This is a genomic window from Neobacillus sp. K501, assembly GCF_053749995.1.
This window is the reverse complement of the sequence record NZ_JBSLYA010000001.1, coordinates 749,730-865,072: the sequence shown is the minus strand read 5'-3', so window position 1 is coordinate 865,072 and position 115,343 is coordinate 749,730. Positions and strand designations below refer to the sequence as shown.

The following is a 115,343-nucleotide window of genomic DNA, read 5'->3' as shown; positions in this document are numbered from 1 at the left end:
TGGGACTTTGTCCCTGTGAGAGTAGGACGTTGCCAGGCTGTTATTTTATTCCGCAGTAGCTCAGTGGTAGAGCTATCGGCTGTTAACCGATCGGTCGTAGGTTCGAGTCCTACCTGCGGAGCCATTCTTTTTTTGGAGAGCTGTCCGAGTGGCCGAAGGAGCACGATTGGAAATCGTGTAGGCGGGTAACCCTGTCTCAAGGGTTCAAATCCCTTGCTCTCCGCCATAATAACATTTTAATCTGGCCCCTTGGTCAAGCGGTTAAGACACCGCCCTTTCACGGCGGTAACACGGGTTCGAATCCCGTAGGGGTCACCATTTTGGAGGATTAGCTCAGCTGGGAGAGCATCTGCCTTACAAGCAGAGGGTCGGCGGTTCGATCCCGTCATCCTCCACCATAATAATATTGTCGCGGGGTGGAGCAGTCTGGTAGCTCGTCGGGCTCATAACCCGAAGGTCGCAGGTTCAAATCCTGTCCCCGCAATTTGGTCTGGTAGTTCAGTTGGTTAGAATGCCTGCCTGTCACGCAGGAGGTCGCGGGTTCGAGTCCCGTCCAGACCGCCACTAAAGTGGCTCAGTAGCTCAGTCGGTAGAGCAAAGGACTGAAAATCCTTGTGTCGGCGGTTCGATTCCGTCCTGAGCCACCTTTATTTTTTTTATTGATTATCTATGCCGGTTTAGCTCAATTGGTAGAGCAACTGACTTGTAATCAGTAGGTTGGGGGTTCAAGTCCTCTAGCCGGCACCATTTATTTCATTTCTCATATTATGTGGAGGGGTAGCGAAGTGGCTAAACGCGGCGGACTGTAAATCCGCTCCCTCCGGGTTCGGCGGTTCGAATCCGTCCCCCTCCACCATTTATAGGGGTATAGTTTAAAGGTAGAACGAAGGTCTCCAAAACCTTTGGTGTGGGTTCAATTCCTACTACCCCTGCCAATAATTTTATTGTGGCGATTGTGGCGAAGTGGTTAACGCACCTGATTGTGGTTCAGGCATTCGTGGGTTCGATTCCCATCAGTCGCCCCATAAAACCATTGTTGAAAAGAAATATTATTGGGCTATAGCCAAGCGGTAAGGCATCGCACTTTGACTGCGACATGCGTTGGTTCAAATCCAGCTAGCCCAGCCAATTTGCGGAAGTAGTTCAGTGGTAGAACACCACCTTGCCAAGGTGGGGGTCGCGGGTTCGAATCCCGTCTTCCGCTCCAATATAATATGGCGGCATAGCCAAGTGGTAAGGCCAAGGTCTGCAAAACCTTTATCCACCGGTTCGAATCCGGTTGCCGCCTTTAATAAGTTAATATTAAGTTGTGAAATTTATTATTAATTTCTCTACGCCGGGGTGGCGGAACTGGCAGACGCACAGGACTTAAAATCCTGCGGTAGGTGACTACCGTACCGGTTCGATTCCGGTCCTCGGCATCTTATAAGAATAATTGCGAATGAAAGAGTAGGTAAATATCCTACTCTTTTTTGATTTCCACTAGGAATGAATAATCGATTAATGCCTTAGGAAATATAGGAATATGAGATATTTCATTTTTATTTTCGTATTTTTCCAACTAATTATATATTCTCCAAGTGTTACTAATGCAGAGGAATTGATTAACGTTAAATTAGTCAATTATATTGGAGAAACTTCAAAACTTAAAATTCAAGTAAAGGGAGAGTATTTTACTCTAGATTCTACTTTTTCATTAATGGAGGGAAAAACCTATCACTTAAAGGTTAAGGGGGGAGAGTTTTTTTTAGAAGGCAAGGGTGTAAAACAGAGGATAAAAGGACCTCTGTTTCTTTTACCAGCTTCCTATGATCACAAGCACAATATACTAATAAATGATCGACCATACTTAGGAGTAGTTGAATTTCACTTAGAAAACGATAAGTTTATTCGCCCAGTTAACCAATTACCGTTAGAGGATTATCTAAAGGGGGTGGTCCCTTTTGAAGTTTTAGCCTCATGGCCTCTTGAAACATTAAAAGCACAAGCCCTTGCTGCAAGAACATATGCAGTTTCACATCTAGGTAAAGTAATCGACGACACCATAAATTATCAAGTATATGGAGGATATGCATGGCATGCGAACACCACAAAAGCAGTAGAAGAAACTGCAGGTGAAGTTATAACGTTTAATAGAAAGCTTATTGAGGCATTGTACTCCTCAAGTAATGGTGGAATAACAGAGAATAATTCTCATGTTTGGAGTGGAAAAACAAAGCCGTATTTCCCGATCAAAGAGGACCCTTTTGATCCAACTAATCCATGGGAGCTAGCGTTACATGAGACACAAATTGATCTTGAGGATATCCAATTTGATGAGCCAAATTGGTGGGCAGAGACAAAAGAAAAAGATAAAAACATCACCGCAGCTATTAAAATGTGGCTTAAGAATATCGGATATAAAGGTGACATAAGAATTTTGTCAGTGCCACGTTTTGAGCTGGCAGATGAGCAGCTAGAATCGGGACGTAGTGTAAAGGGATCAATAGAGGTCGTATTTTTACATAATTTAATTGATGGAACAATTATAGTCGAACAGGTGACTCTTCTTGACGAAAAGTTAAATCGGATTCGGTCGATGTTGGGAGGAGGCTATTTTAAAAGTTATTTCATTACTTCACTGGAGCATAGTGGTGATAAATACATTATGAAAGGAAGAGGATACGGACATGGGGTGGGAATGAGCCAATATGGAGCAAGCGTGATGGGGGAAAGGGGAAAAACGTATGAAGATATCATACAGTTTTACTATCCTGGGACGACTATCACTCGCATAATTGAAAGTGAATAACTATTAGAAAAACCTACATTTTAGTAGGTTTTTTGATGTTTTGAAATGTACTTTTTTAATAGGAGCATTATTGACAATTGAATAATATGATGTTATATTAATACATGTCGTAAGAAATTTTTATCATGCCGGTGTGGCGGAATTGGCAGACGCGCACGACTCAAAATCGTGTTCCTCTGGAGTGTCGGTTCGACCCCGACCACCGGTATCAAATTATAATGATTTATTAAGAAACGTTCCCTATATAAAATAGGGGGCGTTTTTTTGTCGTTCGCTTATTCCAAATTAGTGTCCCAAAGGTAACTGTTAATCTGTTGAAGAGAAGAAAACGATCGCTAATCAGGGACATAGGCATTTCTACACTTGAATATTTTAAAAAACTCAAATTATATAATATTTTTCTAAAAATATTATTGACATATACGGTAAAGTTTATTAAAATCCAAATGAGATTGATTATCATTTTCAAATTAATTAAGAAAGGATAAATAAAAAGAGGTGAGGGTGGAATGTCAAGGCTTTATACCGAGAACTTACGAATAGCATACAAAGACTGTGAGATTGTGAAGGATTTAAGTATGGTCATTCCCGATGGGAAAATCACGGCTATTATCGGACCTAATGGATGTGGAAAATCAACTGTTTTGAAAACGGTGTCTCGAATACTCACAGCAAAATCTGGTTCAGTATATCTGGATGGCAAAGAAATTATTAAAGAATCAACTAAAAAAATTGCGCAAAAGATGGCGATCCTACCTCAATCACCTGATGCTCCAGAAGGACTTACAGTAGCAGAATTGGTATCCTATGGAAGATTTCCATACCAGAAGGGAATGGGGAAGTTAAAAGACAAAGATCGGGAAGTCATTGAATGGGCTCTACACGTGACTGGGATTTCAGAGTTCCGCGACAGAGCGGTTGACGCCCTTTCAGGAGGACAGAGACAACGGGTTTGGATTGCTATGGCATTAGCACAAGAAACGGATATTATTCTTCTTGATGAGCCAACAACCTATCTTGACTTGTCCCATCAGTTGGAAGTATTGGAGTTGCTGCAATATTTAAATGAAACAGAAAAACGAACGATCGTCATGGTTATCCATGATTTGAACCATGCTGCTAGATTTGCTGATCACATTGTTGCCTTAAAGAATGGCAGCATTGTTAAAGAAGGGTCTCCTAGAGAGGTTATGACACCTTTAGTCTTACGTAAAGTTTTTAATATAGACGTTGAAATTGGTACAGATCCAAGAACGAAAAAACCGATTTGTTTAACATATGATTTAATAAAAACCGGATCCTTTAAGGAAGAAATAGCATTATAGAAGAGTACTTATATTTTTTTTAACAATGAATGAGAATAATTATCATTATCAACATTATTTTTGGAGATGAGAACATAATGAGAGAAAAAAAATATTTTTTACTGAGTATAATTGCAATTTTATTAATTGGATTATTGGCTGCTTGTAGCGGCGATAAAACAGAAAAAACAACTGGTACTAGTGAAACTGCATCAGAGCCGAAAACAAGAATCTATCAATCTGAAAATGGTGAAGTTGAAATTCCTGCAAATCCGAAAAAAATCGCAATGATGGCAGCTACATATGCAGGGAATCTGTTAGAGTTGGGAATTACTCCAGTTGCAGTTAATGAGTGGCCAAAGAAGAACAAGTTTTATGAAGGAAAACTAGACAATGTTGAAGTAGTAACGGAGGACTCTTTAGAGAAGCTTCTAGAATTAGAACCTGATTTAATTATTACTTATACTACGGACAAAAATGTAAAGAAATACGAGGAAATAGCTCCAACTATTGCTTTAAGCTACGAAAAATATGGCTATCTAGAGCAGCATATTGAAATCGGAAAAATAGTAGGTAAAGAAAAAGAAGCGCAAGCATGGGTAGATGAATGGAATAAAAAGGCGGAAGAGGCAAGCAAAAAGGTGAAAGCGGCAATCGGTGAAAATGCGACAGCGATGGTGTTTGAAACTTTCGGTAAAGATTTATATGTATACGGGAAGAACTGGGGCCGCGGAACAGAGGTCATTTATCAGGCGCTTGGAATGAAAGCTACTGAGAAGCTTGAACAGGATGTATTTGGCCCAGGCTATAAAGCGATATCAACGGAAGTCATTCCACAATATGCCGGAGATTACATTTTTGTAGGTGAAGGAGCATCAACTACGGACAACTCCTTCATGGAAACGGATTTGTGGAAAGGGATTCCAGCAGTTCAAAAAAATCAGGTTATCAAATTTGATTCAGAATCTTTCTATTTTAATGATCCGATTTCCGTCGAAAAAGAGTTAGAATTCATTGTTGATGCATTGACTAAAAACAAATAATGTTAAAGCTTTTAAAGGATTAAGCCAATGACGATTACAAAAACCAAATTAATAAAAGAAAATAAAGTATATTCCCGTCCAGTCGTTGGAACATCGATATTAACTATAGGGTTTATTGGCCTTATAGGAAGTATTGTTCTAGCGATCTCAGTAGGTGCTGCTAACCTTGATTTTTTCACCGTGTGGAAGTCGATATTAAGCTATGATTCTAGCAGGGAGGCTGATCAAATTATCGTTAGCATCAGGCTGCCGAGGGAGCTTGGCGCGGCAGCTGTTGGAGCCGCCTTTGCTGTTAGTGGTGCAATTATGCAGGGGATGACGAGAAATCCCCTTGCTGACCCTGGATTGCTAGGATTAAATGCCGGAGCAAGTCTTGCCCTTGCCTGTGTGTTTGCCTTTTTTACGGACGCGAATTATGTAACAGTTATGCTCTTTGCCTTTGCCGGAGCGGGACTGGGAGCTGCTTTAGTATTCGGGCTTGGTGCAATGAGTCGTGGAGGTTTGACGCCTTTACGGATCACTTTAGCGGGTGCAGCAGTTTCAGCATTATTGGCTTCTTTGGGTGAAGGAATTGCCTTGTTTAACAAGCTTTCCCAAGATCTTGCTTTTTGGACAGCAGGCGGTGTTTCCGGAACAAATTGGATGCAGCTCAAGCTTGTTTTTCCAGTGATTATGTTTGGAATCATTATCGCCATTATTTTTTCAAAAGGATTAACGATTCTCAGTTTTGGTGAGGAAGTTGCCAAAGGGCTGGGACAAAGGACATTATTAACAAAAGCAATCCTGATGATAGTTGTACTCATCTTAGCAGGAGCTGCTGTATCATTAGTTGGATCAATCGCCTTTGTCGGTTTACTTGTTCCCCATATCGTTCGATTCCTTGTAGGTACTGATTATCGATGGATTATTCCTTGTTCGGCCATTTTTGGAAGTGTGTTTATGGTCCTGGCGGATACAATGGCCCGTATGGTCAATCCTCCGTTTGAAACACCAATGGGTGCAATTGTTTCCATGCTCGGGGTACCTTTCTTCCTTTATCTTGCTAGGAAGGGAGGAAGCAAAGGAAGATGATAAATGCGGTTCAGCTTAAAAAAGTAAAGCTCACTATGATCATTGCGCTCTTATTGTTGATTATCGTTTTCGTTGTAAGTGTAGCAACGGGATATGCCTCTTTAACACCTACACAATTAGCCCGAACTATAATTGGTCAAGGAACACCCAAGGAAAATTTAATTTTATTTGATTTCAGGCTCCCACGAATATTGGTGACGATCCTTGCAGGGGCTGGTCTAGCTGTTTCTGGTGCGATTCTGCAGAGTATTACGAGAAATCCTTTAGCAGACCCAGGTATTTTAGGGATTAACGCGGGTGCTGGTCTAATGGTGGTATTTTATGTGATGTTTTTTACACCAGAATCGTCGAACTACATTTATATTCTCCCATTGTTCGCGTTAACAGGTGGGATGATCACCGCTGGAGTAATCTATCTTTTATCCTATAAAAAAGGTGAAGGAGTAGATCCAACAAATCTTGTGTTAATTGGTGTTGGAATGGCAGCCGCCTTATCAGGAGCAATATTAACCTTATCAACCCGTTTAGCACAGGAAGAATATGATTTTTTTGCTAATTGGATGGCAGGAAAGGTATGGGGAGATGATTGGGCGTTTGTTTTGGCACTGATTCCATGGATTGGATTGCTACTTCCTATTGTTTATAAGAAAGCAAATGTCTTAAATACTTTAAATTTAAATGAGAATATTTCTGTTGGACTAGGCGTTAATGTGGAGCGGGAAAGGATCATTCTTATTTTTATTGCAGTAGCACTTGCTTCAGCTGCTGTTTCAGTTAGTGGAGGAATTGCTTTTGTTGGTCTCATGGCTCCACATATTGCACGTGGTCTTGTCGGACCACGTCACCAATTTTTTCTTCCGATAGCTGCAATTATGGGAGCTGCTTTGCTCCTTGCTGCCGATACAATTGGAAGAGTAATCTTAGATCCAAGCGGAATTCCAGCCGGGATTATCGTCACCATCATTGGAGCACCCTACTTTATGTACTTGATGATAAAAAAATAAACAAAACAATTATCAAAAGCTAAAGAAAAGGTCGTCTTTAATAGACGATCTTTTTTAATAGAAAAAATAATTTCGACAAAATTTGCGAACTCCTCTTGACGATTATGAAATTTGTGTGTATTATGTAAAAGTAAGTTGTTGAATTAACCATATGCGGGTGTAGTTTAGTGGTAAAACCTCAGCCTTCCAAGCTGATGTTGTGAGTTCGATTCTCATCACCCGCTCCATACATAGTAACTAACGCAGTGTATCGTTTCAAAGAAGAACGATGCATTGCGTTTTTTTATTTGTCAAAAAAAGATGCCTTATTGGCATCCAATTATTCGGAAGGAAGCTTCTCCTCCATGAATTTGGGTAAACATGTTCATTAAAGATTCAGTTAACTTTTCAGCATTCCGACAATCAGTAGAAGGTCTAAGAAAAATAACTTGGAGGGCGTTTTTGGTTGTAAGTGTGACAGGTGCGCGATTAGAGTCTACGAATGGACTTCCAAATGGTCCCTGTTGGTCGGCACAGATAAGAAGATTATGTAAAGAATTTACCCGTCCATTGAGTCCGTGATATTCTTCATTTACCTTTCCTGTTCGAATGGTAACCGACCCTTGCAAATAATCTAAATCATAAATACCTATCGGTACCTGGTATTGGAGCGAGAAAAAATTATTCAGATCAATGGCACTTTGAACAGGGGTGAGATAATTTTGTTTTTGAACTCTGCGATATAATGCTTCTGCTGAATGACGATAGCGATTGGGGTCTTTTCCTAATTGTTTAAAAATTTTTCTCCATTCCTGGATTCCAGTTAACTCAGTCACGTTAGTACTTTCTAAATCAAAGAAAATCGATTCTTGAAATAGCTGTAGTCTGCCTCGGACCATTTGAGGGGAATCCGCAACGGTGATATTCTTGTATTCAATGATTCCTAGTTTAAAATCAGGAATTTCTTTGATTATTTCCGATGAAAGCTGAATTTCCAACGATTCCACCTCCAAATTTTTATAAAAATAGTTTATCATAATTAGATGCGCAATGAATAATATAGCTACTTCACAATAGATGATTTTTTGGAAGGGAGGGAATGACTAATGGATGTCAGCAAACTTAAAAACGAGCTCATTTCCTACAGTAAAGAAATAGGGATTGATAAGATTGGTTTTACTACTGCAGATACTTTTACGGAATTAAAAAATCGATTGATTCGCCAGCAGGAGCTGGGATATCAATCTGGTTTTGAGGAGCAAGATTTAGAAAAACGGGTAACACCATCCCTGCTTCTTGAAGAGCCTCGATCGATTATTTCGATTGCTCTTGCGTATCCTTCCAAAATGAAGGTTCGGATTGAGGGTAAAAAGGGCGAAAGACGGGGGTTCTTTTCACGTGCCTCTTGGGGTTTAGACTATCATCATATATTACGGGACCGATTGAAAAAACTAGAAGAATTCATATTATTGAAAGTACCAGATGCCCGTTTGAAATCGATGGTTGACACAGGCGAGCTTTCCGATCGAGCGGTGGCTGAAAGAGCGGGAATTGGCTGGAGTGGAAAGAATTGTGCGATCATTACGCCAGAGTTTGGATCCTATGTTTATTTAGGGGAAATGATTACGAGTATTCCATTTGAGCCAGACACTCCGATCGAGGACCAGTGTGGTTCGTGTACGGCTTGTCTAGATGCCTGTCCAACCGGGGCTCTTGTACAAGGCGGTCAAATAAATGCTCAGCGATGTATTGCATTTTTAACACAAACAAAAAGCATGATTCCTGAGGAATTTAGAGAAAAAATTGGTAACCGAGTCTACGGCTGTGATTCCTGCCAAACTTCATGTCCTGTCAATAAAAGAAAGGATTTTCATTTCCATGAAGAGATGGAATCGGATCCTGAAATTGCAAAGCCATTACTCAAGCCAATGTTAAAAATGAGTAATCGGGAATTTAAAAATAGGTTTGGTCAAGTGGCGGGTTCTTGGAGAGGAAAGAGGCCGATTCAACGAAACGCGATGATTGCCCTTGCTCATTTTAAAGATGATACAGCTGTTCCTGATTTAATTGACGTATTACAAAATGAAACAAGTCCAGTATTGAAGGGTACGGCTGCTTGGGCGCTCGGAAAAATTGGCGGTAAAGAAGCTATGTCTGCTCTTAAAAAAGCGGCACAGCAAGACCTGGATCCAATTGTACGAAGTGAAATTGAAAATAGCATAAAGTGAAATTTCAATCAGTGCGGGTCTATTGCCCGTAACTGGGGGATAAATTTTATAAACAGTTAGAGCCAGAAACCAAGAGTTTCTGCTCTTTTTTTGATTCTCCTTCATAAGAATGAAAGAGAAAGGGGAGATGAAGATGAGTGAGTTACTCCAAGAATTGTTTGAACGAAGAGCGGAGCAATTTGTTTCGAAAGAAAAAAACAACCCCAATAATTTTTCAAAAGCACAACAGAAAATAGATACATTAGCCAAACGGTCTGCAGAAATCGTTAAAGTAAAAGCAGCCGGCAAAGTTTTGGAGAGATCTAACGATGAAGTATTTCAAACTATTACTTATCAGGTTCATTATCAATATCTAATCAAACAGAAGGACACGCTTTACCTAGAAGAAGAAACAGAAGCAAGGATAGGTAAGTTTTATAAAAATGACTTAATTATGGATGACGAAATCATGCCTGTTTATGATTCTTTCCCGTCACTAGAGATTCCAACAGATATTGAGGAAATGGATGAAAGGATGAGCTACCAATATAATCGCTTAAAAGCCGTTCAATATGCAGAACGCTGGTGGAATAGCTATAATCCAGCGTATAAGAAATTTGAAAATGACTGTACAAACTTCATTTCCCAATGTCTTCATGTTGGTGGAGCTCCAATGAGGGGATACCCTAATCGGGGAACAGGGTGGTGGTTAAGAAATAATAATTGGAGTTACAGTTGGGCAGTTGCACACTCTTTGAGGTTGTATTTAGCTAATTCCAAAAGTGGTTTAAAAGCTCGGGAAGTAAGAAGCCCAGAGGAGCTTTTACTAGGTGATATCATATGCTATGATTTTGAGGGAGATGGAAGATTTAATCATAATACGATCGTTACGGGAAAGGACGCCAACGGGATGCCGCTGGTTAATGCCCATACCTACAACAGCCGTATGAGATATTGGGCTTACGAAGATTCATCTGCTTACACACCTAATATTAAATATAAGTTTTTTACTATCGTTGACGGATAAGTCCTCATCCTTTATCAGGGTAAGTGATAATGGTATAATGTCTCTTAGAGTTTTTTTATTAGAGGTGAAAACCGTGGGAATACATGTAGTACTATATCAACCTGAAATTCCATCCAATACTGGAAATATTGCTAGAACATGTGCAGCAACAGATACGACACTTCATTTAATCCGGCCTTTAGGTTTTTCAACAGATGATAAAATGTTAAAGCGTGCCGGCTTGGATTATTGGGAATATGTTAATATTGTTTATTACGATTCTCTTGATGAATTTTATAAAAAAAATGCCAAAGGGGAATTCTTTTATTTAACTAAATTTGCTCAAAAACCCCATAGCTCCTTTGATTATAGTGAGAAAACGAAGGATTATTATTTTATTTTTGGTCGTGAAACAACAGGACTTCCAAAGGATGTCATTGAAAATAATAAAGAAAAAAGCTTACGGATTCCGATGAATGAAAATGTTAGATCCTTAAATCTTTCCAATACTGCGGCTATTCTTATCTATGAAGCCTTAAGGCAGCAAAACTACTTGCATCTACATTAAACGAATAAGAGGCCTTTGTAAGGGCCTCTTTTCAATAATAGAAGGGAAGAAGTATAGTGAATGAAGTTATTTCAACGATTTTAAACCATCGTTCGATCCGAGATTTTGAAGACAAGCCTTTAACGGATGAGCAAATAAAAGCCATCGTTTCTAGTGCTCAGGCAGCTTCCACTTCGAGCTTTATTCAAGCTTTTTCGATTATCGGCATTAAGGATCCTGCGAAAAAGAAGAAGCTGGCAGAGCTTGTTGGGAACCAACCATATGTTGAAAACAATGGCCATTTATTTGTCTTTTGTGCGGATCTTCATCGTCATAAGCTGATTGGAGATTATGAACAAAAAGAGGTAACCTCCTCAATTGAAAGTACGGAGAAATTTATGGTTGCTCTTATTGATGCAGCATTAGCTGCACAAAATGCTGCAATCGCCGCAGAATCAATGGGGCTGGGTATCTGCTACATCGGAGGTATTCGAAATAATCTAGATGAAGTAAAGAAATTATTAAAAACTCCAGAAAGAGTTATCCCGTTATTTGGTATGACTGTAGGGTATCCCGCAAAAATAAATGACCTAAAGCCTAGACTTCCTATGGAACATGTTTATCATGAGGAAGAATACGAGCAAAATGAAGAAGTTTATCTTCAGCAGTTAAAGGAATATGATGAATTAATTTCAAGCTATTATGACGAGCGTACCGGTGGTAGGAGAAAGGATCGCTGGACAGAGCAAATGGCGAAGATGTTGGAAAAACAAACGAGGATGTATATGAAAGAATTTGTTCAAAAAAATAAAATGAATCTTAGATAAAAAATAACGGCTGCCCATTAAATAATTAGGCAGCCATTGTTTTATTTATTGGAACCTGGCTTATCGTTGTACCCTGATGTGAAGATTGCAGCTAGAAATGCGGCCATCACTAATAAAATTAGAGTTAATCCCATGTTATGTATAGCCTCCTTTTTCAAACAATATTTCTTTTCATAAATACATATACATTTATTATAGCCTAACTTATAAAAATGAAAAGAGCAATATTCCTATTATTATTAGAAAAAAGATGGTAGGGAATCATCCATGGTTACGCATGTTCAAGTCCTTAGGCGCATAGAGTATATTAATCGTCTCTGATCAAGCTACAGGGGAGGGTATTAATGGATATTCTAAAAAAGATCGAGAGGTACCGAGAAGAGGAAGAAAAGCTTCGGTGGGAAGGGTCGTTCGCGGACTATTTAGAGCTGTTAAAAGAGAAGCCATGGGTAGCACAATCGGCACATTCACGCGTATATAATATGATCAGAGATGCTGGAATTGAAGAAGAGAAAGGCAGCAGGAAATACAATTTCTTTAGCAATCAGTTATTTGGGTTAGAGGAAGCACTTGAGAGACTAGTCGAAGAATATTTTCATCCTGCAGCCAAGAGGCTCGATGTAAGAAAACGTATCTTGTTGTTAATGGGACCGGTTAGCGGTGGTAAATCTACACTTGTCACCATGCTAAAACGGGGATTAGAGGCCTATTCCCATACGGATAGAGGTTCTGTCTTTGCCATTAAGGGCTGTCCGATGCATGAGGACCCGCTACATTTAATTCCACATCATTTAAGAACTGATTTTTATGACGAATATGGAATTCGCATAGAAGGAAATCTATCGCCATTAAATATGATGCGTCTTGAACAGGAATATGGCGGAAGAATCGAAGACGTGTTAGTGGAAAGAATCTTTTTCTCAGAGGATAAACGAACAGGTATTGGAACCTTCAGTCCATCAGATCCGAAATCACAAGATATTGCCGATTTAACCGGTAGTATTGATTTTTCGACGATTGCAGAATACGGATCCGAGTCAGATCCGAGGGCTTATCGATTTGATGGAGAATTGAATAAAGCTAACCGCGGGATGATGGAGTTCCAAGAGATGTTAAAATGTGATGAGAAATTCTTATGGCATTTATTATCACTTACTCAGGAAGGAAACTTTAAAGCGGGTCGATTTGCTTTAATTAGCGCGGATGAGCTCATTGTGGCCCATACCAACGAAACAGAATATCGCTCCTTCATCTCCAACAAAAAGAACGAAGCATTACATTCAAGGATTATTGTCATGCCAATTCCTTATAATTTAAAGGTCTCCCAAGAGGAAAGAATCTATGAAAAGATGATTCGCGAGAGTGATGTTTCAAATGTTCATATTGCGCCGCACACGTTAAGAGTGGCTGCGATGTTCACGATTTTAACACGCTTAAAAGAACCGAAAAAAGGTGACATTGATTTAGTGAAGAAAATGCGCCTTTATGATGGTGAAAATGTGGAAGGCTATAATGCAGTTGATTTGAGTGAACTTAAGAAGGAATATCCAGATGAAGGGATGAGCGGGATTGATCCGCGTTATGTGATTAACCGAATTTCTTCCACTATCATCCGAAAAGAAGTACCATCCATTAATGCATTAGATGTATTAAGATCATTAAAAGATGGATTGGATCAGCATCCTTCTATTACAGCTGAGCTCCGTGAACGTTATATGAATTATATTTCCGTAGCCCGGAAAGAGTATGATAATATCGCGAAAAATGAAGTACAAAAAGCTTTTGTTTATTCTTATGAAGAATCAGCCAAAACGTTAATGGATAATTATCTCGATAATGTTGAAGCATATTGTAATAAAGCAAAGCTTCGTGATGTATTGACAGGGGAAGAAATCAACCCAGATGAAAAACTCATGCGTTCGATTGAAGAACAAATTGGTATTTCCGAAAATGCGAAAAAGGCATTCAGGGAAGAAATATTAATCAGGATCTCAGCCTTTGCTAGAAAAGGGAAAAGGTTTGATTACAACTCCCATGACAGGCTTCGTGAAGCGATTCAAAAGAAATTATTTGCCGATCTTAAAGATGTTGTGAAGATTACCACTTCATCGAAAACGCCGGATGAGCAGCAGTTGAAGAAGATCAATGATGTTGTTGCCCGCTTAATTGATGAGCATGGCTACAATTCCACTTCAGCTAACGAACTATTAAGGTATGTAGGCAGTTTATTAAACAGATAGAAATCAGGACTGGTTGAAGTCATTCACCAGTCCTTTTTTATCCTAAAGGGGAATAAAACTTGTCCAATTTACATCACAACAGCCTAATTGTCTAAATTATTTGTAAATTATTCGCAGTTTCTGCATAGGATAGAGTAATCAATATTTCATCTGCATTTTTACACTCGGGTTATTTTATGAAACTGACACAAAAATGTGACTATGAAAGTTGAAAATTTTATAAGGAGGGGTTTACATTGTCTGACAACAACCATCAGTTTGTGATTTCAAGAGAAGATTGGTCCCTCCACCGTAAAGGCCACGATGACCAACAACGCCATCAAGAAAAAGTCCAGGAGGCGATTCGCAACAATCTTCCAGACTTAATTACAGAAGAAAGTATTATTATGTCTAATGGTCGCGATGTGGTAAAAATACCGATTCGTTCCCTGGACGAATATAAAATTCGTTATAATTATGACAAAAACAAACACGTGGGCCAAGGTGACGGTGAGAGCCAGGTAGGGGATGTTATTGCACGTGACGGTTCAAGTCCACAGAAGGGACCAGGAAAAGGGCAAGGGGCTGGGGATCAAGCGGGTGAAGATTACTTTGAGGCCGAAGTTTCGTTAATGGAATTAGAGGAAGCACTCTTTAAGCAATTAGAGCTTCCAAATCTTAAAAGAAAAGAAGAACAAGAGCATCTTGTCGAGAATATCGAATTTAACGATATTCGTAAAACGGGTTTAATGGGGAATATTGATAAGAAGCGAACGATGATGTCTGCCTTCAAACGAAATGCAATGAGTGGAAAGCCTGCATTCCACCCAATTTACAAGGATGATTTAAAGTTTAAGACTTGGAATGAGGTGATCAAACCAGATTCCAAGGCGGTCGTCATTGCGATGATGGATACGAGTGGATCGATGGGGATCTGGGAAAAATATATGGCTAGGAGTTTCTTCTTCTGGATGACCCGCTTTTTACGGACGAAATATGAAACTGTAGAAATTGAATTTATTGCCCACCATACGGAAGCTAAGGTGGTTTCTGAGGAGGACTTCTTTTCAAAAGGTGAAAGCGGTGGTACCATTTGTTCTTCTGCTTACCGGAAAGCCTTAGAAATTATTGATGCTAAATACAATCCACGAAAGTTCAACATTTACCCATTCCACTTTTCTGACGGTGATAATTTAACATCTGACAATGCACGTTGTGTCAAGCTAGTTGAGGAATTGATGAAGGTATCAAATATGTTCGGCTACGGAGAGGTCAATCAGTACAATCGTCATTCTACCCTAATGTCAGCTTATAAAAATATTAAAGATGAGCGTTTCCGCTATTATATTCTCAAGCAAAAAGCTGATGTTTTTCATGCGATGAAAAGCTTTTTCCAAAAGGAAGAGAATAAGATGTATGCATAACCAAAATCGACAGGTTGGATGCCTGTCGATTTTTTTATACGTTAAGAAAGTATAAAATTTTAGCACTGAAGATATTTCGACGTAGTTAAAATTTTTTGGAATTAAGTATAAGTGCAACTCGGCAATCGACTGCGCCTAACGGCTTGGCGCTAGCCAAGTTTTCATTAGCTTTTTTTCTTAACGGATGTAATGGTTGGGAACTTAATATGAAAGGTTGTCCCAACATTCACTTCACTTTCCACTTTTATAGAACCATTCATGGCACGGACTATACTGTATACGACCATCATTCCGAGCCCGGTACCTTTCGAGCCTTTTGTTGAATAATAGGGTTCTCCTAGTCTAACTAGCTGTTCTGCGGACATCCCTTTACCGGTGTCTCTAATACTAATGGTGACATAATCCTGTTGGAAATGGGTTTCGATATAAAGATACCCACCATTAGGCATGGCTTCGACTGCATTTTTTAGAATATTAATAAAGCACTGGCGGAATCTTTGTCGATCTCCTTTAATAAAGCCTATCACAGAAAAATCAGTAATGATTTCAACCGAATTTTGATTTGCCATTGGCAGCAAAATATTTAGAATTTGTTTTAATTCATTTTTTACATTTAATTCTTCGATACTTGCTAATGATGGCTTTGCAAAAGTCAGATAATCTTGAATTACACGCTCAGCAGAATTTAGCTCTTCTTTAACGATAGAAAGGTATTCTTTTCGCTTATGCCTTGGAAGGTAATCGTCCGTCAATAATTGAACAAAACCGCTTGCTGCTGTAAGTGGATTTCTAATTTCATGAGAGATAGCAGCACCCATTTGTTCTACAGCCTTTAATTTTTCAACTTTGATTAAGTGCAGCCTCATTTCAACGCTTCTTTTAATGAATTCAATCGAATAAGCAATCAGGCCAATACCGAGAGAAGGAATGACTATGTAGGCAAACCAAGCATCGTACCAAGGACTACCGGTTTCAGTGTTTAATTCCATTCCTCCAACGGATAGAATACCAAGTATCATTCCTAGTAATATGGCAATTGGAATACGACGAACTGGTGCTTGTTTCCAAAACCAAGGAGTTAATTTGAAAAATATGATGGCAAGTGGTACATAAAGTAGCATGGTTCCAATCATCCCAGCATCAAAACTATAAAAGCCTCTGATAAGAATCATTGCTGCCACGATTATAGGACCAATTCCTAAATATAACCCGCCGATGACAATCGGAATAATCCGTAAATCATAGCGTGCGAAAGGAACTGGATTGTAGGAGAAGTGAAGAGTTGTCCATAACAATAGGACAAATAAAATGGTAAGGGTTGTTTTTGAAACTGATATTTTCTTGCTTCTGTCAAGCCAAATTAAGCAAAATAAAAGCAAAATGATAAAAATGGAAAGATTTAAAAATAGGTGTTTCGTAATTTCCATCAATTTCACCGTCCTAAAGGCTCATAGGAAAATTTTACATGTATTTTTTGCCTTATACAACCGAATTTACTATTTATTTGAAAAAAACAGAGAAATTAATAGAAGAATGAAGAAAATTGCAATAAAAAAGAGGGCTTATTAATGAGAATAAGCCCTTCCTTACGCAATAATCATCATTATATTTTTTACTGCCATCTGTAGATGAATTATAGACCTATTCTCTTGATAAAATCTACCGTATCATGATGTTCCTTTTTAATTAATTTATATAAATCTCGATCTGTTTTTACCAATGAATCCCCATTCTCATCTGCAATTGGTCTAGTAAGCGAAACACCTTTAATGATCTTCCACTTTCCCGATTTATACTGAAGCTGTAAATCAATGATCCCTAAGCGGCTGCCAAAGGCACCAGCCATTACGACTGGTTTTCCGTTTATTTCTCCCGTTTCGATATTGGTATTTGGCAAATCCTTATATGCTGGTCCTGGAAATACATTATGGGAGTGTCCGGCCAAGATGACATCAATTTCAGGTATCTTCGTAAGGGAATAAACCCCGTTTTCAGACTCTGGATGATAGGTTTGATTATCGATCCCTGTATGGGCAAGTACAATAATGATATCTGCCCCCTCGGCCTTCATCAATGGTACATATTCCTCTGCAGTTTCAACAATTGGTTTAGCGAATACCCTGCCCTCTAGGTTTGCTCGATCCCATTTCATAATTTGTGTTGGCATTAATCCGATTATCCCGATTTTTATGTTGTGTTTTTCTCCTTGCTGATCAACCACATCTCTTCTTAAAATGACATATGGCTTTATGAAAGGTTTATTCTTTTTCATAGAGTACACATTTGCATTCACGACAGGCATCTTTAACCCTTTCAATACTGTTGATAAAAAATGAAGTCCATAGTTAAATTCATGATTACCAATTGCAACGGCATCGTAGCCTAAATGATTAAAGGCTCGGTAGACAGGGTGTGTTTTTCCTTTTTGAATACCGCCAATCCTTGCTAAATATTCCCCTAGTGGATTTCCAACTAAATGATCGCCATTATCGAATAGTAGTGAATTTTTCACTTCTCTCCTAGCTTGTTTAATCAGCGTAGCTGTTTTTACAAGACCAATATTGTTATCAATTTGAGTCTGATAATAATCATAATTTACTAAATTAGCATGAAGGTCTGTCGTTTCAAGTAATCGTAATTCCACTATTTCACTTTTTGTTGATAGAATATTTTCGGCATTTGAATAAGAAGGGAACACAAACGAGGCAACAATTAGGAGCCCTAATAGTAAAATTTTTTTGTTGGTCACTGTCCAGCCTCCTAATGTCAAGTTTCATGTTAGTATTTACCAATATAATTCCATCATTCAGATTAAAAAATAGACAGAAATTTGTCATAAACATATGAATAATAAGTGAAATAAAACGTTTTCAAAACCATCGATTGGGTAGATTATTTATAATTAAGGTAACCAATACAGGGAGGTTAGAAACAATGAATATTACAACGATCATTGAATTAGAGAATCATGAAGTCGAAAATATAGCGGGTGCCAAGCTAGTCTTTGCACAAGAACAAATCGAAGAAAATATTATTGAAACATGTGTCGATGGATTTCAAGTTGAGGGTTCAGAGAGTCTAATACCAACTGAGGATGCTATGGAAAAAGTGTTCAATCAATTGAAGAAGGAGGGCGTCATTCCAGCAAAAGTAGAAGACTTTTCCTTCGAAATGCCATCCTGTGAACGAATGAAACGAAAGAATGATGATGAAATAGTAATGCCACAAAAGGTTATTCTCTCATTCATGTCTTAAGAGAAGTTCCCCCGAACTTCTCTTTTTTTATCTAGAACAATTGAAGGATTCTTGATTTGAATCAATTATTTTAGGGAGTTTTGGGACTATACTAGATACATAAAATAGAAACTAGGAGGAAATGAACATGGAAAAACAATCGTTATTAGCTTATCAGGAATATAGTGAAGAGCGATTCACGAAAAGAGTTATTTATAAAAAAGGGGAAACAACGGCATTTGTATTGAATTTTCTCCCTGGACAGCAGCTTCCAACACATAAGCATCCGGGTACAGAGGTATATTTATTTGTTGTAACTGGAAGTGGAGCCTTTACCGTTGATGGTAAAGAAATAGTAGTATCTGAGGGAGATTTAATTCACGTTGGCGGGGAGGAAGAGATGGCATTTAATAATAATGGGACAGAGCCAGTTAGTCTTTATGTGGTATTAAGTAAAGTACCAAGTGAAAAGTATGCACAAAATATTTAAATATAAAAAAGGAGGCCAGCCCGTTTAGGTTGGCTTCTTTCGATGCGCTTGCAGATTTTTCTTTTTTATCCCGCATTAACGGGCAGTAATACCCCCACCTCAAAACTTTAGTAAATGCGAAGAAGTATAGGTGGGGGATAACTGCCCGTAAAAGCCCGATAGGTTCAACTAACAATCAGTGGGGGATGAAGAAAAGCCCCCACTGATTGAAGTTTCACCTTATCCCAAAAAACCACCAGTTCCAATCACCTAATAGTTTCATTAACGCAGGAACAAGAATCATTCTTACGATCGTTGCATCTATAAAAATGGCAATTGCTATTCCAACACCTAGTTGCTTGATCGGCATAACTCCTGTAAAGGCAAAAGCACCGGTTACAACAATCATAATGGCTGCAGCGGAAGTAATAATTTTACTTGTATAGGTTAAGCCTGAAATGGTCGCTTCGCTATTATCGCCTGTTTTCAAATAAAATTCTTGAATTCTAGAGATTAAAAATACTTCATAATCCATTGATAAACCAAAGACAAGGGTAAAGACAAATACCGGTAAAATCAAAGCAATATCAGCGGGTTCCATTCCTAAATGTCCTTGCTGAAAAATCCAAACGACAATCCCGAAAGTACACCCTAAACTTAATATATTCATCAATATAGCCTTCAGCGGAATTAGAATGGAACGGAAAGCAGCCATAAGGATGAAGAATGTCGAAAGAACAATTAATAATAAGCCGTAGAGTGCCTTTTCGTAAATCTCATCAAATATTTCTTGCTCAAATTTTATCGACCCGCCATAGTGGGTTGTTAAGTCAAGCTTCTTCTCTGACCAATCACGAATCCATTCCCTTGCTATTGCTGAATCCTCAACAATTTTTAAATAGACCTCAATAAGAATTTTATTATCTCGTATAAAATACTCTTTAATTGGTGCGGTATGTTGTTCATCACCGACTAGCAGCAATTGTGAGAGTGATTCAGCATCCTGAATACCAGTTGCGGAAAAAGGTGAGACGACAGTATCTACAAGCTTATCCTTTCTTAGCCTTTCTATGAACGTATTAACTCTTGCTAATTTTTCCTTTTCTTGAATATCAGATTGTGCTTCTAAGACGATGGTAACCTTATTTTCACTTTGTTTGTCCTTAGGAATAAATTGCTCTTCAAAGACTTCCATGGCTACCCTTGAGGGATAGTCATCAGGCAACGAGTCAGTTCCTGGGATGGTAAGAACCATTTCTTTTATAGGGATCAGACCCGTTAGGAGGATGATTAAGGCAAATACAGCCATTAATCCTGGGCGCCGCATCACAAACTTAGCAAATTTATGCCATAAGCTTGTTTGCTGGTCTGACATTCGAAGCACACTTCCTTTATTTATTCTTTTACCGATAACGGCAAGGAAGGAAGGAAGAAAGGTTAAGGCACAAATAGCCGAAACGAAAACCACCGTCATACCACCGAGAGCAACATTTTGAAAAATATCAATCTTGATAAACCAAAGCCCGGATAAACCAATAAATACGCATAGCCCTGAAAAGATAATCGATTTGCCAGCAGTGGCAATGCTAATTTCAATCGATTCCTGTATCGAATGATGATGTAATTCCTCTTTAAACCGGTTAATAAATAACAGAGCAAAATCAATACTTAAAGCAAGACCAATCATCGGAACAATATTTAAAATAAAAATTGTTAAGTCGGCGCCATAGCTATAAAAATACACCGTTCCCATCGTTGTAAGAATCGACACAATCCCTATCACTAGTGGAATGGATGCTGCAACCAGTCCCCCGAAGGCAAGGATTAAGATGAATAAGGCAATCGGCAAACCAATCATTTCTGCCTTGGCTAGATCCCTTTGACTTGCTATATTAAGATCTTGCACAATGATCGGCTCTCCTGTCATTGTTACCGTTAACCCCTTTTTATGTTTCAGCAGCTTTTCTAACTGAACAATCTCATCTCCAAGGCTTTCTGCGTTTTTTTGAAAGTTTAATAAGCCATAAGCATAATCTTCTTTTAGCATTCCATCTCTGTCAAAAGGTGTGATAATCTCCTTTGCCACATTGGCGTCTCTCATAACACCCACGGTATCTAGGATAAACTGCTTCCAACTTTGTTCACTTATATTTTTTTCTCTTTCAAAAAGAAGAATAATGGATGATTGGGCATGACCGAATTCATTTTCCAGCAGTTTTCTTGTCTCATTGTATTGACCTTGATAGTTAAAACCATTCCCTTTTAAAACAGTGGGTAACTTAAACGCGAAAAAAATTGAGATTCCAATAATAACTACCCATGTTACAAGTACCCATATTCGATAGCGGTACATAATTCCCCCGAATTTCTCCATTCTAGTTCCTCACTTTCTCAGGAATCTTCATCTCCCTTTTAAGAAATCTAAAGGGGAGGTTGGTGATTTCGTGACAGTTCCAATAAATCCAGTAATAAAGGAATCATTCCCTTATTTAAAAGTGACCATTCACAATCAAAAAGGAGTCAAACATATGGTGAAATATAAAATAATGTTCATATTTGATTTTACATATGTAAAAATATTGAATGCTATATTGTTTTTTTTGCTACAATAGATAAAAAATACAGCAGTATAATAGGTGATCAAATTGGACCGAGAAAAATTAAGTAAAGTAATCGAAGCAGCAAAATTATACTATTTATTGGATTATAACCAAAATGAGATAGCTAAAATATTGGGAGTTTCCCGTCCAACGGTTTCCCGGCTATTACAACAGGCAAAAAGTGAAGGTATTGTCCAAATAAATATTTTGGACCCGACTGAAAATGTAGATAATCTGGCGGAACAGTTAGAAAAAAAGTTCAACTTAAAAAAGGCAATTGTTACCTCGATTCCTCAGTATGAAAATCACATTATTAAGAACTACCTTGGAGAAAAAGCATCCCTTTATCTCAATGAAATCATTAAAGATGGGGATATTATTGGAGTAACTTGGGGAACGACGCTATACCATATTGCGATTGAATTAAAACAAAAGTTTGTAAAAGATGTAAAAGTTGTTCAGCTTAAAGGCGGAATAAGTCATTCTGAAACAAATACGTATTCCTCAGAAATTCTTTATCTGTTTGGAAAGGCCTATAATACAACACCGCATAATCTTCCATTACCGGCTATTGTCGATCATGTTGTTGTCAAGCAGGCCATGGAGGCAGATCGTCATATCCGCAAAATTCTTGAGCTAGGAAAACAGTCCAATATCGCGTTGTTTACAATTGGTTCGATGAATAATGACTCTTTATTATTCCAGATGGGATACTTTTCAGAGAGTGATCAGGAATCCTTGGATCAGAAAGCTGTTGGGGATATTTGTTCCCGCTTCTTCGATGAAGAGGGGGAAATATGTAATGTGAGTCTAAATGAACGAACTCTTGGCATAAATCTGGATGAACTTAGGACCAAAGAATATTCCATCTTAGTAGCGGGTGGGCCAAATAAAATTGATGGGATACATGGAGCATTAAAAGGGAAATATACAAATGTTCTAATCACTGACCAATTTACCGCCCAATTCCTCTTAGATAAAAAATAGCTTTTTGTCCAATTGTTGAACAAAGTTGATAATAATTTTACATTTGTTCAAATAGATATTTACAAATGTTCAGTTCATTTGTTATAGTTACTTTGTTAATAAATCCGCCGTAGAGATCGGATATTAGGAGGATACTTTTTATGACACAAAATGTCGTTAGAATGATTGATCATACATTATTAAAAGCAGATGCAACAAAGAAAGAAGTTGTTAAATTAGTGGAGGAAGCTAAAGAATATTTATTTGCTTCCGTATGTGTGAACCCAACTTGGGTCAAAACAGCAGCTGAAATGTTAGCTGAAACTCCAGAAGTAAAAGTTTGTACTGTAATTGGATTTCCTCTAGGAGCTTCTACTTCTGAAACAAAAGCATTTGAAACCAAAAACGCCATTGAGAATGGTGCAAATGAAATTGATATGGTTATCAACATCGCTGCTCTTAAGGATAAGCAGGATGAATTAGTTGAAAATGACATTCGGGCTGTTGTTGAGGCTGCTAAGGGAAAGGCGATAGTAAAGGTTATTATTGAAACTTGCCTATTAACAGACGAAGAAAAGATAAGAGCATGTGAGCTTTCTGTGAAGGCTGGTGCCGATTTTGTTAAAACTTCAACAGGTTTCTCAACAGGCGGTGCAACAGTTGAAGACATCCGCTTAATGCGAAAAACTGTCGGTCCTGAAATTGGAGTTAAAGCTTCAGGTGGAGTTCGCAGTCGAGAAGATGCACTTGCAATGGTAGAAGCGGGGGCAACTCGTATTGGTGCTAGCTCTGGTGTAGCTATAAGCAAAGGTGAATCATCAACAAGTAATTATTAATTTCGAGATAAGAGGGAAAAAAATGAAAGAAGTATTTTTAGCATTAGTAGCTGGTTTAATCGTTGGAATTTTATTTAAATTTATGAAACTGCCAATACCAGCCCCTCCAGTATTTTCTGCTGTAGTTGGCGTATTTGGTGTTTATTTTGGCGGCGTTGTCGCTGATTGGATTGCAAAGTATTTCCAGTAAATAGAGTATCCCAATGCGGAGAGTGAAGACGATGGATGAAACAATGCGTATTAAAGAAGCTGTAAAAGCAAGAGAGTTTGCATATGTACCTTACTCAAAGTTTAAGGTAGGAGCTGCACTTTTTGCAGAGGATGGACAGGTTTTTCATGGGTGTAATATTGAGAATGCTGCCTATCCGGTGACAAACTGTGCAGAAAGAACAGCATTGTTTTCTGCCTACGCTGTTGGAGTGACGAAATTTACTTCGCTAGTAGTAGTTGCGGATACAGACCGGCCAGTACCACCATGTGGTTCATGCAGACAAGTCATTTCAGAACTATGTGATTCTGAAATGGAAGTTGTCCTAACCAACTTAAAAGGTGACAAACAAATCGTAAAAGTTAAGGATCTTCTTCCAGGAGCATTTTCTCCAGAGGATTTAAAATAAGTTAGAGGCGGGATATACACCGTCTCTTTTTTTATCCCATTTTTTCCCTAGAGGATAAATGCATTTAACATTGGAGAATGCTAAATATGAATATTTAATTAAATTCGGGAGGGAACTAAACTTGGATTTAGCTGATTATTACAATAATAAAATGAACTGTCTCCATGATGTAAGTATCCCTCTTGTCCAGGTTATAACTGAAGATATTTCAATATTCATTCTCTTGAAAGAGAAACTGGAAGAGCAGGGCTGGTTAGTAGTTGCCTATACAGACATCAATCATGCGATACAGCAGTATCACGATTTATATCCCGATTGCGTCATAATTGATTTGGATCTGCCCAATGTAGGGGTACAACAATTGATGGCAAATCTAAAATCGCATAGTAATCATCTATTTGTCCCTAAAATTCTCATTAGCAGTACGAATGATAAAAAAACAAGGCTTCAGGCCTATAAAATGGGTGCTGATATTTTTATTGAAAAACCTATTTATTTTGAAGAATTGACGATTCGGATTGAAATGCAATTAGAAAGAAAGAAGTTACATAACCGTTTTGTTCTTCATGATGATTTAACCAACTTATATAATCGGAAATTTTTAAAAGAAATCTATAAAAAATATACGAATGATCTTAGCCGGAACCACCAGGTTTTTAGCATAGCTATTCTTGATTTAGACAATTTTCGTCATATCAACGACGCTTTCGGTCATCTGATCGGAGATGAATTACTAATTAAGTTTGCAGAATTTTTAACAAAAAACACCAGGAGTTCTGACCTCGTCTTTAGGTATGGCGGTGAAGAATTTATTATCCTTTTTCCAAATACGGACCAGTCGGAAGCGGTAAAACAAACAACTAAATTGTTAACAGAGTTCTCAGAGTTATCGGTTGAAAAAAGCGAGGAGTACTATTCAGTAACTTTTTCTGCAGGTGTATATACGATTAATGACCCCGAAACAAGCATTGATATTGCATTAAAGTCCGCTGATCAAGCCTTATATTTTGCAAAGGATAAGGGAAGAGCAAGAGTAGAGACGATTGATCAGCCTGTAGCGGAAATCATTAAAAACCGATTAATGATATCGATTATTGATGATGAAGAGCTTATTCGGACGATGCTAGTTCGGATCCTTAAAGGAATGGAGTTTGAATATTACGAATTAGATATTATGGATTTTGAAGATGGCATGACATTCTTTGAATCAAACCGCTTAGAAATAAAGGGTGAACATTTTCTCATCCTGGATGGAGTGATGCCGATTATGGATGGGCTGGAGGTATTGCAAAAAATTAAAAATAGGAGGAAGAGAAATGTTCATGTTCTCATGCTGACGGGAAGAAAAAATGAGTCAGATATAGAACGTGCTTTAAAATTGGGTGCTGATGATTATGTAACAAAACCATTTAGTATCAAGGAACTCCAGGCAAGAATTCAAAGATTAATCAAAAGGATGAAATAAATGTTATATCATGAGCTTTCATTCCTGATGATCATTACGTTATCCATTTTTGGGACCCTCATTATTTTATTGATGTACTTAATTGCAAGAAAAACGAAAGAGATTAATAAAAGGAGAAGGATTGACAGCTATAAAAATAAAATAAATCCATCTCTTTTCCGTTTATTGACGGAAGGTGGTGATCCTTCTGATATAAATAATGCAAATGAGTTAGAAAAAATTGCGATTGAAGAACTGTTAAGTAAGTATGTTAAAACTTTGGAGGGAAAGGAAGAAAATGAAAAAATATCGGAACTAGCCTCCTATTGGTTATCAGACTATTATCGGAAGCGGTTGAAAAGTAAACGATGGAGTCAACGAATGAATGCACTCTATCACATAGAAGATTTTCATATAACTCTACTATTAGATGACGTTTTAGGTCTGATCCACAAAAAACGATTAACTCATGAAGAAATGATTCATATTTTGAGAATTCTTGCTTCATTTCAATATAATGGCTTCTATGATTTGATCCATCTTCAATATAATCATTTATCTGAATTTGAATATCGAGGCATCCTGCTGCGATTAGACCATGACCAATTCGATAAGTTTGTTATGAATTTTGACGACCTCCCAGTTCCTTTGCAAACGGCTTTATTCGATGTGATTGCTCTAAAAAAAGAAATTAGCTATCTTTCATTTGCTGAAAATGCCTTTTTTGAAAATGAGGGTGAAGTGAAGCTTAGAGCCCTTAAGGCTTTAGCAGAAATCGGGTATGTACCAAGTGTAGAACCCTATTTAGAACTGTTGAATTCTTCTGTTTGGCAGGAAAGGATGGTAGCTGCCAAGTTAATGGGAAATATTAAGGAGGATAAAAGTATTCCGGGGTTAATCGAATTGTTACATGATTCATCCTGGTGGGTTCGCTCACAAGCAGGACAATCAATCAGTCAATTTCCAAATGGGAAAGAAATTTTGAAATCGGTATTAGTGACATCAAATGATGCCTATGCAAAGGATATGGCTTGGGACTGGCTGCATAAAGGAGTATAAACATGGCAATGGGATTTGTGCAGTGGCTGGATATTGTATCAGTGTTTGCGGGATTTATTGCTGTCTATATGGTAATTGTGATCGTGTTTTATTCTGTGATCCTAGTTTTTTCAATTTTTCAGCTTCGGCGGGAATATCAATTGGACCGGGACCAGGCATTTGAGGATTACATGGATGAAATTTATACAAAGCCGGTTTCAATCATTGTTCCTGCCTACAATGAGGAAGCGGGGATCATTCAAAGTGTCCGCTCCCTATTAAGCATTAATTATCCGATATTTGAAATAATTGTTATCAATGATGGTTCGAAGGATTCTACCTTAAATAAGGTGATTGAGCATTATGAGATGAAGGAAATTAATCGTGTAGTGCGAAAACAGGTTAAAACGAAGCCAATCAGGGGCATTTACCAATCTTCCCGACTTCCGAATCTATTTATGGTGGATAAAGAAAACGGCGGAAAAGCGGATGCACTAAATGTTGGACTTAATTTTTCATCCTATCCATATTTTTGTTCATTGGATGGAGATTCCGTTTTGGAACAGGATGCATTTTTAAAGGTAATGAAGCCCATTATTGATTCTAATGAAGAGGTCATTGCCTCAGGAGGCAGTGTCCGAATTGCCAATGGCTGTGAAATTAGAAGTGGTCATATGCAAAAAGTTGGTCTTTCGCAACATCCATTAGTAATCATGCAAATTATTGAATACTTACGAGCTTTTTTAATGGGGAGAATTGGCTTGAGCAGGCATAATCTATTGTTAATCATTTCTGGAGCGTTCGGAGTATTTTCGAAACACTGGGCAATTACAGCTGGCGGATATAAAACAGATACGGTCGGAGAGGATATGGAATTAGTTGTCAGAATGCATCGGCTTCTAAAAGAAAAGGGATTAAAGAAAAAGATTGTCTATGTTCCAGACCCTGTTTGTTGGACAGAGGTACCGGAGGATATGACGATTTTACGCAGACAAAGACGCCGCTGGCATCGTGGTCTCTTTGAAAGCTTATGGAATCATCGTGGATTAACCTTTAACCCTAAATATGGTTCTATTGGTATGATTTCATTTCCATATTTTTGGATTGTGGAGTTTTTTGGGCCAATCATTGAACTCTTGGGCTATATATTTATGATTTTATGTTTATTTCTTGGAGGAGTTTATTTCGAATTCGCCATTTTGCTATTTCTTCTTTCCTGTTTATATGGTTCTATTTTTTCAATGACTTCGGTGTTATTGGAAGAGTGGAGCTTAACAAAATATCCAAAAGTGTCACATATCATTACACTTTTTTTATTTTCATTAACTGAAACGATTTGGTATCGGCCATTAACTGTTCTTTGGCGATGTGAAGGAATCTGGCAAATGATGATTGGTGATCAGAGCTGGGGAGAAATGAAAAGAAAAGGTGTTTCGAAATGAAAAAACAAGTGAGCTTCTTTATTTATGCATTTCTCATTTTTATCATTATTCTCAGTCCTTTTTGGTTATGGATAATTAAGCCGTCTAAAGAACTAAATGTGTTGATTTTAGACAAATCTGCACCAAAGCAAGAATCCAGTGTACATAAGGGATTGGTTTGGATTCTTAATAATGGAAAGTATCGGTGGGAAAATGAGAAAACCAATAACTATAAAAAATATGATGTCATTTATTTAACCGAACAATACTTTGAAACCAATAATATCGATCAATTTAAACAAACACTCCTTTCAACTAAAGGTAAAACTTTCATGGCAGAATTTGACACGTTTGCAAGTACTGGTACAGAAGAGGTTCGCGAAAAAATATCGAATTTATTAAACATAGACTGGACAGGATGGATCGGCAGATACTTTATTGATCTTACGAGTGCGGAAGTACCAGACTGGATTAAGAAACAATATAAATCTCAAAATCAAAAATGGAATTTTTCTGGAGAAGGCTTTGTGTTTATTAGTAAAAATAATTTTGTCGTGGTCATTGACGAAAAAGATATGTTAGATTCTGGAGCTCTGTTCAATTTGACAGAAAAAGGTAAGAGTTTTTTTGATCGAAACATTAATGGTACCTATCAATATTGGTTTGATATCAATTCTGCTCGGGATAAAAATGAGGTGCTCGCCTCCTATGAACTACCCATTTCCAAAAAGAAAAAGGCAGAACTGAAGGGATATGGAATTCCTACTAATTTCCCCGCTGTTTTATTCCACCAAAATGCAAAATATAATTCTTTCTATTTTGCTGGTGATTATGCAGATGAGGCAGAAGTCCCTTCCATTTACCAAACAAAAGGTTTGGAGCTGTGGAGAGAGCATTTTGGAACAAAAGATTCCTTTTTCTGGACCACCTATGTGCCGATGATGCAGTCTTTATTGAGTAAAGGTCTTAAACATACGATTAAACAAGAAAAAGTGGAGTTAGTGGAGAACAAAGGGATAGAGACCAATTCTCGAACAAGCAACCAATATATTCAAGTCCAAAAGAACAGGAAATGGGAGGACTATTTGATAAAAGGTGTTAATATGGGGATTGCAAAGCCTGGTTACTTTCCTGGCGAGACGGCGATCGCGAAAGAGGAATATTTCCGCTGGTTTAAAGCCATTGGCAATATGAATGCGAATGCAATTCGTGTCTATACGCTTCATTCTCCAGAGTTTTATGAAGCATTTTATGAATATAACCAAATTGCCAAAAAGCCATTATACCTTTTTCATGGTACATGGGTGAATGAAGAAAATCTCCTTGAAGCGCAAAATTCGTTTACGGAAAAAATCACTGCTGATGCAAAGCTTGAAATTAAAAATATGATTGATATCATTCATGGAAAGGCAAACATAGCTGAGAAGCCAGGACATGCCTCAGGTGAGTATAACTATGATATTTCTAAATATGTGCTAGGGATAATAGTTGGGATAGAGTGGGACCCGTATATGGTTATGAGTACAAATAAGATGAACCAGGAGATACAGGATTTTAAAGGGGAATATTTTAACACTGTAGATGCCAGTCCATTTGAAGTGTGGCTTGCCACATTAATGGACTTTGCGGCTAGCTATGAGGCAAATAACTATCAGTGGCAGCATTCTTTAAGCTTTACAAACTGGGTGACCACGGACCTGTTGAAACATCCAGCTGAGCCGATGGAGAAAGAGGATTTGGTTACAGTTAATCCAAATCACATACAAGCTAAGCAACAGTTTCAGGCAGGCGTTTTTGCTTCCTATCACATTTATCCGTATTACCCAGATTTTCTTAATTATGAGCAAAAGTATCTGGATTATTTTGATAAGAATGGTAAAAAAAGTAATTATGCAGGTTATTTGCATGAATTGGCCGCGGAACATAAACTGCCTGTTCTCGTTGCTGAATTTGGCGTTCCAGCCTCAAGGGGATTAACCCATAAGAATCCCTTTAACATGAATCAAGGATTTTTAACAGAGGAAGAGCAAGGGCAAATTAATAAGAAACTTTTTCAGTCTATCGTATCAGAAGGTTATGCCGGCGGATTAGTATTTACCTGGCAAGATGAGTGGTTTAAGCGTACCTGGAATACAATGGATTTAGACAACTCTAATCGGAGGCCATATTGGAATAACATGCAAACAAGTGAGCAGCACTTTGGCTTGTTATCCTTTGAGCCAGGTAATAAAGAATCCACTATCACTGTTGATGGTATAGCAATGGATTGGAAACTAAATGATGGTAAGGTACTTTATCAATCTAAAAATAAACAAGAATATATTGATGAGGTCCGCATTTATGCAGATAGTGGCTATTTGTACTACTTGCTTTCCTTTCATGAACCAGTTGATTTTCGTCATCAGTCCGCCTATTTGCTTCTTGATACGATTACAGATCAAGGTCAGCAAAATATCAATCTTACAGAAGAAGAAAGTCTAAAGACAAATTTTGGAGTGGACTTCATGATCAAGCTCGCAGGTCCAGACCATTCTAGAATAATGGTCGATAGCTACTATGATCCATTCTATTTTCAGTACGCACATATGCTTAACATGATGAAGCATGAAACGTATGCTAACCAAAAGAATAATGGTGTTTTTCACCCCATTAGACTTGCACTTAATAAAGAATTAACAATACCCTCAACGAATACCGTAATTCCTTTTGAGGCGTATGAAACAGGGGTACTAAAATTCGGTACGGCAAATCCATTGGATAAGGAATTTGACTCGTTATCGGATATTAGTATAAGCGATGACAAAAAGGTCTTAGAGGGAAGGATTCCTTGGCAGCTTCTTAACGTTAAAGACCCTAGCTCAAGAGAAGTTATCGGGGATTTATGGAAAAAGGGCTTAACAAATAGTGAAAAATTCGATGGGATACGAATCGCTACAACTTTGGTAGAAAATGGAAAAATAAAACAGACGCTACCGCAAATAACGGGCAATATACTAATGGAAGACGACGTATTTATATTTACTTGGAACGAATGGGATCAGCCGGTTTATTATGAACGTTTGAAAAAATCTTATGAAATAATGAAAATGACTTTTGGTAGAACTGAATAAAAGACCTTGATAGGTCTTTTTAATTTTAAAAAAAATATGTAAAAATGGTAAAATAATGAGTGACTATTCATAATTCGGTTTAGAGAAAAAATTGGAAGTGGATAAATATGAACAATGTCACGATTAAAGATATTGCTAAAGAATTAAATATTTCAACGGCAACGGTTTCCAGGGTGCTAAATAACAGCGGCTACGCAAGTCCTGAGGTAAAAAAACGGGTACTGGAAATGGCAAATAAAATGAATTATCGGCCCAATGCAATAGCCAGGAGTTTGAAAAAAAATCAAACCAATACAATTGGAGTGATTATTCCGGATATATCGAACCCTTTCTTTATGAAAATATCTAAAGGCATTGAAGATGTTATCCATCCGAGTGGTTATAATTTAATCTTTACAAGTACCGATGAAAATCCGAACAAAGAAAGAAAAATGCTTCAGGTACTATTTGAAAAAAGAGTAGATGCCATTGTTTTAGCGACAACAGGTGAAAATGAAGAGTACATTAATAAAATTAAAAATTCAGGTATACAAGTAATCTTAGTAGATAGAAAACTTAATAATGATGAATTAGAACTCGATTATGTGATTGAAGACAATATCCATGGTGCTTATCAATTAACATCTTATTTAATAAAACAAGGTCACACCAGAATTGGCGTGATTAATGGCTCCTTATCTGTATGTACTGGTTATGAGCGGTTTGTGGGCTATAAAAAGGCAATGGCTGAATATGGGTTACAAACTGATCTAGAATATATTTATCATGGTGATTTTACTCAGATTTCTGGTTTTAAGGGGGCAGAATATTTTTTAAATATGCCTCAAATGCCAACAGCAATCATCTCTTTTAATAACACAATGACTTTCGGGGTTCTCCTCCAGTTAGCCCAAAGAGGAATTTCAAACTTTGGGAATCTAATGATTGCATCCTACGGTGAAAATGATGCGGAACAATTAATTAGGGTTCCAAAGATTATTAGCATTAAGCAATTTCCATATAAAATGGGAGTTCGTGTGGGTGAGATTTTACTCCAACGTTTAGTCAATAATAGTGAAATTCGAATATGTGAACGACTAACGCCGAAGTTATTCCCTGAAGATTGAGCCTTCTATCCAAGCAGACTTTATTCGGAAGAGATCTATTGCTTCCGAATAGAGATTTTCAATCTGCTAACCGTGTATTTATCAAATTGAAATAAAAGATTAAAAAAATTTAAAAAAGTCATTGATATTTTTTGAATTTTTTTATAAAATACATGTAAACGATTACAGCTAAGGCTGAAATTTTTTTAACTTCTTATTTTACCGGTAAAGTAATAAAATAATTTTTTGATTCTTCTATAGTTCTTTCTTTTTATTCAACTTTGATAAAAATTTTTGTTTATTGTGTAAACGATTACACATGGAGGATAAAATTGGATGTGAGATTGACATGACTAACGTGACTATTAAAGATATTGCAAAGGAATTAAATGTATCGATCGCAACCGTTTCTAGAGTCCTCAATAACAGTGGCTATGCAAGTAAAGAAATGACAAAACGTGTGCTGGCTACTGCCAAAAGATTAAATTATCAACCCAATGGAATTGCCAGAAGTTTAAAAAAGCATCAGACAAATACTATTGGGGTTATCATCCCTGACATTTCAAATCCTTTTTTCATGAAAATCTCTAAAGGAATTGAGGACACAGTTTTAAAAGGTGGATACCACTTGATTTTTGCTAGCTCAGATGAAAATCCAAAAAAAGAAAAAGAGATGCTAAAGGTTTTATTTGAAAAACGTGTAGATTCAATTGTCCTTGCTACTGCAGGAGAAAATGATGAATTAATCAAAAGAATAAAATTTTCAGGTGTACCCATTATTTTAATAGATAGAAAGATTAAAAATATTGAACTTGAACTTGATTATGTAATCGAAGATAACGAGGAGGGTGCCTATCAGTTGACGTCTTATCTGATTCACAAGGGGCATAAGCGAATTGGCGTAGTCAATGGCTCTTTATCAGTAAGTTCAGGACATGAACGATATTTGGGATATAAAAAGGCTTTATTGATTCATGGTTTGCATGAAAGCCCCGATTTAATCTATTGTGGGAATTTCACGCAAGGAGATGGTTATTATGCCGCTGAGAAGTTTTTATCTTTGAGAGAACCGCCTACTGCAATCATTTCATTTAACAATACGATGGCATTTGGTGTGCTTCATCAATTAACACAACAAGGTCTTTCAAAATTTAAAAATCTTGTTATTGCGTCCTATGGAGAAAATGAGGCAGCCCAATTATTTACTATTCCAGAGATCGTCTGCATAAAGCAGGCTCCATATGAAATGGGGGTGCGAGTAGGAGAAATTATTATTAACAAATTGGTCAATAACGATCTAGAGCCCATTTATGAAAAATTTAAGCCAATCCTCAATATAACAAACTGAGTATTCAAAACACAGTATGAAAGGAGTTATTCCATGAATCTATTAGAAGAAATAAAAAAGGTAATTGAAGTAGAGGCTGCATCCATTAAAGCCTTATCCGAGCAAATAGGACAGAGCTTTGAAGAAGCACTATCAATAATTAGTCAATGTAAAGGAAAGGTAATTATTACAGGTGTTGGGAAATCTGGACATATTGGCAAGAAAATTGCTGCCTCGTTTGCCAGTACAGGAACACCTGCATTCTTTATTCATAGTACCGAAGGACTGCATGGAGATTTAGGGATGATTCAAAAGGAAGATGTTGTGATCTTAATTTCAAATAGCGGAGAAACTTCAGAAGTATTAGGACTGCTTCCTTCACTTATTAAAATCGGCAGTAAAATGATTGCTATTACCTCTAAGACAGATTCAACATTATCTCAGTTTTGTGATGTAGTCCTCTCTTATCAGTATACTTCAGAGGCAGACCATCTCGGTTTAGCACCAACAACTAGTTCTACTGTGACATTAGTGATTGGTGATGCGCTTGCTGTTGCGCTATCGATATCAAAAAACTTTAGAAAGGATGATTTTCATTTATACCACCCAGGTGGCAGCTTAGGGAGAAAATTATCAAATCAATAATTTAAAAGGGTGTAGATTGCTATGAAGATTTTAGTGATTGGTAGTTTCATGATGGATTTGGTTGTTCGAACAAATCGATTCCCACAAATAGGGGAAACCATTATTGGTTCGAGTTTTTCAAAATTTCCCGGTGGAAAAGGAGCTAATCAGGCAGTGGCTGCTGCAAGGCTAGGAGCGGAAGTTACCATGGTTGGAAAGGTTGGTTCTGATCCATTTGGGGACGAATTTCTTACAACTTTAAAAGCGGAAGGAATTAATACAGCCTATATTTTACGAGATACACAACATCCTACAGGAGTTGGTTCGATTACATTAGATCAACAAGGTAGTAATAGAATCATAGTTGTGCCTGGCGCGAATTTACACTACAACATTGGTGAATTAGATAACACTAAAAATCTAATTAAGGCTTCAAATATTTTAATAGTTCAGCTGGAAATGGACTTAAACATGATTGCGGAAGCTGTTTCCTATGCTTCATCCGTTCAAGTGCCAGTCATACTAAACCCAGCACCTGCACAAATGCTAAGTGATGAACTTCTCCAAAATGTTACCTATTTAACTCCAAATGAGACAGAAGTTGAAATATTAACGGGGATTAAGGTCTTAACGAAAGAGGATGCTGAGGCTGCAGGTAGAGTTCTACTTCAAAAAGGTGTTCAAAATGTTGTGATTACCCTAGCTGAAAAGGGAGCGATAATTGTCAATTCCACAGGCAGCCATTATGTTAGAAGTTTTAAGGTGAATCCAGTAGACACGGTAGCGGCGGGTGATGCCTTTAATGGTGCTTTAGCAGTAGAGCTCATTAGCGGAAAATCGTTGAAAGAAGCTGTTGAGTTTGCAAATGCGGTTGGTGCATTAACAGTAACAAGAGAAGGGGCCATTCCCTCGCTTCCAAATAGAGAAGAGATTGAAGCTTTTATTAGTCATCAAACTGGTGGGCAAGTGAAACAATAAAAATAATTTAAGTGTTTAAAAGCCTTTTAAACTATTGAAAGGGGGAATTCTACAAAAAAAAACAAAAAGAATGTAATCGTTTACAAATTCTCTGTTAAAATGCTATTAAAAGAGGGGGAAAATGAGATGAAACTCTGGAAGTCGTTTTTGATTTTTAGTATCGTTTTGATTCTTGTTGTTCAAGCAGGGTGCAGCAGTTCTTCCAAAAGTAGTGGAGACGGTAATTCAAAAGATGGAAAAGTAACTACACTTAAATTTTGGGATTTTCACACTGAAGCTGAAAAGAAATTTTTCCAAGACTTAGTAAAAGAGTACAATTCCTTACACAAAGACAAGGTGAAAATTGAGTACACTGCGTTTAATCAAAGTGATTATACGACCACCAAGTTACCGGTTGCGTTTGCGAACGAAGAAGGTCCAGACATTTTTATGGTAAGTCCTGGTGACTTCACAAAATATGCAGAGTCAGGAATCATGGCAGATTTAAATTCGTATTTTCCAGATGGTGCTAAGGAAGATTTCCTCCCAGCTGCAATTGATGCAGTCACCTATGATAATAAAGTACTAGCCCTTCCATATGAATTAGAATTACTAGGTTTATATTATAATAAAAAAATGCTGGCAGATGCGAATGTTGAAGTACCGAAAACATGGGATGAATTAAAAGCCGCTGCTGAAAAATTAACAACAGATAAAGTTGCTGGCCTAGTTCTCCCAACGGATAAAGGTCCATATCTAAACTTTATTTGGTATCCATTCCTATGGCAGCAAAGTGGAAATGTATTAAATACAGATGGTACGAAATCAACATTTAATTCACCAGAGGTAGCAAAAGCATTAGATTACTGGGGATCTTTTTTCCAAGATGGAGATGCTCCGTCTAAATTACAATATGGTCCATGGGATGCAGCGAATATTGGAACAGGTACTGCAGCGATGACAATAGTTGGTACATGGGCTGTTCCAGTCCTTGAAAAAGAATATAAAGATGTTGAAATTGGTCTAGCTCCAATTCCGACACCAGATGGCGGAAAGGCAGCAACTGCTGCAGGCGGTTGGAAAATGGCTGTAAACTCAAAGAGTGAAAACGTAGAAGAAGCGGCTAAATTTATTATGTGGTGTTTTGCAGAAGATAAATCACGTCCATTGAAATGGGCTACTGAAATAAAGTTTGCTTATCCTCCTAGACAATCTGTGATTGAAGAAGGGCAAAAGATTTATGGTGAAGGATTACGTAAAGTATTTACGGAAGAAATCTATGATTCTGCGATCCCAGAACCTCGTTATGGCCCAGAAGTGGTAGATGCAGTTGGAGAAGCTATGCAAAAGGTCATGTTCAGCAAGGTCAAAGGTGAAGATGCCGCTGCTGAAGCACATAAAAAAATTGATGAAGCACTAAAGAAGAAATAATACTTATATAAGTCCGGGTGGCTTCTAGTAAGTTTCCCGGACTTTGAATGGAAGTTAAGCTTGCGCTTTTCTAATTACCTCGATATTGACGAGGAGGAATTTATGTGAATTTTAAAAGAAAAGAATCGTTAACTGCGTATGGTTTTTTATTACCTAACTTATTAGGTTTAACTGTGTTTGTATTTGTGCCAATGGTCTATGCTTTTTATGTGAGTCTCCATGAGTGGAATGCTCTAAGTCCTAAGGTTTTTATTGGTTTTGAGAATTATCAAAAGCTAGCAGCGGATAAAGATTGGTGGAAATCTGTGTATCGTACCTTTCAATTCACGATCATTTATGTTCCATTACTGGTTGGTTTATCTTTGGTATTAGCAGTCATAATGAATAATATAAGGCGGAAATTTGAAGGCCTTGCTAGAACGATGTTTCTACTTCCTTTTGCGATCACATCGGTTATTTCTGCCGTAATATGGATGTTTTTATATGATCCGCGCAACGGCTTTATTAATCAATTTTTAGATCTATTTGGAATTGAAAATCAACAATTTTTGGGATCTACCGATCAAGCACTGATTTCAATTATTGTCGTTATACTTTGGATAAACCTCGGATATAATATGATGATTTTTTTGGCATCAATTAAGGAAATTCCAACTGATTACTATGAGGCAGCGCAAATTGATGGGGCAACAGGCTGGAAAGCTTTCAGGCACATTACCTTGCCATTGCTGCAACCGACGACCATTTTTATTCTGATTGTAACAACTATTGGCTCTTTTCAAGTCTTTGACCAAATCATGGTTATGACTAAAGGCGGCCCTGCAAATTCAACGATGGTAAGTGTTCTTTATATTTACAAACAAGCTTTTGAATTCTTGAATATGGGTTATGCTTCAGCATTAGCAGTTGTATTGTTTTTAATCATTTTTGTTCTTTCCCTTGCTCAGCTAAGGATGTATTCCGATAAAGATTAGGAGGTGCAATGATAGCGTGGCGAAAAAAAATCGGCTTTTAACTGCCTTTACAATCTTCTGTGGAATATTAATGGTTCTTCCGGTCTTTTTCTTAGTAATTAGCTCATTTAGAGCTCCAGAAGATGTCTTTAATCTTAATTTTAGCTTTGCCAATTTGACATTGGAGAATTTTAAAGCAGTATTGGAAACCAATATTTTAAGGGCGATCTGGAATTCTTTAGTTGTTTCAACATCGGTAACGATTGTAGCTTTACTTTTTCACTCCATGTCAGGATATGCTTTATCAAGATTAAACTTTCCAGGGAAAAATTTAGTCTTTGGCTGGATGATTAGTACGATGATGGTACCATTTACGGTTATTATGATTCCTCTTTATATGGTTACAAAGAATCTAGGAATGGCTAACTCCTACCTAGGGCTAATTATTCCAATGATTTTTAATGCATACGGTATCTTTTTATTTCGACAATTCTATAAAGATTTTCCTAAGGAACTGGAAGAAGCTGCCTATATGGAAGGATTATCGATTGCCGGCACATTCTTCAAGATCGTTCTTCCTTTGTCGAAACCAATGATGATTCCACTTACGATTGGATTTTTTACGGCTAATTGGAACAACTACTTATGGCCGCTGATTATTAATCAGAAAGAGGAGCTGTGGGTGGTACAAGTGGCATTGGCGAATATTGTTGGAGGTGGATATGAAACCTCATGGGGTATCGTTTTAGCTGCCGCTTTAATGAGTGCGATTCCGATCTTTATCGTATTCTTTTCCATGCAGAAATATTTGGTTGATGGAATTAAAATGTCTGGTGGTAAATTATAAAACTAGATTACTATATTGGCTAAAAAAGGAGATAGAAATATGACATTTCTTGGTTCATCATTAAGAGATTTATATCGGGAAAGAGACAGTAAAAGAAAAAGAGCGTCAAGCTATGATACTACCGGTGGTAATAGAGATTATATAAAGGTTTATCCTGGCGATATTCAAACCATTTGTGAACTTGAGGGTTCGGGATGTATTACCCACATTTGGATGACAATGGCACCTTTGGATGATTCGATTGAGGAGTATCTTCACCGAAAAATTGTCATTAGAATGTACTGGGATGGTGAAGAGAATCCAAGTGTACAAGCACCAATTGGCGATTTCTTTGGGATGGGACATGGAATTACGAAAAATTATTCTTCAGAGCCCTTACAGATGAGTCCTGAGGATGGAAGAGCGTTAAATTGCTTCTTTCCAATGCCATTTGGAAAGAAAGCCAAGATTGAAATTGAGAGTAATGCCAATGACCCAATAAAATTTTATTATTATGTAGACTATGAACAATACGATAAAGAAATTGATAGTAAGCTTAGGTTTCATGCTTTGTGGAAACGGGAATTAACAGATGGGGTTACGGAAGACATGTCTAATGCTTTATACTGTTTTGGAGGTAAGAATACAACCGGTGATGGAAACTATGTCATTTTAGATGCAGTTGGTAAAGGGCATTATGTGGGCTGTAATCTCAATATCCATAACTTGCGTTTTACCCATGAATGGAATTGGTATGGTGAGGGTGACGATATGATATTTATCGACGGAGAGCCTTGGCCGCCATCCTTACACGGAACGGGGATGGAGGATTATTTTAATACGGCCTGGTGTCCACAGCAAGAAGTTTGTGCTCCATATCATGGGATAATCCTTGGTGGTGGGCCAAACTGGTCAGGAAAGGTTTCAGCATATCGTTATCATATCCAGGACCCAATTATGTTTGATAAATCGATTAAAGTGACAATTGAGCATGGTCATAACAATAATCGAAGTGACGATTATTCTAGTACAGCATATTGGTACCAAACGGAGCCACATCAGGAAGTAAAGCCAATCTTGTCAGTAAAGGATCGTTTGCCGCTGCCTGACACCTTACCGCAAAAGCCAGAAGACCTTAAAACATGCTTTGATTATTAAATAGTCTAGAGATCCATTTAATATCCATTCGAATGAAATCCCACCAGCATTATGTTGGTGGGATTGCCTTTTCAACTATTTATAATAGACCTCTAGCTCACCCATGGAAGTGAATGTAGCATTTCCTCCCGGGGTTCCGATGATTCGGACACCATCACCCCAAGTTTTATCAAAAGTAAAGGTATAGGATTGATTCTTGCCTGCAGAATTATTATTAGGATATGCAGGGACACCCTGTAAGTTTTTAACATCAACCCATTTGAAATCTTGCCTTACCTGCACTTTAATATCATTAAACCAGCCGCCATCTGGATACATATTACCTGTTGTATATACCACTTCGTTCATGTTATATGCCTGAGACCAAGTATAGCCCCACCAGTCCTCTTGTTTTCTTTCTCCATTCCAGTTATCAACAGATTGAAGTTTGTTTCCATTATTCAAGTATTGTAGATTTCCGGCATGAGCACTGTATTTTGAAACTGGGGTAGCATTACTCGAGTTTTCTGGCAGCGCCAAATTTAGATCGCTACTTTCATTTGTTGGTTCTGTTTTCTGATATGGAGTCACTTTTAGTTTTCTAAATGATAAGCTATATCTTTGCAGGCCACCCATAAAGGTATTAGAATTCATCCACATTTCTGTCCCATCTTCACTAATATACTTGGATGGAACAACTGCACCATAACCTCCATGATGATTATCAAACCATGGGTAGACACCAAAGTCTTTTGATAAAAATTTCTTCCAAGGACCCCACGGAGAGGGAGCTTCATAAAACTCAAACGTAAATTCAGTCCAAGATGTATAAATATATCTGTCTAACGGTTTATTGTAGACAATACTTCCCTGTGATAGAACAGTAGAATTGTCTGGATTCGTCGGATGTAAATTATTATTGTAGACCCTCCGTTCATCCTGTAACACTGGCTTACGCTGCTTAATATTTTTACTCCACTTCGCTTTCCCATTTAAATCACCAGTATAAAACTCCCATGTAGAGCGATCTTGTATACTAGTTTTAGGAACTCTAGCAAGATATAAATTTGTTGGATCTTCTACTGTATCGATAAAAGAATCCCGCCAATTATAATCCAACCCATAGGCATAAACATACTTATCAGATGTATTGTTTTCACTATCTTTTCCATAATCTAAAAACATAATAGTAGTAAACACATAGTCATCAAACATTGGCTTTGTTTTATCCCACGTCCATGTTTTCCCTTTATCTGTTGACTTGAGGATTGTTGCAGACGGTGCATCATTGAATGCTCTCCATCCGCCACCCTTACTAAGATCTTGAACGGCAAGATATAAATCACCATTGACTGAAATCATGCCAGTTGGCTTACGGTTATATTCGTAGGGGTCATTCCAAACCTGACCGACTTGATCACCACTTGAAAGTCTTACACCTGAAATATCTTTAGTGGCAGGGTGACCTCCGTTTATTTGATTGACGACAATATCCGACCAAGGAGCAGATAAATTAAATCCTTTCCCGTCACCATTTGCGGTGTATAGCTTATCATCATCTGACCAAGCTGCTGGCCATAAATCACCGTCGCTAGCTGTATTATAGGAAGAGTGTTCTTCAATCGTTACTGTTGAAAAGAATGTACTCTCTTCAGGAGTTACTATCGTATTTTTTTGCTTATTTTTATTACTGTTTTCATAATTGCTTTGGGTATTTTTTTCATATTTTTGGCTGACTTTGCTGGCAGTTTTAGCGTTTGCATCTGGAGGTGTAGAATTGAAAAAGGTAGAACTTAATATAACGCCACTTGTTAATAAAACTGACAACCCCTTCATGTTTGCTTTCAAATCAATTTCACTCCTCAATTTTAATTTTAACTATCGTATAAACTATTTCCAACCAACCGCCTTTCTTCAATTTTACCGGTAAAGTAAACGGGTAAAAAATAAGGATTTCTAAAAACTTTAACGGTAAAGTAATCCCTTTAAATATAATTTAACATATCCTTTTATAACTATCAATAAGATTCTGAATATTCAATATTAATAACAATGGCAAAAAGTGCTATTTTATTGTCACTTTTAAAAATATATATTAAACTAGCTTTACCGATATAGTTCCAAAACGTTTGGAGTGAGTTCAATTAAAAAGCGAGTTAAACTAGAGGATATTGCCAAAATAGCTGGTGTATCAAAAATGACCGTTTCCCTAGCCTTAAGAGATGACGCATCCATCAGTATAAGTACAGCAAAAAAAATTAAAGAAATCGCTGCTGATCTAGGATATATACCTAATAGAATGGCACAAGGGTTAAATACGGGGCGTTCACACACGATTGGCCTCCTTATTGGAGGATATTTACATGATGACTACCAAAACCAATTTATTAAGGGAGCAATCCCATATGCAATGGAAAAAGGCTACACCATTTCGATAGGTCCCGCAGAATGTGATAGTAAAGTTGAACAATCTCTTATTAAAAAATACACGAATATGATGGTAGATGGATTTTTAGCTTTCCATTGTAATGAAATTCAAACCTATAAAGAACTGCAAAAAACGAATATTCCTTTCGTTTTTTATACGAAATACTTTGAAGAATTAGATGCCGATCATGTTGTTTGTAACGACGTGAAAGGTGGTTATCAGATGACAAAACACTTAATAGATTTGGGTCATAAAAAAATTGCTTTCGTTTATGACTCCCATTTGAAATCTTCTTCGGAAGTCATTAATAGAAAACAGGGTTATATTGAAGCATTAGAACAAAGTGGTTTAAAAGTGGATGAGGGGCTATTTGTTCCTTTTAATCTATCCAATTATAACAATACAGATCCAAATGCAATTTTTGCAGAAAACTCACAGTTCATAGATTGCCTAAACCAAGAAGAACGTCCAACCGCCTTATTTGTTTGTAATGATATCACAACATCATTTGTCTATATTGTGGTCAAGAAATTAAAGCTCGCTATCCCTGAAGATATATCGATTGGAGGATATGAAGGAGTTTATGTTGGTTCCATTATTGACCCACCACTTACGACTGTTGCTACCCCGATAGAAGAGATGGGGAGAAAAGCATGTGAAATCTTAATTAATAAGATTGAGGGAAAAGTCCCGCCTTCTGAAAAAACAAAAGTGCAAGTGGAACCTAAATTGCTCATTAAGGATTCAACCGCCTTCATTTCAGATGAAATCTATTGAAAATATCAACAGAAAGGGATCTCAATTAAGTTCGAAACTTAACTGAGATCCCTTAGTTTTTTACCCTAGAGTCTCTGAACGCCTTGTTACCGTAACAGAGGTCATAAGACCCACGCAAATAATCGTTAATAGGGAGTATAAAAATTTTTCTATACCAACTACTTTTATTCCGCACGTTATGATAAGTCCATCAATAATAAAAATAATGATCCCAACATTAACTGAAGTAAATTTTGTAAGCAATTGAGCGAGTAAATCCGTCCCTCCTGTACTCGTTTCATAGCGGAGCATTAAACCAATTCCAAAGCCAACTAAAATGCCGCCAATTACTGTGCTAGGAAGAATCCCTAGTTGAAATCCCTCATTCATGAATGAAAATAGGTCGATACAAAATGATGAGATAATAAGTCCATGAAGACTATAGAAGAAATAGCGTCTTTCAAAGAACCAAGCGAGAATGTAAAGTGGGAGACTTAAGACAATCATACTTAACCCGGTTGGCCAGCCATAAAAGTAATGTATAATCAATCCTAACCCGATAACTCCACCGTCTAAGAGGTGATAGGGGACTAAAAAACCATTTACTCCAAGGCTTAATAATAGACTTCCGATTAACATCGCTGCTATTTTTTCTTTCAAAGTGATCCCCCCAACACTTGTCCCTATACTTAAAAAGTATGAAATTAGACGATGATTAGAAGTAATGTCAATTAAAAAAAGGATGAAAAGATTCATCCTTTTAAAAGAAAAGATTTAAAATAAAATAAGAGAAAGCTGCTATTAATGCTGTAATTGGAAGGGTAATAACCCATGTAACGAGCATGCGCTGGGCTGTATCCCACTTAACTCCCTTAATCCGGTGTGCAGAGCCTACCCCTAAGATACCAGAAGAAATAACATGTGTAGTACTTACAGGTACATGTAAAGCAGAAGCACCAAAGATTACGGCAGCTCCTGTTAAATCGGCAGCAACCCCGTTGATAGGGCGGATTTTCATGATTTTTCCACCAACTGTTTTAATAATTTTCCAGCCGCCTACAGAAGTTCCAAGTCCCATTGCCGTCGCACAGGCAAATTGAACCCAAAAAGGAACATCTCCATTTCCTCCAAGATAGCCGTTTGCGATTAATGCCATCGTAATAATCCCCATTGCTTTTTGGGCATCATTTGTTCCGTGAGAGAACGACTGTAATGCGGCAGTAGCGATTTGCATATAACGGAAATTACGATTTGTTTTCGTTAGATTAAAATTCTTAAATACCACTTTAAAAATACTATAAATGATAAAACCGACTCCAAAAGCTAAAATCGGTGAGAGCAGCAGTGCTTGAATAATTTTGAGAAAACCATTGTAGTTAAGAACATCAAAGCCTCCAGAGGCAATGGCAGCTCCGGCAATGGAACCGATGATCGCATGAGATGAACTGCTCGGGATTCCATAATACCATGTCAGTAAATTCCAAAAAATAGCAGCAATTAATGCAGCAAGAATGACAACCGATCCATTAGTAAGATCAAATGGGTTTACAATATCTTTTGATATCGATTTTGCAACCCCAGTAAAGGTCATCGCACCAACAAAATTCATGAATGCTGCTAATATAATCGCATGACGTGGTTTTAATGCTTTAGTTGAAACAGAGGTGGCGATTGAGTTAGCTGTATCATGAAATCCATTAATAAAGTCAAATGCAAGCGCACCAATGACAATCAGTACTGTTAAAATAAATAATGTATCCATATGATTGCTCCTTATGCATTCTTCATGATAATGGTTTCAAGAGTATTGGCTACGGCTTGGCAGCTATCAGCGATATCCTCAAGATTTTCGTAAATCTCCTTAAATTGAATAATTCGGATCGGATCTTTTTCGATACTAAATAAATGCTTGATAGATTGACGAAGAATATTATCGCATTTTGATTCATAATCCTTTGTCTTGATAGCATGCTCTCTCATTTGTGGCAGCTTTTTATTCGATAAAAGTTCAATGGCCTTGTCAATTTCATGTACGCTTCCTTTGATCGCATCGACAAATTGCAGCATAAAATCGTCTGCTTGAGTAATGGAATACATTTCGAACAATGCTGCTGTTGCCTCAAGACCATCTAGTACATCATCCATACTGATTGCCAAATGAAGGATATCTTCACGTTCAATTGGAGTAATAAATGCATCATTTAATTGCTTGATGACTTCATGAACATAAGAATCTCCCTTTGTCTCAATTTCCTTCATTTTTTCCGAAAAAGTTTTCAAATCACTTACATTCTTTAATTTGTAATCAGCAAAAAAATTTGCACCTTCTTTTAAGTTTGCTGAAATATTACTAAGTAAAGCCGAGAATTTGTCATTTTTCTTGAATGCCATAGAATAAATACCTCCAAAAATTATGTAAAAAAATTTTACACTTCAGGAAATCATTTTATCGAATTTTGTAGAAAAAATCATAAAAAATTTACGTAATTTACAAAAACTTAACATTAGAATTTTCTGAAATCTTTTTGATGTTCGTAATTTCTTTTTACTGTTTCCGCAGCAGGTAAATTTTATGTAGCAAAACTAATCTAACCTTATCCATATGAATGGAAAATAATAATTTGGGTACTTTAATGGTACGAGGCAGTATTTTCAAAATTAAATAATACTGCTTTTAAATTGAAAATGAATTTTTATTTTTAAAAAGGAGTGTTCTTAAATGAACTTCATTTGGGCATTAATCGTAGGTGGCGTTATTGGCTGGCTTGCTGGTCTAATTGTAGGAAGAGATATTCCTGGTGGTATCATTGGTAATATTATTGCTGGATTTGTAGGTGCATGGCTTGGGACCTTACTATTAGGGGATTGGGGACCAGTCGTAGCCGATTTTGCTATCATACCGGCAATCATCGGATCAGTTGCCCTCGTATTCCTGTTATCATTAATTATGCGCTCCTTTAGAAGAGCTAAATAATAAGGAAAGCGGAAGCCTCTAGGCGCTGGAGTTGGACAATTCTCAAAGTCGAATTTTATACTGATCTTTAAAATAAAGCCTCCCATCATCGGGAGGCTTTACCTTTTAAAGATCATAAACATCAACATCTATAAAAATCGTTTCCTGATCGATAAAAGGTGCAAAACAAATAATGATTTCCTCCGTTATTGGATGAGAAAACTCCAATTTTCCAGCATGAAGGGCCTGTCTTTTAACAATTGATTTTCCACCATATAAAACATCTCCTACTAAAGGATGCCCAATGTGGCTTAAGTGAACACGAATCTGATGTGTTTTACCGGTTTCAAGCCAGCATTTTACGTAGGAAAGATTTTTCTTTTTATCTTCCAGTATTACCTGATAATGTGTGAGGGCATCCTGACCTGATGGAGAAACTCTCCTCCTTGTTGGATGGTGGCGGTCACGGCCAATAGGTTCGGCAATTGTTCCCTTTTTTTGAGAAAATAGACCATGTACAAGAGCGACATAGGTTCTTTTTATTTCATGATTCTCAAGTTTTCTATCTAAAATAGTACCTGCTAATTGATGTTTCGCAAATAAAATGGCTCCTGAAGTATCTTTATCCAATCGATGAACCTGGCGGATATTTCTTATTTCCCCTTTTGCTTGTAAATAAAAGAGCCCTGCATTAACAAGTGTATTTGTATCTATTAGTGGATCATTTGGATGTGTACTCATAAAGGGCGGCTTATTGAAGACAATCAAGTGATCATCTTCATAAATAACCTGAATATCTTCAAAATTTGCAGGAAGCTGGGCTTCTTCTTCTGCAAATAATTGAAGTAACAGTCTATCTCCAAATACAAGCGGGGCAAGCCAGTTTCCACGGTTTCCATTTAATAAGACTTTATTTTCCATCCGAAAAGTATGGGTGAGCTTTTTGGGTGCTTCCCAAATTTCTCGAAAGATATCTTCTATTGTTAGTCCTTCCCAATTTTTAGGGATAATGATCTCGAGCCATTCCCCTTTTCGCTTAGTTTTCAACATTTTTTCTACCTCATTTTTGATGGTCTGATAGCAGAATAGACCGTGGTTATAATTACCACCGAAATTTACCTTTAAGTATGCTATTCTGGTTATATATTACGACAGATTATTGTTATAGCAAAGGTGGGTTACAAGTGAAAATTGTTTTTGCCTCGACGCCAAGCCAAGGGGAAGAGATTTGTGGACTTGTGAGGTATATTTATTCAACTGTTTTTCCACTCTATTTTTCAGATGAGGAAATTCACAAATTTGAACAGTTAAGGGTTTTGCAAACTCCTGATGATTTTAATACACTAGGTGATGCTTTTCAAGTAATGACGAGCTTGCACACGATGATTTCAATCCTTGAGTCTCCGGTTTATTATGATCATTATAGCTCTCTATTTAATAAGAACGTGGATATTATACAAGAATTTGGTTTGTTTTTTCCCTTTGAATTTGAACAGTTTGAAGAAGCAAAAAATATGAAGAATGGCATTTTTAGTATTTATATAAAAGCTGCCAATGAATTACTTGTATAATTGTCAAAAAAATGTCTGCCTATTGCAGACATTTTTTTTATATTCTTAAAGATAATTCCATTTATCCTTGTACATAGGCAGCATGAGATTATAAAATAAAGAAGATGCACTTGCGAAATAATAGACATAATGAAGGTTAACAGGAGGATTTCAAGAATGGATTGGAAAACAAGCGCTAACAGATGGATTGAATTTACTGGTTTAGATGAAGAACTTAAACGCCAGCTTAAAGAAATTAAGAATGATGAAAAGCAATTGGAAGAAGTTTTTTATAAAAATCTAGAATTTGGTACGGGCGGTATGCGAGGAGAAATTGGTGTCGGTACAAATCGAATGAATATCTATACTGTTCGTAAGGCTTCTGCTGGATTAGCAGCATACATAGAGGAGCAAGGAAACGAGGCAAAACAACGAGGCGTAGTGATTGCTTTTGATTCACGTCATAAATCACCGGAATTTTGTATGGAGGCTGCTAGAACACTCGCAACACAAGGGATTAAGACTTATGTTTTTGATGAATTACGGCCAACTCCAGAATTATCTTTTGCATTGAGATATTTAAATGCGTTCTCAGGTATTGTGATTACAGCGAGTCATAATCCACCGGAATATAATGGCTATAAGGTTTACGGTTCAGATGGCGGTCAACTGCCACCTGATAGTGCCGATGAGGTAATTGCAAAGGTTAATGCAATAGAAAATGAATTATTAATCAACGTTGACAGTGAAGAAAATCTTCGTGCTAAAGGGCTAATTAACACCATTGGTGAAGAAATTGATCATGCCTATAATGAAAAACTAAAAACAATTTCTGAAAACCCAACTCTTGCCGAAGAAACTGATTTAAAAGTGGTATTTACACCACTTCATGGAACTGCCAATAAGCCTGTGCGCCGAGCATTGGATTCATTAGGATATAAAAATGTAACGATTGTTAAAGAGCAAGAACTACCAGACCCTGAATTTTCGACAGTGAAAAGTCCTAACCCAGAAGAACACGCCGCCTTTGAGCTAGCGATTCGCGAAGGAAAGAAAATTGGTGCAGATTTGTTAATAGCGACGGATCCAGATGCTGATCGTCTTGGTATAGCCGTACTTAATCCTGAAGGGGAATATGTCGTTCTTACTGGGAATCAAACAGGAGCTTTGTTGTTAGACTATATCCTGACTCAAAAAGTAAGCAAGGGAACTCTACCACAAAACGGGGTAGTATTGAAAACAATCGTGACCTCAGAAATTGGCCGAAAAATTGCTGCTGCCTACAATTTAGAAACGATTGATGTCCTAACAGGCTTTAAATTTATTGCGGAACAAATTAATAATTATGAAGAAACGGGTGAGCACACCTTCCTCTTCGGTTATGAAGAAAGCTATGGGTACTTAATTGGCGACTTCGCCCGTGATAAAGATGCTGTACAAGCAGCCCTGTTGGCAACAGAGGTTTGTGCGTATTATAAAAAACAAGGCAAATCTCTGTACGAAGGACTCATGCAAGTCTTTGGAAAGTATGGGTTCTATTTAGAAGGTTTACGCTCTTTAACGTTAAAAGGGAAAGAAGGAGCAGAACAGATTCAGCGTATATTAGCCTCTTTCCGTGCGGAGCCAATTTCAAATCTCGGTAGATTAAAAATTGCGACTTCAGAAGATTATCAAACAGGAACTCGTGTTACCACAAATGGTGAAGAGAAAATCGATTTACCAAAATCGAATGTCTTAAAATATACATTCACCGATGGATCTTGGATTTGTTTACGACCATCTGGTACTGAACCGAAGGTGAAATTCTATTTCGGGGTAAATAGTGAAAGCCTTGAGGAGAGTAAGCGTAAACTTCAAGAACTTGAAAAGAATTTCATGGAGCTTGTTGATGAAAAGGTCAAAATGGTCTCGAATAACTAAGTATTTTGATCATCTAAGTATGTCATCATGAAAGGAAGTAAGCTATGCTAAAGGGACAAGTTGCCGTTATTACCGGTGCTTCAAGGGGAATTGGTAAAGAGATTGCTGTGAAACTTGCTGAACAGGGGATGAAATTATCCATTGTCGGGAGTTCTGCGCAAATATCCGAAACAGCAGAAGAGCTAAAGAAAATTGGTTTTTCTAATGTTTTACCGATTCAAGCGGATGTAACGAAAGAAGAAGACATACTGCAGGTGATGAAGAAAACAATTGAAGAATTTGGTCAAGTAGACCTGTTAGTCAATAATGCAGGTGTTGGATTTTTCAAATTGACAGAAGAAGTGACGGTCGAAGAATGGAAAAAGGTGTTTGAGGTCAATGTTCAGGGTGTTTTCCTTGCAACAAAAGCTGTTATTCCACATATGAAAGAGCGAAAATCAGGAACCATCATTACCATTTCATCCGATGTGGCTCGCTATACGATTCCAAACGGTGCTGCTTATACGGCAACTAAATATGCTGTCCAAGGTTTTTCTGGTTCAGTAGCTCAAGAAGTACGCGAGTATGGAATTCGAGTTGGAACCATCAATCCGGGAATGGTGGATACCTATTTTGCAGATTCCACTCAAGGTCTGCCTGAGAAACATAACTGGCTTAAGGTTGAGGATATTGCAAATGCGGTTGTTTATATGGCATCAGCGCCGAAGTACATGCTTATTGACGAAATCGTACTCCATCCACTAGTGCAACAGTATCCAATCGCTTAATATAAAACGGCTTCCGTAAAAGGAAGCCGTTTTTTGGTGGAATTCTTTAACCCGGTTGTAATTTTTTACCTTAGCAAAAACTGTATCCATTTTGTTTTTCAGGAAAGACTATACATCGGTAACTCATTATTTTCAGGTTCGAACGTTTCGTTTGCATGGTCGATGTAACGGAGCAGTGAATAAAGTTTCTTTTCGATGACCGAGTAATCATGTTCAAAATGATAGGCGTGCAGGAATTGCTCTATCCGTTTTGATAAAAACTGGTCCTTCGTTCTAACCATTAATATTAGCAAATTATCCCATTGAGATCGATGTGTATAATACAGCGCTCGATCATAATCCATTTTATTCATTTGTTTGTCTCCTCCTTATTAGGAGTTGAGATTATTTTATGACTTTTTGATGATAACTTGCACAGAAAATGTTGGACACTCATATTTGACGGCGTTTTCAACTTTTACCTGTATAACATCTGAGAAATTAGAAAAGTAAAGGAGGTAGTATGGCGAGAATACTATGTTGTTTATGGCTCTTATTTTTTTTATTTCAAAATGCAGCATACAGCGAAATAATTAATACAAAAGAACCCTATTCCTTTGAAGTATTAGAACAAGACTTGGAGGAATTAGAAGCTAGTTACCCAAAAGATATCATCGTCAAAAAGATTGGCCAGACCCATTTTAACAGAAGTATATATGCTGTTAAGCTTGGAAAGGGAGAGCGAAATATCGTCTTAATCGGCTCTCACCATGGACGCGAGTGGCTAACAAGTATGCTGTTAATGAAAAAGCTTGAAACCTATACAAAGGCTTATCAAAACAAAGCGAAGCTTGACAATATCCCAACCGAGCTATTGGATAAAGTATCGATTTGGTTTATCCCAATGCTTAATCCGGATGGAGTGACAATTCAACAAAATAAGCTTTCAATGTTTCCTGTAAAGCATCGGGATAAACTAAAGAACATGAATCATGGATCAAATAACTTTGAACGGTGGAAAGCAAATGCTATGGGGGTCGATCTGAATCGCCAATATCCAGCAGGATGGAAAAAGCTTGGGAAGGAACCAACCACTCCTTATTACCAATTTTATAAGGGACAAAAGCCACTCGAAGCAAAAGAGGTAAAGGGTTTAACAAAATTCATTCATGAAATTGATCCTTTAGTGGCTGTTGCCTATCATTCTGCAGGAAGAGAGGTTTATTGGAATTACTTTAATGGCAAACATTTTTTCCGGGATCGGCAAATTGCCATGAAAATTGCCAAATTAACACAATACAAATTAGCAAAGCCACCTCGTCATGCTGTTGGTGCTGGGTTTACAGATTGGTTTATTACTGCTTATCAAAGGCCGGCTATGACGATTGAAATTAGCCCGTTGGTCGGTGAAACCTCTCCGCCGCTTTCCGTTTTTGAGGAAGAATGGCTACGGAATCAATATGTTGGAATTACCCTAGTAAAAGAAGCAAGAAAATTAATTCATAACAAAGAGAATTAACGGAGAAAATATTTTAAGGAAACGGAGGTTCATTGAAATGAAAAAATATCTGTTGTCAATGGTGATTACATTATTTTGTCTAGGTAGTTTTGCAAATTTTGGTTTTGCAGAGCGGCCTGATTATGAAAAGTATGGAAGGATTGCCATAACTGTTGTTAAGGAAAATTATCCTGGTGATGAGATAAAGGAGTATCAATATTTAGGACGAAAAAATATTTCACAATCAAAAGTAGATGATTCATTTAGCTTTCAAGTCCAAGAAAATAATCAGAAATTCACGGTTATTGTAAAAGTTACTCATGATACTAAAACGAATAAGCTCCTTACCATAACTGTTGATTCAAAAAAACAATAAGCTAACTTGCTTATTGTTTTTTTGCTCTTGTTTCATCTTTCAACTCTTTTTCTCATACATTGTTTTAAGAGGAGAAGGGGGAATGACCATGAATGGGGAAGATCGTAAAGCACTTGAATCTGCCATTAGTGAAATCACCGAGATTGCCAAAGGCTTTGGTTTAGATTTTTATCCAATGCGTTATGAAATTTGCCCTGCAGAAATCATTTATACCTTTGGTGCTTACGGGATGCCAACCAGGTTTTCGCATTGGAGTTTTGGTAAGCAATTTCATAAGATGAAGCTTCATTATGATTTAGGACTTAGTAAAATATATGAATTAGTCATCAATTCTAATCCTTGTTATGCTTTCTTATTAGATTCCAACACCTTAGTTCAAAACAAATTAATTGTCGCTCATGTATTGGCGCATTGTGATTTCTTTAAGAATAATGTCCGCTTTCAAAATACAAAGCGTGATATGGTAGAAAGCATGGCAGCAACAGCCGAGAGAATACGTAAGTATGAAATTCAATATGGAAAAAAGGAAGTAGAGACCTTTCTAGATGCCGTGTTGGCCATTGATGAGCATATTGATCCATCATTGATGAGACCGAAGCTTGCTTGGTCTATAGAGGATGAAGAAGAAGAGGAAGAGCAGCAAGTCATTACACCTTATGATGATCTCTGGAGACTTGATGAAAAGGATAAAAAGGTAAATAGCTCACCACGGAAAAAGCAATTCCCGCCACGGCCGGAGAAAGATTTACTATTATTTATTGAATCTTATAGCAGGGAGCTTACAGATTGGCAGCGTGACATTTTAACGATGATGCGGGAAGAAATGCTCTATTTCTGGCCACAGCTAGAGACCAAAATAATGAATGAAGGTTGGGCCTCTTATTGGCATCAGCGGATTATTCGAGAAATGGACTTAACGAGCGGGGAATCCATTGAGTTCGCTAAGCTTAATGCCGGAGTAGTCCAGCCATCGAAGACAGGGATTAACCCTTATTATCTTGGTATCAAGATTTTTGAAGATATCGAAGAACGATATAACAATCCAACAGAAGAAATGCAGCGTAGAGGAGTGAAACCTGGTTCTGGGCGTGAAAAAATGTTTGAGGTTCGTGAGGTCGAATCCGATATTTCTTTCCTTCGTAATTACTTAAATAAGGATTTGGTCATGAGAGAGGATATGTACCTGTTCCAAAAACAAGGCAGGGACTATAAGATTGTTGATAAGCAGTGGGAGCATATACGCGACCAGCTGGTAAATATGCGTGTAAATGGCGGCTTCCCATATATTACGGTAAATGATGGCGACTATTTAAAGAATGGAGAACTCTACTTAAAGCACTGGTATGAAGGGATCGAACTGGATATCAAATATTTAGAAAAAGTCCTTCCTTATATTCAACAGCTCTGGGGTAGAGCCGTCCATATTGACACAATCATTGAAGAAAGAAGAATGTTGTTTTCCTATGATGGCAAGGGTGTCCATCGCAAATACTTATAATGGAGAAAGCTATCTTGTAGATACAGGATAGCTTTTTTTTGTACATATTTACTAATATATGATAGCCTAATTTCAGCTAGTTAAAAAAGCCATTCTTTGCAAACTTTTACCTAGAATTTATAAGCTATTTTCATTCAATACTAACAAAAAGGGGATAAAAAAATGAAAAAAACACTCGATTCCAGAGTTCTTTCCATATTGGAAGATAAAATTCAATTAATCACTACTAGTAAAGGGGCCATTTACTTAGTCGGACCAATTAGGCTTCCCGTTAATTTGTATGGAGAAACCGTTGTTTTTCAGTGGTATTGCTGGCTAAATTGTGATGAAGTAACCGCTGACTTTGAACGAATTATTGAAAAATTATCTTCGGCTAATTTAGCTGAATTTCAACAATCCAGCGTGTTAGTCTATGGCGACTTTGAATATGCTGATGATGCGATTATTCGTATGCATTCGATTTGTCATACCGGTGATATTTTTGGCAGTAAAAGATGTGATTGCGGTTTCCAGTTAAAGAAATCTATGAAGATGATTGTTGATCATGGAACAGGAGCTTTATTTTATCTCGCTAACCATGAAGGAAGAGGGATTGGATTATTCAGTAAAGCAATGGCATATGTTCTACAAGAAAACGGATTTGATACAGTTGAAGCGAATGAAGGTCTTGGTTTTGTTGACGATGCTAGAAATTATGGGGATGCTATACAAGTTCTTAAGGCTCTTCGCACTAAACCAGTCACGCTGATGACAAATAATCCTAAAAAATTGGATGCATTAAAAATGGCGGGGTTAGAGGTATCAGGAAGAGAACCATTATGGGGTGACATTTCGGAATATAACGAAAAATATCTTCAGACAAAAATTAAGAAATCTGGACATTTAGAAGATGAGGGGACTTGTCCAAATGACTAACCATGAATTTTATATGGACCTGGCTTTGACAAATGCTCAGGCCATGAAGGGGCAAACCGATCCTAATCCACTTGTGGGGTCGGTTATTGTTAATGATAACCGAATTGTTGGAGTTGGTACCCATTTAAAAGCGGGAGAGCCCCATGCTGAGATTCATGCGATTAGGATGGCAGGCAAAAAGACAAAGGGTGCTACGATATATGTGACGCTTGAGCCATGCTCCCACCATGGCAGAACCGGACCTTGCGCGGTCGCGATTGTCAATGCAGGTATTAAAAAGGTGGTCATTGCTACTCTCGACCCAAATCCAGTTGTTTCGGGTAATGGTGTTAAGATCCTTGAAGATGCCGGGATAGAAGTAATTATTGGCATTCGCAAACAGGAATCACAAAGAATGAATGAAGTCTTTAATAAGTTCATTGTTGAGAAAAAGCCGTTTGTAACATTAAAATCTGGTATTACCTTAGATGGTAAAATTGCGACACATAGTCATCACAGTAAATGGATTACATCAGAAGATGCAAGAAAAGATGTCCATCAATTAAGAAATGAAAATATGGCTATTTTGGTAGGTGTTAATACGGTAATTCAAGATAATCCAGAATTGACGACCCGATTACCGAACGGTCGAAACCCAATACGAGTCATTCTAGATTCAACGTTGAAAATTCCATTAGATTCAAAAGTAGTCACGGATTCCCTAGCAGAAACATGGATCTTTACAAGTAGGAAATTTGATTCTGAAAAAGAAATACTTCTTAAATCAAAAGGGATAAAAGTGTTTCAAACAACTGCTGCTAATCAAGTGGATCCAACAGATGTTCTGCAAATTTTAGGGGAAAATCTTGTATCCTCATTAATAATCGAGGGCGGCGGAACGATTAATGCTTCTTTTTTAGAAAATAAATTAGTTGATAAGGTCATCCTTTATATTGCGCCGAAACTGATAGGCGGAAAAGATGCACCGACGTTTTTAGAAGGAACCGGAATGGACAAAATGTCGGATGCAGTGGAGCTAACCGACACATCCTTCGTTAAGATCGGCAAGGATATAAAATTTATTGGTTATCCGACATATACAAAAGAGGGAATATAAATGAAATTTGGTTTTGATATTGATGATACTTTAATAAATCTCAGAGAACACGCTTTTAATATTTATAATAAGAATTTAAAACAAAATATACCGATCCATGAATTCCATCAACTAAATCGAGTTGAAATTCATGAACCATTTGGATTAACGGATGAACAAGGGAAGGAAATGTGGAATACATCATTAGAAGAGATTTATTATACATCTTGTCCGCCATTTCCAGCTGCTGTTGAAGTGTTACAGCAATTAGAAGAACAAGGGCATGAAATATACTATATAACGGCTAGACCCAAAGCCCATGGCGAGCGGACAAAGGAATGGTTAAAGAAACAGGGATTTCCCGTTCATGATGATCGTTTTTTTTATGGAATGCAAGATAATGAAAAGGTTCAGATCATCAAAAAATTACAACTGGATTATTACTTTGATGATAAACCAGATGTACTAAATACATTAATGAATGAGCCTTCCAAGGTTTATGTTAAAGATCAATCCTATAATCGCCATTTAGATATTCCACGAATAGTTAATTGGACTGAGCTAAATGAAATTATAAATAGAGGCAGCTATTGATACATGAATAGCTGCCTTTATGAAGTAATGGACGAATAGGAAAAATTAGTTCAGATTTAATTAATTTTTTACGTTAGATAAGATATTAATTGCAAAAATGATTACCCCTAACACCATCAAGGTCCCACCGGCTGCGACAGCGGGTCCTGCTGCACCAACACCAGACACTAATAAGGCAAGCCCTACCATCATAACGGGAAGACTAATATTATGAAGCCAGAAGTGGACCTTTGCTAATTTTGTTTCTGCTGCATTTGGAAACGCAACATAAATAAGACCGGCCAAAGTCATTGCTGTCCATCCTAGTAAATTAATATGAACATGTACAGGTGTGAAGGTGAATTTTTCTGTCATTGACATGAACATTCCAATACATACCCCAATGACAAAATAAACAACGGAAATCTTAATAAACTTGATCCCCATTTTCCCCCTCCTCTTCTTCACAATTATGGATACAGTATCTAATTATGATGGAATTCATTAAAAAAGAACTATGTTATCTGAGAAGGAATGGGTATTTTTTACTTAATGATCAATGAAAAAAGCTGCCATGAATAGTTCATGACAGCTTGAATTAAAAAATTAATTTCAATCCAACTAAGAAAAGACCAATAAGAAATCCACAAACTGCTCCGTTTACTCGAATCCATTGCAGGTCTTTACCAATATTGGTTTCTAACATATCAATTAGTGTTTTATCATCCAATTTATCTAGGTTCTCTTCCACGAGTTTACCAATTTTTGAATGATTATTCTCGACAAACATTGAAATTTGTTTTTTTATCCATGTCTCTATTGCCTCGACCTTTTCGTCATCGGAACGTAAACTGTTTAGCCCTTTTGTCATTTGGGGGAGTAAATAGTTCTCATAAAAATTAGGTTCCTCAATATAAGTCAGGACTTTTTGTTTTAACTGTTCCAGTAGCCCAATGATCTTTTCTTCAGGCTTCCAATCAGAAATGATTTGATCTTTTACATTATTCAATTCTGCTGCTAAATTTGTATCGTTTTTCATATTCTGCAGCTTCGTATTAATGTGAAAGAGTAATGTTTGTCTGTTCTGGTTAAAGGGATCACGAAAGCTGCCAACACCTTTTTGAATTAAATTCTGGATAATATTCCCTAGTTTTTCTTCGTTCACTATATTTGTAAAGGACTTAAGCGCAAATTGCATAAAACCATCTGCCTTGATATTTTCTAATGCATCGACAGCCATTCTGCCGAGCCTTTCTTTTGTACTTTCCTTTTTTGACCATTCATCAATTTCCTCAAGTACAAAATCTAGAGCTTTTTCATCATATTTTCTTTTCAATAATTGATCAATCGCTAGTGGAAGATAGTGACTTAAATCTAATTCAGTTACTTTTGATTTCAGCTCTTTTTCAATCAGAGGTGATAATTTTTTACTATCAATCGTACTGATTAAATGATTTATTGACCTAACAATTACATTTCTAACGACTGGTCCCTTTACTTCCTTTTCAGCCAAATTGAAAAGCTTCTCTGTAAAAGGGATATTAGAAATTTTCTTGCGAATGCTTTCTTTTGTCAGCCAATCATTTTCGAGCATAGAAATAATAGCCTTTGAGATTCTTTTTCGATTTTTAGGTAATAGAGCTGTATGTGGTATTGGCAACCCTAATGGATGGCGGAACAAGGCGGTGACAGCAAACCAGTCTGCTAGTCCGCCTACAAGTCCAGCCTCGAAGCCTCCTTGAAGGATCATTCCCCAAAGGGTATTTTGAAATGGGAAGGTAGCTAAGAAGCCTACACCCATAATCGCTAAAGAAATCTTCGCTAAATGCTGCGATTTATTCTTACTTTTTGTCATCTTTGTATCCCTCATCCTTTAAATAAAATAAAAATGGTTAATGCTATTATCTCAATATATCTGAAAAAAAAGCAAAAAAAACCTCTTTTGAGAAAAACTAAAATAAAAGATGATAAATCGTTTGAAAAGCGAGAACTCCTCACAGCTATTGTGAGGAGCTCTTTGCCTTATTCTTATCAGGTTTAATATGAGTGACAAGTCCATCTAATTTTGTAATGTAAAACTGAATTTCTGGTGCTGCCTTTAGATAATGTTCTTGAATTAATTGATAGTAGTTAACCCTGCGATCTGGGTCGAAGCTTAACATAGGGAATTCCTTCCGTTCCTTAACATATAAGTCCACAGCTTTCTGCACCAGGTCCATCTCTAAGGGTATTTTTTTATCCTCTTCCTCGAATAAATCATACGTTTCTTTTGACATATAAAATCTTCTGGAAGGAATACCGCCTAATATAGAGGCAAGCTGAGTAAAGTCTATACTATTATCATCTTGTACAATAATAGTCCGGTAAACTCCTTTTGGCAGCTTGTCTGAAAACTGTCTAATTGCCTTTCGAACATGTTCAATCGATACTTCAATGATTGGGTAGTTTATGATCTCATCCATTCCTTTTTGAGAAAATATTTGATCTCCTGCTGTCATAGGAACTGTTTTTCTAAAATACTTCTTTACTAAGTCCTTTGTGAACTTGTATTTCATATTTTGCGCCCCCTTTATTTCTTTATACTTATATGTATGGGAACGGATTTCTGCTGTTAGGTCCTATGTTTACGCCTTCATTATATGTCTTATTTAGGGTTATCGCAACATAGTTCGAAGTTATTTCTTAATTTTCCGAATAATAAATCCGACAGAGTTCTTAATAATTTTTGATACAAAATAGAACAAATAAAAAAGCAACCATTTTTAAGATGGCTGCTCATAAAAATTATTAATTTATAATTGCTGGATCTGTATAGGTGACGAATATTTCCTCTGAAAGGTCATTCACGGATAAGTAGGTTTCGGTATTTTCAAAAAACCAAACATCATTACCTTCAACATAAAAGGTTATTCCATTTATATCCGTTGTATAGCCTGCGTTTGATGGTAATTCTGCAGAAAAGGCCAGGCTGTATCCTTTATGTTTTTCACCAAAGCCTGCGTACTGGGGATATAAGCGAATGGTAAATGGCTTGTTGATTTCAAATTCTTTATTAAACCATGCCACCGCTCTTTCATCGATAGAAATTAACATTTACTAACACCAACCTTTTCTTATAATTAATATGTTTTAATGTTAAATGTTTTTAATTGGGTTTGCCTGTGATAATCTTCACTAAGAATGATGGATAATGGTTATATTATAAAAAGTTCATAAATCTGCTAAAAATATCTTTCTGAAATTTGTAACAAAATTAAGATGTAAATGGTGATAAAATAAAGGGAACCAAAAAAAGGGAGCGGGCAAACATGGAGAAAAAATTTGAGGAATTAAATGATAGTATTAATGAAATTAAAACTTTAGTTCATTCATTTCATAAAACGTTAGAGAATATCGAACACAGGCTTTCCAGATTTGAAAAAATGGACAGTATTGAACACAGGGTAGAGGTGAATCAAATTGACCTCTCCGATATCAAAGAGTATCTTCAGCGAATAGAAGAGGTTCAAACGAAAGTGTTACATGACATAGAAAATGGTCCGGACAGTAAGGAAGATATTCAATACATTAACCGCCGATTGGATTCTCACTTAGTAAAAATAGCTAAAACGGAAGAGGATATATTAATCCTAAAAAATAAATAAAGGGACACTAAAAGATCAGATAATTATATATCTGATCTTTTAACTTTTCTATATACTTGTAAACGCTTACGATTTGAAAAGTGATTTGACACCCATGAAAAGCAATACAAAGGAAAATACTATAATGGCTAACGCACCTACGATATCAAAAAGTGATTCAAAGCTACTTAAAAATGATACGGCTTCCATGTTCATTAAAGCAAAACCAGCAAAGATGGAAGCTAAAAATAATAAAATAGTGTCTCTCATCATTATCCCCCCTTAATTACTATAGGATATGTTTTGTCTACAAGGGATGATTGGATAATTTCACTATAATATTTATTTAATAAAACAAAAAAAACAGACACTAGGTCTGTTTTCGTTTTTAGGATAAGACTTCTGATTTAGGTAAAACAATTTTTGGGGTGTTTTGTTCTTCATCGCCGGCATACTTAGTTACTTCAACGTACTTAATATGGTGATCTTCCATATCAAGTATTTTAAATGAGAAAGCGTCGTGAAGAATAAAATCTCCCTCTTTGGCCTCATAATTTTCAGTTAAGATCCAGCCGCCAATGGTATCCACATCCTCATCATCAATATGAAGGCCCAATAAGTCATTTACCTCACTTACTAATACCTTTGAATCAATGATATAATGATTATCCTTAACTTTACGGATCATGGGGATTTCATCCGAGTCAAACTCATCACGGATTTCACCAACAATTTCCTCGAGGATATCTTCAACTGTTACAAGACCAGAGGTACCACCATATTCATCCATCAAAATGGCCATATGCATTCGATCCTTTTGCATTTTAACGAGCAAGTCATGAATAGGGATCGTTTCAATCACTCTAATAATTGGACGGGTATAGTGCTCGAGTGTTCGAGTAGCATCATTTTCATTACCGATGAGATCGGTTACCATTTCTTTAATATTAACGAGACCGATGATATGATCTTTATCTCCATCGATAATGGGATATCTTGTGAATTTCTCCTCGCGGATCACCTGGAGGAAATTATCTAATGTATCATCTTTTGACAATGATACAATCTCAGTTCGTGGGACCATAATTTCTTTTGCAATTCGATTATCAAATTCAAATATTTTATTTACATACTTAAACTCAGATTGGTTTATTTCGCCACTTTTAAAGCTTTCAGAAAGGATAATTCGTAATTCTTCCTCTGTATGTGCCATTTCACTTTCAGAAACAGGCTTTAGACCAAACATGCTTGTCACGATCCGCGCAGATCCATTAAGTACCCAAATAAATGGATACATGAGTTTATAAAAGAAAATTAGCGGACGTGATACAACAAGAGTAATCAATTCTGCTTTCTGAATGGCCAATGTTTTAGGTGCTAGTTCTCCCACAACTACATGCAAAAATGTAATCGATGCAAATGCAATTCCAATGGATAAAACAGGGGTCACGCTTTCTGGAATATCCATACCGCGGAATAGGGGAGTTAGCATGTGTTCGATTGTTGATTCCCCAATCCACCCTAAACCAAGGGCAGTGATTGTAATTCCTAACTGACAGGCAGAAAGATATTCATCCAAGTTAGAAATTACCCTTTTCGCTGAAACAGCACTCGAACTTCCTTCCTCGATTAACTGATCAATTCTTGAACTTCGAATTTTAACAATCGCAAACTCTGAAGTTACAAAAAAGGCAGTTAAAGCAATTAAAATGGCTATTATAACCAAGTTAAATATGTCCAAATAAGTTCCCTTAGCTCGTTCTTACGAGTAAGGAGTCACCTCCTAGTTATTTCTAGAAATAAACCGTTATTATTTAACAGTTAATTCTAGGTTTCTTCTAATCTAGTCCGGAAAGATTATTAGAAAAATAATTACCAATTATTATATAGAAATTAAACTGTACAGTCAAACGTTCTAGTTTCCTCAGGTTATTGGTATCAACATTTTATGAAAATAGGCTTGGTTGTATGAATGAAAACTTAATTTTCCGAAAATTAAACATGAAAATCCCAACCCTTAAGAAAAGTTTGGGAAGAGGGATTTAATCCTTTATTTTTATGGATGCGATTGGTAACTTTATGGTAAAAGTAGTTAGGTCAGGAGTTGAGTCACAGGTTAATTCACCTTTATGCTTTTCAATAATTTCTTTACATACAAACAAGCCTAAGCCAGTTCCCAATTTTTTAGTGGTGAAAAATGGCTCGAAAATGGTTTTACTTAGTTCTGTAGGAATCATTGGACCATTATTAGAAATATATACACTAACATATGAATTGTTTTCTAAAGTACTCCTAATGTCAATGGTAGGATTGGGGTTACGATGATGATTAAGTTCATCGATTGCATTAAAAATAATATTAATAAAAACCTGTCTAATTTCGTCAGCATATCCAAACAGGGTGATATCCTCATGGAGATTATTATTTATTTTCACTTTACCGTCTAAAATACTTGGGTATAAGAAATTTAAAACCTCATCAATTAATTTATTTTGATTAAAATGCTCTTTTTCTTTACCAATGAGCTCTTTCTTCGATAATAGTAGAAATTGAGAGATGCGGAAGTTAAGCTGATCCAACTCACTAGAAATAATCTCCAAATATTTCATATTTGGATAATCAGCCTTTAAAAGCTGGATAAATCCCTGAATCGAAGTGAGCGGATTTCTAAATTCATGGATGAAACTTGATGTCATTTGGCCAAGAAGTGTTAAGCGGTCTTGATGTGTAGAATCGATTACCATCGTTTTTTCTTCAATAATTTTGTTTTTTGCAGCTGTATAATGAGTAACTGCATAATAGAGGAATTTATCAAAACAGAAATTAATTCGATTCATTGTCTCTTGTAAATCTGGCCAATCCAAGCCAGATTTATATAAATAACTATATAACACAGTCCTGCCGAGATTTACATTATAAACAAAATCTCCAATGTTAATATCGGCGATTACTCTTTCTTCCGATATTTCAAACGCAAGCTTTTGAATAAGATCCAGAAGCTCTGAATCTGTCTTATTAGGCAAATCAAGAACTACATCAAATAATGCAATCCCATTTTCACGAATTTTATCTTTATATGGATCGTTATTTGCTATAATAATAGAATTCTCCCAATCACGGACCAGATTTTCTTTGTTATTATGAAAAAAAGCAATTAACTCTGATTTTACTCCAGATAACATTACAGTTTTCCTCCTATGGATTTGACCACTGATAAAAAAATAATTCGCGATAATTGACGAAAAAACCTTTTACAAAAAGTAGGAACATTCTACTAATTTTGACTCCATTGTATCTTTATTATAACATGCTTTAACTTTTCCTTGTAAAAGTATAAAAACAATAGTATATTCGTTATTGAAATCAGTTGAATATTTCCACAAGGGGAGCTGCAATATGCGGCTGAGAGTGAATGTTTGAGTTCTGACCCTATGAACCTGTTAGTTAAAGCTAGCGTAGGGATGTGGTTTGCCAGATATATTAAGCAATGCAGACATCTCTACGTCTTGCATTGCTTTTTTTGTGGAAAAAAGGGGGAAACATTAATGAAACAGAAGAACAGCAACACATTATTTTTAGTAGAAATAGCCGTTTTTTCAGCACTCGCCTATTTATTAGATTTTGTTTCAGCACTGTTAAATTTTAAAATTTGGCCACAAGGCGGTTCAATTTCGTTTGCAATGGTGCCTATATTCCTAATGGCGTACCGGTGGGGAATAAAGGGTGGTTTGTTAACTGGATTTTTACTTGGGTTACTACAATTTATTCTTGGATTCTCACAAATTTACACGATTGTACAAGGGTTAGTTGATTATGGAGTCGCCTTTACTGTAGTTGGTTTAGCAGGTATTTTTACGAAACAGGTAAAAAAATCTCTTAATGAAGATAATAAACGTCAATGGATAACATTTGTTATATTTGGTACATTTTTAGGAAGCATTCTTCGTTATTTTGCCCATGTTTATTCAGGGATTGTTTTCTTCGGCGAATATGCCCCAGAAGGTCAGCCTGTTGCTATTTATTCATTGATCTATAATGGGACCTATATGCTGCCAAGCTTTATTATTAGTGCGATCATTCTTATTTTGATTATCAGTGCTGCACCGAAAAAAATGATATAAGTGTTTAAAGGAGAGGAGAAATACCTTTCCTTTTTATTTTCATTTTTTTGTCACAATTTCCAAGGATTGATAATGGTAAAATTGTTTTGTAGATAAAGATAATCATTCTCAATTATATATATATAAGGGTGATCAAGATGTTTTCATTTAAGGTTGGGGATCGAGGAAGAATTGTTAATATTTCAAAAGTGGGCCGCTTAGTTCAAAGAAGGTTATTAGATTTAGGGATTACGGAGGGCTCCGAAGTTTGTGTTAAATGTTATATGCCGTTCGGAGGTCCAGTCGTAATTGAATCAAGTGGACAATGTGTAGGCCTTCGCCGCAATGAAGCACGGCTGATAGAAGTGGAGAGAATGTAATGGAAATCGCTCTTATTGGTAACCCAAATACCGGAAAAACTTCATTGTTTAATAATCTCACAGGATCATATGAATATGTTGGCAACTGGAGCGGTGTAACCGTTGAGAAAAAAGTGGGGGTTTTTAAGAAAAATATCGGTAAATTAATTGATTTGCCTGGTGTCTATTCGCTTAACCCCCTATCAAAGGATGAAGGGATTGTTACGAACTTCTTTTTAGAGGAATCAGTCGATCGCTTGTTAAATATTCTAGATGCTTCTCAATTAGAACGAAATTTACATTTAACCCTTCAGCTTTTAGAATTTGAGAAACCTGCTTTAATAGGGCTTAATATGATGGACGTTGCAAATAAACGTGGAATCCAAATTGATATTGACAAGCTTTCGCAGATTTTGGGAGTACCCATTGTCCCGGTTATTGCAAGAAGTGGCAAAGGCTGTGACAGATTAATCGAAGTGATATCAACTAGTTCTAATCAATCAATGATACATAAACATATTGATTATGGGGAAGAAATTGAAGAAGCAATTGGTAATCTAACAAAACAGTTAGCAGGAAGATCGAATCACTCAGTTAGATGGCTTGCAATGCAATGGTTTGAAGGAAATGAGTACGTAAAAAATTACCTTTCAAATTTGCTTGATCCCAGTTTGTTAGCAGCAATGATTTCTGGACTAGAATCCAAGATCACCAGCAAGAATCCAAATGTTAAAACACTTTCCCATTACATTTATCTAAAGAGAAAAGAAGTGATTGAAAACATTCTTTCTCATTCGGTTCTAAAAAGTGATGCGGTCGTCCCTTTAACCGTTAAAATTGATGGGGTTGTAACGAATCGTTATTTAGGGATGCCGATTTTCTTGTTTTGTATGTACTTCATGTTTATGCTGACTTTTGACTGGCTAGGGACCCCCTTATCAGATATACTTGATGGTTTTTTAACTGGACCGATAACAACAGGCGTTGAAAGCTTCTTAACTATAATTAATGCTTCAGAATTTATTCGTGCTCTTGTGATAGAGGGGCTAATTGCGGGAGTCGGCGGTGTTCTTGTTTTTGTTCCGCAAATCTTTATACTATTCTTTTTTATTTCATTATTAGAGGATTCAGGATACATGGCTCGTGTTGCACTTGTAATGGATCGAATTATGGAATCTGTCGGTTTAAACGGGAAAGCATTTATTCCGATGATGATTGGATTTGGCTGTAATGTTCCAGGAATCATGGCTGCTAGAACGATCGAAACACCACGGGAGAGACTATTGACCATTCTATTAACGCCAATGATGTCATGCTCTGCCCGATTACCTGTTTATGCATTATTTGTCGGGGCATTTTTTGTTGGTCAAAAGGCACTGATTGTTCTTAGTTTGTATGTACTTGGTATTGTAGTGGCCTTAGTATTGGCAAAAATCTTCTCTAAATCGCTATTAAAATCGGAAACTTCCCTTTTCGTTATTGAACTTCCGCCTTATCGGGTGCCGCAATTTCAATCACTTTGGAGAAGTACATGGGATAAAGGGAAAGGGTTTGTGAAAAAAGCAGGGACGTTTATATTTGCTGGTTCCGTATTCATTTGGCTGTTATCCTATACAGGACCAAAAGGAATTAATGTGGAAATGGATGATAGTTTCCTTGCGGCAATTGGAAATTTATTTGCACCGTTGTTGGAACCAATCGGCTTTGGAACTTGGCAGGCATCTGCTTCGTTAATAACAGGGTTCTTAGCGAAAGAAGCGATTATTTCGACAATGAATATCATTTATTTTGTACCCGAAAATGCAAGCTTACAAGGATTGCTAGCTGACTTTTATACACCGCTTGCAGCCTATAGCTTTATGGTATTCATCCTGTTGTATATTCCATGTTTAGCAACCGCTGCAACCATCTATAAGGAAACGAATTCAAAGAAATGGACAGCATTTTCAATGATTTATGCTCTTGTCATTGCTTATGTTTTATCGTTACTCATTTATCAAGGTGGCAGGCTGTTTGGTATGATTTAAATAGAGGAGAGGTGCAAATATATGCTAACCAATATCATTCTAGGTACAGCAATATTTGGTTATGCGACATATGCATTAATAAAATTTATTAATAAATCTAAAAAAGGTAAATGTGCTGCTTGTGCACTTGAAAAAACTTGTTCAAGCAATTGTGATAGCCAAGCTAAATAATCCTTCAAAACTGCTATCGATAGAGGTAGCAGTTTTTACTTTAAAAACAAGATAATTTTGTGTAAAATTACACTTAGTAGGTTTATGAAGGAAGGGTTTTTCATGAATAGGGAAGAAATTATTAGACAAGTTTCCGAAAAGTTGCGCTTAATACGCACAGAAGCCGGCTATACTCAGGATAAAATGGCTGAAATCATTGGTGTGTCAAAGAAAACCCTTGTTCAAGTTGAGAAAGGCAGGGTTCTTGCGGGCTGGTCTACTGTCGTTTCCATTTGCGCCTTGTTTAGAGAAACGGAGACCGTACAATATCTGTTTGGCAATGAACCACTTGAAGTGTTGGAAACGGTTGCCCGCGAAGGCATTGATTATCGCAGAATGAAAACCTTCGGTGGTCGAATTTGGTGGAAAGAGCTTTCAAGAAAAAATGGTTTTATCCTGCAGCAGAATATACTTAGTAAGCATTTTCGGATTTTAGATGAGAAACGTTACCGAATATTTAGCAGTTTCGATGAAAAGCTATCAAAATTGCGTTTTAAGGAATTAGCAACAAATCAAAAATAGAAACAAGAGCGGTCGAGGAAACTCGATCGCTTTTTTTGGAGTAAATTTTGCCTTTTTTGGGAAAAAGAAAATGATACCTTTATCATTTTGTTTATTTCTTAGGAGGATGTATGAAAAAAGTAGGAGTTAATCATATTTTTACGACTTGGAAACGATGGCATATGACTCAAGTGATGATATTGTCATTGTCTCTATTTGTGTTAGGCTTTTTAGGAATTATACGTGCATATTCATCTGAAGCTGATATTTCTTCTCTTAAAAATGAGCTCCCCCAGGCGACCGTCTTTTATGATTTGAATGGGGAGATAGCAAGTAAAGTATCAGCCAATAAAAATGAAGGTATCCCGATTCAAGAAGTACCGAAAGTCTTGAAAGATGCTGTTATCTCTATTGAGGATCACCGTTTCTATCAACATCATGGTGTTGATTTTATCGGAATCACGAGAGCTCTCATTCGAGATATAAAAGCACGTGGAATGGTTGAAGGTGGGAGTACCATTACACAGCAATTAACAAAAAATACGTTATTATCATCCCAAAAGACCTTGAAAAGAAAAATAGATGAACTATTTTTAGCGATGAAAATTGAAAGAGAATACTCAAAACCGGAAATTCTCCAAATGTATTTAAATCAAATATATTTTGGGGATGGGGCTTGGGGAATTAAGCAAGCAGCCCGCCATTATTTTGCAAAGGAAGTGAGTGAGCTCTCCAATAGTGAATCGGCACTGCTAGCAGGTTTAATCAAAGCACCGTCTGCCTTAAATCCATTTAGAAATCTAGAAAAAGCGAGAGAACGGCGAAACATTGTTTTAGCCCAAATGAAGAAGTTAGGATACATTTCGACAGAGGAATATAGACTCGCTTTAAATGAAGAGGTTGTATTGAATGATATTGACGGTGATCCATTTAGGGGGAAATATCCTTATTATGTTGACCAAGTCTTTGAGGAAGCGATTAATGTCTATGGATTATCTCAAGATGGATTGCTGACAGGCGGCTATCAAATATTTACAGAGCTCGATTCTGGCATGCAGGCCTCAATGGAAAAAATCTATGAAAATGATAGATTCTTTCCTTCTGATACTGATCAATTGGTTCAGAGTGGAGGTGTCTTAGTAGATCCGCATTCGGGCGGAATTCGTGCGATAGTGGGGGGGAGAGGTGAACATACTTTTAGGGGCTATAATCGTGCATCCCATTTGAAAGCCCAGCCTGGGTCAACGATTAAACCGCTTGTGGTTTACACCCCCGCATTAGAAGCAGGTTGGAAAATAACAGATATGCTAAAGGATGAACCAATGAGTTTTGGGGAATATGAACCTAGTAATCATAATCATCAGTATGAAGGCGAAGTACCGATGTTTAAAGCAGTTTTGGAATCAAAAAATATTTCGGCTGTTTGGTTATTAAATGAAATTGGGATTGAAAAGGGATTAGCCTCCATTGAACGCTTTGGTATTCCGTTAGAAAAAGGAGACCGCAATTTATCGCTTGCCCTTGGTGGACTAGAAAGAGGAGTTTCTCCTTTAGAAATGGCTGAGGCCTATTCTGTCTTTCCAAACAAAGGAATCCGTACAAAAGCACATGTGATTAAAAAAATCCTTGATTCGGAAGGAAATATTGTTGCCAAGTGGGAAGATAAACAAGAGAAAGTGTTATCAAAAACAGTAGCAGAAAAGATCACAACGATGCTTCTTGGCGTTGTAGACCACGGGACGGGGAAAAATGCTAAAGTTCCTGGAAGGGAAATTGCCGGCAAAACAGGTTCAACTCAAGTTCCAATTGAGGGTATTACCGGGGTAAAGGATCAGTGGTTTGTGGGCTATACCCCACATTTAGTAGGGGCAATATGGGTGGGCTACGATAAAACAGACAAAGACCATTATTTAACAACCACTAGCAGCGGAGGGGCAGCCGTCATTTTTCGAGAGATTATGAGTGAGGTGTTAAACAATACCGAAACGGAAAGCTTCCATGTGGCTCATATTTATCAAATAATGAAAGAAAGTGAATTTGATGAAAAGGAGCAGTTGAAAAAGAATCTTGGGGAACCGTTTGACCAAGGGGAAAATAAGTGGGAGAGAAGGTGGAGAAAACAAAAAGAAAAATGGGAAAAGAAGTGGAAAAACATAGGAGCAAAAATCGGCCATTAACACGAAAGGCACGGGGATTCCGTGCCTTTTGTGTTATTATTTGGCTAGATCCGAAAAAATTTTAAAAGGGAATGAACGATTTTCTCATTTATTTCGTCTTAAACATAAAAAGAGAGAAAAAAGGATTGATGGGGGAAAGAGAGGGCAGGAAGTATGGATCCGTTGATAAAAAGTGCAAAAGAAGGAGACCATCTTGCGTTTGCCATGTTGTTCAAAGAAAATTATCCTTTTCTTGTGAAATACTTAATGAAAATTACAATGAATCCCGATACAGCAGAAGAACTAGCTCAAGAAACAATGGCAAAATGTATTCAAAAGATTCAGCTGTACAATGGACAGAGTAAGTTTTCTACATGGTTGATTTCCATTGCCACCAATACATACATTGACCAGTGCAGAAAGCAAAAGCGAGAAAGAAATTGGAAAGGCCAGGAAGAAGTATTTCGAAAGCTAAAATGGCATTTTGAAAGCAGAAATGAGGAATGGAATGATACTTTGGAAGCACTTGGCAAGCTGCCAGAAGCAATCCGTGTGCCAATCGTATTAAAGCATTATTATGGTTACTCCTATGATGAAATAGGGGAATGGTTGAATGTGTCAGCTGGAACCGTTAAATCGAGGGTTCATAATGGAATAAAGTCAGTTAGAAGGGAGCTGGGTATAAGTGAAGAAACAGAAAGTCATCATCCTCGAAACCGAACAAAATAAACAAGACTTGGAGACTATTCACAAACTACAAGAAGGGTTAAATCAAGTTGATCAATCCCCTGTCTACACTCCAGATCTTCAATGGTTTGAACAAATGGTTTTAGCAGAGCAGCAGAAAACAAGAAAGAAACTATTCAAAGATTTAACGATCTTTATCATCATTGCTTTATGTATTATAAGCGCTTTGCTCATATCCCTGTATCAAATACCAGTCATCTTCATTTTTCTGCAAATTACATCCACAGCTTTTATAGCACTTTATACCATTTCAGGTTTTCGTAAGAAGGTGGAAAACGGATGAATGGAGATTTATCGCCTACGTTACTCATTCTTGTAGCTGCAATTTTATTAACGCAAAGCATCTATTTATTTCTCGATGCGAGGAAGCGAAATCATAACTATTGGTTATGGGGGATTGTAGGTTTAATTCAAGCACCAATGCCAACGCTATTTTATTTAATTTTTGTACGAAAAATTTTCCGCAGGGAGTACAAATAGGTAATATACTATTCTGAAAAATGGGAATTGACATTTAAATAATCTGGTGATAATCTAACAAAGGATGTAAAAAAAGGAAAAGGAGGGTTACAAATGATTGTTTTGAATAAAACTCAATTCGAAACTAAATATATGTGTGTAGCCTATCCTAAAAAGGTTTCTTTTTAGTCCATTTAATTACTGTTGATTAACCTCACAGGCTGCGTGTGAATGATAAACGCAACCTGTGTTTTTTTGGCTAATAGGTAAGTATAAATTTTTCCAAATTTATACTTACCTATTACGCATAAGGGCAACTAAGCCTCTGTCGTCGCCTAACGGCTCGCCAGTCGGCAAGTTTTCTTTATCTCTATTTTTGGGTATAGGGCATACTGCACAATTGTTGTGGTATGTCTTTTTATTTTTTTATTACTAAAGGAGGAATTAAGGATGAAAAGGATTATGGAAGTTAGGCTGGCACACAAATTGGAGGAGATAGAGAGTGGTTAGTTCATCAAGATATGAAGGAGGATAACATATGTTTTCGGTGTTAAAAAAGTTGAATTGGTTTTTTAAAGAAAATTGGAAAAGATACGCGGTTTCCATAACGTTGTTAATATTAGTGGGGATTTTAGATGTCATTCCGCCCAAGCTTATTGGGGGGGCCATCGATGATATTCATAATGGAATTATGAGTGAAGGTAAAATAATCAGTTATTTAGGATATTTATTTCTCATTATGCTGCTGTCTTACGGAATCACCTATGTATGGATGTATGGATTATTCGGTGGCGCATTTCTTGTGGAGAGGAAATTACGATCAAAGTTTATGAAGCATTTGCTGGCGATGTCTCCAACGTTCTATGAGAAAAATAGAACAGGTGACTTAATGGCACGGGCAACCAATGATTTAAAAGCCATTTCCATTACCGCTGGTTTTGGGATATTGACGTTGGTTGATTCAAGTGTCTGGATGCTGACGCTAATTATTACAATGGGGGTTCTAATTAGCTGGAAGTTGACGCTAGCAGCCATTCTTCCTCTGCCAATTATGGCTTACATTATGCAGGTTTATGGGAAGCGAATTCACACTCGTTTCACCGAAGCACAGGATGCATTTGGCGAACTAAATGACCGTGTGCTTGAGTCTGTTGCGGGTGTTAGAGTCATTCGTGCTTACGTACAGGAAGAGGCTGATGCAAGTAGGTTTCATCAGTTAACAGAGGATGTTTATCACAAAAATATTAAGGTTGCCAGAATCGATTCCTTATTTGACCCGACCATCAAAGTGCTGGTAGGTATAAGCTATATTATTGGACTTGGTTATGGAGCTTTCCTCGTATTTAACCAGGCCATCACCTTGGGTGATCTGGTTTCGTTTAATGTTTATCTTGGGATGCTAATCTGGCCGATGTTTGCTATTGGTGAATTGATCAATATTATGCAGAGGGGAAATGCCTCGCTTGATCGCGTAAATGAAACACTTGCCTTTCAGGAGGTTGTAGAAAATCCTTTGGTTCCGGTGAAAGTCGATTCTGCTGACAGAATCGATTATAGAGAAGTAACATTCCGATATCCGTCTTCAAAAGTGGATAATTTATTAAATATTAATGTTCAATTGCTGCAGGGACAGACGCTTGGAATAGTAGGTAAGACAGGGAGTGGTAAAACCACCTTTATTAAACAATTATTAAGACAATATCCGCTTGGGTCAGGAGAACTCTCCCTCTCGAATGTCCCACTTGATAAGCAGGCGCCGGACCAAGTCCGTAAATGGATGGGTTATGTTCCTCAAGATCATGTGCTTTTTTCAAGAAGTGTAAAAGAAAATATCTTATTTGGAAATAAGGAAGCGACTGATCTGGAATTAGACGAGGCAATAAAAATGGCCGCTTTCGATAAGGACTTACAAATGCTTCCTCAAGGCTTGTCGACACTTGTTGGCGAAAAAGGAGTGGCTCTGTCAGGGGGGCAGAAACAAAGAATTTCGATTGCTCGTGCGCTAATAAAAAATCCGGAAATACTAATACTAGACGATTCTTTATCGGCAGTGGATGCAAAAACAGAAAAAAGAATTATTGAGAATATCCGTAATGTTAGAAGTAACAAAACAACGATTATTTCAACCCATCGTATGTCTGCCGTTGAACATGCCGATCATATTATCGTTTTTGAGGATGGCAGAATTGTTGAAGAGGGAACTCATGAACAGTTGCTTTCACAGGATGGCTGGTATAAAGAACAATTTATCCGCCAACAAGTTGAAAACAAAATAGAAGAGGAGGTGGCAACATGAATACCGGAAGAAGATTAGTTGAATATGCTTTAGTCTATAAAAAGATTATTCTCGCAGCTTTATTCATGTTAACGATTTCTGTTGTCACTGACTTAGCTGGCCCATTTATTGCTAAAAATATTATTGATAACCATATACTTGGAATTGAATCATCGTGGTATGAAACAAATAGCAAGAAAAATTCAGCGGAGTATGATGGTAAATATTATAAAAGGGATAAGAATTTTTCCAACGATGAAAAAAGAGGAGAAACCATTTTGGTTTTGCAAGCAGGAGCAAAGTTTGTATTGCTTGAAGAAAATCTAAAATTTGATGGAAAGAGAAGTTATGAAGAGGGAGTTTTAACCGTTCAAAAGGGAGCTGAGACGGCTGAATATAAGGCGAAGGCTCTATCTGCGTCTGAGTTAAAACAATTTTATCAGCTAGAAGTTCCGGGGATCATTCAATTGTTAGCGATTTATTTTGGATTATTAGTGATTTCAGCGATCACTCAATATGGGCAGCGATTTTTATTGCAGAAATCAGCCAATCGTATTATCCAAAAAATGCGTGAAGATATCTTTGGGCATATTCAAAAGCTTCCAATCCAGTATTTTGATAACCTTCCGGCAGGAAAAGTAGTAGCAAGGATTACGAATGATACAGAGGCTATCCGTGAATTGTATGTTACTGTACTAGCTACATTTTTTACTAGCGCTATTTATATTACCGGTATTTATGTTGCGTTATTTTTATTGAATGTAAAGCTAGCGGCCATCTGTTTATTGTTGCTGCCTATTCTTTATGTGTGGATGATTATTTACCGAAAATACGCTTCCAAATACAATCATGTCATTCGATCAAGAATAAGTGATATTAATGCAATGATTAATGAGTCCATTGGGGGCATGAGTATCATTCAAGCTTTTAGAAGAGAGAAGGAGACTGAGAAGGATTTTGAAAAGTTGAATGGAGAGCATTTTACTTATCAAAATAAGCTTTTGAGCTTAAATTCTTTAACGTCACATAATCTCGTAGGGATATTAAGGAATTTGGTGTTTGTAGCGTTTATCTGGTATTTTGGCGGGTTATCACTCAATCCGACTGCTGTCATTTCCCTGGGGGTTTTATATGCGTTTGTTGATTATATTAATCGGCTGTTTCAACCAGTTCAAGGTATTGTCAATCAGTTAGCCAATTTAGAGCAGGCGCTCGTTGCCGGTGAAAGAGTATTTAAGTTAATGGATGAACATGGAGAAAAGGTAAGTGAAGAAAGAATCCCTAGATTTCAAGGAAATGTGAAATTTGAACAGGTTTCATTTGGTTATAAAGAAAATGAGTATGTTCTTAAAAATATTGACTTCGAAGCTAGTCAAGGTCAGACTGTTGCCTTAGTAGGTCACACCGGCTCTGGAAAAAGTTCGATTATGAATCTGCTCTTTCGCTTTTATGATTGTCAAAAAGGAAAAATCATCATTGATGGGAAAGATATCGCCAGTATCCCTAGGCAAACAATACGAAATCATATGGGGATTGTATTACAGGATCCTTATTTGTTTACCGGAACGATTTCCTCTAACGTTAGTCTAAATGACCCGGGAATTTCAAGAGAAACTGTGGAGAAAGCATTAAAGGCAGTTGGAGCAGAAAAGGTCTTCAAAAACCTTGATAATGGGTATGACGAACCGGTAATTGAAAAGGGAAGTACACTTTCAAGCGGTCAGCGCCAACTCATTTCGTTTGCGAGGGCACTTGCCTTTAATCCTGCAATCCTCATTCTCGATGAGGCAACATCCAGTATTGATACTGAAATAGAAGCGCTTATTCAAGAAGCGATGGATGTCTTGAAAAAAGGAAGAACGACCTTCATTATTGCCCATCGACTTTCGACGATCCGCAACGCTGACCAAATCCTTGTGTTAGACCGTGGGGAAATCGTTGAACGAGGCACCCATGATGAACTGATGAGTCTAAAGGGGAAGTATCATCAGATGTATGAGCTGCAAAAAGGAAATCAAACCTTAGCTGGGTAAAGATTTATTTCAAAAAATGTTCACAAAGTATTCATACTTTTGAGTGAATACTGTTATTTTTATCACAGGCTAACTCGTTTAATTATGATAATTTAGATGTGTTTAAGCATCTTCATTATCATAAGGGTGGGATGGATATGACAGAGTATTCAGTAGTACTCGTTATAGGAAGTTTCTTAATTCTTTCCTATTATATCGGCTATATGGTTGTAAAACACTAAGCTGCAGACATCATGTCTGCAGTTTTTTGTTTTAATTGGGAATATATATAATTAGTATCAAAGAATGAATAACAGAGGAGGGCTATCAATGGAGAAATTTCGAGTTGAGAAAGACACAATTGGAGAGGTTCATGTGCCGATTGATAAATATTGGGGGGCTCAAACACAGCGCAGTCGAGAGAACTTTAATATTGGAATGGAAAAAATGCCTTTAGAAGTTATTTATGCATTAGCCTTAATTAAAAAAGCTGCAGCAGTAGTGAACCATCGGTTAGGAAAATTAACAGAGCACAAAAAGAAGGCAATACTTTCTGTATGTGACCAAATTCTCCATGGAGAATATGATCAGCATTTTCCACTTGCTGTATGGCAAACTGGCAGTGGGACGCAAACAAATATGAATGTAAATGAAGTGATTGCCAATCGGGCGAATGATTATTTACAAAGTCAAGGTAATTCCGAAAGGGTTCATCCCAATGATGATGTGAACATGTCACAAAGTTCCAATGACACATTTCCAACGGCCATGCATATCGCAGCGTACATTATAACGGTGGAAAAGTTACTGCCGGCGATAAAAGAATTGAAAACAACCCTTTTAAATAAGGAAAACATATTTATGAATGTGGTTAAAATCGGCAGAACCCATCTCCAGGATGCTACCCCATTGACACTCGGTCAGGAGATCAGCGGTTGGAGGTATATGTTAGAGAAGAATGAGAGAATGGTTCATGCCGCAAGCAACTATTTACTAGATCTAGCAATTGGCGGGACGGCAGTTGGAACGGGAATTAACGCCCATCCTGATTTCGGAAAACTGACTGCTGAACAATTGGCAACCTTTAGCGGATTTCCATTTCAAGCTTCAATCAATAAATTTCATTCATTAACAAGTCATGATGAAATCGTCTTTCTTCATGGTTCACTTAAAGCGCTGGCTGCCGATTTAATGAAAATTGCTAATGATGTCCGCTGGCTGGCAAGCGGTCCAAGAAGTGGTATTGGGGAACTAACAATTCCAGCCAATGAACCAGGGAGTTCAATCATGCCAGGGAAAGTGAATCCTACTCAAAGTGAAGCGTTAACAATGGTTGTTTGTCAGGTGTTTGGGAACGATGCCACTATTGGATTTGCGGCGAGTCAGGGGAATTTTGAACTAAATGTGTTTAAACCAGTGATAATATATAATTTGATTCAATCGATAACCTTGCTAACGGATAGCATTCATTCTTTTAATGAAAAGTGCGCGATCGGTATCGAGGCAAATGAAGCCATCATCAAACAGCATTTAACCCACTCCTTAATGCTTGTAACAGCTCTTAACCCATACATTGGCTATGAAAAATCCGCAGAAATTGCGAAACTAGCGTTTAAAGATAATAGTACGTTAAAAGAAGCTGCCATGAAAACAGGCTATGTTACAGCAGAGCAATTTGATGAGTGGATTAACCCTGAAAAAATGGTATAAACAAAATGAAGGCCCCTCCCGAATGGAAGGGGCCAAAGCCAGTTTATTTATTTTTTCGTTACTGTTTTCAAAATATTAGCGCCCGAAACCGCCAAGTTGTTGCTCAGCCATTTGAACTAAACGTTTTGTAATTTCTCCACCGACTGAACCGTTAGCACGAGAAGTAGTATCAGCGCCAAGATTTACACCAAACTCTGTTGCAATTTCAAACTTCATTTGATCAAGTGCTTGTTGAACGCCAGGTACTAAAAGTTGATTAGAGTTGTTGTTACTAGCCATAGTTGAATAACACTCCTCTTAATAGTTTTGGGGTCAGTATGGTATTGAACCATGATGGTTAAAATAAACCATTGCCACCTTGGCCTAACCCATTATTTAGGATTTCTAAATTTGAGAATTTGGCTGGGTTAGCCGGACTTGCACCGGCTCAAACGACCCTTTCATTGGTGTAACCCATCGGTTAATTGTTGCTTTGTAATCTTTATTATGTTTAAAAACTAAAAGCCTATTCAAGTGGTTATATGGTAAGTTATTCCATTACATAGTGGAGACATTGTAACGCAAACTATTACTATAAAAACAACTAAAAGGATGACTAGCGCTATGTCGATATGTCCAATATGTAATGGCTTGCGTGAGCTACATTTAATATGTACAACTTGTGGAGGTACTATGATGGAAAGCGGGCGGCTGATGGATTACTATGACGATTACAGCCCCTATATGGAAATTGATTTGATGAAAATGGAAGACGGATACCCTGATACAAACTCAGGACATAAATGCCCGCATCTCTACACATGCCTCTCCTGCCAAAAAGACGAGATCATATTTGTAAAAGAATAGAATAAAAAAGGTCCCGTAAAAAAACGGGGCCTTAGTAAAATGATTATTCATTTGTTTGGCGAATTCGTGATTCTGTTTCAGCATCAAAGAAATGACCTTTATTTAAATCAAATGCCAAATCAATCGTATCTCCAGGGTGAATGTCAGCTCTTGAATCAAGACGGGCTACAAAATCTTGACCACCGATGCTTGAATAAACCATTAGCTCTGCCCCTGTTAATTCTGCAACATCCACTTTTGCAGAAATCTTCGTGCCGGCAGATGCTTCAATGAAAACAGGCTCATCGTGAATATCCTCTGGACGTGTTCCTAGGATAATGGATTTACCAATATAACCTTGTTCACGAAGAACTTTCATTTTTCCTTCAGGAACCACAATATAAGTATCGCCGATTACAAATTTACCATCTTCAAGTTTCCCATTAAAGAAGTTCATTGCAGGTGAGCCGATAAAACCGCCGACAAATACATTTTCAGGCTTTTCATACACTTCTTTAGGAGAACCGACCTGCTGAATAATACCATCTTTCATTACCACCAATCTTGTGGCCATTGTCATCGCTTCGGTTTGGTCATGGGTAACATAGATGGTTGTGGTATCTAGTCTGCGGTGCAATTTAGCGATTTCAGCACGCATTTGCACACGAAGCTTAGCATCAAGGTTTGATAAAGGCTCGTCCATTAAGAATACCTTAGCATCACGAACGATAGCACGTCCTAAGGCAACACGTTGACGCTGACCCCCTGATAAAGCCTTTGGCTTTCTTTTTAGGTAGGATTCTAAGCCTAGGATTTTCGCTGCTTCATTCACGCGGCGATCTATTTCATCCTTTGGAAATTTACGAAGCTTTAATCCGAATGCCATATTGTCATATACAGTCATATGAGGATATAAGGCATAGTTTTGGAAAACCATTGCGATATCGCGGTCTTTTGGAGCGACATCGTTTACCCTTTTTCCGTCAATGAAAAAGTCACCTTTTGAAATTTCTTCAAGTCCGGCAATCATCCGTAATGTTGTTGATTTACCACAGCCAGATGGTCCAACAAAGACGATAAATTCTTTATCCTGAATGTGAAGATTGAAATCTTTAACTGCTGTTACTTTATTATCATAGATTTTATAAATATGATCTAATTTTAATTCAGCCATTTTGAAACCCCTCCATGATTTTGTTAGCTTTAGTTTACATGAAAAGGTTTACAATCAGTATGGACACTGTGCACAAATATTGAAGGAGAAGTTTTGTGCATCTTGTTTAACCTTAGAATCTTGGCGAAATCCTTTTGCTTTTCTAACGGTCTTGCTCAAAAAGAAGACAGGCTAAAAAGACTGTAAATGCCCCATAAAAGTCCTTTAATGGAATTCCAGTTTTTTCAACAAATTTATCGATTCGATATTGCAAAGTATTCCGATGAATATATAATTTTTTCGCAGTCATGCTGGCATTCATATTATTTTCGAGGAATACCTTTATGGTTGCATATAACTCTATGTCATCCTCAAAGACTTCTAAAAGATCCTTTTTAACAAGATTTTTTACCTCAAGCGGAAGGTGGCTGGCTGCAAACGCTGGAAACACTCTTTCAAATGAAATAACATTTGAGCTTGGCAGATGTTTCGCAGCATAAGAAAAGTACTCGCGTTCTTGTTGAAAATGTCTCCCTAATTGTTCTGAGAAAGGATATTGTTTACCGATATAAAATGAGACTCTTACATATAAATCACTTTCCAGCGTATCAGAAATAGATGTGATTTCATTTTCTGTTAAAGAATTCTGAGCTCTTTCCTCAATGATGATTCCATTATTTTTATTTTCCCAGAGGATTATAACATCATCTGAAAAAAAGCCCCTAAGTGCAGACTCTATTTCAATTTGTTCTGCATCTCCGCCATATTTGTGGAATTGAATGAATCGGAAGGAAGATCCAGATCGAATACTTGGAGGTGAACCATTTAATAATAAAAAGTCATACCACTTTCTAGCTGACTCATTGACGGGCGGTGAAGAATCCTCTACCAGGTCATAAAGGGTTTTAAGCAGTGCCAGTTCTTTTTCCGATATCTCTGATTTAGGAATGCCAACCCAAACATTTTCAACATCGTCAAAAAATAGATAAATATCACCAGAAGGATGTAGGGGAAGCTCTGTATACAAAACCGAATGATCATATAATGCCAATATTTTATTTAGCAATTTTAACTACCTCTGTTTTTTTATGATATTAATTATATCACTTTTCTAAAAATAATATAAAAAGCTGGACACGCAATGTGACCAGCTTAGTTATTAGTATAGGGTGGTTCTTCTTCGATTAAGTCCCGTGCCTGTTCAATATTCGTTGTGTCATTGCGTGCATGCACCGAACCGCCGGACATTCCTTCGTTAATCATTCTGTCGATATCTAGATAAACCTTATCTTTTCCCTCATAAAATAAATCTTCTTTTACTTGGGCTCCTTTTTTTGCTTTCATGATAATCATCCCTTTCATTATTTAGTTTGTCGAAAGGGGGTTTTTTCATTCAAAAGGCTGTTAATCATAAACATGATAAAGCATTAACTCGTGAATTTGACTTGTCAATGCATCAATATCTTCTTGTTCGGGAGTATCTGCAGTCCATTCAATCTTTCCAGTTTGATGATAAATTCCTGCATAGCGCTGTTTTTTGTAGTAGAAGGAAAAATCCCAGCCAGGAATATTTTTATTTTCAAATAATGGCTTAAATTGAAAGTGCATCAGCATCCTATCCATCTCCTCTTTGCTAGGTGTTTACCTCTAGCTTACGAGAATCTTGATAAACAATCCAGTAAAATTTCTAGTCTTTGAATTGGCTGCAAAGCTGGAGAAAAAGCTTACAGAGCCGGGTAACTCTTCTTTCTTCTATTTCGGCCTCATCAAAGCTCATCGGCTTTGAGTTTACTTCGTAAATATAGTAGCGTCCGGTTTGACTAACGCCAGCATCAATTGAAAATTCCCCAAAAAAGCCATAACGCTTCGAAATTTCTTTACCGATGGGATCGACAATTTGTTGAATGAATCGGTCATGTTCTTCCGTTTGAATAAGTGGATAAGGTAATAGCTTCCCTCCTCTGGGGATATGAGTTGTTATTCCCTGTTCTTGTGATTGTCTAATTCCAACTCCCGTTACCGTATAGCGATCATGATCGGCATGTGCTAAAATTCTAAAATCAAAGCGGCTTCCATCATACTTGCTGGACTGTATTTCTTCCTGTGCTAAATAGTCTTTTTCAATCAGCTCGGTTTCCCATTCACGCCAAAAGTGTTGAAAGGAAAGATACGTTTGCTGCTGTAATATTCCTTCTAGGTGGATAGCCATATGCTGATCTATTTCTAATCTGAATATACCCGTTCCCCGCGCTGCTTGGGAGGGCTTTAAATATATACTTTTATATTCTCTAATAAAGGAAGCAAGCACTCGTTTTTGATTAGCAAGAATGGTTTTTGGCAGATAAGAGTGCAGGAGATGATGGTCTTTGAAAAGCGAATAAAGCTCAAATTTATCAACAAAACAAGGATTAAAATATGGGACGTTTTTCTCACCCAATGTGTCTAAGAACTGCTGGTATTGTGGGTCTTGTTCCGTTCTGCGAAAGGGAATCCGATTATACACAAGGTCAGGAAAAGGAGCCTTTATTCCTTCCCATATGTTTATTTCTGGATTGTAGGTGTACCCATCAACATAATCCTCATTCACTCCGTCTAAGGTAAAGACAAAGCTTATTCCCTTTTGAGAAATAAGCTTTTTTTGTAAATGAATAAAAAGGGGAGCATTTCCTGTAATGAAACCATTTTTATTCCGTGCGGTTAAGATTCCAATCGTCGGGCCATTTTCATGAAACCAGTGTTTACTCTTCATTTGATGATTTCCTCAGGATGAAGGATGGCTTGCTCAGCCAGAAATACAGCAAAGGCAATCGATAGCTTCCGTGTCAGTAAATCAAATTCTTTTAATTCCGGATGATTGAATATGGACCTGCCGGGTTTAGAATTGGCTTCAAAGAGCCAGACATCACCATGGCGATCAATACCTAAATCAAAACCTATTTCACCAATAATGCCTTCCATACTTTTTGCAATACTTTCGCTTAGAAGGAGTGCGGCTTTCGAAAGTTTTTCCCTATATATCTCAGCCTGATCAAGCGGAAAAATCTCATGAATGGTTTTGATCTCTCCACCGCTTCTGGAATGAGTGGTAACACTTCCAGGCCCAGCTATTTTTGCCGCAATAGCGGTAACCTGCCAATTTCCTTCATCATCTTTATTGGTATGAACGCGAAAATCAATCGGACGCGTGTTTTGTCTTAGCAGGTTAATACCTTGTTGTACAAGCATTCTGTTAAGATTTCGTTTAGAGAATACTTTCTGAAATAACCCTTCAAGCGATGTGAATTTTTGTAGTCGATTGTTGCCTTCATAGTCTTGGTAGCGGCAATAATAATGGTCTTCGAGTTTATCATAAATAATTTGGTGTACCCCTAACCCCAGGCTCCCATTGATCGGTTTTAAATAAACATGACCGAATTGTCCAAGCATCTTTTCAATGGAGGAGAAAGATGTAAACGAATGTGTTTCTGGGAGGTAAATAGATGCTGAAGAGTCTTGCTGTAATCTTTCATAAATATCAAGCTTATTAAAAAAACCGGGATTGTACCAAGGAATTAAATATTCTTTTTGCAGGCGATCCCTCACTTTTAATAAACTTGGATTTCTTTCAGTTTTACGGTTAGGAAGGCGATCATAAATCACGTTTGGGAATGGTACCTCCAGGGTTTTCCAGTCATTATCATGATAAAAATAGCCCTTCATCGTTCCTTTTTCCCAATCAATATGCTGTTCTCCAAATACAAAGGGCAGGGCCCCTACTGTTTTTTTTACAGAAAGTAGCTTTGAAAAAAAGCCGGTACGGTCACCGATTGGCCGGAAGGGAAATGGAGTAAAGCCAGCTGTGAAGATACCAATCAATGGTCCGATATTAAGAATTTGCCCATCAATAAAGGTGTGAAGGGATATATCAAAGTTTGGAAATTTTAGGGTATCTTGAATGTAGTTATTGATGATGATGTAATGGTTATTCTTATCATGTGACAAAAATTGTACATCCATTGTTTTAGAGCCAAAGGCAATTTTATGGATTAACTTATTCTTGAGAAGCTCAGGGGGACAAAAAACAACAGGTTTAGTGCCCTCGACAATTTTAATAATATAACGTGTTCTCATGGGATCTCTTCCTTTCACTCAATCCTATCTTAGATAGAGATAGGTATTTCCCATAAAGAAGAGGGGCAAGGTACAGGGCTTCTTTTAGGTCAGGCTGTGTTCTTAATAATACTTTTCTTCCAGGTTTTGAATTAACATCAAGGATCCAAAGGGCCCCGTTTTTTGCGACGCCAATATCGATGCCAAGTTCAAATAGTGGTAATAATTCTCCTTCGAGCCAATTTGGTATATTTGTGGTGATAAAGTCTAATTCAGCGCAAATATATTCTTTTTGTGTTTTGGATAGAGCGGAGGACCATGAGCTGAAATCTGTAACCGTCCCGCCAGCATTTAAATTGGACAGAATTCCACCCGAAGTCCCGCTGCGAACCCCTTTCCCCCGTTCAACCCATTCACCATGCTCGTTCTTTTGCAGGAGAATTCTAATATCGAAAGGTCTTTGCTCAGAGTTTGTTAGTTCAAGATAGGGCTGAAGCAGATAGGAGCGCTGTCTAATGAGAGGCTGCAGCCACTGAGTCAGTTTTGCTTCATTTGGAAAAATACGTGAAATGATTTTTCTGTTTTTTTCTGTTTTGACATGGTAATTTCTATCGTTCTTCTTTATATAATAAATTCCATATCCTTGAGCGCCGCTAATGGGTTTAATAATCAACCTTTTATTGCTGTTTAATTCATTTAAAACAATATTAAGTTCATTGATGGATTGTGATGGTGGTAAATAAGGGGATAAGGGTGTTTTTTTTAGAATATGAAATAATTCTAGTTTATTTGGTAAGCCATAGCCTAAAAAGGTAATATCCTCTCTGTTTTTTAGCCAGGAAACGATTGGCTTGCATTGCTTGGAGTGTTCATCATCCCCATAAAAACATCGATCATAAATAAGTGAAGGAATGGGAAATTCACCATTCACCCATTGCTGTAATTTTGAATCAAACCTCATCCCCTGGACATTAAGCGTTAGAGGATTAATACTCGATGGCAGGAAGCGATAGCATTCAGTATTGAAGGAATGGGTGCGGCTGGCGATTTCATCCATATAGGATGCTTCACTATCCAAGCTCAATGTCATAATACCTAGTGCATTCAATCTTAATCCTCCTTTTCAACAATCGTATTAAACGCCAGCATTGTGCAAAATTGGATAATGGCTTTAGCTGAGGGTCTTATTTTCTTTTGGTCATCTTCAAAGTTTTTTGATGGTTTGGAGTTAACCTCAATAAGCCAAGGCTTTCCAGCTTGATCAATTCCAATGTCAATGCCTAGTTCTCCCATTAAGCCGGATGAATGGAGGCTGATGCTAGAAGCTGTTTCTAGGGCTAATGCTTTCATTTGTGATAGGACTGTTTTTGCATCATTCTTATTCATTACCCTTGAAAGGGCTTGTAATGGAGTCATCATGTCTCCGCCTCTAGCAAGATTAGAGACAAATTCCTCCTCTGCTGAAATCCTTGCAACCACAGATGTCACTTTCCACAAATTCTCCGTGTTTTTATGACATAGCACACGAAAGTCCATACTTCTTGACTCAAAGGTAATCAGTGGGATTCCTTGTTGAATGATGTAAATTCGATTGTTCAAATGGGGTTTTAAATAATGATAAATTTCCTCGATCGTACATAAGTCAGTAGGAGTTACGGAATTCTTCGCAGATGATTTCAATAAGTAAAGTCCTTCCGACTTGGTTAATTTGAAAATGTTTCTTCCTTGACTGCCATGGACCGGTTTAATAAAAACCGTTTCATACTTTGAAGCTGCATCCAATAGGTTTTCTTTCGTAAAAAGCTTTGTTTCAGGTATTTGAGCACAAATATGATTTTCATGGTTTAAGTATTCATGGACTTCCCATTTAGAAAGGAAGCGATCATTAAAAAAAGGAATATTTAGTTGTGCAAGCTTTTCACGGAAAAATTTAAAATCTTGGGTGTACTCCACTTTGCGCGAATGAATCCGATTATAAATCACATCCGGCAGAGGCAGGTCCGAGGAATCCCATTTCCCATCCTTAAAATAATATCCTTGAATTTCAAATTCAGGGTAAGAGAAAACATAAAAAAAACCGCCATTTTCATTTGTCCCATCATTTAGTTCTTCACAAAAACCATGAATAGAACGAAAATATGGCTCTTCATTTGCCTCTATTTTAAAATCAGTTAATAGCCCAATTACGGGGCCGAGATAAAGCGTACGGCTTTCTTTTATATAATGATACTGGAAATGATAGCTTTGTATGGGCAAGCAAAGTGCAAAGAATAAATTTTCGGGAAGCAGCATTTCATCTGCCATCATTTGTATCGTTATTATTTTAATAATGATAATTTTTTTTCCTAATGAAAGCTTGATCACTTGATTGTTTTTAAGTTGTAATTGTTTACAAAGCTGGGGGGACATTTGTACAAGATGATCATTATCATTCATGGATTTTCTAGGAATTATCGCTATTCGGGGCATTTTCACTCCTCTTTTGTTGGCGAATATAGGCATTCGTTGATATAGTATCGTATGTGATAACGACTGGTATGGTGATTCTTGCTTCAATGAACATTCTCGCAATTAGCTTCATAGTTTGTTATAGTTGATGGGTCGTAAGATAAAAGCGGAAGCGCCCCAGGTGCTGGAGCTAGATAGTCAATAAGGAGTGAAAATAATGGCAGTTAATTTACATGATGCAGCCTATGAATTAGAAAAAGCTATTCGGCAAAGTGATGAATACAGTCACTTGCAGCAAATGTATAAAGAAGTCAACGCAGACGCAGAAACAAAAGCGATGTTTGATAACTTCCGTCAAATTCAGATGAATTTACAGCAGAAGCAAATGATGGGTACGGAAATTTCGGAGCAGGAAGTACAACAAGCTCAGGCGACAGTAGCTCTTGTCCAGCAAAACGAAAAAATTTCGCGTTTAATGCAGGCAGAGCAGCGGATGAGCATGATTATTGGCGAATTAAACCAAATCATCATGAAACCATTGGAAGAGCTTTACGGACAATTATAAGACGATAACAAAAAGCTTTCGGAATGATCCGAGGGCTTTTTCTGTTCTATCTACTGAAAAACCCACATAAATGTGTTATAAGGGTTACTTCACCAAGAACAGGGGGCTCAACTCATGATCTATCGTTTACTTGCATTGAATATTGATGGGACGGCATTACAAACTAACGGCAAAATTCATAAGTCTACAAAGGAAGCCATCGATTATGTTCAGCAAAAGGGAATATACGTAACATTGCTTACCTCCCGAAGTTTTCCATCAGCCAAGAAGGTTGCAAAAGCCTTAAAAATAAAGTCAAAACTTATTACACATCAAGGTGGTTATATTGCTGGTACAGAAGAAAAACCAATTTTTGAGCAAAGAATAAATGAGAATATCGTCTATGATGCTGTCAGTTTTCTCGAAGGTCTGCCATGCCAAATACGGCTTGTTCATGAAGAGTTCTCATTAGCCAACCGTTATAAAATCAACAATCATTTGCTGGCTAGAACGCTTTTTACCTCAGGTGATCCTGTTTTTTATTCACAGCAATTTGTTTCATCACTTAGTGAACACCTGCATGAGCAGCCCGTTTCTCCTCCGAAAATTGAAGTGTATTTTGAAGAGGAAAGTGATTTGCAGGATGCCAAAAATGCACTAGAACAAATGTTTACAGAAATCAACACTATTGAATTAGATTCATTACGATTAGATATTGTCCCTGCAGGTGTTTCAAAGTTAAAAGGCTTAGCCTATTTAGGCAGCTGCCTTGGAATCCAACTAAAAGAGATGGTAGTCATTGGTGATGGACTCGACGATATTCCAGCCATTGAAGCGGCTGGATTAGGGGTGGCAATGTGGAATTCCAGCTTTGAAGTAAAAAAAGCAGCAGACTGGGTCACCAGATCTAATAATGAACAAGGTGTCGCCTATATGGTCAAAGAGCATTTCAGAAAACAACCCCCGATCGAATTTTTACGGAAAATGAACATCATAAAAAATTAATCCTCCAAGACATCATCTGTGAAGATGATGTCTATTTGAATTGGTAAAATAAAGAAATTTGGCTTCGAGAATTGTCCAGCTCCAGCGCCTAGGGGCTCGGGTCATAAGCCAATCCGTCCAGAAGGTTAAAAAGCAACCTTCTAGCCGGCTCGTCTTATGCCTGTCGCCCCTGACCAAGGCGCTTCCGCTTTTCTAATCACCATATTGACCTTGTTATATTGATTTTGTACACTTAAGGGAGCTTAATTGGAAAGAGTGATTCTAGTAATGCGAATTTCAATAATTGGATTAGATGATGATCGGTTCAACCGGCCGTTACAGCTAATCGCAAACCTATTTTTTGAAGAAACAGAGATTGTTAAATCTTTAGATGATACAGCAAATTTAGTGATTACCTTTGAGTTACAAGTAGATAAATCGATAAATGTCCAAACTGAATTAAAGGACCAGGAAGGGAAAACCCACACTGCACACTATCATACTGAGCTGAAAGCTTCAGGAACAGAAAAAGAAAGATTTAAACAAATGAAAAATGCAGTTTCCCATACCTATTTAACCGTTCTCCAAGATTGGACTGGTATTAGACAAAAATGGGGGATATTAACGGGTATCAGACCGACAAAACTTTTGCATAAGAGAGTGCAGCAGGGGACCTCTAAAGAAATTGCCCACCAGCAATTAAAGGATGAATATTTAATTACAGATGAAAAGATAACCCTAATGCAGCAAATTGTTGACCGACAGCTCGCTGTTGTGCCTGACCTCTATTCATTGCAAAAAGAAGTAAGCATTTATATCGGAATCCCGTTTTGCCCGACAAAATGTGCCTATTGTACATTCCCTGCCTATGCGATTAATGGCCGTCAAGGCTCTGTAAATTCCTTCTTAGGCGGACTTCATTATGAAATGAGAAAAATAGGTGAATGGCTGAAGGAAAAGGGAATTCGGATTACAACGGTTTACTACGGAGGTGGCACACCAACGAGTATCTCAGCAGAGGAAATGGATATGCTTTACGAGGAAATGTATTCATCGTTTCCTGATGTTGAAAATATTCGAGAGATCACCGTTGAGGCTGGCCGTCCGGATACCATTACTCCAGAAAAATTAGAGGTATTAAGAAAGTGGAAAATTGACCGCATCAGTATCAATCCACAATCCTATACGCAAGAAACTTTAAAAGCAATAGGCCGTCATCATACCGTTACTGAAACGATTGATAAATATCATTTGGCAAGAGAAATGGGCATGAACAATATAAATATGGATCTCATTATCGGTCTTCCGGGTGAGGGGATTGCTGAATTTACTCATTCACTTCATGAAACGAAAAAATTAATGCCGGAGTCTCTTACGGTTCATACATTATCCTTCAAACGTGCTTCAGAAATGACTAAAAATAAAGCGAAGTATAAAGTAGCTGAGCGCGAAGAAGTTGAAAAAATGATGGAGCTTGCAGAGGATTGGACTGAAAAACATGGTTATGTCCCATATTACCTCTATAGGCAGAAAAACATTCTTGGAAACCTTGAGAATGTTGGCTATTCCATGCCAAATCAGGAAAGCATTTATAATATTATGATTATGGAGGAACAGCAAACGATTATTGGCCTTGGCTGCGGTGCTTCTAGTAAATTTATTGATCCTCTATCTGGGAAGATCACACAATTTGCGAATCCAAAAGATCCAAAAACCTATAATGATAGCTTTGAAACCTACACAGCAAAAAAAATTGAAATACTTGATGAACTATTCTCTGAAAAAGGATCTCCTGCTTAAAATTGCAGGAGATTTTCTTGTTCTTAATAAAGGACTTTTTTAAATTATGACGAAGTATTAATAGGATAACGGACATAGAATACCACATATTGAAAACGCTACCATTTAATTGAGGGGGAAATTAGCCATGATGCAAACACCTTTAACAATGACACAGATGGTTGAAAGAGCAGAAAAATATTTTCCTAAAAAGCAGGTTGTTTCACGAACAGCAAGCGGAATTCAGCGGTTGACGTATAAGCAAATCGGTGAAAGAACAAGGAGGCTCGCCGACAGCCTGAAAAAGCTTGGTGTAGAAAAGGGTGATCGTGTTGGTACATTAGCGTGGAACCATCATCGCCATTTAGAAGCCTATTTTGCCATTCCATGTATCGGTTCCGTCCTTCATACGATCAACATTCGGCTTTCCCCACAACATATTTCCTTTATTATCAATCATGCAGAAGATAAAGTTCTCTTATTAGATCCAGATCTCATTCCATTACTCGAAAAATGTGCTTCAGAATTAAAAACCGTAAAGGCTTATGTCATTATGACAGACGAAAAAGAGCTCCCAGAAACAACCCTTTCGCCAGTCTACCATTATGAGAATCTATTAGCAGAAGCAGATCCAGGATTTTCCTATCCGGAGGACATTGAAGAAAACGATCCTGCCGGTATGTGCTATACATCCGCAACAACAGGCAACCCTAAGGGGGTTGTTTATTCCCATCGTGGTATTTTCCTTCATAGTATGGCTCTCGGTCTAACCGATAGTATTGGACTTAGTGAAAAAGATATTGCTTTAGCGATCGTTCCCATGTTCCATGCAAACGCTTGGGGAATGCCATTCGCAGGTGTATGGTTCGGGACTTCCTTAGTACTTCCTGGCCCTAACTTTACACCAAAATTAATCGCTGAGCTGATTGAAAAGGAAAGAGTCACGATTTCTGCAGGTGTACCAACCATTTGGCTAGGCATGTTAAAGGAGCTTGAGGAAGGGTCCTATGATATGAGCAGCTTAAGAGGTCTTTTATGCGGTGGTTCTGCTGCACCTAAAGGAATGATTAGGGCATATGAACAGAAGTATAAGATTCCATTCATGCATGGTTATGGCATGACAGAAACTAGTCCGCTAGCGGTTATTTCGACCATTAAGAGTTATCAGCAAAAATTGGATTGGGAGGAAAGGCTGGATTTACGATCGAAGCAAGGTATACTTGTTCCGGGCTTAGATATAAAAGTTGTTGGTAAGGATGGGGAAGTGGCTTGGGATGGCAAGGAAATGGGAGAACTTTGTATTAAAGGTCCATGGATTGCCTCTGAGTATTATAAGGACGAGCGGACAAAGGATGCATTTATTGATGGCTGGCTTCATACTGGGGATGTCGTCACAATTGACGAGGAAGGTTTTATAAAAATTGTTGATCGGACAAAAGATCTGATTAAAAGCGGCGGTGAGTGGATTTCCTCTGTTGATTTAGAAAATGCTTTAATGGCACATGAATCGGTGTTCGAAGCAGCAGTTGTTGCTGTACCACATGAAAGGTGGCAGGAAAGACCAGTAGCCTGTGTGGTTACAAAAGATGCATATAAAGACAAGGTAACAAAAGAGGAATTAATTGAATTTTTAACTCCGCAATTTGCGAAATGGTGGCTTCCAGATGAGATCGTATTTTTGGAGGAAATTCCAAAGACTTCAGTCGGTAAATTTTTAAAGATGGCGCTGCGTGATCAAGTTCAAAAGGAAGTATTAAGGAAATAAATAATTCAGGGACAAAGGGACGCCTTTGTCCTTTTTACATGAAAAAACATAAGATTTCAACCTGAAAATTCCTTATATTAAGAAAATTTATTTTTTATATAGGGATTTCAAGTTATAATGTAATTAACTAATGACAGTGGAGGGGTTTGAGGTGACAATTAATTTTGTAACAGATAAGGTGAATGTAAGTGTGGATGGACGAGTTGCAACTGTAGCAATGAATCGGCCAGAAGCTTTAAATGCACTTGATGTGGATATGATTCGCGGTCTTGTCACTAAGCTTAAAGAGATTTCTGAATCAGATGATATCGATATCGTTGTTTTGACTGGAAATGGCAGAGCCTTTTCAGCTGGCGGTGATATAAAAACAATGCTTTCGAACATGAATGAGTCCGATTTCTTACCAGTAATGGATTGCATTAGTGAATTAATGATCACACTTTATAGTATACCTAAACTGACTATCAGTGCTGTATCAGGTGCTGCGGCAGGACTTGGATTTAGTTTGGCTTTAGCGACAGATTATATCATCGCGGATAAAGCTAGTAAATTAGCGATGAATTTTATCGGTATTGGGCTTATTCCTGACGGTGGCTCTCATTTCTTTTTAGAAAAAAGATTAGGAGAAATGAAGGCTAAGCAGGTGATTTGGGATGGAAAAATGATGAGTGCTATCGAAGCCTTGGAATTAGGATTAGTTCAAGAAGTAGCAGCTGAAGGTCTCCAGGAGGCAGTGGAAGCAAGAGTCGAGGATTGGTTAAGCCGTCCAGTTCAGGCGATGATTAAAACGAAAAAAATATTAGCGGATATGAACCGGCCACATTTATTGAAAATTTTGGAGTTAGAAAAACACGGACAATTCAATATGCGCAAAACGTTGGATCATCGTGAAGGAATTAAGGCTTTTATCGAAAAACGACCAGCAAAGTTTATCGGAAAATAAGAAAAACAAAGAAGCGCTTGCTTCTTTGTTTTTTCTTTTATGTGTGAAATAGTAATAGTTTTCCGCTTGGTGAGGTACAGCGGTGGGTTTTTTCTAATAAATTTTTTTCCGCAAGAAGTTTTTCTGCTAATCCTTTCGCAGCCTCATCATGGTCTGCTTGGAATGACTCGTCTAATATTTTTTCCCCATTGGCCTCAAAGGCAGTTAATTTATAAGTTTTCATCTCGTGTCCCCCTTCCAATAATAATTAAAATATACTTTTAACTTTGAAAACTGTCCAGCTCTAGCGCCTAGGGGCTCGGGACATAAGCGTGTCTAGTTCCGGCTCCTTGGGACTCGAGTCGTAAGCCGCCCCCTGAAGAAGGCAAAAAGCGCCTTCTTGCAGTGGTCGTCTTACGCCTTCGTCCCAGAGCAGTCGCCTCACTTTTCGATCAATCCGTCCAGAAGGTTAAAAAGCAACCTTCTAGCCGGCTCGTCTTATGCCTGTCGCCCCTGTTCAAGGCGCTTCCGCTTTTCTATATATATTTACATAATAATTAAAATTTTGCAAAACTGAAACTTTTATGGGAATAATACGTAGTAACACCTTGAAAGGGAGGGAATCGGATGGTACTAAAACTAGAGCATGTTACCAAAAGATTTGGTCAATTTACAGCTGTCAATGATTTGTCCTTAGAAATACCAGAAAACGAAATGTTTGGTTTTTTAGGGGCAAACGGTGCCGGAAAAACGACAACATTTCGAATGATTCTAGGTTTATTAGATTCGAGTGGCGGAAAAATTACTTGGGATGGAGCAGCGATAGATTATTCTACGAGCCATTTAGTGGGGTATCTGCCTGAGGAGAGGGGCTTATATCCAAAACTAAAGGTTCGTGACCAAATCGTCTATTTAGCCAGATTACGAGGGATGCAAAAGAATGATGCAATGAGAGAGTTAACCTCCTGGCTAGAACGATTTAAGATACCAGAGTATGCAAACAAAAAAGTGGAAGAGCTCTCAAAAGGAAACCAACAAAAAATTCAATTTATTGCTGCTGTTATACATAAACCAAAATTATTAATTCTCGATGAGCCATTTAGCGGACTTGATCCGGTTAATGTGGAGATGCTAAAGGATGCAGTTCTCTCCTTAAAGGAAAATGGAACATCGATAGTATTTTCAAGCCATCAAATGCATCACGTTGAGGAAATGTGTGAGCATCTTTGTATTATGCACAAAGGAAGTCCTGTCGTCCATGGATCATTAAGGGAAATCAAACGCGCTTTTGGCAAAAAAAATCTGGTCATCCATGCAGACTTCCCATTAGATTTCTTAAAGGAGTTTCAAGGTGTGATTAAGTCCAAGAAAACGATGGAAGGAATCCATCTTCAAATTGAAGGAGAATATATCGCTGAAAAGATACTAAAGGAAATTGTCAACAAAGGATTCATCAGGAAATTTGAGCTTGAGGAGCCTTCTTTAAATGATATTTTTATCGAGAAAGTAGGTGCTTCCTATGAATAATTTTTGGATTATTTTGTTTCATACTTACTTAACGAAATTAAAAACAAAATCTTTCATTATTACTACCATATTGACAGTCATCATTACCTTAGGATTGACCAATATGAATAAAATCATCGAAACTTTCGATAAAACGGGTGGTAAAGAGAAAGTAGCTGTTTTAGATGAAACAGGTCAGATTTATCAGCCGCTTAAAGAACAAATAGCAACAGTAAATAAAGATATTGTTTTGGTTCAGTACAAAGGCAGTGGCAAAGAAGCTGAAAAAGATGTAAAAAATGAAAAATATCGAGGTATGGTAGAGATTCGTTATAATGAGGAACAGTTGCCACAAGCCACATATAAGGCTATGAGTGTAGCAGACTCCGATTTGTATACCGAAATTCAATCAGGACTTCAACAATTAAAAACGATGATGGCAGCATCGAAAATAAATTTAACTGCTGATCAGCTGCAAAAGCTTTATGAACCTGTATCCTTTGATAAAATTGCCCTTGAAGAAAATGCAAAAACAGAAGAAGAATTAAATCAAGCACGAGGCCTTGTATATGTTCTCCTCTTTATCATCTACTTTGCGGTTATTATGTATGCGAGTATGATTGCTATGGAAGTAGCCACGGAGAAGTCTTCGCGGGTGATGGAAATCTTAATTTCAAGTGTTTCCCCAATTAAACAAATGTTTGCAAAAATTCTTGGTATTGGTCTTTTGAGCTTGACTCAATTAGCCGTATTACTTTCAGTTGGCTATTATTCAATAAAGCAGAATTTATCCTCACTCGAGGGCGGTTTTTTTGATGCCTTTGGTTTTGGGAACATTCCATTTTCGACTATTGCTTATGCGGTGATTTTCTTTATTCTTGGCTATTTCCTTTACGCCACATTGGCAGCATTTCTTGGTTCCTTGGTCAGCCGGATTGAGGACGTCCAACAGATGATTACCCCAATGACGCTATTGGTAGTTGCAGGATTTATGATTGCTATGTTCGGTTTAGGGAAGCCAGATGCACCATTTATTACAGTGACTTCTTATATCCCATTTTTCACACCAATGATCATGTTTTTGAGAGTTGGGATGCTTACACTCCCGACTTGGGAGGCCATTGCTGGGATATCTGTTCTTTTAGCAACGATCATTCTCCTGGCGATTTTCGGTGCCCGGGTATATAAGGGTGGAGTTCTCATGTATGGAAAATCGAACTCCTTTAAAGACATTAAAAAGGCTTTACAATTAACTAAAAAAGAATAACCGAAAATGAGCTTTGCCAATATAGGCAAAGCTTTCATTCTTTTTTGAATAGAACATGCATTCGTGTTACAATAAAGAAAAATGGACGCGAAGGGAAATATTTATGAAACAAATATCGTTTATTCATGCTGCAGATCTCCATTTAGATAGCCCGATGATTGGCTTAAAGCATTTACCAGCAAATATCCTTGCTAGGCTGCGAGAGAGCACGTTTACTGCATTAAAAAGGCTGACAAAAGCAGCTATTGATCACCAGGTAGATTTTGTGATTCTAGCAGGAGATATCTTTGATGGTGAGGATCGCAGTTTACGGGCGCAATCACGATTTCGAGCTGAGATGAATAAGCTTGCCGAGCAGCAAATTCCTGTGTTTGTCATCCATGGAAACCATGATCATTTAAATGGCTCATGGATCCAGCTTGATATGCCCGAGAATATTTACTTTTTTGACAGCTCTGTTGAGATGAAGGAATTACGAACCATCCGTGGTGATAAGGTCCACTTATATGGATTCAGTTATCCAACGCGTCATGTTTATGAGAAAAAAATCGATCAATATAACAAGATGGAACCAGCAGATTTTCATATCGGTATTCTTCATGGAAATGAAGGCGGGAGAGCAGATCACGATAATTATGCACCTTTTACGATAAAGGAGCTACAAGAGAAGGAATTTGATTATTGGGCATTAGGCCATATCCATAAACGGGCAATATTATCTGAAACACCTCCGATTATTTACCCAGGGAATATTCAAGGGCGTAATCGAAAGGAAACGGGAATGAAAGGCTGTTATCTTGTGACATTGAATGAATTAGAGCAAAAGCTGGAATTTGTTGAAACGTCCGATTGTTTATGGGAGGAAGCTGTTGTTGAAGCAGGAGAGGCGCAGAGCTTACGGCAAATTCTCCAATTATGCCAAGTTGAAATGAATCGGTATCGTAAAGCGAATAGCGGAACCCTGCTCACATTACACATTAACAATGTCCATTTGGATGATTGGCTGGAAAAAAGAACACTTGATGGTGAACTGCTTGAATTATTAGTAGATGATGAAGCGGAAGAAGAGTCATTTGTTTGGATCGTCCAATTAATCGTTAATGAGCGTCAGAAAATCAATCGAGAATCTCTTAAAAAGGAAGCTAACTTTTATGAGGAGCTCTTTAAAACGGTTGATAGCTATCCTAATATCGAAACAGAATTATCACCATTGTATCAGCATTCTTTAGGGAGAAAATACTTAACCTCATTATCCACTCAAGAACAAAGAGAAATCATTGAAAAGGCTGAAAGTCTGTTAATTCGCTATTTATATCAATAACTGAAAGGAGCTGCTGTTTTGAAAATCCTTGAAATACATATATATGGATTTGGACAATTGAACAGTTTGACGATTAGGAACTTAGCTGATTTCCAAGTTTTTTATGGGGAAAATGAAGCCGGCAAATCGACGATCATGGCCTTTATTCATGGCATCCTATTTGGTTTCCCCACAAAGCAATCCTCGGAGCTTCGCTATGAGCCGAAAGACAATCCTAAGTACGGTGGCAAACTAATTCTCCTACATAATGAGGCCGGACGTGTTGTAATTGAGAGGGTAAAAGGGAAAGCTGCTGGCGATGTATCTATAGCTTTAGAGGATGGAACGATTGGCGGGGAAGAACTTTTATTCCAACTACTAAAAAATATTGATAAAGGATTATTTCAGGCTATTTTCTCCTTTAATATACATGGGCTGCAAAACATTCATCATATGAAGGGAGATGAACTTAGCAAGTTTTTATTTTCCACAGGGACGTTAGGAACAGAGCGGTTGGCCAAAACCGAAACTGAGCTGCAAAAAGAATTAGAAAATTACTTTAAGCCTAGTGGAAAAAAGCCACTAATAAATGAAAAACTGAAAGTGATTCATGAATTAAATAGTGAACTAAAAAAAGCAGCACTAAAAAATCAGCAATATGTAAAACTGGTTTCGGACAAAGAATCACTGCAGCGGGAGATTAAGCAAACCAATGATTCACTTCATGGACTTCAAGACAAGCTTGAAAAACTAAAAGAGTGGAAGAAAATTAATTCGTTGGTTAAAGAAGATAAATGGATTAAGACAGAACTCCAGATGATGGAGGAAATTTCATTCCCAACTAATGGAATTGATCGACTGGAAAGATTAAATCAATTCATTCTCCCTTACAATGGGCAAATTTCAAGTTTGGCTGAAAGAATCAATCAAATTAAAATGGAAATCGAAACATTACAGCCTGATGAAGCATTTCTTGAAATGGAGACGGCCATACTAACCGATTTAGACAAGGTTCCACTCTATGACCAATTGAAAATCGAAAAACATCAAGCGGAAATAAAATTGATGGAATTGGAAGAGAAAATTTCGTCGCTAAAAGAAAAACTTCATTTACCAATTAAGGATGAGGAAGTTTTAACAATCAATACAAATATTTATATGAAAGATCAAGTAGAGCAAGTTTCGCGAAAAAATCGGAAGCTCCTTGAAGTTAAACAAGAATTAGAAAGTAAATTTCGTGAGGAAAAAATGGCCCTTGAAGATTTAGAAGCAAAAGTTAAGGGCGCAGAAAGCAAAATTCTGGCTGATAAAGAGAGAGCAAGGATTGAAAATCTTGTCAGTCAGGTAAATGATAAACGCAATGAATTAAATGCAATAAGGGACAAAATAGAGTTTTATCGGCAGACCAATGAAAATGGAAATAAGTCAGAAGGGAAGCTTTTTGAACAAAATAAATTTCATTTTTTCGCAGTTGGATTATTGTTTCTTTTTCTCTCGGTATATAGTTTCTTTACCAAGCAATGGTTTTTATTTGGATTTGGAATCTTTTTTAGTATCCTTATAGGGGTCTTTTGGAGCAATAGCAAGAATAAGAAAAATGAAACAAAGTTTAGTCAGGCCCTGAATCAGTTATACGAAAAAGAAAAAGCGCTAATTGAAAAACTTGAAGAATATAAGCAAATCAATCTTTCTGATCTTCAAACACAAATCACTCACGATAACTTTAAAAGAGAACAGTTACAGATATTAAAGGTTAAGCTTGAGCATCAGGAGATCCAGTATGATAAAGTAATTGCTGCCTTTGAGCAATGGGAAATGGCAAATGCTGAAAATAATACAATGCTATTAAAATTATGTAGTGAGTTGAAAATTCCTGTTGGGTTAGCCAATTCTTTCTTCTTTGAAGCCTTTGTGTTAATTGAACAGTTAAAAGTGGCCGGCAGAGAAAAGAAACAGTTGATGGACAGGGTAGAAAGGATTAAATTTGACCAAGATAAAATCTCGGACAGATTCTCCTATTATGCCAATACTTATTTCATGCATGCAAGCAATGATTTGCCCAAAACAGCCTATTTATTGCGGAACAAGCTGAAAGAACAACATGAAAAACAAATAAAAAAGCAAGAAAAGGAAGCTAAGCTGGAGGATTTATTAGTAGATTTTTCACGAATTAGTGAAGAGCAGGCACTACTTAAGCAAGAGCGGGACAAACTTCTGAATGAAGCACAAGTAGAAACGGAAGAGCAGTTCTATCAGCTAGGCAAAATATCAGAGAAGGCAATAAAGTTGATCGATAGGCTAAAAGATATTCAAAAACAGCTGCAATACACGATCCTAAATGAAGAAGAATGGGAGAGTTATCTACAAATACATGATCTAGATAAACTTCTGATCCGAATCACGGAAGAAATGAAAGCTTTGTCTGATCATCTAGCAAAGCTCCAGGAAAATCTTGCCTCCATGAAATATGAGATTCAAGTACTTGAAGAAGGCGGCGTGCATTCTGAATTACTCCATCATTTCAAACAACAAAAATATGAATTAGATGAAGCAGCGAAAGAATGGGCAGTGTATTATCTGGCACAGGACATACTGTCTCGGACGGTAGAAAAATATAAACATGTTCAATTGCCGAGAATGCTTGCAAAAGCAGAGGAGTATTTGGTTTTTCTCACAGAAGGGAAATATCTGCGAATTCATTTACAGAAATCTGGAACAGGTTTTCTCATCGAAAGAAGGGACCATACATTATTTGAAGCTAATGAATTAAGTCAAGCGACAACGGAACAAATCTATGTGGCTATCAGGCTGGCACTGGCAACAACATTATATGAAAAGTACAGCTTTCCGATTATTATTGATGATAGTTTTGTCAATTTTGATGCACGGCGTACCGATAGGGTGATAGAGCTGTTAAAAACGTTTAAGACAAACCAAATATTATTTTTTACCTGTCATACACATTTACTTCAGTACTTTCAGAAGGATCATGTTTTTTATCTTCAAAAGAATGCAGTTAAAGTGATATCATAGCGATAATATAGAGTATATTATATACTTGGTTAATGGGAAGGAGCGGGTAGGAATGAGCAAAGGTATTCTGCATTATGAAGTCGGGGTACAGGTGGATTTGTACCTTATGATCAAAAACGTTACCAGAGGAATTGCCAGTAATGGTAAACCATTTTTAACATTAATCCTTCAGGACCAAAGCGGGGAGATAGAAGCTAAGCTCTGGGATGCAAATGAAGAGGATGAGAAGAATTACGCAGCGCAGAAGATCGTGAAAATTCTTGGAGATATTCAAAATTATCGGGGAAAAAGCCAATTGAAAATTCGTCAGATTCGCAGGACTGGCCCTAGTGATACGGTTAAAATTGAGGATTTCATCGAAACTGCACCGATCAGTAAAGATGAAATAAATGGCAAGCTGACACAATATATTTTTGATATGAAAAATCCAAAAATCCAAAGGATTACCCGACATTTACTAAAAAAACATCAGCAGGCATTCATAGAATTTCCAGCAGCGACGAAGAACCATCATGAGTTTGTGTCAGGGCTGGGTTACCATGTTGTTAGTATGCTTGATTTAGCTAAAGCCATTTCCACACTCTATCCCAGCCTTGATAGAGACCTCCTATATGCGGGGGTAATCCTTCATGATATGGGAAAAGTGGTTGAGCTGTCTGGTCCCATTTCCACTACCTATACGGTGGAAGGAAATTTATTAGGACATATTACGATCATGGTTAATGAAATCGGTCAAGCTGCGGATGAACTGGGAATTACGGGAGAAGAGGTAGTGATTCTGCAACATCTGGTATTAAGTCACCATGGGAAAGCGGAATGGGGAAGTCCGAAGCCTCCAATGATTAAAGAGGCGGAAATCCTTCATTATATCGATAATCTCGATGCAAAAATGAATATGCTGGATCGTGCATTAGAAAGAGTTAAACCTGGAGAATTTTCTGAGCGGATTTTTGCTTTAGAAAATCGTTCCTTTTATAAACCAAACTTTTTGAAATAAGAGATAATCCTCATGGGTTATCTTTTTCTATTCTAAAAAGAATATTTTTTCTATTCGTGAATATGTTGTAATAAAAAGTGGACAACCACTATCGAAGGGAGCAGGAATGTATGACAATTCCTATTTGGGTATATGCAGTCGTGGTTGGTATTGTTATAAGTGCACTTATGGCAATTAAAACAGGAAGAGAAGAACGTTTGTTGGAAATGGAGAATATCGAAAAAGAAGGCGAAATTTATATTACCCGACTTGAAAGGGAAAAAGAAAAACGAGAAGGCGAACGAGTTACAGCAGAATAAGAATTGCGGAAGCGCCCTGGTCAGCGGCGTATGGCCTCCTCGAAAAAGAAAAACGCTTTTCCTTCGTGCGATGCCAATGCTTACGAAGCCTTCCTTTATGGAGCGCTCCAACTGAGATAAAGGAAACACGAAGAGCCGGAGGCGCATTCGTGCTTGACTTATCGTAGGGCGGAGAGCGAAGGACACTAGCCGCTAGGGCGATGGAGCTGGACAATTCTCAAAGTCGGAAATTCATAATTTATCTAAACAAGAGGAGGGACCCATCAATTTGGGCCCTCCTTTTGTATTGTTCATTACTGTGCTGCTGAAGTTTCAGGATTAAGAGCATCTTTTAAGTCTTTATCACTGACTTTTACATTTGCATCTTTTAATTCCTTCTGCATGACTTCGTTAATTTTTTCATTTGTTAATTTTGATGTTTTTAGTTCTTTTTCAAGCTCGTCCTTCATTTCATCATAGGATTTCTTTTCTTTTTTATCTGTTAGTTGGATGATATGATATCCAAATGATGATTTAACTGGGGAACTAATTTCATCTACTTTAAGTGCGTAAGCTGCTGCTTCGAAATCCGGATCCATTGCTCCTGTTCCAAACCAGCCTAGGTCACCGCCGCTTGCTTTTGCTGCTTCGTCAGTAGAATATTGATTGCTTACATCTTCAAACTTTTCACCAGCGTCAAGCTTTGTCTTAACTTCATTTGCTGTTGCCTCATCAGCAACAAGGATATGGCGAGCCTTGATTTCAGGCTTGTAGTTATCGTAGTATTCCTTTAATTCCTTGTCCGTTACTTTAATCGTCTTCATAGCTGCCTTCTCCTGCAGCATACCGAGTTTCATAGTCTTTTTAAAGTCAGCTTCATCCTTGTAGCCGTACTGGGCAAGAGCGGCTTCGAAATTCTCGCCAAGCTGTTCTTTTAATTCAGCAACTTTTGCGTCTAATTCTTTATCCGTAATTTCATATTTTTCGGAAAGGACTTTTTCATAAACAAGTTGTTGAAGTGCTTGTGCTCCAATCTTATCCTTCATTGATTCATAAAGCTCTTCTTGTGTTACATTTCCTGCCTTACTTTCTGCAACTGTTTCGCCGCCTTGATTACATGCTGTTAAAGCAATAACCCCGCCAGCTAGTGTAAGGGCTAACATCCATTTCTTCATGAGGAACCTCTCCTAAACAGTAAATTCTTGTGGTCACTTGTCCACAAACTATACTATAACATAAATGGTAACTGCTGCAAAAATTTTTCCATAGCTTAAAAATCAAAAGCTGGGCGTATAACCATCCCAAACAACCACTTCGTACATACGATAACATGTAAGAAAAAACAGTACCTATTCAGCTGGACTTTTTCCAAAGAAAATAAGGTAAGCGCCTAGTCGCATTGGAGACAGCTTGAATAGAATATCGTAATCAATCATAAAGGAGGTAATACGATGAGTGGCGGACATGGATACGGAGCAGGATTTGCATTGATTGTAGTCCTTTTCATTCTATTGATTATTGTTGGAGCATCCTGGTTTTAATCTAATGCTTTAAAATGATGCAGACAACAGCTTTACCATCTAAGAAAGGGGAGAAATGTGTGTCTGGTTCATCTGGTTCTTATGGTGGAGGATTTGCATTAGTTGTAGTCCTTTTCATCCTGTTAATAATTATTGGAGCATCTTGGTTCTAAAAAAACAACAAGCGATGAGAAATTTCTCATCGCTTCAACTTTTTTTGCACATAACCAAGAGAATTAATTAATTATGTAAACAAAATTTCTAAATAGGAGGAAATTAGTAATATGGTGACAAGTACATTAATTGTACGAAACACTTTATGTTGTCGTTCCTCTGGTATTTCCTTTTGAATGCAAAGGGAATTGGTCATTTTATTGACATAAAACAAGATAAAAATGGCAAAAACAATAAAAACAATAAAAATGGAGATCATCAACGATTCCCTCCTGATGTTCATATTTATGGTTATTAGAATATCAAAAATTTACAAAAAAAGATAGTTAAAAGGATTGGTAGAAAAGTAGGAAAAAAACAATTACAATTAGATGGAGCAGCATTGTACAAATAAGTCTTAAAAAAACAGTTAAATTTATAAGGTTTAACAAAGACATTAAAAGGAAAATATTGAAAATGAACAAATTGAAATTAAATCTGGAGGTCGATGCAAATGAGTGATTTCGATAAACTGCAAAAGCGAATCGGTCTTCTTGAATACCATCAAAGGCTGTTAATTCAAATGCTACATAATCCAAGAGCAGATTTTTATAAGTTGGTGATTGTAAAAGGGATATCGGAACGAGAAGTACAGGACTTCTTGAAATTATGTGATAATTTGCACATAAAAATGGAAGAACAAAAAGCGGAAGGTTTTTTATACTTTCATCCGCTTTTCAATGAGTTTTTGAATGGATTGCCAGAAACATTTGACGTAAAAGAAGTAGTCCAGGCTTGCTTAACACAGCAACTGTACGAACCTCTATTTAAAGAATTTAAAAAATGTATCGGGAATTAATTAAGCTAGTTCCTGTTCTGGATTTTCAGCTTTTCTAAGCTTACCATTTTCTTCTGTAAACTCTGTTTCGATGTTATGGAAGGAACGCTCGAAAATCTCCATGAAATCGTCTCCATAAATATTGCGGACAATCGCCATCATTTCAATAATATCAGGGAATTTACCATATAATTCCCTAAGTGGCAAAGCACCCGAAAAAGCAGCATTCCCCTTCGGTTCATATGTTTCCATTAATTTTAATAGTATCTCTTCACCTTCAGGGGTGATTTGAATATAGGTGTTGCGCTTGTCGTTTTCTTTCTTTGAGAATTTAAGCAATCCTCTTTCTTCCAATTTTTTTGAAAAATTAAAAGCTGTTGAAACATGCATGACCCCAAACTTTGCCACATCAGAAATGGAGGCACCGTTCAAATGATAGGCGATCCATAAGATATGGTGTTCATTAATATTTAAATCATATGGCTTTATCCATTGCTGCCAATCTTTTTCGACGGATTTCCATAATGCTTTACTAAGTTGGGCAATCCTTTGACTAAATAACATTGCTTCTTTCATTGAATACTGTTTCTCAGACATCCCCATTTTCACCTACTTTTATATTTCTCTATTATCATTATGCCAATAAAATAAAAATTAATAAAGATAAAATTCACAAAATTTTTAGAAATTACATATTTTTATTATTGAATTTATAGTTTATTTATTTTATTTTAATTGTTTTCGTAAAGTAATTCCAACTTTTTGAAAATTCTCTAAAAGAAAATTTTTTTATGAAGTATTTGCGATTCCAAACATAAAAATGATAATAACAACTAATGATTGTTCAAAAGGGGGAAAACATGAAGATTATTCCAACAATTCTTTTGTTAATTAGTGTGTTACTATTCTTTGGTGCGATCAAATACGTATTAGCTTTAACAAGGCCGGGTATGTATCCTCCTAAACAAATATTAAAGAAAAGAGCAGGAACGTTAGCAGCTGGCGGTGGAATTCTTTTGCTCATGGCTATTATTCTTGCTAACTTTTAAAATTTAATATAGAAAGAAAAGAACCTTGCGAGGTTCTTTTCTATGTTCGCTATTTAGAGATAACGGTTGATGATGGCATTGTTCTTTTCACAACTGAAAGGGCGACAGGATACAAAATCACCATGATGATTGTATTAAGTGCAATAGCCGGTAAAACTCCAGCTGCAAATAGCGCAGCGAAAGAACTTGGTAGACCAACAATATAATGGGCAGATGCCAAAAACACGGATCCTGAAACTATTGTTCCAACTGCAGTTAAAACCCCGACACCAATAATCGATTTCCCGAATTTTTTTAACGCTAGAAATAGTCCGAAAAAAATCAAAGCAGTGATCGGCTTATCAATGATGTTAGGAATTTGACCTCCAGGAAACCCAGTGGTTAATGCTGACAATACTCCAGTTACAATGGATAACAGCATGACACTTTTTATTTCTGGAATCAGAATAATCCCTAAAAACATCATGGCTAGCATCATGTCTGGTTTAATCGTTAAGAACGCTGGCATGACCATGTGTAAAACGACACCAATTCCCGCTAAAAGTGATAAAACTACAAGATTCTTTGTATTCATTTCTCATCTCTCCTCTGCTAATCTAAAAAAGCTATTTGTTCCTCCTACAGTGCACTCATTGCCTGTAGCGAAAAACTTGTTATCATTATAGCATAATAGGATATGATTGATAAAGAAAAAATTTTCTGATAATTATAAAATAAATTATATATGCTGTTTAATATTGGCTGCCATTTCTTGAAGCATTTGTGGAGTATAGTCACTGGTGTTGGTTTTCCATACTGCTCCAAAGCCATCACCTTTTCCATAGCGCGGAATTAAATGGAGATGGTAATGGAAAACTGTTTGTCCAGCAGCTTCTCCGTTGTTATTAATGGAATTTAGACCAATGGGCTCGTATTCTGTTTTTAAAGCCTTCGCAATATCAGGTACGACTTCAAAAAGATTCCGAGCAATTTCAGGAGTCAGTTCATATAAATTTTCTTTATGTACCTTTGGAATAACGAGTGTATGCCCTTTTGTTACTTGACTAATGTCTAAGAAGGCTAGGACATGTTCATTTTCAAATACCTTTGCAGCAGGAATATCACCGTTAACAATTTTACAAAAAATACATTCGCTCATGTAATTCACAACCCCTTATCGTGATTATAATAATTTAATTATTTATCCGTATTTTACCATATAGGACTTGAAGAAAAAAGAAAGAGACAGGATCCGCGTGGAATCCTGCCCTCTCGAAGGGGAAATGCTTCATTTATACGTTCATTCAGGAATTACCTTTGATAAACACCTCATTTTTCATTTAGTGTTTGTTTTAAAGAGTAATCGTTGTTCAAGCTGACCATCCCCTTATTGTTTTTATATGTTTCTCAACTTATAAAAACGGATGATAATCTGCGACAAACACCTCATTTTTCCGTTTATTTTAATGATAAACAGAGTGGCGTTATTTGAACTCTAAATGGTTTCCTGCTACATTGTGCAATACAACCATCCCCTTATTTGAAACGTGTGGAAGCAAACTTATTTGAAATGGTTCTTGTCTTTTGTAGACACCTCATTTCAAGTTTTGATGAATTTCTTCATCGATCCGTTTGTATCCCCTTCGTATATTATGATGTCCCGGCTGACGAGAAATATACACAAAAATTTTCGATTTATTGAATTCCTATTTTTACGAAGGACAATTTGTTAAAATGAAAAATAAGAAAGTGAGGAAGGACGTTGCGGATGACTTTATTATCGATTGAAAACCTTACAGGTGGATATACGAGAAATCCCGTTTTAAAGGATGTTTCCTTTGAGGTGGGTGAAAAGGAATTAGTCGGCTTAATTGGTTTAAATGGTGCTGGGAAAAGCACGACTATCAAGCATGTGATTGGATTGATGGAGCCCCATCAAGGAGAGGTCAAAATAAATGGCCAATCGTTTACTCAAAATAAAGAGGCCTATCGAAGAATGTTTACATTTGTTCCGGAAACACCGGTTTTATATGAAGAATTAACCTTAGAAGAGCACTTACGATTAACAGCAATGGCTTATGGATTGGATGAAACAACTTATAAATCAAGGATGGAGCCTCTCCTTAAAGAATTTCGAATGGAAAAACGGCTTAAATGGTTTCCAGCCCATTTTTCAAAAGGGATGAAACAGAAAGTTATGATCATGTGTGCTTTTTTAGTACAACCGTCTTTATATATCGTTGATGAACCGTTTGTTGGTCTGGACCCGCTCGGTATTCAATCTTTGTTAGATTTAATGAAAAAAATGAAGGAGAATGGTGCAGGAATTTTAATGTCGACCCATATTCTTGCTACTGCCGAAAAATATTGTGATCGGTTTATCATACTCCATGAAGGGAAAGTTCGAGCAAAAGGGACACTTGCAGATCTGAGGGAGCAATTCGCGATGCCTGGTGCCTCATTGGATGATTTATATATTCAATTAACAAAGGAAGAAAATTATGTTTGATGAGAAAAAACTATGGAAAGATCGGGCAGTCCATCGCTTAAAAGAATTAGGAGTATATCTACGCTATATTTTTAATGGTCATTTAGTCATTGTCTTGTTATTTTTACTTGGAATGGCTGCTTTTTATTATCAAAATTGGGTTAGGACGCTTCCTGTTGATTTCCCTGCTGAAATGATCATGGCTGTAATATTTGGCTTGTTTTTAACCTATAGTCCAGTCTATAACTTTTTGCTGGAGGCAGATCAAGTTTTTTTACTTCCCCTTGAAGACCGCTTGAAGGGCTACTTTCTGCGATCGGGGCTAACGAGTCTCATTTTTCAAGGATATATCCTCTTGATGGTATTGGCGGCATTTATGCCTTTGTATGCAAGAGTTAGTGAAAATGGTTTTCGTTCATTTTTCTTTTTCTTCGTTCTTTTGTTGGTAATAAAGGCTTGGAATTTAGCGGTAGGGTGGAGAATACAATATTATGTTGAAACCTCGGTTCATTTATCGGACTCGGTGGTACGATACTTTTTAAACGCTGCATCCGCATTTCTACTATTCAGCCAAGCAAATGTTCTGTTTCTTTTCGTTTTCACCCTTATTTTCACCGCGTATTACCGTTATTTTTACATAAAGACCAAATCAATCGGCTTAAAATGGGATATCTTAATAGGGCAGGAAGAGAAGCGGATGGCGTCCTTCTATCGATTAGCCAACCTTTTTACGGATGTTCCGAAACTAAAGGATACAGTAAAAAGAAGGAAATGGCTGGATATATTTATAAATCAGATTACGTTTTCGCAGGAAAAGACCTATCATTATTTGTTTTCACGTACGTTTTTAAGATCCTCTGATTACCTTGGACTTTTTATCCGGTTAACCGTGATAGGTGCGATAGCCTTATATTATATTTCTTTTGGTTTAGGTCAAGTTTTGCTTGCTGTTTTATTTTTATATTTAACAGGATTTCAGCTCTTGCCATTATGGAACCATCATCAAAATAAGCTCTGGGTCGACTTATATCCAGTAGTTCAGAAAAATAAAAAAGCTGCATTTCATTTTATCTTAATGGTTATTATGGTTATTCAGTCCTTGTTTTTCACTTTGATTCTTGCTGCTAAAGGTGAGTGGATGACATCCATATATGTGTTAGTCTCAGGTGTATTATTTAGCTATTTGTTTATCTATGTGTATAGTAAAAATCGATTAAAAGCGTGAACCAAAAATCCTCTTTCAGCTAAAGAGGATTTTTTTTGAAACCATTGAAGTATTTCTTCGTAAATACACTAATATCATTTGCTGAGGGGGTGGATTTAATGAATGATTATGAATTACAGGTTTATGATGAAGTGATGGAATGGAGAAGAAAATTGACTGGACGCTCTGGCATGATGAATCGTCTGTCTAAAAAAGCTCAAGGAAAAATAAACGGAATGATCCCGGAGAAGGTTCATGAAGTGATGACAGAGAGTATAAAAGGAATGGTCAAAACGACCTTGTTCGGTTCTCAGCTAACGACAAACAAAAATCAGGCTCAAGGGTTAACACTCGCGGAACGCGATGAGCGCATACGGAAAAAGATTGAAACGTATAGAAAAACAGCTCTGGTTGAAGGTGCAGGAACTGGAGCAGGTGGTATTCTTCTGGGGCTAGCTGATTTTCCGTTGCTTCTTTCGATAAAAATGAAATTTCTATTTGAGGCAGCTTCGATTTATGGCTTTAATACGAATGATTATGAAGAACGGTTGTTTATTCTTCATGTCTTTCAGCTTGCCTTTTCCAGTGATGATATTAGGAAGGAAACTTTATATGAAATTGAAAACTGGGAGGGCCGGAAGGTAGAGCTTGTTGAAATGGATTGGCGGAAATTTCAACAGGAATATCGGGATTATATCGACCTCGTGAAGATGATGCAAATGGTTCCGGGAATTGGAGCCTTTGTTGGAGCCTATGCCAATAATAATCTTTTAAAGCATTTAGGCGAAACTGCCATGAATGCCTATCGGTTAAGAATGCTGAAGAAAGCCCCTGAACTGTGAAAAGGTTCAGGGGTATTCATTACTTATGAATATTAATCGCTGCGGTGCCTAATGTTTTCGCAGCAATTAGCAATGCCTTTTCATCAATATCAAATTTGGGGTGGTGGTGAGGATAGGAAGTATTGACACCTGCAGGCTTTGCCCCAGTAAAAAAGAAAGTTCCAGGAACGTTTTGTAAATAATAAGCGAAATCTTCTCCACCCATTTGCGGTTCAGTTTCTTCGATGGAGTTTACTTCTGGTATTTCCTCAGCTGCAGAGATTAAGAATTCTGTTTCACTTTCATGATTAATTACAGCTGGATAACCTCGTTCGTAGGTGAATTGGTAGCTGCTGTTTGACATGTGACAGGTTCCTTGAATAATTCTTTCGATTTCTTTTTCAATGAAATAACGGATGTCTTCATTAAACGTCCGGACTGTCCCGATGAGCTTGGCTTTGTCGGCGATGACATTAAAGGCATTTTCTGCAGTGAACGATCCAATTGTAACAACAGCGGATTCAACAGGATTTACCCTTCTGCTGACTACTTGCTGTAAATTAACAACAAGTTGGGATGCAGTGACAATTGCATCCTTTGTTTTATGGGGTTGAGCTCCATGTCCGCCTTTGCCTTGAATAACAATTTCAAATCGGTCTGCAGCAGCCATAATCGGTCCAGTACGATATTGAATCGTGCCTGTTGGCTCACTGGCCCATAAATGAGTTCCAAAGATGACATCGACACCATCTAAACACCCATCCTCAATCATTGTTTTTGCTCCGCCTGGAGCATACTCTTCCGCATGCTGGTGGATAAAGACATAATTTCCTTCAAGTTCATCCTTCATTTCATTTAATGCTTTTGCTAATACAAGGAGAGTTGCGGTGTGACCATCATGCCCACAGGCATGCATTACCCCTGGGACTAGTGATTTGTAGGGAACATCCTTTTCATCTTGAATCGGCAAGGCATCAAAATCTGCTCTTAACGCGACCGTTTTACCTGGTTTTTTTCCATATATTTTTGCGACGACACCGTTTCCGCCCACATTTCCTTTTACTTCAATATTAAGCTGTTCATAAAAAGCTTGGATATAGTTAGCTGTGTTATATTCATGGAATGAAAGTTCTGGATGTTGATGCAAAAATCTCCTAATGGAAACCATTTCTTCGTAGTTACCTTCTAATTTTGAATAAAGCTGCTTCAACATAGTAAATCCCCCCTAAATGAAAAAGGTTTATTTTCAAACTATTTTAACACTTTTACACTATTAAGTAGATTTTTATCTGTATTTTCTTTATACTTTTAAAGAGTTTTTAGTTTTTACAGGGGGATTATTGGATGCAAAAGGAAAATAAACAGAGACTTTCTTACCTATTTTTAATCATTTCTATTATTTTAGCTGTCTATACTTCTATTAAAGTAGTTGCCAAGCAAACTTTTTGGGTGGACTCTAAACTTGCTGATTTGTTTGCAATGTTGCCTGACTCGGTAAATCCTTTCTTTTTACTGTTAACAGAATTAGGTGATAAAAAGGGGATTGGTATCGTTGCTATCATCTTCCTAGGTTGGTTATTACTCTTTAAAAGGAATCTATTAGCTGCAGCAGCCATCGCTTTATCCGTTGCTTTGGCCAATGAAGTGAATAAACTTCTTAAAGAGCTTATTGGCCGTGAAAGACCGGATCTTGAACATTTAGCCCATGTTGACAGTTTAAGTTTTCCAAGTGGACATGCGATGGTTGGATTGGTGGTTTATGTGTTCATTGCTTACCTTATTATTGAGGGGATGAAGTCAGCTAAAGGAAAAAGAGTGGTTGTGATTTCCGCTGCAGTTTTGATGCTGCTTATCGGTGCAAGCCGTATTATTCTTCAAGTCCATTATCCTTCAGATGTCATTGGTGGATTTGCCTTTGGTTATATTTGGGTGTTCTTTTCGATTCTTCTCTATAACTATTTCAAAAAATTTAAACTAAGTAAAAGAGGCTGATATTGGTTCAGCCTCTTTGTTATTTAAATTAAAAACATCGCAACTATAGTTGTTATTACGAGCCCAATAACTACTGGGACCAGATTGCGTCTTGCGAGTTCAAAGGGGTCGACGTTACAGATGGCTGCAGCTGGGATAAGTGCCCAAGGGACAAGTGTTCCGCCACCGACCCAAATGGCAGCGATTTGTCCAAGTGCCGTTAAGGTAGCGGCGCCTTTCCCGATTGCGACCGCGAACAAGCCAGCTATGGAACCTGCAAGCGATATTCCCGAGAATCCTGAACCATCTAAACCGGTAATCGCCCCTACGGTTGTTAAGGTGACTGCCCCGACCATTTCACTTAATGGTACGACATTTGCTAAAGCAATACCAAGGTCATTGACAATTCCTTGTGACCCTTCTGGTAAAAAGTCGCCAATGATCTTACCAAAACCAGCATCCCCTAAATAAAAGAATGCGGCAATTGGGATGACAGGACCAAAGACTTTAAATCCAAAAGTGAAACCTTCAATTAAATAATGAGTTGTTTTCTCAAGTCCTTTATTTTTATGGCTGATCATTGAAATCAGGAGAAGAATTAAAATGGATGTACCGCCAACTAACGCGGTGGCATCCCCTCCTTGTAAGTCAAGGATGAACATAGCTGCAACATCAAGTGCAAAAAGCAGAGGAATTAAGACAGCGAAAAAACGTTTTTGTCCCACCGAGAGGAGATTTTTTTCTGATGTGGTATCCGAAGCAGTATCGACTGGAACATAAGGAGTTGGCTGAAGTACGCCGTTTTTCATATCTCTTTTTAAAAAATAGAAGGCAGCTATAGTTGTTACAACACCCATTGTTATGACCAGAGGGATGCTGGCGTTTATTACATCACCAATTGGTATTCCGGCAGCGTCGGATGTTAGCTTTGGTGCTGCCTGTATCACAAAGTCACCTGATAAGGCTATTCCGTGACCAAAGAGGTTCATTGCCATCGCAACACCTAATGCCGGCAAACCAGCCCTTATCGCAACAGGAAGAAGAACGGCTCCCAGAAGGGCTACAGCAGGCGAAGGCCAGAAAAACCAAGAAATGATCATCATTAAAATACCAATTGTCCAATAAGCAAGTGCTGGGTTGCGGATTAATTTTGTAAAAGGCGAAATCATTACATCGTTTATTCCTGTTGTAGTTAATGTTTTGCTCATGGCGACAATGATCGAAATAACTAATATCGTAGATAACAGCTCCGTTATGGCATAAATAAAGCTGTTAAAAATACTGCTGATCGAGCTACTTAACGAACCCGTGGCGGTAATTGCGATCAAGAAAATCCCGACAATACAAATGAGAGTCGTATCTCTTCTTTTGACCATAAATCCAATAATGAGAGCAATAAAGACAACGTATATCCAATGGAGTGCAGAAAGCTCTATTAACATTTAAATAACCCCCTTTCTCCATCCATGGACGAAGGATATAGTTATTCGCCCTTGGATGTAATACAGAATATGAATTTTCAGTAAAGAGGTGATTTTTTATAGTAAAAGAAAGAAAATTCGACTTCGAGAATTGTCCAGCTACAGCGCCTAGGGGCTCGGGTCATAAGCTTGTCTAGTTCCGGCTCCCTTGGGACTCGGTCCCAGGGCAGTCGCCTCCACTTTTCGTTCAATCCGTCAAGAAGGTTTAAAAAGCAACCTTCTCGCCGGCTCGTCTTATGCCTGGCTACAGAAACTGTACGCATTAAGGGAGACTAAGCTCTGGCTTCCGCCAATCGCTAATTCTCCCTATATCGCCCGTGACCAAGGCGCTTCCGCTTTTCTACTTAAATCCGACTTTTTTTTGACAGTTTTCATGGTTATCTATACACAAATAGGAATAACCGATATAGTGAAGAAAGTATAATGCAACGGTTACGTTTTCAATTTTTGTTTGTATATATTAAAATAGTAATTAGATTGTCTTTTGAAAGGTGGATTTATTTAAATGTCGAAACAAATTAACGAAACATTTTTGAAAGCAGCAAGAGGAGAGAAGACCGATCACGTTCCAGTTTGGTACATGCGTCAGGCGGGACGTTCACAGCCTGAATATAGAGAAATTAAAGAGAAGTATTCTTTGTTTGAGATTACTCATCAGCCTGAACTCTGCGCTTATGTAACCCGCCTTCCAGTCGAACAATATAATGTTGATGCGGCCATTTTATATAAAGATATTATGACACCACTACCAGCAATTGGAATGAACGTGGAAATCAAATCAGGAATTGGTCCGGTGATTGACAATCCAATCCGTTCCTTAGCAGATGTTGAGAAACTAGGTGAAATTCATCCGGAAGAAGATGTGCCTTACGTACTGGATACAATTAAATTACTTACAGAAGAGCAGCTTTCTGTTCCGTTAATTGGATTTTCAGGAGCTCCTTTTACCCTTGCAAGTTATATGATTGAAGGTGGTCCATCAAAAAATTACAATAAGACCAAAGCTTTTATGTACGCAGAGCCGAAAGCATGGTTTGCCCTGATGGATAAGCTTGGGGATATGGTGATTACATATGTTAAATCGCAAATTCGTGCTGGTGTGAAAGCGATTCAGATTTTTGATTCTTGGGTAGGTGCTTTGAATGTTGAAGACTACCGCTACTTCATCAAGCCGATTATGAATAGAATTTTCAGCGAACTAAAGAAAGAGAATGTGCCTCTGATTATGTTTGGTGTAGGTGCCAGCCATCTTGCTATGGAATGGAATGACTTACCACTGGATGTAGTTGGTTTAGATTGGCGTCTGCCGATCCATCAAGCGAGAGAAATGGGCATTCATAAAACGGTTCAAGGTAATCTCGATCCGGCGATTCTTTTAGCACCTTGGGAAGTGATTGAGGAAAAGGCGAAAGCTATTTTAGATCAAGGAATGGGACAGGATGGCTATATCTTTAACCTTGGGCATGGGGTATTCCCATCCGTTAATCCGGCAACATTGAAAAAATTAACATCATTTATTCACGAGTATTCAGCATCAAAGTTGAGCCGTTAAATAGCTTTTTCAGGTGTTAAAATTGGTAAACCAGCCAATTTTTTGGCACTATAATATAGGTTGTAATTGTAATTTATCAGGGCCCTAAACCATTAGAGGCCCTTTCATTCCGAGACCGACTGCAGTACGGGACTTGGTTATTTGGAGCAGTGAGAATAAAAATGAGGTGCAAAAGATGACAAAAAAGAAAATGGGATTGCTGGTTATGGCATACGGTACCCCATATCATTTAGATGACTTAGAACGCTATTATACACATATTCGCCATGGTCGTAAGCCGAGCCCTGAAATGTTAGAGGATCTAAAGAATCGTTATGAAGCTATCGGTGGTATTTCTCCACTTGCAAAAGTTACCCTTGAACAAGCAAAAAAACTTGAAGAGCATTTAAACCAGGTTCAGGATGAAATTGAATTTAAAATGTATATTGGTTTAAAACATATTGAGCCGTTTATTGAAGATGCGGTAAAACAAATGCATGAAGATGGAGTGAAAGAGGCTGTGAGTATTGTCCTTGCCCCACATTTTTCTACCTTTAGTGTTAAGTCCTACAATGGCAGAGCAAAAGAGGAAGCTGAAAAGCTTGGTGGTCTTACGATCACTTCGATTGATAGCTGGTACAATGAACCGAAATTTATTGACTATTGGGTAGATAGATTAAAGAAAATTTATCAGCAAATGCCTCAGGAAGAACAAAATCATGCAATGCTTATCGTTTCGGCTCATAGTCTGCCAGAGAAGATTTTACAATTCGGTGATCCGTACCCAAGTCAGCTGCAAGAAACTGCTGATTTAATTGCCAAGAATGCCGGTATTCATAATTATGCCATCGGATGGCAAAGTGCTGGTAATACTCCAGAGCCTTGGTTAGGACCAGATGTTCAGGATTTAACAAGAGATCTAGCTAAAGACCATCAATATAAAGCCTATGTTTATGCCCCAGTTGGATTTGTTGCAGAACATCTAGAAGTTTTATATGACAATGACCATGAGTGTAAAATTGTTGCCGACGAAGTAGGGGCAAGCTATTACCGCCCAGAAATGCCGAATGCACAGCCTGAATTTATTGAAGCTCTTACGACTGTTATTTTAAAAACGTTAACCCGATGAGATAGAAAAGGCAATATGGAAAGAAGGTGAAATCCGTGGCGGAAGAAAAACAGAAGGTTGCGATTGTTGGCGGCGGAATTGCTGGTCTGACTGCCGCATTTTATCTTCAAAAAATAATCAAAGAAAAAAATCTAGCCATCGACATTAAATTGATTGAGGCCTCACACCGCCTTGGCGGAAAAATGCAAACCGTTGTCAGAGACGGTTTCACGATTGAAAGAGGTCCAGATTCCTTCTTAGCTCGTAAGACAAGTATGATTCGGCTTGCGAAAGAAGTAGGGATGGATGGGGAACTGGTTCCAAATTCTACTGGGAAGTCATATGTTCTAGTCAACGAAAAGCTCTATTCAATGCCAGGTGGTTCGATTATGGGAATCCCAACGGAAATTGGTCCCTTTATAACGACAGGGTTGTTTTCTATTCCAGGTAAAGTTAGGGCAGCCGCTGATTTTATACTGCCAAAATCCCCGGGTGGAAAAGACCAATCTTTAGGCGGTTTTTTCCGGAGAAGACTAGGCGATGAAGTCGTTGAGAATTTAATTGAACCATTATTGTCGGGGATTTATGCCGGAGATATCGATCAAATGAGTCTAATGTCGACTTTCCCACAATTTTATCAAGTAGAGCAAAAATATCGAAGCTTAATCCTTGGGATGAAAAGGACGGCTCCAGCTCAGCCGAAAAAGACAGAGAAAAAGGATGAGAAAAAAGGTGGCTTCTTGACTTTTAAAACAGGACTTCAATCATTTGCAGAAGCAATTGAAGCAAATTTAGACCGACAATCCATTTTAAAAGGACACCGAGTTGATAAAATTGTAAGAAAAGACAAGCAATATGAACTTTATTTAAATAATGATGAAACATTGCTGGCTGATTCTTTAGTTGTGGCCACTCCTCATAAAATTACCGCTGCGATGTTCTCTGATTGCGATTTTTTTGAGCCTCTAAAATCAGTACCATCTACTTCGGTTGCTACAGTCGCTTTGGCATTCCCTGAGGAAGCGATAAAAACGGATATTAATGGAACTGGATTTGTTGTTTCCCGGAACAGCGATTATTCGATTACAGCCTGCACTTGGACACATAAGAAATGGGAACATTCAACACCAAAAGGCAAGGCCTTGCTTCGTTGTTATGTAGGAAGAGCAGGGGATGAAACCATAGTTGATCTTTCTGATGATCAAATTATTAATATTGTGCTTGATGATTTGAATAAAACGATGGATATTACGATGAAGCCTGATTTCGCGGTCGTCTCCCGCTGGAAAGAATCAATGCCGCAATACACTGTAGGGCATAAACAGCGACTTGACACGATACGAGAGCATATTCAAACAGAATTACCAGGTGTTTTCATCGCAGGTGCCTCATATGGTGGAGTAGGGGTTCCAGACTGTATCGACCAAGGCGAGGCAGCTGTAAAAGATGTATTAGAGTACTTTAAAGTAAATAACTAAATACTAAACTGAAGCTATCCTTAATAATAGCTTCTTTTTTCTTTTCATCAGGATTTTGAGTATGATAGATGTGAGATAAAACGAGGAGGAGTTCTAGTGAAACTAACGGTTATTGGTTTTTGGGGAGGATATCCGAAACAAAATTCTGCAAGCTCTGGATATTTACTTGAACAGAATGGATTTCAATTATTAATCGATTGTGGCAGCGGTGTCCTTGCAAAATTACAAAATATCATCCAGCCTGAAGATCTTGATGCGGTGTTAATCTCCCACTATCATCCGGACCATATTGCGGATATAGGGGTATTGCAGCATGCACGTCTCATTCAAGGGTTTTTAGGCAAGGATTTTCCGACCCTTCCCATTTACGGTCATCATTTTGACCATCATGAATTTGCTAAGCTCACCTACAAAGAAATTACAAAAGGAATTGCCTATCAGCCGAATGAAGTACTTTCAATCGGTCCATTTCAAGTCTCATTTTTAAAAACAAATCATCCAGTTCCTTGCTACGCAATGAGAATAGAGGATAATGGCAAATCCATCGTTTATACTGCAGACAGCTCATACAAAGAGGAGTTTATTGAGTTCAGTAAGCAAGCGGATATATTATTGTGTGAATGTAATTTTTATGGGCATCAAAATGGGAAATCAGCAGGACATATGAACAGTATAGAAGCAGGGCGCTTAGCTCGTGAAGCAGGTGTTAAACAATTAATTTTAACGCATCTCCCGCATTACGGAGATTTAAATGAGCTCATAGAACAGGCTTCTAAAGAATTTACTGGTATAATCAATCTTGCAGATGAGTTTTATTCTATTTCACTATAAGAAGGGAAAGAATACAATGTTATTTATTGATAATAAG

General features: G+C 37.4%; 112 protein-coding genes, 17 tRNA genes, 1 rRNA gene and 1 riboswitch (2 of these 131 cut by a window edge). Of the genes, 96 read left to right on the top strand and 34 right to left on the bottom strand.

Features of this window, described 5'->3' with window-relative positions; genetic code table 11:
• The 23 genes from rrf to ACWM35_RS04245 all read left to right on the top strand — a co-directional run.
• A 5S ribosomal RNA gene (gene rrf, locus ACWM35_RS04355) occupies nt 1-38 on the top strand (it extends 78 nt beyond the left edge of the window).
• A gap of 11 nt (nt 39-49) precedes the next feature.
• Nucleotides 50-124: transfer RNA gene (locus tag ACWM35_RS04350), tRNA-Asn, on the top strand.
• Nucleotides 125-134: 10 nt separating this feature from the next.
• Nucleotides 135-226, top strand: a tRNA-Ser gene (locus tag ACWM35_RS04345).
• A gap of 17 nt (nt 227-243) precedes the next feature.
• Nucleotides 244-318, top strand: a tRNA-Glu gene (locus tag ACWM35_RS04340).
• Between the two features lie 4 nt (nt 319-322).
• Nucleotides 323-398: transfer RNA gene (locus tag ACWM35_RS04335), tRNA-Val, on the top strand.
• A 12-nt stretch (nt 399-410) separates the two neighbouring features.
• A tRNA-Met gene (locus tag ACWM35_RS04330) sits at nt 411-484 on the top strand.
• Between the two features lie 3 nt (nt 485-487).
• Nucleotides 488-564: transfer RNA gene (locus ACWM35_RS04325), tRNA-Asp, on the top strand.
• Nucleotides 565-571: 7 nt separating this feature from the next.
• A tRNA-Phe gene (locus ACWM35_RS04320) sits at nt 572-644 on the top strand.
• 27 nt (nt 645-671) lie between these two features.
• Nucleotides 672-747 (top strand) — tRNA-Thr (locus ACWM35_RS04315).
• A gap of 24 nt (nt 748-771) precedes the next feature.
• Nucleotides 772-856: transfer RNA gene (locus ACWM35_RS04310), tRNA-Tyr, on the top strand.
• A 5-nt stretch (nt 857-861) separates the two neighbouring features.
• A tRNA-Trp gene (locus tag ACWM35_RS04305) sits at nt 862-935 on the top strand.
• A gap of 14 nt (nt 936-949) precedes the next feature.
• Nucleotides 950-1,025: transfer RNA gene (locus tag ACWM35_RS04300), tRNA-His, on the top strand.
• A gap of 28 nt (nt 1,026-1,053) precedes the next feature.
• Nucleotides 1,054-1,128: transfer RNA gene (locus tag ACWM35_RS04295), tRNA-Gln, on the top strand.
• Nucleotides 1,129-1,132: 4 nt separating this feature from the next.
• Nucleotides 1,133-1,207 (top strand) — tRNA-Gly (locus tag ACWM35_RS04290).
• Between the two features lie 9 nt (nt 1,208-1,216).
• Nucleotides 1,217-1,288, top strand: a tRNA-Cys gene (locus ACWM35_RS04285).
• Nucleotides 1,289-1,335: 47 nt separating this feature from the next.
• A tRNA-Leu gene (locus ACWM35_RS04280) sits at nt 1,336-1,421 on the top strand.
• A gap of 104 nt (nt 1,422-1,525) precedes the next feature.
• On the top strand, nt 1,526-2,791 hold the full coding sequence (locus ACWM35_RS04275) for a SpoIID/LytB domain-containing protein (protein WP_454815794.1): 1,266 nt from the start codon (nt 1,526-1,528) through the stop codon (nt 2,789-2,791).
• 127 nt (nt 2,792-2,918) lie between these two features.
• Nucleotides 2,919-2,999, top strand: a tRNA-Leu gene (locus ACWM35_RS04270).
• A 301-nt stretch (nt 3,000-3,300) separates the two neighbouring features.
• Complete coding sequence (locus tag ACWM35_RS04265) at nt 3,301-4,116, top strand: ABC transporter ATP-binding protein (protein ID WP_454815792.1); 816 nt, start codon at nt 3,301-3,303, stop codon at nt 4,114-4,116.
• Between the two features lie 77 nt (nt 4,117-4,193).
• Nucleotides 4,194-5,138 carry an iron-hydroxamate ABC transporter substrate-binding protein gene (locus ACWM35_RS04260; RefSeq protein WP_454815790.1) on the top strand — a complete coding sequence of 315 codons (945 nt, stop codon included), beginning with the start codon at nt 4,194-4,196 and terminating at the stop codon, nt 5,136-5,138.
• 27 nt (nt 5,139-5,165) lie between these two features.
• On the top strand, nt 5,166-6,209 hold the full coding sequence (locus ACWM35_RS04255; protein ID WP_454815788.1) for a FecCD family ABC transporter permease: 1,044 nt from the start codon (nt 5,166-5,168) through the stop codon (nt 6,207-6,209).
• Nucleotides 6,206-7,213: a FecCD family ABC transporter permease gene (locus tag ACWM35_RS04250; RefSeq protein WP_454815786.1), complete on the top strand. Its 1,008-nt coding sequence runs from the start codon at nt 6,206-6,208 to the stop codon at nt 7,211-7,213. The genes ACWM35_RS04255 and ACWM35_RS04250 overlap by 4 nt, the downstream gene beginning before the upstream one ends.
• 153 nt (nt 7,214-7,366) lie before the next feature.
• A tRNA-Gly gene (locus ACWM35_RS04245) sits at nt 7,367-7,440 on the top strand.
• A gap of 78 nt (nt 7,441-7,518) precedes the next feature.
• Here ACWM35_RS04245 and ACWM35_RS04240 read toward each other — a convergent pair.
• Complete coding sequence (locus ACWM35_RS04240) at nt 7,519-8,190, bottom strand: B3/B4 domain-containing protein (RefSeq protein ID WP_454815785.1); 672 nt, start codon at nt 8,188-8,190, stop codon at nt 7,519-7,521.
• 108 nt (nt 8,191-8,298) lie between these two features.
• Between ACWM35_RS04240 and queG the strand changes: the two genes are divergently transcribed.
• From queG to yhbH, 6 genes are all read left to right on the top strand, one after another.
• Entirely contained in the window at nt 8,299-9,420 is a 1,122-nt protein-coding gene (gene queG / locus ACWM35_RS04235) for a tRNA epoxyqueuosine(34) reductase QueG (RefSeq protein ID WP_454815784.1), read from the top strand.
• A 133-nt stretch (nt 9,421-9,553) separates the two neighbouring features.
• Nucleotides 9,554-10,426: an amidase domain-containing protein gene (locus tag ACWM35_RS04230; RefSeq protein WP_454815782.1), complete on the top strand. Its 873-nt coding sequence runs from the start codon at nt 9,554-9,556 to the stop codon at nt 10,424-10,426.
• A gap of 73 nt (nt 10,427-10,499) precedes the next feature.
• On the top strand, nt 10,500-10,973 hold the full coding sequence (gene trmL, locus ACWM35_RS04225; RefSeq protein WP_454815780.1) for a tRNA (uridine(34)/cytosine(34)/5-carboxymethylaminomethyluridine(34)-2'-O)-methyltransferase TrmL: 474 nt from the start codon (nt 10,500-10,502) through the stop codon (nt 10,971-10,973).
• Between the two features lie 56 nt (nt 10,974-11,029).
• Complete coding sequence (gene nfsA, locus ACWM35_RS04220) at nt 11,030-11,779, top strand: oxygen-insensitive NADPH nitroreductase (RefSeq protein WP_454815779.1); 750 nt, start codon at nt 11,030-11,032, stop codon at nt 11,777-11,779.
• A 344-nt stretch (nt 11,780-12,123) separates the two neighbouring features.
• Entirely contained in the window at nt 12,124-14,019 is a 1,896-nt protein-coding gene (locus ACWM35_RS04215) for a PrkA family serine protein kinase (protein WP_454815777.1), read from the top strand.
• Between the two features lie 236 nt (nt 14,020-14,255).
• Nucleotides 14,256-15,422: a sporulation protein YhbH gene (gene yhbH / locus ACWM35_RS04210; protein ID WP_454815775.1), complete on the top strand. Its 1,167-nt coding sequence runs from the start codon at nt 14,256-14,258 to the stop codon at nt 15,420-15,422.
• 164 nt (nt 15,423-15,586) lie between these two features.
• Here the strand turns inward: yhbH and ACWM35_RS04205 are convergent, their stop codons facing one another.
• Together ACWM35_RS04205 and ACWM35_RS04200 are read right to left on the bottom strand one after the other, a co-directional pair.
• Complete coding sequence (locus ACWM35_RS04205; RefSeq protein WP_454815773.1) at nt 15,587-16,849, bottom strand: ATP-binding protein; 1,263 nt, start codon at nt 16,847-16,849, stop codon at nt 15,587-15,589.
• A gap of 206 nt (nt 16,850-17,055) precedes the next feature.
• Complete coding sequence (locus ACWM35_RS04200; protein ID WP_454815771.1) at nt 17,056-18,171, bottom strand: metallophosphoesterase; 1,116 nt, start codon at nt 18,169-18,171, stop codon at nt 17,056-17,058.
• A 185-nt stretch (nt 18,172-18,356) separates the two neighbouring features.
• Here ACWM35_RS04200 and ACWM35_RS04195 point away from each other — a divergent pair, with 185 nt between their 5' ends.
• Nucleotides 18,357-18,677, top strand: coding sequence for a hypothetical protein (locus ACWM35_RS04195; RefSeq protein WP_454815769.1), 321 nt, complete (start codon nt 18,357-18,359; stop codon nt 18,675-18,677).
• Nucleotides 18,678-18,804: 127 nt separating this feature from the next.
• Nucleotides 18,805-19,146 (top strand): cupin domain-containing protein, encoded by a 342-nt coding sequence (locus tag ACWM35_RS04190; RefSeq protein WP_454815767.1) that lies wholly within the window; start codon nt 18,805-18,807, stop codon nt 19,144-19,146.
• A 214-nt stretch (nt 19,147-19,360) separates the two neighbouring features.
• Here the strand turns inward: ACWM35_RS04190 and ACWM35_RS04185 are convergent, their stop codons facing one another.
• Entirely contained in the window at nt 19,361-21,499 is a 2,139-nt protein-coding gene (locus ACWM35_RS04185) for an MMPL family transporter (protein WP_454815765.1), read from the bottom strand.
• Between the two features lie 271 nt (nt 21,500-21,770).
• On the opposite strand from ACWM35_RS04185, the gene ACWM35_RS04180 reads away from it, so the two are divergent.
• The 16 genes from ACWM35_RS04180 (at nt 21,771) to ACWM35_RS04105 (ending at nt 39,518) form a co-directional block, all read left to right on the top strand.
• Entirely contained in the window at nt 21,771-22,712 is a 942-nt protein-coding gene (locus tag ACWM35_RS04180) for a sugar-binding transcriptional regulator (protein WP_454815764.1), read from the top strand.
• Nucleotides 22,713-22,852: 140 nt separating this feature from the next.
• Nucleotides 22,853-23,527 carry a deoxyribose-phosphate aldolase gene (deoC, locus tag ACWM35_RS04175; protein ID WP_454815762.1) on the top strand — a complete coding sequence of 225 codons (675 nt, stop codon included), beginning with the start codon at nt 22,853-22,855 and terminating at the stop codon, nt 23,525-23,527.
• A 22-nt stretch (nt 23,528-23,549) separates the two neighbouring features.
• A complete protein-coding gene (locus ACWM35_RS04170; RefSeq protein WP_454815760.1) occupies nt 23,550-23,717 on the top strand; it encodes a XapX domain-containing protein in 168 nt (55 codons plus the stop codon).
• Between the two features lie 31 nt (nt 23,718-23,748).
• The gene (locus ACWM35_RS04165) at nt 23,749-24,144 is read left to right on the top strand and encodes a cytidine deaminase (protein ID WP_454815758.1); all 396 of its coding nucleotides are present in this window, start codon (nt 23,749-23,751) and stop codon (nt 24,142-24,144) included.
• A 121-nt stretch (nt 24,145-24,265) separates the two neighbouring features.
• A complete protein-coding gene (locus ACWM35_RS04160) occupies nt 24,266-25,609 on the top strand; it encodes a GGDEF domain-containing response regulator (RefSeq protein ID WP_454815756.1) in 1,344 nt (447 codons plus the stop codon).
• Nucleotides 25,610-26,647: a HEAT repeat domain-containing protein gene (locus ACWM35_RS04155; protein WP_454815754.1), complete on the top strand. Its 1,038-nt coding sequence runs from the start codon at nt 25,610-25,612 to the stop codon at nt 26,645-26,647.
• A gap of 8 nt (nt 26,648-26,655) precedes the next feature.
• Nucleotides 26,656-28,068 carry a glycosyltransferase family 2 protein gene (locus tag ACWM35_RS04150; protein WP_454815840.1) on the top strand — a complete coding sequence of 471 codons (1,413 nt, stop codon included), beginning with the start codon at nt 26,656-26,658 and terminating at the stop codon, nt 28,066-28,068.
• The gene (locus ACWM35_RS04145; protein ID WP_454815752.1) at nt 28,065-31,157 is read left to right on the top strand and encodes a hypothetical protein; all 3,093 of its coding nucleotides are present in this window, start codon (nt 28,065-28,067) and stop codon (nt 31,155-31,157) included. Before ACWM35_RS04150 ends, ACWM35_RS04145 begins: the two co-directional genes overlap by 4 nt.
• A 107-nt stretch (nt 31,158-31,264) precedes the next feature.
• A complete protein-coding gene (locus ACWM35_RS04140; RefSeq protein ID WP_454815750.1) occupies nt 31,265-32,263 on the top strand; it encodes a LacI family DNA-binding transcriptional regulator in 999 nt (332 codons plus the stop codon).
• A gap of 298 nt (nt 32,264-32,561) precedes the next feature.
• The gene (locus tag ACWM35_RS04135) at nt 32,562-33,590 is read left to right on the top strand and encodes a LacI family DNA-binding transcriptional regulator (RefSeq protein ID WP_454815748.1); all 1,029 of its coding nucleotides are present in this window, start codon (nt 32,562-32,564) and stop codon (nt 33,588-33,590) included.
• Nucleotides 33,591-33,623: 33 nt separating this feature from the next.
• The gene (locus ACWM35_RS04130) at nt 33,624-34,214 is read left to right on the top strand and encodes a KpsF/GutQ family sugar-phosphate isomerase (RefSeq protein ID WP_454815746.1); all 591 of its coding nucleotides are present in this window, start codon (nt 33,624-33,626) and stop codon (nt 34,212-34,214) included.
• Between the two features lie 21 nt (nt 34,215-34,235).
• The gene (rbsK, locus tag ACWM35_RS04125) at nt 34,236-35,171 is read left to right on the top strand and encodes a ribokinase (protein WP_454815744.1); all 936 of its coding nucleotides are present in this window, start codon (nt 34,236-34,238) and stop codon (nt 35,169-35,171) included.
• Between the two features lie 126 nt (nt 35,172-35,297).
• Nucleotides 35,298-36,581 carry an ABC transporter substrate-binding protein gene (locus tag ACWM35_RS04120; protein WP_454815742.1) on the top strand — a complete coding sequence of 428 codons (1,284 nt, stop codon included), beginning with the start codon at nt 35,298-35,300 and terminating at the stop codon, nt 36,579-36,581.
• 104 nt (nt 36,582-36,685) lie between these two features.
• The gene (locus tag ACWM35_RS04115; protein ID WP_454815740.1) at nt 36,686-37,555 is read left to right on the top strand and encodes a carbohydrate ABC transporter permease; all 870 of its coding nucleotides are present in this window, start codon (nt 36,686-36,688) and stop codon (nt 37,553-37,555) included.
• Between the two features lie 16 nt (nt 37,556-37,571).
• Nucleotides 37,572-38,381, top strand: coding sequence for a carbohydrate ABC transporter permease (locus ACWM35_RS04110; protein ID WP_454815738.1), 810 nt, complete (start codon nt 37,572-37,574; stop codon nt 38,379-38,381).
• Between the two features lie 39 nt (nt 38,382-38,420).
• Entirely contained in the window at nt 38,421-39,518 is a 1,098-nt protein-coding gene (locus tag ACWM35_RS04105) for a glycoside hydrolase family 172 protein (RefSeq protein ID WP_454815736.1), read from the top strand.
• A 75-nt stretch (nt 39,519-39,593) separates the two neighbouring features.
• Here the strand turns inward: ACWM35_RS04105 and ACWM35_RS04100 are convergent, their stop codons facing one another.
• A complete protein-coding gene (locus ACWM35_RS04100; RefSeq protein ID WP_454815734.1) occupies nt 39,594-41,345 on the bottom strand; it encodes a hypothetical protein in 1,752 nt (583 codons plus the stop codon).
• A 286-nt stretch (nt 41,346-41,631) separates the two neighbouring features.
• On the opposite strand from ACWM35_RS04100, the gene ACWM35_RS04095 reads away from it, so the two are divergent.
• The gene (locus ACWM35_RS04095; RefSeq protein WP_454815732.1) at nt 41,632-42,702 is read left to right on the top strand and encodes a LacI family DNA-binding transcriptional regulator; all 1,071 of its coding nucleotides are present in this window, start codon (nt 41,632-41,634) and stop codon (nt 42,700-42,702) included.
• Between the two features lie 60 nt (nt 42,703-42,762).
• Here the strand turns inward: ACWM35_RS04095 and ACWM35_RS04090 are convergent, their stop codons facing one another.
• From ACWM35_RS04090 to ACWM35_RS04080, 3 genes are all read right to left on the bottom strand, one after another.
• The gene (locus ACWM35_RS04090; protein ID WP_454815731.1) at nt 42,763-43,341 is read right to left on the bottom strand and encodes a YitT family protein; all 579 of its coding nucleotides are present in this window, start codon (nt 43,339-43,341) and stop codon (nt 42,763-42,765) included.
• Nucleotides 43,342-43,441: 100 nt separating this feature from the next.
• Nucleotides 43,442-44,443 carry an anion permease gene (locus tag ACWM35_RS04085; protein ID WP_454815729.1) on the bottom strand — a complete coding sequence of 334 codons (1,002 nt, stop codon included), beginning with the start codon at nt 44,441-44,443 and terminating at the stop codon, nt 43,442-43,444.
• 11 nt (nt 44,444-44,454) lie between these two features.
• Nucleotides 44,455-45,072: a DUF47 domain-containing protein gene (locus ACWM35_RS04080; RefSeq protein ID WP_454815727.1), complete on the bottom strand. Its 618-nt coding sequence runs from the start codon at nt 45,070-45,072 to the stop codon at nt 44,455-44,457.
• 328 nt (nt 45,073-45,400) lie between these two features.
• Between ACWM35_RS04080 and ACWM35_RS04075 the strand changes: the two genes are divergently transcribed.
• The gene (locus tag ACWM35_RS04075) at nt 45,401-45,655 is read left to right on the top strand and encodes a GlsB/YeaQ/YmgE family stress response membrane protein (protein WP_454815726.1); all 255 of its coding nucleotides are present in this window, start codon (nt 45,401-45,403) and stop codon (nt 45,653-45,655) included.
• Between the two features lie 105 nt (nt 45,656-45,760).
• Here the strand turns inward: ACWM35_RS04075 and ACWM35_RS04070 are convergent, their stop codons facing one another.
• Nucleotides 45,761-46,684 carry an RluA family pseudouridine synthase gene (locus tag ACWM35_RS04070; protein WP_454815724.1) on the bottom strand — a complete coding sequence of 308 codons (924 nt, stop codon included), beginning with the start codon at nt 46,682-46,684 and terminating at the stop codon, nt 45,761-45,763.
• A 134-nt stretch (nt 46,685-46,818) separates the two neighbouring features.
• Here ACWM35_RS04070 and ACWM35_RS04065 point away from each other — a divergent pair, with 134 nt between their 5' ends.
• From ACWM35_RS04065 to ACWM35_RS04055, 3 genes are all read left to right on the top strand, one after another.
• Nucleotides 46,819-47,205, top strand: a complete 387-nt coding sequence (locus ACWM35_RS04065; RefSeq protein WP_454815723.1) for a DUF5365 family protein — start codon at nt 46,819-46,821, stop codon at nt 47,203-47,205.
• Between the two features lie 156 nt (nt 47,206-47,361).
• Entirely contained in the window at nt 47,362-49,104 is a 1,743-nt protein-coding gene (locus tag ACWM35_RS04060; RefSeq protein ID WP_454815721.1) for a phospho-sugar mutase, read from the top strand.
• A 44-nt stretch (nt 49,105-49,148) separates the two neighbouring features.
• Nucleotides 49,149-49,871, top strand: a complete 723-nt coding sequence (locus ACWM35_RS04055; RefSeq protein ID WP_454815720.1) for an SDR family oxidoreductase — start codon at nt 49,149-49,151, stop codon at nt 49,869-49,871.
• Between the two features lie 98 nt (nt 49,872-49,969).
• Here the strand turns inward: ACWM35_RS04055 and ACWM35_RS04050 are convergent, their stop codons facing one another.
• Nucleotides 49,970-50,224, bottom strand: coding sequence for a YhdB family protein (locus ACWM35_RS04050; protein ID WP_454815718.1), 255 nt, complete (start codon nt 50,222-50,224; stop codon nt 49,970-49,972).
• A gap of 149 nt (nt 50,225-50,373) precedes the next feature.
• Here ACWM35_RS04050 and ACWM35_RS04045 point away from each other — a divergent pair, with 149 nt between their 5' ends.
• From ACWM35_RS04045 to ACWM35_RS04020, 6 genes are all read left to right on the top strand, one after another.
• Nucleotides 50,374-51,369: a M14 family zinc carboxypeptidase gene (locus ACWM35_RS04045; protein WP_454815716.1), complete on the top strand. Its 996-nt coding sequence runs from the start codon at nt 50,374-50,376 to the stop codon at nt 51,367-51,369.
• Between the two features lie 37 nt (nt 51,370-51,406).
• A complete protein-coding gene (locus ACWM35_RS04040) occupies nt 51,407-51,724 on the top strand; it encodes a DUF3889 domain-containing protein (RefSeq protein ID WP_454815714.1) in 318 nt (105 codons plus the stop codon).
• An 88-nt stretch (nt 51,725-51,812) separates the two neighbouring features.
• Nucleotides 51,813-53,222, top strand: coding sequence for a SpoVR family protein (locus tag ACWM35_RS04035; protein ID WP_454815712.1), 1,410 nt, complete (start codon nt 51,813-51,815; stop codon nt 53,220-53,222).
• Nucleotides 53,223-53,384: 162 nt separating this feature from the next.
• Nucleotides 53,385-54,137 carry a GTP cyclohydrolase II gene (locus ACWM35_RS04030; protein WP_454815711.1) on the top strand — a complete coding sequence of 251 codons (753 nt, stop codon included), beginning with the start codon at nt 53,385-53,387 and terminating at the stop codon, nt 54,135-54,137.
• On the top strand, nt 54,130-55,233 hold the full coding sequence (gene ribD, locus ACWM35_RS04025) for a bifunctional diaminohydroxyphosphoribosylaminopyrimidine deaminase/5-amino-6-(5-phosphoribosylamino)uracil reductase RibD (protein WP_454815709.1): 1,104 nt from the start codon (nt 54,130-54,132) through the stop codon (nt 55,231-55,233). The genes ACWM35_RS04030 and ribD overlap by 8 nt, the downstream gene beginning before the upstream one ends.
• The gene (locus tag ACWM35_RS04020) at nt 55,234-55,806 is read left to right on the top strand and encodes a 5' nucleotidase, NT5C type (protein WP_454815707.1); all 573 of its coding nucleotides are present in this window, start codon (nt 55,234-55,236) and stop codon (nt 55,804-55,806) included.
• Nucleotides 55,807-55,866: 60 nt separating this feature from the next.
• Here ACWM35_RS04020 and ACWM35_RS04015 read toward each other — a convergent pair whose 3' ends face one another.
• The 4 genes from ACWM35_RS04015 to ACWM35_RS04000 form a co-directional block, all read right to left on the bottom strand.
• Nucleotides 55,867-56,232, bottom strand: coding sequence for a cytochrome-c oxidase (locus ACWM35_RS04015; RefSeq protein WP_454815705.1), 366 nt, complete (start codon nt 56,230-56,232; stop codon nt 55,867-55,869).
• 151 nt (nt 56,233-56,383) lie between these two features.
• Nucleotides 56,384-57,640: a DUF445 domain-containing protein gene (locus tag ACWM35_RS04010; protein ID WP_454815703.1), complete on the bottom strand. Its 1,257-nt coding sequence runs from the start codon at nt 57,638-57,640 to the stop codon at nt 56,384-56,386.
• Nucleotides 57,641-57,785: 145 nt separating this feature from the next.
• Entirely contained in the window at nt 57,786-58,340 is a 555-nt protein-coding gene (locus ACWM35_RS04005; protein WP_454815701.1) for a DUF3939 domain-containing protein, read from the bottom strand.
• A gap of 232 nt (nt 58,341-58,572) precedes the next feature.
• On the bottom strand, nt 58,573-58,878 hold the full coding sequence (locus ACWM35_RS04000; protein ID WP_454815699.1) for a HesB/YadR/YfhF family protein: 306 nt from the start codon (nt 58,876-58,878) through the stop codon (nt 58,573-58,575).
• 215 nt (nt 58,879-59,093) lie between these two features.
• On the opposite strand from ACWM35_RS04000, the gene ACWM35_RS03995 reads away from it, so the two are divergent.
• Nucleotides 59,094-59,429, top strand: a complete 336-nt coding sequence (locus tag ACWM35_RS03995; protein WP_454815697.1) for a hypothetical protein — start codon at nt 59,094-59,096, stop codon at nt 59,427-59,429.
• A 66-nt stretch (nt 59,430-59,495) separates the two neighbouring features.
• Here ACWM35_RS03995 and ACWM35_RS03990 read toward each other — a convergent pair whose 3' ends face one another.
• From ACWM35_RS03990 to ACWM35_RS03980, 3 genes are all read right to left on the bottom strand, one after another.
• Nucleotides 59,496-59,678, bottom strand: coding sequence for a hypothetical protein (locus ACWM35_RS03990; protein ID WP_454815695.1), 183 nt, complete (start codon nt 59,676-59,678; stop codon nt 59,496-59,498).
• A gap of 118 nt (nt 59,679-59,796) precedes the next feature.
• On the bottom strand, nt 59,797-61,149 hold the full coding sequence (locus tag ACWM35_RS03985; protein WP_454815694.1) for a hemolysin family protein: 1,353 nt from the start codon (nt 61,147-61,149) through the stop codon (nt 59,797-59,799).
• Between the two features lie 301 nt (nt 61,150-61,450).
• Entirely contained in the window at nt 61,451-62,590 is a 1,140-nt protein-coding gene (locus ACWM35_RS03980) for a histidine kinase N-terminal domain-containing protein (RefSeq protein WP_454815692.1), read from the bottom strand.
• Between the two features lie 190 nt (nt 62,591-62,780).
• A riboswitch (TPP riboswitch) is annotated at nt 62,781-62,887 on the top strand.
• Nucleotides 62,888-62,953: 66 nt separating this feature from the next.
• On the opposite strand from ACWM35_RS03980, the gene thiT reads away from it, so the two are divergent.
• The 12 genes from thiT (at nt 62,954) to fumC (ending at nt 75,964) form a co-directional block, all read left to right on the top strand.
• Nucleotides 62,954-63,529, top strand: a complete 576-nt coding sequence (thiT, locus tag ACWM35_RS03975) for an energy-coupled thiamine transporter ThiT (protein ID WP_454815690.1) — start codon at nt 62,954-62,956, stop codon at nt 63,527-63,529.
• Between the two features lie 137 nt (nt 63,530-63,666).
• Entirely contained in the window at nt 63,667-63,888 is a 222-nt protein-coding gene (locus ACWM35_RS03970) for a FeoA family protein (protein WP_454815688.1), read from the top strand.
• Nucleotides 63,888-65,894: a ferrous iron transport protein B gene (gene feoB, locus ACWM35_RS03965; protein ID WP_454815686.1), complete on the top strand. Its 2,007-nt coding sequence runs from the start codon at nt 63,888-63,890 to the stop codon at nt 65,892-65,894. The genes ACWM35_RS03970 and feoB overlap by 1 nt, the downstream gene beginning before the upstream one ends.
• Before the next feature lie 21 nt (nt 65,895-65,915).
• Nucleotides 65,916-66,065 carry a FeoB-associated Cys-rich membrane protein gene (locus tag ACWM35_RS03960; RefSeq protein ID WP_454815684.1) on the top strand — a complete coding sequence of 50 codons (150 nt, stop codon included), beginning with the start codon at nt 65,916-65,918 and terminating at the stop codon, nt 66,063-66,065.
• A 102-nt stretch (nt 66,066-66,167) separates the two neighbouring features.
• Nucleotides 66,168-66,626, top strand: coding sequence for a helix-turn-helix transcriptional regulator (locus tag ACWM35_RS03955; protein WP_454815683.1), 459 nt, complete (start codon nt 66,168-66,170; stop codon nt 66,624-66,626).
• 110 nt (nt 66,627-66,736) lie between these two features.
• Nucleotides 66,737-68,782 carry a transglycosylase domain-containing protein gene (locus tag ACWM35_RS03950; RefSeq protein WP_454815681.1) on the top strand — a complete coding sequence of 682 codons (2,046 nt, stop codon included), beginning with the start codon at nt 66,737-66,739 and terminating at the stop codon, nt 68,780-68,782.
• A gap of 153 nt (nt 68,783-68,935) precedes the next feature.
• Nucleotides 68,936-69,490, top strand: coding sequence for an RNA polymerase sigma factor SigY (gene sigY, locus ACWM35_RS03945; RefSeq protein ID WP_454815679.1), 555 nt, complete (start codon nt 68,936-68,938; stop codon nt 69,488-69,490).
• Nucleotides 69,447-69,791 (top strand): YxlC family protein, encoded by a 345-nt coding sequence (locus ACWM35_RS03940; protein ID WP_454815677.1) that lies wholly within the window; start codon nt 69,447-69,449, stop codon nt 69,789-69,791. The genes sigY and ACWM35_RS03940 overlap by 44 nt, the downstream gene beginning before the upstream one ends.
• A complete protein-coding gene (locus ACWM35_RS03935) occupies nt 69,788-69,988 on the top strand; it encodes a sigma-Y antisigma factor component (protein ID WP_454815675.1) in 201 nt (66 codons plus the stop codon). The genes ACWM35_RS03940 and ACWM35_RS03935 overlap by 4 nt, the downstream gene beginning before the upstream one ends.
• Before the next feature lie 517 nt (nt 69,989-70,505).
• The gene (locus ACWM35_RS03930) at nt 70,506-72,263 is read left to right on the top strand and encodes an ABC transporter ATP-binding protein (RefSeq protein WP_454815673.1); all 1,758 of its coding nucleotides are present in this window, start codon (nt 70,506-70,508) and stop codon (nt 72,261-72,263) included.
• Nucleotides 72,260-74,275: an ABC transporter ATP-binding protein gene (locus ACWM35_RS03925; RefSeq protein WP_454815671.1), complete on the top strand. Its 2,016-nt coding sequence runs from the start codon at nt 72,260-72,262 to the stop codon at nt 74,273-74,275. The genes ACWM35_RS03930 and ACWM35_RS03925 overlap by 4 nt, the downstream gene beginning before the upstream one ends.
• A gap of 309 nt (nt 74,276-74,584) precedes the next feature.
• Nucleotides 74,585-75,964: a class II fumarate hydratase gene (gene fumC, locus ACWM35_RS03920; protein ID WP_454815669.1), complete on the top strand. Its 1,380-nt coding sequence runs from the start codon at nt 74,585-74,587 to the stop codon at nt 75,962-75,964.
• A gap of 75 nt (nt 75,965-76,039) precedes the next feature.
• Here the strand turns inward: fumC and ACWM35_RS03915 are convergent, their stop codons facing one another.
• A complete protein-coding gene (locus ACWM35_RS03915) occupies nt 76,040-76,243 on the bottom strand; it encodes a small, acid-soluble spore protein, alpha/beta type (protein ID WP_454815667.1) in 204 nt (67 codons plus the stop codon).
• Nucleotides 76,244-76,639: 396 nt separating this feature from the next.
• Here ACWM35_RS03915 and ACWM35_RS03910 point away from each other — a divergent pair, with 396 nt between their 5' ends.
• Nucleotides 76,640-76,810 (top strand): hypothetical protein, encoded by a 171-nt coding sequence (locus tag ACWM35_RS03910; protein WP_454815665.1) that lies wholly within the window; start codon nt 76,640-76,642, stop codon nt 76,808-76,810.
• A gap of 43 nt (nt 76,811-76,853) precedes the next feature.
• Here the strand turns inward: ACWM35_RS03910 and ACWM35_RS03905 are convergent, their stop codons facing one another.
• The 8 genes from ACWM35_RS03905 to ACWM35_RS03870 all read right to left on the bottom strand — a co-directional run bounded on the left by ACWM35_RS03905 (nt 76,854) and on the right by ACWM35_RS03870 (nt 84,500).
• Nucleotides 76,854-77,963 carry an ABC transporter ATP-binding protein gene (locus tag ACWM35_RS03905; protein ID WP_454815663.1) on the bottom strand — a complete coding sequence of 370 codons (1,110 nt, stop codon included), beginning with the start codon at nt 77,961-77,963 and terminating at the stop codon, nt 76,854-76,856.
• A gap of 142 nt (nt 77,964-78,105) precedes the next feature.
• On the bottom strand, nt 78,106-79,008 hold the full coding sequence (locus tag ACWM35_RS03900) for a PucR family transcriptional regulator (protein WP_454815661.1): 903 nt from the start codon (nt 79,006-79,008) through the stop codon (nt 78,106-78,108).
• An 86-nt stretch (nt 79,009-79,094) separates the two neighbouring features.
• On the bottom strand, nt 79,095-79,286 hold the full coding sequence (locus ACWM35_RS03895; protein WP_454815659.1) for a hypothetical protein: 192 nt from the start codon (nt 79,284-79,286) through the stop codon (nt 79,095-79,097).
• Between the two features lie 60 nt (nt 79,287-79,346).
• On the bottom strand, nt 79,347-79,556 hold the full coding sequence (locus ACWM35_RS03890) for a YheE family protein (RefSeq protein ID WP_454815657.1): 210 nt from the start codon (nt 79,554-79,556) through the stop codon (nt 79,347-79,349).
• A 73-nt stretch (nt 79,557-79,629) separates the two neighbouring features.
• On the bottom strand, nt 79,630-80,691 hold the full coding sequence (locus ACWM35_RS03885; RefSeq protein WP_454815655.1) for a YheC/YheD family endospore coat-associated protein: 1,062 nt from the start codon (nt 80,689-80,691) through the stop codon (nt 79,630-79,632).
• Nucleotides 80,688-82,052, bottom strand: a complete 1,365-nt coding sequence (locus ACWM35_RS03880; RefSeq protein WP_454815653.1) for a YheC/YheD family endospore coat-associated protein — start codon at nt 82,050-82,052, stop codon at nt 80,688-80,690. Before ACWM35_RS03880 ends, ACWM35_RS03885 begins: the two co-directional genes overlap by 4 nt.
• Nucleotides 82,030-83,139, bottom strand: a complete 1,110-nt coding sequence (locus tag ACWM35_RS03875; RefSeq protein WP_454815651.1) for a YheC/YheD family endospore coat-associated protein — start codon at nt 83,137-83,139, stop codon at nt 82,030-82,032. The genes ACWM35_RS03880 and ACWM35_RS03875 overlap by 23 nt, the downstream gene beginning before the upstream one ends.
• Nucleotides 83,140-83,141: 2 nt before the next feature.
• Nucleotides 83,142-84,500, bottom strand: coding sequence for a YheC/YheD family endospore coat-associated protein (locus tag ACWM35_RS03870; protein ID WP_454815649.1), 1,359 nt, complete (start codon nt 84,498-84,500; stop codon nt 83,142-83,144).
• Nucleotides 84,501-84,696: 196 nt separating this feature from the next.
• Between ACWM35_RS03870 and ACWM35_RS03865 the strand changes: the two genes are divergently transcribed.
• The 5 genes from ACWM35_RS03865 to ACWM35_RS03845 all read left to right on the top strand — a co-directional run bounded on the left by ACWM35_RS03865 (nt 84,697) and on the right by ACWM35_RS03845 (nt 90,494).
• Nucleotides 84,697-85,044, top strand: a complete 348-nt coding sequence (locus ACWM35_RS03865) for a YlbF family regulator (RefSeq protein ID WP_454815647.1) — start codon at nt 84,697-84,699, stop codon at nt 85,042-85,044.
• Between the two features lie 114 nt (nt 85,045-85,158).
• Nucleotides 85,159-86,028 carry a Cof-type HAD-IIB family hydrolase gene (locus ACWM35_RS03860; protein WP_454815645.1) on the top strand — a complete coding sequence of 290 codons (870 nt, stop codon included), beginning with the start codon at nt 85,159-85,161 and terminating at the stop codon, nt 86,026-86,028.
• A gap of 267 nt (nt 86,029-86,295) precedes the next feature.
• Nucleotides 86,296-87,807, top strand: a complete 1,512-nt coding sequence (locus ACWM35_RS03855; protein WP_454815838.1) for a coproporphyrinogen III oxidase — start codon at nt 86,296-86,298, stop codon at nt 87,805-87,807.
• Between the two features lie 127 nt (nt 87,808-87,934).
• Nucleotides 87,935-89,551 (top strand): long-chain fatty acid--CoA ligase, encoded by a 1,617-nt coding sequence (locus ACWM35_RS03850; protein WP_454815643.1) that lies wholly within the window; start codon nt 87,935-87,937, stop codon nt 89,549-89,551.
• A 151-nt stretch (nt 89,552-89,702) separates the two neighbouring features.
• Nucleotides 89,703-90,494, top strand: coding sequence for an enoyl-CoA hydratase (locus tag ACWM35_RS03845; protein ID WP_454815641.1), 792 nt, complete (start codon nt 89,703-89,705; stop codon nt 90,492-90,494).
• Between the two features lie 37 nt (nt 90,495-90,531).
• Here the strand turns inward: ACWM35_RS03845 and ACWM35_RS03840 are convergent, their stop codons facing one another.
• Nucleotides 90,532-90,717: a YhzD family protein gene (locus tag ACWM35_RS03840; RefSeq protein ID WP_454815639.1), complete on the bottom strand. Its 186-nt coding sequence runs from the start codon at nt 90,715-90,717 to the stop codon at nt 90,532-90,534.
• 383 nt (nt 90,718-91,100) lie between these two features.
• On the opposite strand from ACWM35_RS03840, the gene ACWM35_RS03835 reads away from it, so the two are divergent.
• The 6 genes from ACWM35_RS03835 (at nt 91,101) to ACWM35_RS03810 (ending at nt 98,875) form a co-directional block, all read left to right on the top strand.
• Nucleotides 91,101-92,000, top strand: a complete 900-nt coding sequence (locus ACWM35_RS03835) for an ABC transporter ATP-binding protein (protein ID WP_454815637.1) — start codon at nt 91,101-91,103, stop codon at nt 91,998-92,000.
• A complete protein-coding gene (locus ACWM35_RS03830; protein ID WP_454815635.1) occupies nt 91,993-93,246 on the top strand; it encodes an ABC transporter permease in 1,254 nt (417 codons plus the stop codon). The genes ACWM35_RS03835 and ACWM35_RS03830 overlap by 8 nt, the downstream gene beginning before the upstream one ends.
• A 103-nt stretch (nt 93,247-93,349) precedes the next feature.
• Nucleotides 93,350-94,567, top strand: a complete 1,218-nt coding sequence (locus ACWM35_RS03825; protein WP_454815633.1) for a metallophosphoesterase family protein — start codon at nt 93,350-93,352, stop codon at nt 94,565-94,567.
• Between the two features lie 18 nt (nt 94,568-94,585).
• Nucleotides 94,586-97,579, top strand: coding sequence for an AAA family ATPase (locus ACWM35_RS03820; RefSeq protein WP_454815631.1), 2,994 nt, complete (start codon nt 94,586-94,588; stop codon nt 97,577-97,579).
• Between the two features lie 52 nt (nt 97,580-97,631).
• On the top strand, nt 97,632-98,576 hold the full coding sequence (yhaM, locus tag ACWM35_RS03815) for a 3'-5' exoribonuclease YhaM (RefSeq protein WP_454815630.1): 945 nt from the start codon (nt 97,632-97,634) through the stop codon (nt 98,574-98,576).
• 110 nt (nt 98,577-98,686) lie between these two features.
• The gene (locus ACWM35_RS03810) at nt 98,687-98,875 is read left to right on the top strand and encodes a sporulation YhaL family protein (RefSeq protein ID WP_454815628.1); all 189 of its coding nucleotides are present in this window, start codon (nt 98,687-98,689) and stop codon (nt 98,873-98,875) included.
• Between the two features lie 293 nt (nt 98,876-99,168).
• Here ACWM35_RS03810 and ACWM35_RS03805 read toward each other — a convergent pair whose 3' ends face one another.
• Nucleotides 99,169-100,029, bottom strand: a complete 861-nt coding sequence (locus ACWM35_RS03805; protein ID WP_454815626.1) for a peptidylprolyl isomerase — start codon at nt 100,027-100,029, stop codon at nt 99,169-99,171.
• Nucleotides 100,030-100,305: 276 nt separating this feature from the next.
• Here ACWM35_RS03805 and ACWM35_RS03800 point away from each other — a divergent pair, with 276 nt between their 5' ends.
• Both ACWM35_RS03800 and ACWM35_RS03795 read left to right on the top strand, forming a co-directional pair.
• Nucleotides 100,306-100,395 carry a YjcZ family sporulation protein gene (locus tag ACWM35_RS03800; protein WP_179158254.1) on the top strand — a complete coding sequence of 30 codons (90 nt, stop codon included), beginning with the start codon at nt 100,306-100,308 and terminating at the stop codon, nt 100,393-100,395.
• A 59-nt stretch (nt 100,396-100,454) separates the two neighbouring features.
• On the top strand, nt 100,455-100,547 hold the full coding sequence (locus ACWM35_RS03795) for a YjcZ family sporulation protein (protein WP_454815624.1): 93 nt from the start codon (nt 100,455-100,457) through the stop codon (nt 100,545-100,547).
• Between the two features lie 71 nt (nt 100,548-100,618).
• On the opposite strand, the gene ACWM35_RS03790 is transcribed toward ACWM35_RS03795, so the two are convergent.
• Nucleotides 100,619-100,798, bottom strand: a complete 180-nt coding sequence (locus ACWM35_RS03790; protein ID WP_454815836.1) for a hypothetical protein — start codon at nt 100,796-100,798, stop codon at nt 100,619-100,621.
• 243 nt (nt 100,799-101,041) lie between these two features.
• Between ACWM35_RS03790 and ACWM35_RS03785 the strand changes: the two genes are divergently transcribed.
• Nucleotides 101,042-101,386 carry a DUF1878 family protein gene (locus ACWM35_RS03785; RefSeq protein WP_454815622.1) on the top strand — a complete coding sequence of 115 codons (345 nt, stop codon included), beginning with the start codon at nt 101,042-101,044 and terminating at the stop codon, nt 101,384-101,386.
• Here ACWM35_RS03785 and ACWM35_RS03780 read toward each other — a convergent pair whose 3' ends face one another.
• Nucleotides 101,387-101,962 (bottom strand): HTH-type transcriptional regulator Hpr, encoded by a 576-nt coding sequence (locus ACWM35_RS03780; RefSeq protein ID WP_454815620.1) that lies wholly within the window; start codon nt 101,960-101,962, stop codon nt 101,387-101,389.
• A gap of 263 nt (nt 101,963-102,225) precedes the next feature.
• Here ACWM35_RS03780 and ACWM35_RS03775 point away from each other — a divergent pair, with 263 nt between their 5' ends.
• Nucleotides 102,226-102,414, top strand: a complete 189-nt coding sequence (locus ACWM35_RS03775) for a hypothetical protein (protein ID WP_454815618.1) — start codon at nt 102,226-102,228, stop codon at nt 102,412-102,414.
• Between the two features lie 49 nt (nt 102,415-102,463).
• Here the strand turns inward: ACWM35_RS03775 and ACWM35_RS03770 are convergent, their stop codons facing one another.
• Together ACWM35_RS03770 and ACWM35_RS03765 are read right to left on the bottom strand one after the other, a co-directional pair.
• Nucleotides 102,464-102,988, bottom strand: coding sequence for a tryptophan transporter (locus ACWM35_RS03770; protein ID WP_454815616.1), 525 nt, complete (start codon nt 102,986-102,988; stop codon nt 102,464-102,466).
• Between the two features lie 144 nt (nt 102,989-103,132).
• Nucleotides 103,133-103,552, bottom strand: a complete 420-nt coding sequence (locus ACWM35_RS03765; protein ID WP_454815614.1) for an HIT family protein — start codon at nt 103,550-103,552, stop codon at nt 103,133-103,135.
• A 609-nt stretch (nt 103,553-104,161) separates the two neighbouring features.
• Here ACWM35_RS03765 and ACWM35_RS03760 point away from each other — a divergent pair.
• From ACWM35_RS03760 to ACWM35_RS03750, 3 genes are all read left to right on the top strand, one after another.
• Nucleotides 104,162-104,902: an ABC transporter ATP-binding protein gene (locus ACWM35_RS03760; RefSeq protein ID WP_454815612.1), complete on the top strand. Its 741-nt coding sequence runs from the start codon at nt 104,162-104,164 to the stop codon at nt 104,900-104,902.
• Entirely contained in the window at nt 104,895-106,106 is a 1,212-nt protein-coding gene (locus ACWM35_RS03755) for an ABC transporter permease (protein ID WP_454815610.1), read from the top strand. The genes ACWM35_RS03760 and ACWM35_RS03755 overlap by 8 nt, the downstream gene beginning before the upstream one ends.
• A 98-nt stretch (nt 106,107-106,204) precedes the next feature.
• Nucleotides 106,205-106,927, top strand: a complete 723-nt coding sequence (locus ACWM35_RS03750; protein ID WP_454815608.1) for an EcsC family protein — start codon at nt 106,205-106,207, stop codon at nt 106,925-106,927.
• A gap of 19 nt (nt 106,928-106,946) precedes the next feature.
• On the opposite strand, the gene ACWM35_RS03745 is transcribed toward ACWM35_RS03750, so the two are convergent.
• Nucleotides 106,947-108,119 carry a M20 family metallopeptidase gene (locus tag ACWM35_RS03745; RefSeq protein ID WP_454815606.1) on the bottom strand — a complete coding sequence of 391 codons (1,173 nt, stop codon included), beginning with the start codon at nt 108,117-108,119 and terminating at the stop codon, nt 106,947-106,949.
• A 131-nt stretch (nt 108,120-108,250) separates the two neighbouring features.
• On the opposite strand from ACWM35_RS03745, the gene ACWM35_RS03740 reads away from it, so the two are divergent.
• On the top strand, nt 108,251-108,898 hold the full coding sequence (locus ACWM35_RS03740) for a phosphatase PAP2 family protein (protein ID WP_454815604.1): 648 nt from the start codon (nt 108,251-108,253) through the stop codon (nt 108,896-108,898).
• A 23-nt stretch (nt 108,899-108,921) separates the two neighbouring features.
• Here ACWM35_RS03740 and ACWM35_RS03735 read toward each other — a convergent pair whose 3' ends face one another.
• A complete protein-coding gene (locus ACWM35_RS03735; protein WP_454815602.1) occupies nt 108,922-110,319 on the bottom strand; it encodes a hypothetical protein in 1,398 nt (465 codons plus the stop codon).
• A gap of 544 nt (nt 110,320-110,863) precedes the next feature.
• On the opposite strand from ACWM35_RS03735, the gene hemE reads away from it, so the two are divergent.
• The 5 genes from hemE to ACWM35_RS03710 all read left to right on the top strand — a co-directional run.
• Entirely contained in the window at nt 110,864-111,910 is a 1,047-nt protein-coding gene (gene hemE / locus ACWM35_RS03730; RefSeq protein WP_454815600.1) for a uroporphyrinogen decarboxylase, read from the top strand.
• Nucleotides 111,911-112,085: 175 nt separating this feature from the next.
• Nucleotides 112,086-113,018, top strand: coding sequence for a ferrochelatase (gene hemH, locus ACWM35_RS03725; RefSeq protein ID WP_454815598.1), 933 nt, complete (start codon nt 112,086-112,088; stop codon nt 113,016-113,018).
• Nucleotides 113,019-113,053: 35 nt separating this feature from the next.
• On the top strand, nt 113,054-114,475 hold the full coding sequence (hemY, locus tag ACWM35_RS03720; RefSeq protein WP_454815596.1) for a protoporphyrinogen oxidase: 1,422 nt from the start codon (nt 113,054-113,056) through the stop codon (nt 114,473-114,475).
• A 96-nt stretch (nt 114,476-114,571) separates the two neighbouring features.
• Complete coding sequence (locus ACWM35_RS03715) at nt 114,572-115,306, top strand: MBL fold metallo-hydrolase (RefSeq protein WP_454815594.1); 735 nt, start codon at nt 114,572-114,574, stop codon at nt 115,304-115,306.
• 16 nt (nt 115,307-115,322) lie between these two features.
• Nucleotides 115,323-115,343 carry the beginning of a lipoate--protein ligase gene (locus ACWM35_RS03710; RefSeq protein ID WP_454815592.1) on the top strand. It continues 966 nt past the right edge of the window, so the window shows 21 of its 987 coding nt (coding positions 1-21); the start codon lies at nt 115,323-115,325; the stop codon falls past the right edge of the window.

What these genes read in the sequence shown, in the direction of transcription:
- ACWM35_RS03835 (WP_454815637.1), top strand. Translation starts at nt 91,101, where the DNA reads ATGGTACTAAAACTAGAGCATGTTACCAAAAGATTTGGTCAATTTACA.
- ACWM35_RS04205 (WP_454815773.1), bottom strand. Translation starts at nt 16,849, where the DNA reads ATGGAAATTACGAAACACCTATTTTTAAATCTTTCCATTTTTATCATT.
- hemH (WP_454815598.1), top strand. Translation starts at nt 112,086, where the DNA reads ATGACAAAAAAGAAAATGGGATTGCTGGTTATGGCATACGGTACCCCA.
- ACWM35_RS03800 (WP_179158254.1), top strand. Translation starts at nt 100,306, where the DNA reads ATGAGTGGCGGACATGGATACGGAGCAGGATTTGCATTGATTGTAGTC.
- ACWM35_RS04040 (WP_454815714.1), top strand. Translation starts at nt 51,407, where the DNA reads ATGAAAAAATATCTGTTGTCAATGGTGATTACATTATTTTGTCTAGGT.
- ACWM35_RS04050 (WP_454815718.1), bottom strand. Translation starts at nt 50,224, where the DNA reads ATGAATAAAATGGATTATGATCGAGCGCTGTATTATACACATCGATCT.
- ACWM35_RS03755 (WP_454815610.1), top strand. Translation starts at nt 104,895, where the DNA reads ATGTTTGATGAGAAAAAACTATGGAAAGATCGGGCAGTCCATCGCTTA.
- hemE (WP_454815600.1), top strand. Translation starts at nt 110,864, where the DNA reads ATGTCGAAACAAATTAACGAAACATTTTTGAAAGCAGCAAGAGGAGAG.
- rbsK (WP_454815744.1), top strand. Translation starts at nt 34,236, where the DNA reads ATGAAGATTTTAGTGATTGGTAGTTTCATGATGGATTTGGTTGTTCGA.
- ACWM35_RS03930 (WP_454815673.1), top strand. Translation starts at nt 70,506, where the DNA reads ATGTTTTCGGTGTTAAAAAAGTTGAATTGGTTTTTTAAAGAAAATTGG.
- ACWM35_RS04070 (WP_454815724.1), bottom strand. Translation starts at nt 46,684, where the DNA reads ATGTTGAAAACTAAGCGAAAAGGGGAATGGCTCGAGATCATTATCCCT.
- ACWM35_RS04105 (WP_454815736.1), top strand. Translation starts at nt 38,421, where the DNA reads ATGACATTTCTTGGTTCATCATTAAGAGATTTATATCGGGAAAGAGAC.
- ACWM35_RS03885 (WP_454815655.1), bottom strand. Translation starts at nt 80,691, where the DNA reads ATGAAGAGTAAACACTGGTTTCATGAAAATGGCCCGACGATTGGAATC.
- feoB (WP_454815686.1), top strand. Translation starts at nt 63,888, where the DNA reads ATGGAAATCGCTCTTATTGGTAACCCAAATACCGGAAAAACTTCATTG.
- ACWM35_RS03840 (WP_454815639.1), bottom strand. Translation starts at nt 90,717, where the DNA reads ATGAAAACTTATAAATTAACTGCCTTTGAGGCCAATGGGGAAAAAATA.
- ACWM35_RS04190 (WP_454815767.1), top strand. Translation starts at nt 18,805, where the DNA reads ATGGAAAAACAATCGTTATTAGCTTATCAGGAATATAGTGAAGAGCGA.
- ACWM35_RS04155 (WP_454815754.1), top strand. Translation starts at nt 25,610, where the DNA reads ATGTTATATCATGAGCTTTCATTCCTGATGATCATTACGTTATCCATT.
- ACWM35_RS04215 (WP_454815777.1), top strand. Translation starts at nt 12,124, where the DNA reads ATGGATATTCTAAAAAAGATCGAGAGGTACCGAGAAGAGGAAGAAAAG.
- ACWM35_RS04195 (WP_454815769.1), top strand. Translation starts at nt 18,357, where the DNA reads ATGAATATTACAACGATCATTGAATTAGAGAATCATGAAGTCGAAAAT.
- ACWM35_RS04010 (WP_454815703.1), bottom strand. Translation starts at nt 57,640, where the DNA reads ATGACAAAAAGTAAGAATAAATCGCAGCATTTAGCGAAGATTTCTTTA.
- ACWM35_RS04265 (WP_454815792.1), top strand. Translation starts at nt 3,301, where the DNA reads ATGTCAAGGCTTTATACCGAGAACTTACGAATAGCATACAAAGACTGT.
- ACWM35_RS04185 (WP_454815765.1), bottom strand. Translation starts at nt 21,499, where the DNA reads ATGGAGAAATTCGGGGGAATTATGTACCGCTATCGAATATGGGTACTT.
- ACWM35_RS04275 (WP_454815794.1), top strand. Translation starts at nt 1,526, where the DNA reads ATGAGATATTTCATTTTTATTTTCGTATTTTTCCAACTAATTATATAT.
- ACWM35_RS03860 (WP_454815645.1), top strand. Translation starts at nt 85,159, where the DNA reads ATGATCTATCGTTTACTTGCATTGAATATTGATGGGACGGCATTACAA.
- ACWM35_RS03905 (WP_454815663.1), bottom strand. Translation starts at nt 77,963, where the DNA reads ATGGCTGAATTAAAATTAGATCATATTTATAAAATCTATGATAATAAA.
- ACWM35_RS04000 (WP_454815699.1), bottom strand. Translation starts at nt 58,878, where the DNA reads ATGTTAATTTCTATCGATGAAAGAGCGGTGGCATGGTTTAATAAAGAA.
- ribD (WP_454815709.1), top strand. Translation starts at nt 54,130, where the DNA reads ATGACTAACCATGAATTTTATATGGACCTGGCTTTGACAAATGCTCAG.
- ACWM35_RS04075 (WP_454815726.1), top strand. Translation starts at nt 45,401, where the DNA reads ATGAACTTCATTTGGGCATTAATCGTAGGTGGCGTTATTGGCTGGCTT.
- ACWM35_RS04230 (WP_454815782.1), top strand. Translation starts at nt 9,554, where the DNA reads ATGAGTGAGTTACTCCAAGAATTGTTTGAACGAAGAGCGGAGCAATTT.
- ACWM35_RS04035 (WP_454815712.1), top strand. Translation starts at nt 51,813, where the DNA reads ATGAATGGGGAAGATCGTAAAGCACTTGAATCTGCCATTAGTGAAATC.
- ACWM35_RS04130 (WP_454815746.1), top strand. Translation starts at nt 33,624, where the DNA reads ATGAATCTATTAGAAGAAATAAAAAAGGTAATTGAAGTAGAGGCTGCA.
- ACWM35_RS03910 (WP_454815665.1), top strand. Translation starts at nt 76,640, where the DNA reads ATGGAAAGCGGGCGGCTGATGGATTACTATGACGATTACAGCCCCTAT.
- ACWM35_RS03890 (WP_454815657.1), bottom strand. Translation starts at nt 79,556, where the DNA reads ATGCTGATGCACTTTCAATTTAAGCCATTATTTGAAAATAAAAATATT.
- ACWM35_RS03745 (WP_454815606.1), bottom strand. Translation starts at nt 108,119, where the DNA reads ATGTTGAAGCAGCTTTATTCAAAATTAGAAGGTAACTACGAAGAAATG.
- ACWM35_RS04170 (WP_454815760.1), top strand. Translation starts at nt 23,550, where the DNA reads ATGAAAGAAGTATTTTTAGCATTAGTAGCTGGTTTAATCGTTGGAATT.
- deoC (WP_454815762.1), top strand. Translation starts at nt 22,853, where the DNA reads ATGACACAAAATGTCGTTAGAATGATTGATCATACATTATTAAAAGCA.
- ACWM35_RS04135 (WP_454815748.1), top strand. Translation starts at nt 32,562, where the DNA reads ATGGAGGATAAAATTGGATGTGAGATTGACATGACTAACGTGACTATT.
- ACWM35_RS03950 (WP_454815681.1), top strand. Translation starts at nt 66,737, where the DNA reads ATGAAAAAAGTAGGAGTTAATCATATTTTTACGACTTGGAAACGATGG.
- ACWM35_RS03765 (WP_454815614.1), bottom strand. Translation starts at nt 103,552, where the DNA reads ATGAGCGAATGTATTTTTTGTAAAATTGTTAACGGTGATATTCCTGCT.
- ACWM35_RS04055 (WP_454815720.1), top strand. Translation starts at nt 49,149, where the DNA reads ATGCTAAAGGGACAAGTTGCCGTTATTACCGGTGCTTCAAGGGGAATT.
- ACWM35_RS04260 (WP_454815790.1), top strand. Translation starts at nt 4,194, where the DNA reads ATGAGAGAAAAAAAATATTTTTTACTGAGTATAATTGCAATTTTATTA.
- ACWM35_RS04080 (WP_454815727.1), bottom strand. Translation starts at nt 45,072, where the DNA reads ATGGCATTCAAGAAAAATGACAAATTCTCGGCTTTACTTAGTAATATT.
- ACWM35_RS03995 (WP_454815697.1), top strand. Translation starts at nt 59,094, where the DNA reads ATGGAGAAAAAATTTGAGGAATTAAATGATAGTATTAATGAAATTAAA.
- ACWM35_RS03990 (WP_454815695.1), bottom strand. Translation starts at nt 59,678, where the DNA reads ATGAGAGACACTATTTTATTATTTTTAGCTTCCATCTTTGCTGGTTTT.
- ACWM35_RS04150 (WP_454815840.1), top strand. Translation starts at nt 26,656, where the DNA reads ATGGGATTTGTGCAGTGGCTGGATATTGTATCAGTGTTTGCGGGATTT.
- ACWM35_RS03915 (WP_454815667.1), bottom strand. Translation starts at nt 76,243, where the DNA reads ATGGCTAGTAACAACAACTCTAATCAACTTTTAGTACCTGGCGTTCAA.
- ACWM35_RS03760 (WP_454815612.1), top strand. Translation starts at nt 104,162, where the DNA reads ATGACTTTATTATCGATTGAAAACCTTACAGGTGGATATACGAGAAAT.
- ACWM35_RS04255 (WP_454815788.1), top strand. Translation starts at nt 5,166, where the DNA reads ATGACGATTACAAAAACCAAATTAATAAAAGAAAATAAAGTATATTCC.
- ACWM35_RS03865 (WP_454815647.1), top strand. Translation starts at nt 84,697, where the DNA reads ATGGCAGTTAATTTACATGATGCAGCCTATGAATTAGAAAAAGCTATT.
- ACWM35_RS03880 (WP_454815653.1), bottom strand. Translation starts at nt 82,052, where the DNA reads ATGAGAACACGTTATATTATTAAAATTGTCGAGGGCACTAAACCTGTT.
- ACWM35_RS03805 (WP_454815626.1), bottom strand. Translation starts at nt 100,029, where the DNA reads ATGAAGAAATGGATGTTAGCCCTTACACTAGCTGGCGGGGTTATTGCT.
- ACWM35_RS04145 (WP_454815752.1), top strand. Translation starts at nt 28,065, where the DNA reads ATGAAAAAACAAGTGAGCTTCTTTATTTATGCATTTCTCATTTTTATC.
- ACWM35_RS03735 (WP_454815602.1), bottom strand. Translation starts at nt 110,319, where the DNA reads ATGTTAATAGAGCTTTCTGCACTCCATTGGATATACGTTGTCTTTATT.
- ACWM35_RS03810 (WP_454815628.1), top strand. Translation starts at nt 98,687, where the DNA reads ATGACAATTCCTATTTGGGTATATGCAGTCGTGGTTGGTATTGTTATA.
- ACWM35_RS03770 (WP_454815616.1), bottom strand. Translation starts at nt 102,988, where the DNA reads ATGAATACAAAGAATCTTGTAGTTTTATCACTTTTAGCGGGAATTGGT.
- sigY (WP_454815679.1), top strand. Translation starts at nt 68,936, where the DNA reads ATGGATCCGTTGATAAAAAGTGCAAAAGAAGGAGACCATCTTGCGTTT.
- ACWM35_RS04045 (WP_454815716.1), top strand. Translation starts at nt 50,374, where the DNA reads ATGGCGAGAATACTATGTTGTTTATGGCTCTTATTTTTTTTATTTCAA.
- ACWM35_RS03980 (WP_454815692.1), bottom strand. Translation starts at nt 62,590, where the DNA reads ATGTTATCTGGAGTAAAATCAGAGTTAATTGCTTTTTTTCATAATAAC.
- ACWM35_RS03960 (WP_454815684.1), top strand. Translation starts at nt 65,916, where the DNA reads ATGCTAACCAATATCATTCTAGGTACAGCAATATTTGGTTATGCGACA.
- ACWM35_RS03830 (WP_454815635.1), top strand. Translation starts at nt 91,993, where the DNA reads ATGAATAATTTTTGGATTATTTTGTTTCATACTTACTTAACGAAATTA.
- ACWM35_RS04060 (WP_454815721.1), top strand. Translation starts at nt 47,362, where the DNA reads ATGGATTGGAAAACAAGCGCTAACAGATGGATTGAATTTACTGGTTTA.
- ACWM35_RS04250 (WP_454815786.1), top strand. Translation starts at nt 6,206, where the DNA reads ATGATAAATGCGGTTCAGCTTAAAAAAGTAAAGCTCACTATGATCATT.
- ACWM35_RS03850 (WP_454815643.1), top strand. Translation starts at nt 87,935, where the DNA reads ATGATGCAAACACCTTTAACAATGACACAGATGGTTGAAAGAGCAGAA.
- ACWM35_RS04165 (WP_454815758.1), top strand. Translation starts at nt 23,749, where the DNA reads ATGGATGAAACAATGCGTATTAAAGAAGCTGTAAAAGCAAGAGAGTTT.
- ACWM35_RS03955 (WP_454815683.1), top strand. Translation starts at nt 66,168, where the DNA reads ATGAATAGGGAAGAAATTATTAGACAAGTTTCCGAAAAGTTGCGCTTA.
- ACWM35_RS04005 (WP_454815701.1), bottom strand. Translation starts at nt 58,340, where the DNA reads ATGAAATACAAGTTCACAAAGGACTTAGTAAAGAAGTATTTTAGAAAA.
- ACWM35_RS03870 (WP_454815649.1), bottom strand. Translation starts at nt 84,500, where the DNA reads ATGCCCCGAATAGCGATAATTCCTAGAAAATCCATGAATGATAATGAT.
- thiT (WP_454815690.1), top strand. Translation starts at nt 62,954, where the DNA reads ATGAAACAGAAGAACAGCAACACATTATTTTTAGTAGAAATAGCCGTT.
- ACWM35_RS03785 (WP_454815622.1), top strand. Translation starts at nt 101,042, where the DNA reads ATGAGTGATTTCGATAAACTGCAAAAGCGAATCGGTCTTCTTGAATAC.
- ACWM35_RS03855 (WP_454815838.1), top strand. Translation starts at nt 86,296, where the DNA reads ATGCGAATTTCAATAATTGGATTAGATGATGATCGGTTCAACCGGCCG.
- ACWM35_RS03970 (WP_454815688.1), top strand. Translation starts at nt 63,667, where the DNA reads ATGTTTTCATTTAAGGTTGGGGATCGAGGAAGAATTGTTAATATTTCA.
- ACWM35_RS03780 (WP_454815620.1), bottom strand. Translation starts at nt 101,962, where the DNA reads ATGTCTGAGAAACAGTATTCAATGAAAGAAGCAATGTTATTTAGTCAA.
- ACWM35_RS03750 (WP_454815608.1), top strand. Translation starts at nt 106,205, where the DNA reads ATGAATGATTATGAATTACAGGTTTATGATGAAGTGATGGAATGGAGA.
- ACWM35_RS03935 (WP_454815675.1), top strand. Translation starts at nt 69,788, where the DNA reads ATGAATGGAGATTTATCGCCTACGTTACTCATTCTTGTAGCTGCAATT.
- ACWM35_RS04030 (WP_454815711.1), top strand. Translation starts at nt 53,385, where the DNA reads ATGAAAAAAACACTCGATTCCAGAGTTCTTTCCATATTGGAAGATAAA.
- ACWM35_RS04120 (WP_454815742.1), top strand. Translation starts at nt 35,298, where the DNA reads ATGAAACTCTGGAAGTCGTTTTTGATTTTTAGTATCGTTTTGATTCTT.
- yhaM (WP_454815630.1), top strand. Translation starts at nt 97,632, where the DNA reads ATGAGCAAAGGTATTCTGCATTATGAAGTCGGGGTACAGGTGGATTTG.
- ACWM35_RS03925 (WP_454815671.1), top strand. Translation starts at nt 72,260, where the DNA reads ATGAATACCGGAAGAAGATTAGTTGAATATGCTTTAGTCTATAAAAAG.
- fumC (WP_454815669.1), top strand. Translation starts at nt 74,585, where the DNA reads ATGGAGAAATTTCGAGTTGAGAAAGACACAATTGGAGAGGTTCATGTG.
- ACWM35_RS04020 (WP_454815707.1), top strand. Translation starts at nt 55,234, where the DNA reads ATGAAATTTGGTTTTGATATTGATGATACTTTAATAAATCTCAGAGAA.
- queG (WP_454815784.1), top strand. Translation starts at nt 8,299, where the DNA reads ATGGATGTCAGCAAACTTAAAAACGAGCTCATTTCCTACAGTAAAGAA.
- ACWM35_RS03825 (WP_454815633.1), top strand. Translation starts at nt 93,350, where the DNA reads ATGAAACAAATATCGTTTATTCATGCTGCAGATCTCCATTTAGATAGC.
- ACWM35_RS04015 (WP_454815705.1), bottom strand. Translation starts at nt 56,232, where the DNA reads ATGGGGATCAAGTTTATTAAGATTTCCGTTGTTTATTTTGTCATTGGG.
- ACWM35_RS03895 (WP_454815659.1), bottom strand. Translation starts at nt 79,286, where the DNA reads ATGAAAGCAAAAAAAGGAGCCCAAGTAAAAGAAGATTTATTTTATGAG.
- ACWM35_RS04085 (WP_454815729.1), bottom strand. Translation starts at nt 44,443, where the DNA reads ATGGATACATTATTTATTTTAACAGTACTGATTGTCATTGGTGCGCTT.
- ACWM35_RS03740 (WP_454815604.1), top strand. Translation starts at nt 108,251, where the DNA reads ATGCAAAAGGAAAATAAACAGAGACTTTCTTACCTATTTTTAATCATT.
- ACWM35_RS03775 (WP_454815618.1), top strand. Translation starts at nt 102,226, where the DNA reads ATGAAGATTATTCCAACAATTCTTTTGTTAATTAGTGTGTTACTATTC.
- ACWM35_RS04140 (WP_454815750.1), top strand. Translation starts at nt 31,265, where the DNA reads ATGAACAATGTCACGATTAAAGATATTGCTAAAGAATTAAATATTTCA.